Source organism: Pseudomonas sp. PH1b, from assembly GCF_000633395.1.
Lineage (GTDB): Bacteria > Pseudomonadota > Gammaproteobacteria > Pseudomonadales > Pseudomonadaceae > Aquipseudomonas.
Genome location: NZ_AYMU01000009.1, coordinates 55,682 through 169,766, shown reverse-complemented (window position 1 = coordinate 169,766; position 114,085 = coordinate 55,682). Strand labels below are relative to the sequence as shown.

Annotated in this window: 103 protein-coding genes and 2 pseudogenes (1 of these 105 only partly in view); 57 read left to right on the top strand and 48 right to left on the bottom strand. The window is 62.0% G+C overall.

What is annotated here, in order from left to right; translation table 11 throughout:
* Both amn and U873_RS0116310 read left to right on the top strand, forming a co-directional pair.
* Positions 1-368, top strand: partial view of an AMP nucleosidase gene (gene amn / locus U873_RS0116315; RefSeq protein WP_177330278.1) — the 3' portion only. The gene continues 1,105 nt to the left of window position 1, outside the view; the window shows 368 of its 1,473 coding nt (coding positions 1,106-1,473); its start codon lies beyond the left edge, outside the window; the stop codon is at positions 366-368.
* Positions 369-514: 146 nt separating this feature from the next.
* Positions 515-1,081: a pseudouridine synthase gene (locus tag U873_RS0116310; RefSeq protein ID WP_177330280.1), complete on the top strand. Its 567-nt coding sequence runs from the start codon at positions 515-517 to the stop codon at positions 1,079-1,081.
* Here U873_RS0116310 and U873_RS0116305 read toward each other — a convergent pair.
* Together U873_RS0116305 and U873_RS0116300 are read right to left on the bottom strand one after the other, a co-directional pair.
* Complete coding sequence (locus U873_RS0116305; protein WP_025129274.1) at positions 1,076-1,285, bottom strand: DUF2788 domain-containing protein; 210 nt, start codon at positions 1,283-1,285, stop codon at positions 1,076-1,078. The two genes, U873_RS0116310 and U873_RS0116305, sit on opposite strands and share 6 nt — an antisense overlap.
* A 212-nt stretch (positions 1,286-1,497) precedes the next feature.
* Positions 1,498-1,977 carry an Lrp/AsnC family transcriptional regulator gene (locus tag U873_RS0116300; RefSeq protein WP_025129273.1) on the bottom strand — a complete coding sequence of 160 codons (480 nt, stop codon included), beginning with the start codon at positions 1,975-1,977 and terminating at the stop codon, positions 1,498-1,500.
* A gap of 413 nt (positions 1,978-2,390) precedes the next feature.
* On the opposite strand from U873_RS0116300, the gene U873_RS0116295 reads away from it, so the two are divergent.
* Positions 2,391-3,479: a DUF6515 family protein gene (locus tag U873_RS0116295; protein WP_025129272.1), complete on the top strand. Its 1,089-nt coding sequence runs from the start codon at positions 2,391-2,393 to the stop codon at positions 3,477-3,479.
* Here the strand turns inward: U873_RS0116295 and U873_RS0116290 are convergent.
* Together U873_RS0116290 and U873_RS0116285 are read right to left on the bottom strand one after the other, a co-directional pair.
* The gene (locus tag U873_RS0116290; RefSeq protein WP_025129271.1) at positions 3,473-4,369 is read right to left on the bottom strand and encodes a cation diffusion facilitator family transporter; all 897 of its coding nucleotides are present in this window, start codon (positions 4,367-4,369) and stop codon (positions 3,473-3,475) included. The two genes, U873_RS0116295 and U873_RS0116290, sit on opposite strands and share 7 nt — an antisense overlap.
* A gap of 27 nt (positions 4,370-4,396) precedes the next feature.
* Positions 4,397-4,816 (bottom strand): hypothetical protein, encoded by a 420-nt coding sequence (locus U873_RS0116285; protein ID WP_025129270.1) that lies wholly within the window; start codon positions 4,814-4,816, stop codon positions 4,397-4,399.
* A gap of 130 nt (positions 4,817-4,946) precedes the next feature.
* Between U873_RS0116285 and hrpB the strand changes: the two genes are divergently transcribed.
* Positions 4,947-7,466 (top strand): ATP-dependent helicase HrpB, encoded by a 2,520-nt coding sequence (gene hrpB / locus U873_RS0116280; protein ID WP_025129269.1) that lies wholly within the window; start codon positions 4,947-4,949, stop codon positions 7,464-7,466.
* A 30-nt stretch (positions 7,467-7,496) separates the two neighbouring features.
* Here the strand turns inward: hrpB and U873_RS0116275 are convergent, their stop codons facing one another.
* Together U873_RS0116275 and U873_RS0116270 are read right to left on the bottom strand one after the other, a co-directional pair.
* A complete protein-coding gene (locus U873_RS0116275; protein ID WP_025129268.1) occupies positions 7,497-8,573 on the bottom strand; it encodes an endonuclease/exonuclease/phosphatase family protein in 1,077 nt (358 codons plus the stop codon).
* 88 nt (positions 8,574-8,661) lie between these two features.
* Positions 8,662-9,324 (bottom strand): membrane protein, encoded by a 663-nt coding sequence (locus U873_RS0116270; protein WP_025129267.1) that lies wholly within the window; start codon positions 9,322-9,324, stop codon positions 8,662-8,664.
* A gap of 179 nt (positions 9,325-9,503) precedes the next feature.
* Between U873_RS0116270 and U873_RS0116265 the strand changes: the two genes are divergently transcribed.
* From U873_RS0116265 to U873_RS0116255, 3 genes are all read left to right on the top strand, one after another.
* Positions 9,504-10,286, top strand: a complete 783-nt coding sequence (locus U873_RS0116265; protein ID WP_025129266.1) for a DUF2076 domain-containing protein — start codon at positions 9,504-9,506, stop codon at positions 10,284-10,286.
* 137 nt (positions 10,287-10,423) lie between these two features.
* Entirely contained in the window at positions 10,424-10,903 is a 480-nt protein-coding gene (locus U873_RS0116260; protein ID WP_025129265.1) for an NYN domain-containing protein, read from the top strand.
* 27 nt (positions 10,904-10,930) lie between these two features.
* A complete protein-coding gene (locus tag U873_RS0116255) occupies positions 10,931-11,542 on the top strand; it encodes a PolC-type DNA polymerase III (protein WP_025129264.1) in 612 nt (203 codons plus the stop codon).
* A 236-nt stretch (positions 11,543-11,778) separates the two neighbouring features.
* Here U873_RS0116255 and U873_RS0116250 read toward each other — a convergent pair whose 3' ends face one another.
* Positions 11,779-12,231, bottom strand: coding sequence for an Lrp/AsnC family transcriptional regulator (locus U873_RS0116250; protein WP_025129263.1), 453 nt, complete (start codon positions 12,229-12,231; stop codon positions 11,779-11,781).
* A 164-nt stretch (positions 12,232-12,395) separates the two neighbouring features.
* On the opposite strand from U873_RS0116250, the gene yedA reads away from it, so the two are divergent.
* A complete protein-coding gene (gene yedA, locus U873_RS0116245) occupies positions 12,396-13,307 on the top strand; it encodes a drug/metabolite exporter YedA (protein WP_025129262.1) in 912 nt (303 codons plus the stop codon).
* A gap of 27 nt (positions 13,308-13,334) precedes the next feature.
* Here yedA and U873_RS0116240 read toward each other — a convergent pair whose 3' ends face one another.
* From U873_RS0116240 to U873_RS0116230, 3 genes are all read right to left on the bottom strand, one after another.
* Positions 13,335-14,375, bottom strand: a complete 1,041-nt coding sequence (locus tag U873_RS0116240; protein WP_025129261.1) for an alpha/beta fold hydrolase — start codon at positions 14,373-14,375, stop codon at positions 13,335-13,337.
* Between the two features lie 273 nt (positions 14,376-14,648).
* The gene (locus U873_RS0116235) at positions 14,649-17,588 is read right to left on the bottom strand and encodes a discoidin domain-containing protein (RefSeq protein WP_025129260.1); all 2,940 of its coding nucleotides are present in this window, start codon (positions 17,586-17,588) and stop codon (positions 14,649-14,651) included.
* 340 nt (positions 17,589-17,928) lie between these two features.
* Positions 17,929-18,387 (bottom strand): hypothetical protein, encoded by a 459-nt coding sequence (locus U873_RS0116230; RefSeq protein WP_025129259.1) that lies wholly within the window; start codon positions 18,385-18,387, stop codon positions 17,929-17,931.
* A gap of 225 nt (positions 18,388-18,612) precedes the next feature.
* Between U873_RS0116230 and U873_RS0116225 the strand changes: the two genes are divergently transcribed.
* Positions 18,613-19,947, top strand: a complete 1,335-nt coding sequence (locus tag U873_RS0116225; protein ID WP_025129258.1) for a DEAD/DEAH box helicase — start codon at positions 18,613-18,615, stop codon at positions 19,945-19,947.
* 79 nt (positions 19,948-20,026) lie between these two features.
* Here U873_RS0116225 and U873_RS0116220 read toward each other — a convergent pair whose 3' ends face one another.
* The 3 genes from U873_RS0116220 to U873_RS0116205 form a co-directional block, all read right to left on the bottom strand.
* Positions 20,027-21,268 carry a TIGR03862 family flavoprotein gene (locus tag U873_RS0116220; RefSeq protein WP_025129257.1) on the bottom strand — a complete coding sequence of 414 codons (1,242 nt, stop codon included), beginning with the start codon at positions 21,266-21,268 and terminating at the stop codon, positions 20,027-20,029.
* Positions 21,269-22,316: 1,048 nt separating this feature from the next.
* Positions 22,317-23,330, bottom strand: a complete 1,014-nt coding sequence (galE, locus tag U873_RS0116210) for a UDP-glucose 4-epimerase GalE (RefSeq protein WP_029978441.1) — start codon at positions 23,328-23,330, stop codon at positions 22,317-22,319.
* A gap of 371 nt (positions 23,331-23,701) precedes the next feature.
* Complete coding sequence (locus tag U873_RS0116205) at positions 23,702-24,622, bottom strand: histone deacetylase (protein WP_025129256.1); 921 nt, start codon at positions 24,620-24,622, stop codon at positions 23,702-23,704.
* Positions 24,623-24,697: 75 nt separating this feature from the next.
* Here U873_RS0116205 and U873_RS0116200 point away from each other — a divergent pair, with 75 nt between their 5' ends.
* The 3 genes from U873_RS0116200 (at position 24,698) to U873_RS0116190 (ending at position 26,830) form a co-directional block, all read left to right on the top strand.
* A complete protein-coding gene (locus tag U873_RS0116200; RefSeq protein ID WP_025129255.1) occupies positions 24,698-25,267 on the top strand; it encodes a GNAT family N-acetyltransferase in 570 nt (189 codons plus the stop codon).
* 103 nt (positions 25,268-25,370) lie between these two features.
* Positions 25,371-26,240 (top strand): acyl-CoA thioesterase II, encoded by an 870-nt coding sequence (gene tesB, locus U873_RS0116195; protein ID WP_025129254.1) that lies wholly within the window; start codon positions 25,371-25,373, stop codon positions 26,238-26,240.
* Positions 26,237-26,830, top strand: coding sequence for an HAD family hydrolase (locus tag U873_RS0116190; protein WP_025129253.1), 594 nt, complete (start codon positions 26,237-26,239; stop codon positions 26,828-26,830). The genes tesB and U873_RS0116190 overlap by 4 nt, the downstream gene beginning before the upstream one ends.
* 24 nt (positions 26,831-26,854) lie before the next feature.
* Here the strand turns inward: U873_RS0116190 and U873_RS0116185 are convergent, their stop codons facing one another.
* Both U873_RS0116185 and U873_RS0116180 read right to left on the bottom strand, forming a co-directional pair.
* Complete coding sequence (locus tag U873_RS0116185; protein WP_025129252.1) at positions 26,855-27,826, bottom strand: hypothetical protein; 972 nt, start codon at positions 27,824-27,826, stop codon at positions 26,855-26,857.
* On the bottom strand, positions 27,827-28,729 hold the full coding sequence (locus U873_RS0116180; protein WP_025129251.1) for a neutral zinc metallopeptidase: 903 nt from the start codon (positions 28,727-28,729) through the stop codon (positions 27,827-27,829).
* 141 nt (positions 28,730-28,870) lie between these two features.
* On the opposite strand from U873_RS0116180, the gene pcaQ reads away from it, so the two are divergent.
* The 3 genes from pcaQ (at position 28,871) to pcaG (ending at position 31,239) form a co-directional block, all read left to right on the top strand.
* A complete protein-coding gene (pcaQ, locus tag U873_RS0116175; RefSeq protein WP_025129250.1) occupies positions 28,871-29,800 on the top strand; it encodes a pca operon transcription factor PcaQ in 930 nt (309 codons plus the stop codon).
* Between the two features lie 103 nt (positions 29,801-29,903).
* A complete protein-coding gene (gene pcaH, locus U873_RS0116170; RefSeq protein ID WP_025129249.1) occupies positions 29,904-30,623 on the top strand; it encodes a protocatechuate 3,4-dioxygenase subunit beta in 720 nt (239 codons plus the stop codon).
* A 10-nt stretch (positions 30,624-30,633) separates the two neighbouring features.
* Positions 30,634-31,239 carry a protocatechuate 3,4-dioxygenase subunit alpha gene (gene pcaG, locus U873_RS0116165; RefSeq protein WP_025129248.1) on the top strand — a complete coding sequence of 202 codons (606 nt, stop codon included), beginning with the start codon at positions 30,634-30,636 and terminating at the stop codon, positions 31,237-31,239.
* 80 nt (positions 31,240-31,319) lie between these two features.
* Here pcaG and U873_RS0116160 read toward each other — a convergent pair whose 3' ends face one another.
* Positions 31,320-32,168, bottom strand: coding sequence for an aldo/keto reductase (locus U873_RS0116160; RefSeq protein WP_025129247.1), 849 nt, complete (start codon positions 32,166-32,168; stop codon positions 31,320-31,322).
* Positions 32,169-32,470: 302 nt separating this feature from the next.
* On the opposite strand from U873_RS0116160, the gene U873_RS0116155 reads away from it, so the two are divergent.
* The 4 genes from U873_RS0116155 (at position 32,471) to U873_RS0116140 (ending at position 36,342) form a co-directional block, all read left to right on the top strand.
* Entirely contained in the window at positions 32,471-33,247 is a 777-nt protein-coding gene (locus U873_RS0116155) for an IclR family transcriptional regulator (protein ID WP_025129246.1), read from the top strand.
* Positions 33,248-33,476: 229 nt separating this feature from the next.
* Positions 33,477-34,529, top strand: coding sequence for a Gfo/Idh/MocA family protein (locus U873_RS0116150; protein WP_025129245.1), 1,053 nt, complete (start codon positions 33,477-33,479; stop codon positions 34,527-34,529).
* Between the two features lie 7 nt (positions 34,530-34,536).
* Positions 34,537-35,352 (top strand): sugar phosphate isomerase/epimerase, encoded by an 816-nt coding sequence (locus tag U873_RS0116145; protein WP_025129244.1) that lies wholly within the window; start codon positions 34,537-34,539, stop codon positions 35,350-35,352.
* Between the two features lie 111 nt (positions 35,353-35,463).
* Entirely contained in the window at positions 35,464-36,342 is an 879-nt protein-coding gene (locus tag U873_RS0116140; protein ID WP_025129243.1) for a DMT family transporter, read from the top strand.
* Positions 36,343-36,411: 69 nt separating this feature from the next.
* Here the strand turns inward: U873_RS0116140 and U873_RS0116135 are convergent, their stop codons facing one another.
* The gene (locus U873_RS0116135; protein ID WP_025129242.1) at positions 36,412-37,746 is read right to left on the bottom strand and encodes an MFS transporter; all 1,335 of its coding nucleotides are present in this window, start codon (positions 37,744-37,746) and stop codon (positions 36,412-36,414) included.
* Between the two features lie 510 nt (positions 37,747-38,256).
* On the opposite strand from U873_RS0116135, the gene quiC reads away from it, so the two are divergent.
* From quiC to U873_RS0116120, 3 genes are all read left to right on the top strand, one after another.
* On the top strand, positions 38,257-40,167 hold the full coding sequence (gene quiC, locus U873_RS0116130) for a 3-dehydroshikimate dehydratase QuiC (protein ID WP_025129241.1): 1,911 nt from the start codon (positions 38,257-38,259) through the stop codon (positions 40,165-40,167).
* A gap of 104 nt (positions 40,168-40,271) precedes the next feature.
* Positions 40,272-40,949, top strand: coding sequence for a TetR/AcrR family transcriptional regulator (locus U873_RS0116125; RefSeq protein ID WP_025129240.1), 678 nt, complete (start codon positions 40,272-40,274; stop codon positions 40,947-40,949).
* A gap of 47 nt (positions 40,950-40,996) precedes the next feature.
* On the top strand, positions 40,997-41,221 hold the full coding sequence (locus U873_RS0116120; protein ID WP_025129239.1) for a hypothetical protein: 225 nt from the start codon (positions 40,997-40,999) through the stop codon (positions 41,219-41,221).
* Positions 41,222-41,289: 68 nt separating this feature from the next.
* Here U873_RS0116120 and U873_RS0116115 read toward each other — a convergent pair whose 3' ends face one another.
* Positions 41,290-42,144 carry a shikimate dehydrogenase gene (locus U873_RS0116115; protein WP_025129238.1) on the bottom strand — a complete coding sequence of 285 codons (855 nt, stop codon included), beginning with the start codon at positions 42,142-42,144 and terminating at the stop codon, positions 41,290-41,292.
* A complete protein-coding gene (gene aroQ, locus U873_RS0116110) occupies positions 42,141-42,590 on the bottom strand; it encodes a type II 3-dehydroquinate dehydratase (protein WP_025129237.1) in 450 nt (149 codons plus the stop codon). The genes U873_RS0116115 and aroQ overlap by 4 nt, the downstream gene beginning before the upstream one ends.
* 304 nt (positions 42,591-42,894) lie before the next feature.
* Here aroQ and U873_RS0116105 point away from each other — a divergent pair, with 304 nt between their 5' ends.
* The 7 genes from U873_RS0116105 to U873_RS0116075 all read left to right on the top strand — a co-directional run bounded on the left by U873_RS0116105 (position 42,895) and on the right by U873_RS0116075 (position 52,717).
* A complete protein-coding gene (locus tag U873_RS0116105; RefSeq protein ID WP_025129236.1) occupies positions 42,895-43,416 on the top strand; it encodes an RNA polymerase sigma factor in 522 nt (173 codons plus the stop codon).
* 63 nt (positions 43,417-43,479) lie between these two features.
* Complete coding sequence (locus U873_RS0116100; protein WP_025129235.1) at positions 43,480-44,496, top strand: FecR family protein; 1,017 nt, start codon at positions 43,480-43,482, stop codon at positions 44,494-44,496.
* A 131-nt stretch (positions 44,497-44,627) separates the two neighbouring features.
* The gene (locus U873_RS0116095; RefSeq protein ID WP_025129234.1) at positions 44,628-47,321 is read left to right on the top strand and encodes a TonB-dependent receptor; all 2,694 of its coding nucleotides are present in this window, start codon (positions 44,628-44,630) and stop codon (positions 47,319-47,321) included.
* Between the two features lie 83 nt (positions 47,322-47,404).
* Positions 47,405-48,022 (top strand): heme acquisition protein HasA, encoded by a 618-nt coding sequence (locus U873_RS0116090; RefSeq protein ID WP_025129233.1) that lies wholly within the window; start codon positions 47,405-47,407, stop codon positions 48,020-48,022.
* Positions 48,023-48,240: 218 nt separating this feature from the next.
* Positions 48,241-50,037, top strand: a complete 1,797-nt coding sequence (locus U873_RS0116085; protein ID WP_025129232.1) for a type I secretion system permease/ATPase — start codon at positions 48,241-48,243, stop codon at positions 50,035-50,037.
* Positions 50,034-51,383: an HlyD family type I secretion periplasmic adaptor subunit gene (locus U873_RS0116080; protein ID WP_025129231.1), complete on the top strand. Its 1,350-nt coding sequence runs from the start codon at positions 50,034-50,036 to the stop codon at positions 51,381-51,383. The genes U873_RS0116085 and U873_RS0116080 overlap by 4 nt, the downstream gene beginning before the upstream one ends.
* Positions 51,380-52,717 carry a TolC family outer membrane protein gene (locus U873_RS0116075; RefSeq protein ID WP_025129230.1) on the top strand — a complete coding sequence of 446 codons (1,338 nt, stop codon included), beginning with the start codon at positions 51,380-51,382 and terminating at the stop codon, positions 52,715-52,717. The genes U873_RS0116080 and U873_RS0116075 overlap by 4 nt, the downstream gene beginning before the upstream one ends.
* Positions 52,718-53,334: 617 nt before the next feature.
* Here U873_RS0116075 and trmA read toward each other — a convergent pair.
* Positions 53,335-54,414: a tRNA (uridine(54)-C5)-methyltransferase TrmA gene (trmA, locus tag U873_RS0116070; RefSeq protein WP_025129229.1), complete on the bottom strand. Its 1,080-nt coding sequence runs from the start codon at positions 54,412-54,414 to the stop codon at positions 53,335-53,337.
* Positions 54,411-55,703: an NCS2 family permease gene (locus U873_RS0116065; protein ID WP_025129228.1), complete on the bottom strand. Its 1,293-nt coding sequence runs from the start codon at positions 55,701-55,703 to the stop codon at positions 54,411-54,413. The genes trmA and U873_RS0116065 overlap by 4 nt, the downstream gene beginning before the upstream one ends.
* A 206-nt stretch (positions 55,704-55,909) precedes the next feature.
* Between U873_RS0116065 and U873_RS0116060 the strand changes: the two genes are divergently transcribed.
* Positions 55,910-56,359: a DUF4879 domain-containing protein gene (locus tag U873_RS0116060; protein ID WP_025129227.1), complete on the top strand. Its 450-nt coding sequence runs from the start codon at positions 55,910-55,912 to the stop codon at positions 56,357-56,359.
* 66 nt (positions 56,360-56,425) lie between these two features.
* Positions 56,426-56,977 (top strand): DJ-1 family glyoxalase III, encoded by a 552-nt coding sequence (locus tag U873_RS0116055; protein WP_025129226.1) that lies wholly within the window; start codon positions 56,426-56,428, stop codon positions 56,975-56,977.
* 3 nt (positions 56,978-56,980) lie between these two features.
* On the opposite strand, the gene U873_RS0116050 is transcribed toward U873_RS0116055, so the two are convergent.
* On the bottom strand, positions 56,981-57,271 hold the full coding sequence (locus tag U873_RS0116050; RefSeq protein ID WP_025129225.1) for a HigA family addiction module antitoxin: 291 nt from the start codon (positions 57,269-57,271) through the stop codon (positions 56,981-56,983).
* A gap of 15 nt (positions 57,272-57,286) precedes the next feature.
* Positions 57,287-57,565: a type II toxin-antitoxin system RelE/ParE family toxin gene (locus tag U873_RS0116045; protein WP_025129224.1), complete on the bottom strand. Its 279-nt coding sequence runs from the start codon at positions 57,563-57,565 to the stop codon at positions 57,287-57,289.
* 437 nt (positions 57,566-58,002) lie between these two features.
* Between U873_RS0116045 and U873_RS0116040 the strand changes: the two genes are divergently transcribed.
* The gene (locus U873_RS0116040) at positions 58,003-58,299 is read left to right on the top strand and encodes a hypothetical protein (RefSeq protein WP_019096028.1); all 297 of its coding nucleotides are present in this window, start codon (positions 58,003-58,005) and stop codon (positions 58,297-58,299) included.
* Positions 58,300-58,333: 34 nt separating this feature from the next.
* On the opposite strand, the gene U873_RS0116035 is transcribed toward U873_RS0116040, so the two are convergent.
* Positions 58,334-59,572 carry an MFS transporter gene (locus tag U873_RS0116035; RefSeq protein ID WP_025129223.1) on the bottom strand — a complete coding sequence of 413 codons (1,239 nt, stop codon included), beginning with the start codon at positions 59,570-59,572 and terminating at the stop codon, positions 58,334-58,336.
* 472 nt (positions 59,573-60,044) lie between these two features.
* Here U873_RS0116035 and U873_RS0116030 point away from each other — a divergent pair, with 472 nt between their 5' ends.
* From U873_RS0116030 to U873_RS35265, 3 genes are all read left to right on the top strand, one after another.
* On the top strand, positions 60,045-61,484 hold the full coding sequence (locus U873_RS0116030) for a cytochrome ubiquinol oxidase subunit I (RefSeq protein ID WP_025129222.1): 1,440 nt from the start codon (positions 60,045-60,047) through the stop codon (positions 61,482-61,484).
* A gap of 3 nt (positions 61,485-61,487) precedes the next feature.
* The gene (gene cydB / locus U873_RS0116025) at positions 61,488-62,495 is read left to right on the top strand and encodes a cytochrome d ubiquinol oxidase subunit II (RefSeq protein WP_025129221.1); all 1,008 of its coding nucleotides are present in this window, start codon (positions 61,488-61,490) and stop codon (positions 62,493-62,495) included.
* A 111-nt stretch (positions 62,496-62,606) separates the two neighbouring features.
* Positions 62,607-62,774: a DUF2474 domain-containing protein gene (locus U873_RS35265; protein ID WP_081818670.1), complete on the top strand. Its 168-nt coding sequence runs from the start codon at positions 62,607-62,609 to the stop codon at positions 62,772-62,774.
* A gap of 95 nt (positions 62,775-62,869) precedes the next feature.
* Here U873_RS35265 and U873_RS0116015 read toward each other — a convergent pair whose 3' ends face one another.
* A complete protein-coding gene (locus U873_RS0116015; RefSeq protein WP_025129220.1) occupies positions 62,870-63,994 on the bottom strand; it encodes a methyltransferase in 1,125 nt (374 codons plus the stop codon).
* Between the two features lie 214 nt (positions 63,995-64,208).
* Here U873_RS0116015 and U873_RS0116010 point away from each other — a divergent pair, with 214 nt between their 5' ends.
* Positions 64,209-64,985 carry a ferredoxin--NADP reductase gene (locus U873_RS0116010; protein ID WP_025129219.1) on the top strand — a complete coding sequence of 259 codons (777 nt, stop codon included), beginning with the start codon at positions 64,209-64,211 and terminating at the stop codon, positions 64,983-64,985.
* A 47-nt stretch (positions 64,986-65,032) separates the two neighbouring features.
* On the opposite strand, the gene mscL is transcribed toward U873_RS0116010, so the two are convergent.
* Positions 65,033-65,446: a large-conductance mechanosensitive channel protein MscL gene (mscL, locus tag U873_RS0116005; protein WP_025129218.1), complete on the bottom strand. Its 414-nt coding sequence runs from the start codon at positions 65,444-65,446 to the stop codon at positions 65,033-65,035.
* 286 nt (positions 65,447-65,732) lie between these two features.
* Between mscL and katB the strand changes: the two genes are divergently transcribed.
* From katB to U873_RS0115985, 4 genes are all read left to right on the top strand, one after another.
* Positions 65,733-67,274, top strand: coding sequence for a catalase KatB (gene katB, locus U873_RS0116000; RefSeq protein ID WP_025129217.1), 1,542 nt, complete (start codon positions 65,733-65,735; stop codon positions 67,272-67,274).
* Positions 67,275-67,388: 114 nt separating this feature from the next.
* Positions 67,389-67,928, top strand: coding sequence for an ankyrin repeat domain-containing protein (locus U873_RS0115995; RefSeq protein WP_025129216.1), 540 nt, complete (start codon positions 67,389-67,391; stop codon positions 67,926-67,928).
* Positions 67,929-67,973: 45 nt separating this feature from the next.
* Positions 67,974-69,341: a DNA repair protein RadA gene (gene radA / locus U873_RS0115990; protein WP_025129215.1), complete on the top strand. Its 1,368-nt coding sequence runs from the start codon at positions 67,974-67,976 to the stop codon at positions 69,339-69,341.
* Between the two features lie 32 nt (positions 69,342-69,373).
* Entirely contained in the window at positions 69,374-70,102 is a 729-nt protein-coding gene (locus U873_RS0115985) for a hypothetical protein (RefSeq protein WP_025129214.1), read from the top strand.
* 22 nt (positions 70,103-70,124) lie between these two features.
* Here the strand turns inward: U873_RS0115985 and U873_RS0115980 are convergent, their stop codons facing one another.
* On the bottom strand, positions 70,125-70,493 hold the full coding sequence (locus U873_RS0115980) for a PilZ domain-containing protein (RefSeq protein WP_025129213.1): 369 nt from the start codon (positions 70,491-70,493) through the stop codon (positions 70,125-70,127).
* A 345-nt stretch (positions 70,494-70,838) separates the two neighbouring features.
* On the opposite strand from U873_RS0115980, the gene U873_RS0115975 reads away from it, so the two are divergent.
* The 3 genes from U873_RS0115975 to yjiA all read left to right on the top strand — a co-directional run bounded on the left by U873_RS0115975 (position 70,839) and on the right by yjiA (position 74,203).
* Entirely contained in the window at positions 70,839-72,905 is a 2,067-nt protein-coding gene (locus U873_RS0115975; RefSeq protein ID WP_025129212.1) for a carbon starvation CstA family protein, read from the top strand.
* A 15-nt stretch (positions 72,906-72,920) separates the two neighbouring features.
* Positions 72,921-73,118: a YbdD/YjiX family protein gene (locus U873_RS0115970; protein WP_007937254.1), complete on the top strand. Its 198-nt coding sequence runs from the start codon at positions 72,921-72,923 to the stop codon at positions 73,116-73,118.
* Positions 73,119-73,231: 113 nt separating this feature from the next.
* Positions 73,232-74,203, top strand: coding sequence for a GTPase (gene yjiA / locus U873_RS0115965; protein ID WP_025129211.1), 972 nt, complete (start codon positions 73,232-73,234; stop codon positions 74,201-74,203).
* A 21-nt stretch (positions 74,204-74,224) separates the two neighbouring features.
* On the opposite strand, the gene U873_RS0115960 is transcribed toward yjiA, so the two are convergent.
* The 8 genes and pseudogenes from U873_RS0115960 to U873_RS36685 all read right to left on the bottom strand — a co-directional run bounded on the left by U873_RS0115960 (position 74,225) and on the right by U873_RS36685 (position 86,153).
* A complete protein-coding gene (locus tag U873_RS0115960) occupies positions 74,225-74,920 on the bottom strand; it encodes a GntR family transcriptional regulator (RefSeq protein ID WP_025129210.1) in 696 nt (231 codons plus the stop codon).
* A 36-nt stretch (positions 74,921-74,956) separates the two neighbouring features.
* Complete coding sequence (locus tag U873_RS0115955; RefSeq protein ID WP_025129209.1) at positions 74,957-75,667, bottom strand: FadR/GntR family transcriptional regulator; 711 nt, start codon at positions 75,665-75,667, stop codon at positions 74,957-74,959.
* 79 nt (positions 75,668-75,746) lie between these two features.
* Positions 75,747-77,060: a C4-dicarboxylate transporter DctA gene (locus tag U873_RS0115950; protein ID WP_025129208.1), complete on the bottom strand. Its 1,314-nt coding sequence runs from the start codon at positions 77,058-77,060 to the stop codon at positions 75,747-75,749.
* A gap of 390 nt (positions 77,061-77,450) precedes the next feature.
* Positions 77,451-78,704 carry a serine hydroxymethyltransferase gene (gene glyA, locus U873_RS0115945; protein ID WP_025129207.1) on the bottom strand — a complete coding sequence of 418 codons (1,254 nt, stop codon included), beginning with the start codon at positions 78,702-78,704 and terminating at the stop codon, positions 77,451-77,453.
* Positions 78,705-78,899: 195 nt separating this feature from the next.
* A complete protein-coding gene (locus U873_RS0115940) occupies positions 78,900-82,748 on the bottom strand; it encodes a bifunctional diguanylate cyclase/phosphodiesterase (RefSeq protein ID WP_025129206.1) in 3,849 nt (1,282 codons plus the stop codon).
* An 898-nt stretch (positions 82,749-83,646) separates the two neighbouring features.
* Positions 83,647-83,847, bottom strand: a pseudogene (locus tag U873_RS37075) (antitoxin Xre/MbcA/ParS toxin-binding domain-containing protein); the annotation flags it as partial.
* Positions 83,848-83,850: 3 nt separating this feature from the next.
* Positions 83,851-84,432 (bottom strand): annotated as a pseudogene (locus U873_RS0115935) (DUF6088 family protein); the annotation flags it as partial.
* Positions 84,433-84,800: 368 nt separating this feature from the next.
* Entirely contained in the window at positions 84,801-86,153 is a 1,353-nt protein-coding gene (locus U873_RS36685; protein WP_157838093.1) for a hypothetical protein, read from the bottom strand.
* A gap of 1,015 nt (positions 86,154-87,168) precedes the next feature.
* Here U873_RS36685 and U873_RS36680 point away from each other — a divergent pair.
* From U873_RS36680 to U873_RS34770, 4 genes are read left to right on the top strand one after another with little or no spacing between them, the layout of a single operon-like run.
* A complete protein-coding gene (locus U873_RS36680; protein WP_157838092.1) occupies positions 87,169-87,366 on the top strand; it encodes a hypothetical protein in 198 nt (65 codons plus the stop codon).
* Positions 87,367-87,381: 15 nt separating this feature from the next.
* Complete coding sequence (locus tag U873_RS37580) at positions 87,382-87,636, top strand: SLATT domain-containing protein (RefSeq protein WP_115658615.1); 255 nt, start codon at positions 87,382-87,384, stop codon at positions 87,634-87,636.
* 1 nt (position 87,637) lies between these two features.
* On the top strand, positions 87,638-88,696 hold the full coding sequence (locus tag U873_RS0115930) for a nucleoid-associated protein (RefSeq protein WP_025129204.1): 1,059 nt from the start codon (positions 87,638-87,640) through the stop codon (positions 88,694-88,696).
* Positions 88,693-89,697, top strand: coding sequence for a GTP pyrophosphokinase family protein (locus U873_RS34770; RefSeq protein WP_025129203.1), 1,005 nt, complete (start codon positions 88,693-88,695; stop codon positions 89,695-89,697). Before U873_RS0115930 ends, U873_RS34770 begins: the two co-directional genes overlap by 4 nt.
* A gap of 576 nt (positions 89,698-90,273) precedes the next feature.
* Here U873_RS34770 and U873_RS0115915 read toward each other — a convergent pair.
* From U873_RS0115915 to U873_RS0115900, 4 genes are read right to left on the bottom strand one after another with little or no spacing between them, the layout of a single operon-like run.
* Positions 90,274-90,669, bottom strand: a complete 396-nt coding sequence (locus U873_RS0115915; RefSeq protein WP_025129202.1) for a hypothetical protein — start codon at positions 90,667-90,669, stop codon at positions 90,274-90,276.
* Between the two features lie 2 nt (positions 90,670-90,671).
* Positions 90,672-92,906 carry a hypothetical protein gene (locus tag U873_RS0115910; RefSeq protein ID WP_025129201.1) on the bottom strand — a complete coding sequence of 745 codons (2,235 nt, stop codon included), beginning with the start codon at positions 92,904-92,906 and terminating at the stop codon, positions 90,672-90,674.
* A complete protein-coding gene (locus U873_RS0115905) occupies positions 92,890-94,497 on the bottom strand; it encodes a site-specific integrase (RefSeq protein ID WP_025129200.1) in 1,608 nt (535 codons plus the stop codon). Before U873_RS0115905 ends, U873_RS0115910 begins: the two co-directional genes overlap by 17 nt.
* Positions 94,494-95,759, bottom strand: coding sequence for a site-specific integrase (locus U873_RS0115900; protein WP_025129199.1), 1,266 nt, complete (start codon positions 95,757-95,759; stop codon positions 94,494-94,496). Before U873_RS0115900 ends, U873_RS0115905 begins: the two co-directional genes overlap by 4 nt.
* Before the next feature lie 148 nt (positions 95,760-95,907).
* Here U873_RS0115900 and ettA point away from each other — a divergent pair, with 148 nt between their 5' ends.
* Positions 95,908-97,599: an energy-dependent translational throttle protein EttA gene (gene ettA, locus U873_RS0115895; RefSeq protein WP_115658614.1), complete on the top strand. Its 1,692-nt coding sequence runs from the start codon at positions 95,908-95,910 to the stop codon at positions 97,597-97,599.
* Positions 97,600-97,724: 125 nt separating this feature from the next.
* On the opposite strand, the gene U873_RS36675 is transcribed toward ettA, so the two are convergent.
* On the bottom strand, positions 97,725-97,889 hold the full coding sequence (locus U873_RS36675; RefSeq protein WP_157838091.1) for a hypothetical protein: 165 nt from the start codon (positions 97,887-97,889) through the stop codon (positions 97,725-97,727).
* Between U873_RS36675 and gdhA the strand changes: the two genes are divergently transcribed.
* Positions 97,888-99,225, top strand: coding sequence for an NADP-specific glutamate dehydrogenase (gene gdhA, locus U873_RS0115890; RefSeq protein WP_025129197.1), 1,338 nt, complete (start codon positions 97,888-97,890; stop codon positions 99,223-99,225). The two genes, U873_RS36675 and gdhA, sit on opposite strands and share 2 nt — an antisense overlap.
* Positions 99,226-99,231: 6 nt before the next feature.
* Here the strand turns inward: gdhA and U873_RS0115885 are convergent, their stop codons facing one another.
* From U873_RS0115885 to U873_RS0115870, 4 genes are all read right to left on the bottom strand, one after another.
* The gene (locus tag U873_RS0115885) at positions 99,232-99,726 is read right to left on the bottom strand and encodes a GreA/GreB family elongation factor (protein WP_025129196.1); all 495 of its coding nucleotides are present in this window, start codon (positions 99,724-99,726) and stop codon (positions 99,232-99,234) included.
* A gap of 71 nt (positions 99,727-99,797) precedes the next feature.
* A complete protein-coding gene (locus U873_RS0115880; RefSeq protein ID WP_025129195.1) occupies positions 99,798-100,154 on the bottom strand; it encodes a hypothetical protein in 357 nt (118 codons plus the stop codon).
* Between the two features lie 99 nt (positions 100,155-100,253).
* Entirely contained in the window at positions 100,254-102,107 is a 1,854-nt protein-coding gene (locus U873_RS0115875) for a DUF4105 domain-containing protein (protein WP_025129194.1), read from the bottom strand.
* A gap of 92 nt (positions 102,108-102,199) precedes the next feature.
* A complete protein-coding gene (locus U873_RS0115870; protein WP_025129193.1) occupies positions 102,200-102,688 on the bottom strand; it encodes a DUF3015 domain-containing protein in 489 nt (162 codons plus the stop codon).
* A 276-nt stretch (positions 102,689-102,964) separates the two neighbouring features.
* On the opposite strand from U873_RS0115870, the gene U873_RS0115865 reads away from it, so the two are divergent.
* Together U873_RS0115865 and U873_RS0115860 are read left to right on the top strand one after the other, a co-directional pair.
* Positions 102,965-105,403, top strand: a complete 2,439-nt coding sequence (locus U873_RS0115865) for a Lon protease family protein (RefSeq protein ID WP_025129192.1) — start codon at positions 102,965-102,967, stop codon at positions 105,401-105,403.
* A 213-nt stretch (positions 105,404-105,616) separates the two neighbouring features.
* Positions 105,617-105,949 carry a hypothetical protein gene (locus tag U873_RS0115860; RefSeq protein WP_025129191.1) on the top strand — a complete coding sequence of 111 codons (333 nt, stop codon included), beginning with the start codon at positions 105,617-105,619 and terminating at the stop codon, positions 105,947-105,949.
* Positions 105,950-105,952: 3 nt separating this feature from the next.
* Here U873_RS0115860 and U873_RS0115855 read toward each other — a convergent pair whose 3' ends face one another.
* The gene (locus tag U873_RS0115855) at positions 105,953-107,785 is read right to left on the bottom strand and encodes a hypothetical protein (protein ID WP_025129190.1); all 1,833 of its coding nucleotides are present in this window, start codon (positions 107,783-107,785) and stop codon (positions 105,953-105,955) included.
* A gap of 161 nt (positions 107,786-107,946) precedes the next feature.
* Between U873_RS0115855 and U873_RS0115850 the strand changes: the two genes are divergently transcribed.
* The 3 genes from U873_RS0115850 to U873_RS0115840 all read left to right on the top strand — a co-directional run bounded on the left by U873_RS0115850 (position 107,947) and on the right by U873_RS0115840 (position 109,619).
* On the top strand, positions 107,947-108,435 hold the full coding sequence (locus U873_RS0115850; protein ID WP_025129189.1) for a TIGR00645 family protein: 489 nt from the start codon (positions 107,947-107,949) through the stop codon (positions 108,433-108,435).
* Between the two features lie 134 nt (positions 108,436-108,569).
* Positions 108,570-108,875 carry a DUF6482 family protein gene (locus tag U873_RS0115845; protein WP_025129188.1) on the top strand — a complete coding sequence of 102 codons (306 nt, stop codon included), beginning with the start codon at positions 108,570-108,572 and terminating at the stop codon, positions 108,873-108,875.
* A 126-nt stretch (positions 108,876-109,001) separates the two neighbouring features.
* On the top strand, positions 109,002-109,619 hold the full coding sequence (locus U873_RS0115840) for an FKBP-type peptidyl-prolyl cis-trans isomerase (protein ID WP_025129187.1): 618 nt from the start codon (positions 109,002-109,004) through the stop codon (positions 109,617-109,619).
* A gap of 90 nt (positions 109,620-109,709) precedes the next feature.
* Here the strand turns inward: U873_RS0115840 and U873_RS0115835 are convergent, their stop codons facing one another.
* From U873_RS0115835 to U873_RS0115825, 3 genes are all read right to left on the bottom strand, one after another.
* Positions 109,710-109,979: a hypothetical protein gene (locus U873_RS0115835; protein WP_025129186.1), complete on the bottom strand. Its 270-nt coding sequence runs from the start codon at positions 109,977-109,979 to the stop codon at positions 109,710-109,712.
* A gap of 212 nt (positions 109,980-110,191) precedes the next feature.
* Positions 110,192-110,533, bottom strand: a complete 342-nt coding sequence (locus tag U873_RS0115830; protein WP_016967028.1) for a zinc ribbon domain-containing protein YjdM — start codon at positions 110,531-110,533, stop codon at positions 110,192-110,194.
* A gap of 118 nt (positions 110,534-110,651) precedes the next feature.
* Entirely contained in the window at positions 110,652-111,620 is a 969-nt protein-coding gene (locus U873_RS0115825; protein ID WP_025129185.1) for a polyprenyl synthetase family protein, read from the bottom strand.
* Between the two features lie 379 nt (positions 111,621-111,999).
* Here U873_RS0115825 and rplU point away from each other — a divergent pair, with 379 nt between their 5' ends.
* The 3 genes from rplU (at position 112,000) to cgtA (ending at position 114,023) form a co-directional block, all read left to right on the top strand.
* A complete protein-coding gene (gene rplU, locus U873_RS0115815; RefSeq protein ID WP_007924746.1) occupies positions 112,000-112,311 on the top strand; it encodes a 50S ribosomal protein L21 in 312 nt (103 codons plus the stop codon).
* Between the two features lie 35 nt (positions 112,312-112,346).
* On the top strand, positions 112,347-112,604 hold the full coding sequence (gene rpmA, locus U873_RS0115810) for a 50S ribosomal protein L27 (protein WP_003176049.1): 258 nt from the start codon (positions 112,347-112,349) through the stop codon (positions 112,602-112,604).
* Positions 112,605-112,799: 195 nt separating this feature from the next.
* On the top strand, positions 112,800-114,023 hold the full coding sequence (cgtA, locus tag U873_RS0115805) for an Obg family GTPase CgtA (RefSeq protein ID WP_025129184.1): 1,224 nt from the start codon (positions 112,800-112,802) through the stop codon (positions 114,021-114,023).
* The last annotated feature ends 62 nt before the right edge of the window (positions 114,024-114,085 follow it).

The following is a 114,085-nucleotide window of genomic DNA, read 5'->3' as shown; positions in this document are numbered from 1 at the left end:
GCGAGCAACTGAAGAAGCGCCTGCGCACCGGCACGGTCCTGACCTACGACGACCGTAACTGGGAATTGCGCTGGGCCGAGGAGCGTCCGTTGATCAACCTGTCCCGGGCCGTGGCGGTGGACATGGAAAGCGGCACCATCGCCGCCCAGGGCTATCGCCTGCGGGTGCCCTACGGCACCTTGCTGTGTGTGTCGGACAAACCCCTGCACAGTGAGATCAAGTTGCCGGGGGCGGCCAACGCTTTCTACGAGCGGGCGGTGAGCCAGCACCTGAAGATCGGCATCGAGGCCGTGGACCTGATGCGCAGCGAACTCAACTCCCTGCACTCGCGCAAGTTGCGCAGTTTCGACGAGCCACCGTTCCGTTGAGTGTTTGAACCATGGTCATTTGGCGATCAGGCCACTAGCATTGTCGGTCCTGATCGCTGAATGTTCCTCTCGCCATGTCCCGTCCGTCCCGTCCCGCTTCCCGTCGTCCTGGCGCGAAGCCGTTTTCCTCTTCCCCGGCCAAGCGCGTGGCCAAGGCGGCTCCGGCCGAGCCGAAGCTGATCCTGTTCAACAAGCCCTTCGATGTGCTGACCCAGTTCAGCGATGGTGAGGGCCGGGCGACGCTCAAGGACTTCATTGCGGTTCCCGGTGTGTACCCGGCCGGACGCCTGGATCGCGACAGCGAAGGCCTGCTGCTGTTGACCAATGACGGGCAGTTGCAGGCGCGGATCGCCGATCCCAAGCACAAGCTGGCCAAGACCTATTGGGTGCAGGTTGAAGGTGAGCCCGATGCGCAGCAGTTGCAGCGCCTGCGTGACGGCGTGGAGCTCAACGATGGCATGACCCTGCCGGCCGAGGCGCGCTTGCTGGAAGAGCCGCAGCTGTGGCCACGCAACCCGCCGGTACGCTTTCGCAAGAGCGTGCCCACTGGCTGGCTGGAGTTGGTGATTCGCGAAGGGCGCAACCGTCAGGTACGCCGCATGACAGCGGCGGTGGGCCTGCCGACCTTGCGCCTGGTGCGGGTCAGGATCGGCGACTGGACCCTGGAAGGCCTGGATCAGGGCCAGTGGAAGGAAGTTCCGGCGCGGCTATAGGGCGCCGGATTCGATCAAGCCGATCACCACGCTCTTGATGATGAACGCGGCCACGCCCAGGCCCAGCACGAAGAACAGGATGAACGAGCCGAAGCGCCCGGCCTTGGACTTCTTGGCCAGGTCCCAGACGATGAACCCCATGAACAGGATCAGAATGCTGACCAGGCCGGTCATCATCCACTCTTCGAATACTGCTGGATCCATCGATCATCTCCACTGCAGGCAGGGCAAAAAAATGCCGGGCGAGTATACGCCAAGGGACGAATGCCGGGCATTGATCTGTATGCGTTACGTCGCCACAGCCCAAGGGCTGTCTCGCTTGTGCAAGCGCTTGTGTGCAGCAACGGCCGGGCGCCACCTGCCAACGAAAGCGCCCTGATGAGCAACAGGCCGCCGAGGGCGCGCCGGGTTGAAGATCAGCTACGCAGATGAGTCAGCGGCAATTCAGTGCTGTTGAGCACCTGATTGAGCACGAAGCTCGAGCGCACGCTGGTCACCCCGTCGATGCGGGTCAGGTGGCCCAGCAGGAGCTTCTGGTAGTGATCCATGTCCGGTACCACGACCTTGAGCTGGTAGTCGGCGTCCATCCCGGTCACCAGGCTGCATTCCAGAACCTGGGGCAGGCTGCGGATTGCTGCTTCGAAGTTCTCGAAACGCTCCGGAGTGTGTCGGTCCATGCCGATCAGCACGTAGGCGGTCAGGCTGAGGCCGAGCATCTTGCGGTCCAGCAGGGCAACCTGGCGGGAGATATAGCCGTCGTCCTCCAGTTGCTTGACCCGGCGCGAGCAGGGGGAGGGCGAGAGGCCGATGCGCTCGGCCAGTTCCTGGTTGGAGATGCGGGCGTCGCGCTGCAATTCCGCCAATATGCTCAGGTCATAGCGGTCCAGTTTGCTCATCAATCAGGCCTTTGTCATAAGTATTGCGTTGAATTATCTATCTTGAGTTAAAAATTGCGCAATAGGTGATTTGAAAAGCAATCTTAGCAATCCTCTGTCGCCGGCCCAGGCCTATGCTTATCACCAGAATCACTGCCCGGACATAGAGTCCACTGCGGCCCGCCGAATCAGGCCTGCCGCGGCCGCCAATCCCACAGGGTTGGGCCGGCCCCCGGGCTACACACTGTCCACAAGACGGCGTGAGGTGAGCCGGCGTCAAAAGCGTCGAGCACGGACAAAATCTCAAGGGGTGGCCGACGGGCCGCCCTTTTTTATTGCCTGCGAAATAAGTCTCGTGACTGATAATCTCTAGCAGAACCGCCCCAGGCTTTTTCAGTCTTATGTACAGGCTCCCATCCGCAGTGAGGAATAGCATGAAGTCGCGCATCTGGCGTTTGGCAGGTGTTGGTTTGTTGTGCGTGAGCGTCAGCGCGCAGGTCGTTGCCGATGAGCGGGACGAGCGACGTCCTCCCCAGCAGGGTGGTCCGTCCGGCGGGCAGCGTGAGCATGCCCCTGAAGGCCGGGGAGGCAATAATCAAGGCCATCCGGCCAACGCTCCCGAGCGTCCGCAACCGGCGCCGCAGCAGCGTCCACAGAATGAAATCATTCGTGGCGAGAACAGCCGGCAGTTCGAACACAATGAGCAGAACCCGGGAGGGCAGTGGCAGAACCGGCCCCAGCATGATCCCAACCAGCAGGGGCGACCGGCACCAGCACCGCAGCCGCAAGCGACGCCCAACCTGCCGATCCAGAGCCGCCCCGACACCGTGCGCCAGACCCAGGAGCCTCAGCGTGGCTACTACAAGGACATTCCGCGGCGCAACGACTACAACCAGCATTGGCAAGCCGGCGGGCCCGGCTCGCGTCCCGACAATGGCCACCCCAATGACTATCGCTGGCCGGGTCGTCCCGACGGTCATGGCAATGGCTGGGGGCCGGGGCCGCAGTACCGTCCGGGCTATGTGATCGACCGTTTCCCCGAGCGCAATTACCGGGTGCCGTACCGTGGCCAGGATTACTTCTTCTCGGGGGGCTACTGGTATCGCCCACAAGGTCCGCGCTATGTGGTGGTGCGTCCGCCTTACGGCATTCGCGTGGCTTACTTGCCCGATTACGCACGGGAAGTGTGGATAGGCAGTGCGCTGTTCTTCCTCGCCGCCGGGGCCTACTACACCTATGAAGCCAACACCCAGCAGTACGTGGTGGTCGAGCCCCCGGCGAACCTACCGCCCCCGAACCCGCAACCCAGCGGCAATGGCTATGACGTCCTGGCTTACCCGGTCAACGGCCAGCCCCCGCAGCAGGTCGACCAGGACCGCTACGACTGTTATCGCTGGGCTGTGCAGCAAAGTGGCTTCGATCCCGCCAGCGTGACCTATCAGCCGGCTGCCGAGGTGGTCCAGGCCTACCGTCAGGCCCAAGGCAACTGCCTGAGTTCGCGCGGGTATCAGGTGACCTACTGACTCCTGGCGGCCTTGACCACTTCCTGCGGGTCGGCGTGCACCAGCACCTCGGCTCGCGGGTAGGCCTGCTGGATCGCCTCGGCGGCCTGGTCGCTGAGGCCGTGGGCCACTGACAGGGTCAGCTCGCCAGGCAGTTCCAGGTGCAGTTGGACAAACCAGCGGCTGCCGGAGATCCGCGTGCGCAGGTCATGGGCGCCGAGCACGCCGGGAACGCTGCAGGCCAGTTCCAGCATGTGCTGGCTGACATCGGGAGGCAGTTCCTCGTCCATCAGCACGGAGAAGCTCTCCCGGGCAATCTGCACCGCACTCCAGAGGATGTAGACGGCAATCCCCAGGCCGAACCAGGCGTCCACCTGGTGCCAGCCGAAGGCGGCCAGCACCAGGGCCAGCAGGATGCTGCCGTTGAGCAGCAGGTCGGAGCGGTAGTGCAGCGAGTCGGCCCGTACGGCGTTGGAGCCGGTGGCGCGGATCACTCGATGCTGCAGGATCAGCAGCGCCACGGTCAGCACCAGAGACAGCACGATCACCCCGATGCTCAGCCAGGGCGCACCCACCGGTTCGGGGCTGTGCAGGCGCTCGGCCGCCTGAAAGGCGATCAACACCGCACTGCCGGCGATGAACAGCGCCTGGGCCATGCCCGCCAGGGATTCCGCCTTGCCGTGGCCGTAGCGGTGATCCTCATCGGCCGGCCGCAGGGCGTAATGCACTGCCAGCAGATTGAGCAGGGAAGTGAAGCCGTCGAGCACTGAGTCGGTGAGCCCCGCCAGCATGCTCACCGAGCCACTGAGCCACCAGGCGACGGCCTTGGTCACGATCAGGATCCCGGCCACGGTGACCGAGGCACGTGTGGCCAGGCGCAATAGCCGAGCGTGTTCCGAGCTAGCGATCATGTGTGGCAGGTTCCTTGAACGAAGTGGTCAGGCGGCGGGCTGCAGCCCATACAGGGCCAATTGCTGCACGCTGCCCTTGTGCTGGATCAGGCGCGGGTCGTCAAGGGGAAAGCTGCCGCCCAGCTCGCTTTCGAGAATCGCCTGCAGCTTGCGGTTGTCGACCTTGCCGTCGGCGCCGATGGCCTGCTGGAGTTTTTCCGGTGCGATCTGCGCGGTCTTGCCCGGCTCCAAGTAGATTGCCCCGGTAGCGAAGTCGACGCCAAAGGCGATCAGCCCCGGAATCACATAGAACAGCAGGCCCACGGCATCCAGGACCGCTACCAGTGGATCGATCTTGCCATCGATCTGGCCGCGTCGGTCAGGGAAGAAGATCGAGCCGCAGGCGGTGAGCTGGGTCAACAGGGTGGTCACCAGGATGCCGCCAATGACACGGTGGGGAATACGCATGGATATCTCCTAGCAAGCACGAAGGCACAGAGTAAGGAAGCGGGGGCATGAGTCTTGTCGATCAGCATTCAGACCATGATTAACCCCAGGCAGTTCGCCGTTATACTCGCGCCTCTGTTTTGGAGCCAGCATGAATTCTTTGCCAATTGATGAAGTTTTGCCTGCACTGCGCGACGCCTTGGCGACGCGCCATGAAGCGGTGCTCGAAGCCCCGCCCGGTGCCGGCAAGACCACCCGCGTGCCCCTGGCGCTGCTGCACCAGGACTGGCTGGCCGGACAGACCATCCTCATGCTGGAGCCACGGCGCCTGGCCGCCCGCGCCGCCGCCGAACGCCTGGCCAGCGAGTTGGGGGAGAAGGTCGGCGAGACCGTGGGTTACCGCATTCGCCTGGACAGCAAGGTTGGCCCGCGCACCCGCATCGAGGTGGTGACCGAAGGCATCCTCACCCGGCGCCTGCAGGATGACCCGGCCCTGGAAGGGGTGGGCCTGCTGATCTTCGACGAGTTCCACGAACGCAGCCTGGACGCCGACCTGGCCCTGGCCCTGAGCCTGAATGGCCGCGAGCTGTTTCGTGATGAGCAGCCGCTGAAGATCCTGCTGATGTCGGCGACCCTGGAGGGCGAGCGCTTGTCCGCGCTGCTCGATGACGCGCCGATCCTGCGCAGTGAGGGACGCATGTTCCCGGTAACTCAACGCTGGGGGCGGCCCTTCCAGCCCGGCGAGTTCATCGAGCCCAGGGTGGTGCAGACGGTGCTCGAAGCCCTCAATGATGAGAGCGGCAGCCTGCTGGTGTTCTTGCCCGGGCAGGCAGAGATTCGCCGGGTGCATCAGCAACTGGCCGACTCCCTGGGGGAGCGCAGCGAGATCCTGCTGTGCCCGCTGCATGGCGAGCTGGACCTGGCGGCCCAGCGCGCGGCCATCGACCCGGCTCCGGCGGGCAAGCGCAAAGTGGTGCTGGCCACCAACATTGCCGAAACCAGCCTGACCATCGATGGCGTGCGTGTCGTGATCGATGCGGGTTTGGCCCGGGTGCCGCGCTTCGATCCCGGCAGTGGCATGACCCGTCTCGATACCCAGCGCATCTCTCGGGCCAGTGCCACCCAGCGTGCCGGTCGCGCCGGGCGCCTGGAGCCCGGTGTGTGCTACCGCCTGTGGTCGGCGGATCAACAGGAGCAACTGGCGGCCTACGCCAGTGCGGAAATCCTTCAGGCGGACCTGGCGGGCCTGGCCCTGCAATTGGCGCGTTGGGGCGTGACCCCGAACCAACTGGTGTGGCTGGACGTGCCCCCCAGCGCTGCCTACGCCCAGGCCCAGGATCTGTTGAGTCGCCTGGGCGCCTTGAACGACGACGGCAGCCTGAATCGCCACGGCCAGGCCATGGCCGAGCTGCCGGCCCATCCGCGCATCGCCCACCTGCTGCTGCGTGGCCAGTCCCTGGGGCTGGCGCAGATGGCCTGTGACGTCGCTGCGTTGTTGGGCGAGCGCGACATCCTGCGCGGTGCCGGCGCCGACCTGCACAGCCGCCTGGTACTGCTGTCGGGCGAGGCGCGTGCGGCCCGTGGCGCCCAGGGCGGCGTGCAGCGTGCGCGGCAACTGGCACGGCAGTACCGTGGTTATCTGCGCGGGCCGGCCGACCAGGCGGTGGCCGACCCTGAGCATCCGCGCTGGCTCGGCGCCTTGCTGGCGTTGGCCTATCCCGACCGGGTGGCCCAGCAGCGACGTCCTGGCGGTGCCGAATACCGTCTGGCCAACGGGCGCGCGGCGCTGTTCAGCGAAACCGACAACCTGATGAAACAGCCCTGGCTGGTGATTGCCGATCTGGGCAGTCGCCAGGGCCAGCGCGAAGAACGTATCTACCTGGCGGCGGACTTCGATCCGGATTTGTTCGACAGCGTGCTGGCCGAGCAGGTGCGCAGCGTCGACCAGCTGGATTGGGACGAGCGTGAGGGCGTGCTGCGGGCCGAGCGTCAGCGCAAGGTCGGTGAGCTGGTGCTCAGCCGTGAGCCGCTCAATGGCCTGGATGAGTCCGCTCGCAGCCAGGCCCTGGTCAATCTGGTGCGGCGCAAGGGCCTGGAACTGCTGCCCTGGACCCCGGAGTTGCGCCAATGGCAGGCCCGGGTGGCCCTGCTGCGGCAGCTGGAATTGAGCGAAAAGGATGAAAGCCAATGGCCGGATGTCAGTGATGGGGCCCTGCTCAAGGGCCTGGAGCAGTGGTTGCAGCCCTACCTGGGCAAGGTCTCGCGACTCAGCCACTTCGCCAACCTGGAGCTGGCCAGCATTGTCCACAACCTGTTGCCCTGGCCCTTGCCGCAGCGCCTGGACGAACTGGCGCCGCATCATCTGACGGTGCCTTCGGGGTCATCGATCCGCCTCGACTACAGCGAGCAGCCACCGATTCTGGCGGTACGCCTTCAGGAGCTGTTCGGCCTGGCGCACACCCCGCGCATCGCCGGCGGGCGGCAAGTGGTGAAGTTGCACCTGCTGTCCCCGGCGCGGCGTCCGGTGCAGGTCACCCAGGACCTGGCGAACTTCTGGCGCAGTACCTACGCCGAGGTCAAGAAGGATCTCAAGGGCCGTTATCCCAAGCATTACTGGCCGGACGACCCGCTGATCGCCGAAGCGACAGCCCGGGCCAAACCGCGCAAGTAGCGTTCTTCACCCTGCGCCTGGCGAGTGGGGTTACTGGGCCGGGAGCAGGAAGCGGGCGAGTACCGGCAGGTGATCGGAGATGCGCAGGGTATCGTCCTGGCGCACCCGGGACTCGACCCGCTTGAGGCGCGGGCTGTAGAACAGGTAGTCGACGGTACGGTCCGGGCCATCCAGGGTCGGGTCATTGGGGTAATGGGTCAGCCAGCGGGCCCGGTCGACGCCGCTGGCCTGGGTGTTGCTGGGGATCATCGGGTACTTGTCCCACAGCAGGTGCAGGGGGCTGTCGGCGCTGTAGGGCGCGCGTTGCCCTTCGCTCAGGCGCTGGTACTGGCCCAGGGGCAGCAGGTTGAAGTCGCCGCCGATCAGCCAGGGCGTACCGCGGCCCTCCAGTTTGTCGAGCACCTTGGAGATGGCCGTGACCTGCTTCTGCTGGGTCTCATCGGCCCTGCGCGCACGCTCCAGGTGAGTGTTCAGGGCCACCAGTTGGCCGCCGTCGCTCAGGGGCAGGTAGCTCAGCAGCAGGGCATCCCTGGGCTGGAACTGGCGCTGGAGGATGTTGTGGGGAGCCACCGGCAATTGCAGGCGTTCGGCGTGTTCGATGCGGTAGCGGCTGAGGGTCGCCAGTTGCCGGCCGACACTGCCGAAGATATGCAGGGAAGGGATGAAGTCAGCTTTCCAGTCATAGGCCTGGGTACTGCAGGGATACAGATCGGTGAGGCGTTCCTGCAGGAGCTTGAGCTGGTCCTGGTAGGCGCTGGCCTTGGCGCCGTTGTCGACTTCCTGCAGCAGCACCAGGTCGGGTTTTTCGTCACGGATCACCCGGGCCACTTCGTCGAGGCTGAAGGCCATGTCTGCGACGGTGGGCTGCTCATCCTCGCCTCGCGCCTGGTCGTTCCAGAATACGTAGCGCTTGCCCGCCAGGTACTGCAGGTTCCAGGTCATCACCTTCAGCGCCTGGCCCGGTACCAGCGGCGCGGCCTCGGCGCTGCAGCTGACCGCCAGGGTTTCCCGGGGTTCCGGGCGCCAGGTCAGGCTGTAGATCAGGCCGATCAGCAGGGTGCCGATCAGCAGCAGGCTCAACAGGGTGACGCGAAGTAGACGGATCATCGGCTCGGCTTATGGCGTTGCAGGATTGCGCCGGAGCATAACCGAGAGCGCGGCCGTCACCCAAGGGGCAGAGCGGCCGCAGGTGGCATCAGCGCTTGTCCGCCTGCTCGCTGACCAGCATGAACAGGCGGTACAGCACCACGCTGGTGAACAGTTGCAGGAAGCTGTAGGCGCTGTCGATGGCCAGCGACAGGATCGGGTTGAGCGGCTGGGGATAAGCCGCGTCGCTGGCGCCCTTGAGCAGCCACAACGGGGCCATCACCGCGAGGATGCACAGCAGAATGCGCAAGAAATGCCCGCGGCTCAGGCGCAGGCTTTCACTGATGGCCGCCAGCGGCGCCATGCCCCTGAGCACCAGCAGGTACTCGGCGAAGGCCAGCACCACCATCAGGAACAGCCCCGGCAGGAAATACAGCGACAGCCCCAGCAGGATCAACAGCGTGCTGACCGCCGTCAGCAGGGCAAAGCGTGGCCACAGGGTCAGGGCCATGGCCAGCAGGTCGCGGGTACGCGGTGATTCGCCCCGGGTTCGGGCATCCAGAAACAGAATCAAGGCACCGGTATACAGCGGGTACAGCAGCAGGCCCACGATCACGCTGTAGCCGGGGAAGGTGTTTTCCCCCAGGGCGCTGCTCACCCCTTGTTGCAGGAGCGCCTCGAGAACCACCAGAGGCAGGCACAACCGGGCGATCTGGCCGAGGTTGCGCTGGAAGAAATACAGGGAGTCGCGCAGAACATCTAACGGATTCATCGATGAAGATCGCAGGTGACGAAGCGGTTGCACACTTTAACCGATGCAGGCCCCTGCGGAGCAAACGTAAACCTTGGGTAAAGACCATTGAAAGTCGTCGCACCAGCCCCATAACTGGTGCGTGCCGTCGCCCCTTCGGGCGCGGAGCGGTTTTTTACCGGCAATCTAAAGAGGTCGCCATGAACAACGAAGAGCAAACCCTGATCGATGGACTGTTTTCACGGTTGCAGCAAGCCGAAACGGATTCAGCCCCGCGTGATGCCCAGGCCGAGGCGCGGATCAAGGAGCATCTGACCCGCCAGCCTGCGGCCGGGTATTTCATGACCCAGGCGATCCTGGTGCAGGAGGCCGCCCTCAAGAGCCTCGATGAACAGAACAAGCAACTGACCCAGCAGGTCCAGCAACTGCAGGCCGAGCTGCAACAGGCCAGGTCCCAGGCGCCGGCTGCGGCTCCTGCATCCGCTGGCGGCTTCCTGTCGAGCATTTTCGGCGGTTCCCGCGAGCCGCAGCCGGCTCCAGCGCCCAGCGCCCCGCCGGCGACGAGTGGAGGCTGGCGCGAACCGCCCCGTTCTTCCTTTGGCGCGTCGCCCCAGCAGAACTTCGGTGCACCCCAGCAAAACTATGGCGCCCCGCAGCAGAACTATGTGCCCCAGCAGGCTCCGGCTGCAGCGGGCAGCAGCTTCCTTGGTGGCGCCTTGAAAACCGCCGCCGGTGTCGCCGGTGGGGTGATGCTGGCCCAGGGCATCAGCAGCCTGTTCCACAACAACCAGCAGCCTCAAGAGGTGGTCGAGGTCATCAAGGAAGAACCAGCACCGGCCAGCGACAACAGCGGCTGGGGCAATGACGACCAGCGCCTGGCCAACAACGACTCCTGGGGCAGCAACGACCAGGGCGGCTTCAGCAACGCCGACTACGACAACGACGACAGCTCGTTCTTCTCCGACGACGACTCCTTCGTCTGATGCACCGTCGGTCCGGGGCAGGTCGCTGCCCCGGACCGATAATTCGCGGAACAATCCTCGTGGCTGGCATACTGGGCGACTTTTCGGGGCCCAAGGCCCGATCCAGCCCCTGCGCTGCTGCGCCATGAGGATTAGCGGTGAAAAAAATCGCTGTGTTCGCCGACGTCCAGAACCTCTACTACACCGTTCGCCAGGCCTATGGTTGTCACTTCAACTACGCGGCCCTGTGGGCGGACATCAGCAAGCAGGGGCAGATCGTCGAGGCCTATGCCTATGCCATCGACCGTGGCGACAGCAAGCAGCAGCAGTTCCAGCAGATCCTGCGCAACCTGGGCTTCACGGTAAAGCTCAAGCCCTACATCCAGCGCAGCGACGGTTCGGCCAAGGGTGACTGGGACGTGGGCATCACCATCGACATCATGGACGCCGCCGCCCATGTCGACGAAGTGGTGCTGGCTTCCGGCGACGGTGATTTCGACCTGCTGCTGGAGCGCATCATCAGCAAGCACGGGGTCAGCGCGGTGGCTTACGGGGTGCCGGGCCTGACTGCCAATTCGCTGATCCGCGCAGCCACCCGCTATGTGCCGATCGAAGGCGCGTTGCTGCTTAAAAACTGATCAATTTTCCTACGGAGCAGCACAGGTTTGGAACGCATTGCCGTCATCGACTTTGAAACCACCGGGATCTCCCCGAGCAGCAGTTGCCGGGCCACGGAAATCGCCGTGGTGATCCTTGAGCAGGGGCGCATTGTCGAGCGTTACCAGAGCCTGATGAATGCCGGCGTGCGCGTGCCGGCCTTTATCGAACAACTGACCGGCATCAGCAACGCCATGCTGCGCAGTGCCCCGCCAGCGGAGCAGGTGATGAACGAGGTCAACGAGTTCGTCGGTATCACCCCGTTGCTGGCGCACAACGCGGCCTTCGACCAGAAGTTCTGGGATTTTGAACTGGGGCGGATCAAGCGCACCCGGCTGCAGAACTTCGCGTGCTCACTGTTGTTGGCGCGGCGCCTGATGCCGGCGGCACCGAACCACAAGCTGGGTACCCTGACCGCCTATGCCGGCCTGCCTCACACCGGCCAGGCGCACCGGGCCATGGCCGATGCCGAGATGGCGGCCAACCTGGTGGCGCACCTGGCCACCGAGCTGCGGCACACCCATGGCTTGCAGGCGCTGTCCCATGATTTCTTGTGCAAGCTGCAGAAGGTCCCGGCGGCCAAGGTGCCCGAGCACCTCAAGCGCCATCGCGGTTGCTGAGCACTGGCCCGCTGTAGCCGCTGCTGCAGGTTCGTGCCTTGTTAGGGCTGTCAGGCCTGCAGGGTTTTAGTCACGGCTGAAGTTGCCAGGCCGCGGCGCTTCCCCCTGAGCAAAAAACAGCCAGTTCTCTGCAGGCCTTGCGTACTTGGGGCTGCCGAGGCTTTTGCTCAGGTTATCCACAGGCGGCTCCCCAGGGATTGGGGGTAAGACGGTGGCCGGTGACGAGCAGGGATGGATCACCTATCGAGGGTTTCCAACTGCCCCAGGGGCACGCGCCGTTCGATGGCACTGGACAGCACGATGGACGTCTTGCTGAAGCCGAACTGGGCCACACGGTTGATCAACTCCTCCAGCTCCGGCATCGAGCCCACCGCGGCCTGCATGATCACGCAGGGGTCGCCGGTGACCCGGTGGCATTCGGTGAGTTGGGGAATCCGGATCAGTTCGTCGTAGACCTTCTGGTTGCCATGCTGGGCCAGGCGCAGTTCGATCACGCACTGGATCGGCAGCCCCAGCTTGCTCATGTCGACCTTGGCCTGGTAGCCGATGATCACCCCGCTGGCTTCCAGCTTGGCCACGCGCTCGGCCACCGCCGGTGCCGAGAGGTTGACCTTGCGTGCCAGCTCGGCGTAGCTCGCCCGGCCGTTCTCCAGCAGGCTGGCAAGGAGCATGCGGTCGTACTTGTCCATGGAAAACTCCCCAACCCAGGCTGACTTTCGAAAGCACGGTATATAGCCCTGATCTCCATGCTTTGAAAAGTGTATGGGTCTTATAAACAGGTTTTGTAACTTAATTTCCGTTGGTCGGCTTTTTAGAATAAGTCTCCCCTTCTGCCTGCGTTCGAGCCGTCCCCATGCCTGGCCAAAGCCGTTTCCCGCTGCCCCTGATTGCTGCCTTCTTCGCCCTGTATGTGATCTGGGGTTCGACCTACCTGGTGATCCGGATCGGTGTCGAGTACTGGCCACCGTTGATGCTGGGGGGCATTCGTTTCGTGATCGCCGGTAGCCTGATGTACGCCTTCCTGCGCTGGCGCGGAGTGCCGGCGCCGACCTGGGCGCAGTGGAAGGCGGCGGGGGCGATCGGCGTGCTGCTGCTCAGCTGTGGCAATGGCGCGGTGACGGTGGCCGAGCACACCGGCGTTACCTCCGGGGTCGCGGCGCTGGCGGTGGCCACGGTGCCTTTGTTCACCTTGCTCTGTGGGTATTTCTGGGGCGCGCGCAACACGCGCCTGGAATGGGCCGGCATCGCCCTTGGGATGATCGGCATCGGCATGCTCAACCTGGGGTCCAACCTGCAGTCCAGCCCGCTGGGCGCGGGCTTGCTGCTGTTCGCGGCGGCGGCCTGGGCGTTCGGCTCGGTGTGGAGCAAGCACTTGCCGCTGCCCCAGGGGGCGATGGCCAGTGCAGCGGAGATGCTGGTGGGGGGCGTGGTGTTGCTGATCGGCAGTGCCCTGAGTGGTGAACGCCTGGAGGCGGTTCCGCCATTGGAAGGCTGGCTGGCCCTGATCTACCTGATCGGTTTCGGCTCGATCATCGCCTTCAACGCTTACATGTACCTGCTCAAGCATGTGCGTCCGGCGGCGGCCACCAGCTACGCCTACGTCAACCCGGCCGTCGCGGTGTTGCTGGGGATCGTGTTCGTCGGCGAAACCATCGGCCTCGAAGAGGCCTTGGCCATGGTGGTGATCATCAGCGCCGTGGTGCTGATCGGTTTGCCCCAGTGGCGCAAGCCCAAGCCGAAAGCGGTGGCCCAGGAAACCGCCTGACCCGGGCGGGCCAGGCGCAGGGGCGGATTATTGGGGTGGGATCGCCTTGGCCAGGAACGTGCTGACCCGGTCGGCGACCTGCCGGTGAATAGCTTCGCGGCTGCGCCCGTCACCGTCCTGGCAGATGATTTCGTCGCCTGGTGCCTCTTTCTCGAGCAGAGCAACGGCCCCCGGCTTGCACTTCTGCATGAAGCTGAAGTGGCTGGCGTCGGCGATCTTTTCACTGCTCACCAGGTCCTGAGGGAGCTGGGCGATCAGGTGGGCCGACTCCATCTGGAACGGCAGGTCACCATTGATATCGACCCCGGCTCCCATGACCAGTATCGGTTGCTCGATGCTCGCCAGGCTCTGTGCAGTGAAGCCCCGGGCGAAGCCCAGGTCGAGCGAGACGAAGGCCTTGACGCGCGGGTCGCGCAGGTCCTGGCCAAGCAGCGATTGCTGTTCAGGAGCTATGCCCAGCTCGGGGGCCAGGCCGCAGATCCTTGGGCTCGGGTGCAGTTGGCATTCCTCGCGCAAACGTTGCGCACTGTAGCGTGCGCCGGCCAGGGCGGTGACGGTCCAGCCCCCCAGCGAGTGGCCGATGGCCGCGATCCGATCACCTTGGACAGGGCCAGCCAGGGCCGGGTTCTGGGTCAAGTGGTCGATGACTCGGCTGAGGTCGCGGGGGCGTTCCCAGAGTCTTGCCGCCTCTTCCGGGCGCGTGTCGAACGAGGTGGTGCCCGGGTGGTTGGGAGCGGCGACGACATATCCCTGGCGCACCAGCTCCGTCGCCAGCCAGCTGAGGTTTCGCCAATTGCCGCGATAGCCATGGGACAGGACCACCAAAGGATGTGCTTGCCCGGCAATCGGTGCATCGAGGATGGCCGGCCCCCCGAAGAAGACCTGGTTTTCCCCCGTCGAGACAACCGGCTCGGTGCTGGCGGTCGGGTACCAGAGGGCGACATGCAGGGCTCGGTTCTCGGCGGACTGGGCCAGGTCGATTTCGCGAAAGCCGATGTTCTCGGCGGCCTGCGCATTGACGATTGAAAGGCCCGCTAGCATCCATGCGGACAGGGCGGTCTTGAGCATTGAAATCTCCATCGGAAAGTGTTCGCACGGGTGTGCGAGGGCGCCAGGACGGCGCGCCTGAGAGTGAGGCCAGTCGGGGGGCGGAAACAAGTACAGGCAACGGAATTTATTGGCCAGGGGCAGCAGGAAAAAAGGCGCGCCATGCATGGCGCGCTCTGCACAAGTGGGGCCAGGTACTGGCAGCGTTCAAGGGACCTGGCGGATGCGCAGGTCCCTTGGTGGCGCCTCAGGTTTTAGGGGCTGGCGGCCGGCCCGGAGACCGGGCGCCAGCGGTCATCCGTTGCAAGGACCGCCATCGCGCCAGACCTTGCCGCTGTTGTCCGGGCCGACGGTACTGGCATTCGGCTGATTGCCTCGGGTCCACCAGCGTGCGATGTAGAAGCGCCCGTTATGGCTGACCTTGCTGCCTGCGACATAGGTGTCGCCCGCGCTCCAGGGGCCCTGGCATCCCGCCGGCGGCACCGGTTTATCGGCCAGGACCCGCACGCTGTGGTCCCGGGTCACGCTGAGCTTGCCGTTGCTCACCGTCAGGCTGACCCGATAAGTCACGTCCTGGTCGATTTTCGGGGCGACGAACTTCATCAGGGGGCCTGCCGCTTCGAAACCGACGCCGGGGCTGACTTTCCAGTTGTAGCTCAGCTTCAGGCCGGCCGGGTCACTGGAGGCCGTGGCGTTGAGGTAGACCACTTCGCCCGCCTTGGCTTGGGTGGCACCGCCAATGATCGCTACCGGAGGTTTGACCGTTTCCACCGGTGGTTCGGTCGGTTTATCCCCGCCGCCCTGGCAGGGGCCGAGGTCGCGCCAAACCTTGCCGCCGCCATCAGGGCCGGTGAAGGCTGGGTTGCCCGGCTCGCTGCCTGAAGTCCACCAACGCGCCTGGTACTGACGACCTTGCCATTGCACCACATCGTTGCTCACGTAGATGGCGCCGACTTCCCATTCAGCCTTGCAGTGGCTGGTGGCGGCCTGGCCCTTGATCAATATCTCGTGGGTCCGGGTACTGCTCAGCTTGCCGTTGCTCAGGGTCAGGGTGAAACGATAGCGGGTATCTTCAGCCAGCTCTGGGGCAATAAACGACACGCTTGAACCGTCGAAGCTGAAGTCCAGCCTGGGCGACGCTTCCCAGGCGAAGCTCAAGGCATTTCCTTGCGGATCGCTGGAAGCGGAGGCGTCCAGAACGATCTTTTCGCCGGCATTGGCCGTGGTCTTGCCACTGATGACGGCTATCGGTGATTTACCCGCTTGCACAGGTTTGAGCGAAGCCGCCTTGACTTCATTGTCTGCGTTGAACTCGCCATCGGCGAGCAAGTCCCAGGCGCCGCTCGGGCTGTTGCTGGCGTAGACCTGGTAACCCTTGATGTTGCCTGCCTGGCCCGCGTCCTGGCGAGGCAAGTAATGCAGTTGCGAGAAGCGCCGCTCGGCCCCCAGATCAATGATGATCTGATGGGGATAACGTGCGTTCGCGGCCGAGCTCCAGTAGGTCCTGGGGTTGCCATCGATGGCCTGGGCGCCTGAAGCCGCGCCGGCTCCGGCACTGCTGGTGGAGTGGATGCGCCAGCTGTCGCGTGGCAGCGATTGGCCCTTGGCGTCGGCCAGCAGCAATTCCGCCACGCTGGCAGTGTCCTTGCCGTCCACTGAAGAGCTGGCAACCAGTTTCAGGTAGCGGGCCTGGGCGGTTTCACTCTGGTGCGCATAGCTGAAGCCTTCCAGAACCAGGTCGGAGGCGGTTTGATTGTTGTTCGTGCGCAGGGCCAGGTACCAGCGGCCCGCACGAGGCGTGTTGACCGCCAAGGATGGGCCTGAGTTTTCCTGGGAGCGATAGCCGTAGTCGCTGAGGCTCGGTTGGCTTGCGTACTTGATCAGCAGCTGCGAGTTCCCCGTGTATTCGGTACGTTGGCCATTGGTCACCGTGAACACCAGGCGTTCGGTGCCGGGCGCCACATCGATCGGGAAGTAGTGCCACTGTTTGGCTGCAAGGTCGATCGTCTGATCTAGGATCTTGCTCGCCTGCTCTTCGGCCAGGGGCACGACGGCCGGGCTATAGGCGGACATCTTCGCTGCGTTTTCGCGCCATACCCGGGCCATGTTGGCGGTGCGCGCATCCCCCACGGGCACGCCGCGGATGTCCTTCACATCGGGGTTGGAGTAATAGCCAATGTGGTTGCCGCACAAGATGCTGCCGACGGTGCCGTTGTTGTGGCCGAACTTATAGCTGCTGCCATCGGAGCAGTGATTGCCCCCAGCGTTGTGGCCGATCTCATGGCGCAAGGCCGCGGATGACCTGATGGCGTTGACGGTATAGCGCCCACCGACATAGCCCCAGGCTAAGGCGGTGTCCACTCCTGGAGTCCCTTTGACGAAGGCGGCCACAAGGTCTGGGCTGTACTGCTTCATGCCTTCGGCGAACAGGGTGCTGACCTGGCCCAGGGTTCCGCCGGAGCTTGCGGTAATCGGGTAGTCGCCGGGAATCACCTGGGTGCCCACCAGGCGCAGGCGCACGCCTTGGACCTGGGATTGTTTCAAGGCTCTGTTGACCGTCGCGATCTGGCCCAGGGCGTAGGCTTCGTGATCGCCAATGTAGTTGGCCGCCACTTGTGAGAAACCCGCCAGCACGTCGATGATGGTTTCGCCCTGGGCGTTGCGGTTGAGTTGCAGGCTGCGTTGGCCGCTCAGGGTTTCCAGTTCATGGACCGTTTCCTCGCTGCTGTTTTGTTCCGAGTCGGTGCCGCTTCCAGGCTGGCCCAGGTGCTCTTCAGAGCGGATCAGCGACTGTTCGCCACTGGCGTTGCCGCGAATGATTGCGCCGGCGTCGGGGAGCAGGGCAATGAAGCTGCCGTCGCCACGGGTGACCAGGATCATTTCCCCGGGTGGGGCCAGGGAGCGGGCGCGGCCTTCCAATTGGCCGCTCATGACCTTGAGGTCCTTGAAGGTATCGTCCTGCTGGGCCACCAGGCTGCGGATGCGCATTCCGGTTTCCTGCAGCAGCAGGTCGGTTCCGACTTCGACGCCGCTACGCTGCATCGGGTTGGCGGTCAGTGCCTGGAGATTAATGAAGTGACCGGTGATGATCTGTTCATTGTGCGTGTGTGCGGCATCGGCAGGGACTGCGCCTGCCAGCAGCGGGCCGCTGAGTGGCAACAACAGTGCTGTTCCCAGGCGGGTGACCCAAAGACGGGTAGCGCGGCACAAGGGGTTCAATCTGAAGCTCGACATAACCATTCCTGGACGGTCTCAGCGCGGCGCAAAACCTGGCGAGCAGGACCGCTAAAGCGTCCGCGCTGAGGATGTGGATAAGGAGTTGTGCCGGCGGTGGGCATCATAGGCAGGGGAGTCGGCGCCGTACATCGAAGGCCGGGCTTTTAGTACCGGTCCTAGGGAACTTGTCGCTGCAAAGTCAGGAAGGCGGAGCAGAATGGGGCTTGTCGGGGGCGAGGGCTGATGGCAGGGGCCTGCTCAAACGCTTCGAATGCACCCGCCCAGCCTGTGGGCGGCCGGGCTCGCAGGCTGAAAAACGCCGGGCATGGCCAGGCGTCGTGCGGTCAGCCGACCGGGGTTACTCGATGCCGGTCAGCAGCACCACGGCAACCAGCACCGCCACCATGACCAGGGAAAACAGCAGGCTGATGCCCGCCACTCGCCATAGCGAGACGAAGCGCCCGTTGCTCGCTTTGTGCTCCTCCACCTGGGGGCCGAACAGTTGGCGCGCGTAGGCATTCATCCCATAGATCGGCGGCAGGACAAAGACCACCGCGGGGATACTTTCCGGCAGGAAAAAGCCGGCCACGCTCATGGCCACGAGGAGGCCGATGCCCATGGCCCAGGCTTTGTTCACCTCGCTCTCGCGGCCCATGGCCTTGAGGTTCTGGCTGATGAAATAAGCGCCCGCCACCGAGCTGCCGATGAAGGTACTGAGGCCAATGGCCGGGATGCTGTACAGGCTCAGATTCCGGGCAACTGGCTTTTCGGCCAAGAGTTCGGCTGCGGGGGCCTGGAAGGGGTTTTCGCTATCCATGCAGATGGGCTCCTGGGAGACAAGGCAATCGGGGGGGTATCAGCTTGCGTCGTGCGCCGGATTTTCGGGCGACTGCTGCGCTGTATTCTGGCGCTAATGGCGCGGGCAAGCATACACCAGCAAGTCCCAGGGAGACGCCAGCGGCCGGCGACGAGCGTGCTCCTGAATTAGGGTAAACTGCCGCCCATTGCGTCCCTGCGCCGAATCTTTCCTACGGTACCCCCCATGACATTCGCCACCCTTGGCCTGATCGAACCCTTGCTGCGCGCCCTTGAAACCCTTGGCTACCAGACCCCGACCCCGGTCCAGGCCCAAGCCATTCCGGCGGTGCTGGGTGGGCGTGACCTGATGGCCGCAGCCCAGACCGGCACCGGCAAGACTGCCGGTTTCGCCCTGCCGTTGTTGCAATTGCTGACCCTGCAAGGGCCCAAGGTCGACAGCAACTCGGTGCGTGCGCTGATTCTGGTGCCGACCCGGGAGCTGGCCGAGCAGGTTCACGAAAGCGTGCGCCAGTACGCCGAGCACCTGCCGTTGCGCACCTACGCGGTGTATGGCGGGGTCAGCATCAACCCGCAGATGATGAAGTTGCGCAAAGGCATCGACCTGCTGGTGGCAACCCCGGGGCGCCTGCTGGATCTGTTCCGGCAGAACGCAGTGAAGTTCAGCCAGTTGCAGACCCTGGTGCTCGATGAGGCCGACCGCATGCTGGACCTGGGCTTCTCCGAAGAGCTCAAGAGCATCTATGCCGCCCTGCCGAAAAAGCGCCAGACCCTGCTGTTCTCCGCCACCTTCTCCGACGCCATCCGCCAACTGGCCGGGCAGATGCTCAACGACCCGCTGAGCATCGAAGTCAGCCCACGCAACGTGGCCGCCAACACGGTCAAGCAATGGGTGGTGCCGGTGGACAAGAAGCGCAAGCCGGAGCTGTTCAGCCACCTGTTGCGCAAGAACCGCTGGAAGCAGGTTCTGGTGTTTGCCAAGACCCGTAACGGCGTGGACGCACTGGTGGAGAAGCTCCAGGGCCAGGGCGTGAACGCCGACGGCATCCACGGCGACAAACCCCAGGCCACGCGCCAGCGTGCCCTGGATCGGTTCAAGGCCAGCGAGATCCAGATCCTGGTGGCCACCGACGTGGCGGCCCGCGGCCTGGACATCGAGGACCTGCCGCTGGTGGTCAACTTCGACCTGCCGATCGTGGCCGAGGACTACATCCACCGCATCGGTCGTACCGGACGTGCGGGCGCCACCGGCGAGGCGATCTCCCTCGTCTGTGCTGACGAGGTCAACCTGCTGTCGGCGATCGAGATGCTCACCCGCCAGACCCTGAAACGCCACGAGGAAGCGGACTTCTCCCCCGAGCACCGAGTCCCGGAAACCGACGCCAGTGGCCAGGTAGTCAAGAAACCGAAGAAGCCGAAGAAACCCAAGGCCTCCGGCGGCGGTGGCAAGCGCAACCTGGGCAAGTGGGTGGACAGCGGTGAGGTAGCCGAAGCGCCGGCGGCGAAACCGGTACGCAAGGTCCCGGCGTTCAACACTGGGCCGCGCAAGCGCAAGCCCTGATCTGATATTGCGCTGACCTCTTCGCCGGCAAGCCGGCTCCTGCAATTCCCCGTAGGAGCCGGCTTGCCGGCGAAGCTGTTTATGGCCTGCGCCGCAGCCACTCCAGTATTCCCAACCCGGCACGGCGGCCGCTGGCAAAGCAGGCGGTCAGCAGGTAGCCACCGGTAGGGGCTTCCCAATCGAGCATTTCGCCGGCACAGAACACCCCAGGCAGTTGCTGCAGCATCAGGCGCTCATCCAGGGCCTCGAAGGGCACGCCACCGGCACTGCTGATGGCTTCGTCCAGTGGGCGAGGCTTCACCAGAGGCAGGGGCAGTGCCTTGATTGCCGCCGCCAGTCGCGCCGGATCATTGAAGGTGTCGGCGTCCGTCAACTCTCGCAGCAACGCGGCCTTCACCCCTTCGATACCCAACTGGCTCTGCAGGTGCTTGGCCATCGATCGTGAGCCACGGGGCTTGGCCAGGGCGGCTTGAACCTTGTCCCGGGGCTTGCTGGGCAGCAGGTCGATATGGACGGTTGCCTGGCCATGCCGGTTGATGGCTTCGCGGATCGGTGCCGACAAGGCGTAGATCAGGCTGCCTTCGATGCCGCTGGCGGTGATGACGCATTCCCCCAGGCGGGGAGCGTCGTCGTTGAGGCCAATGGCGACATTCTTCAGGGGCGCTCCGGCAAATTTGCTTTTCAGCAACTCGCTCCAGCCGCCCACGTCAAACCCACAGTTGCTCGGTTGCAGCGGTGCGCTCCGGATGCCTTGCTGTTCCAGCAGGGGCAGCCAGGCGCCGTCGGAGCCCAGGCGTGCCCAACTGCCGCCACCCAGGGCCAGCAGCAGCGCATCGGCATTCACCGCGCTTTCCCCTTCAGGGTGCTGCACCCGCAGGCTGGCGTCGGCATTCCAGCCGAGCCAACGGTGGCGAGTGTGGATTGCCACCCCAGCATCGCGCAGGCGCTTGAGCCAGGCGCGCAACAGCGGTGCGGCTTTCATGTCGGTGGGGAAGACCCGGCCGGAACTGCCGACAAAGGTTTCGATGCCCAGGCCATGAATCCATTGGCACAGCGCATCGGCGCCAAATTCGCGGAGCAGGGGGGCCATCTGTGGTGCACGTTCGCCGTAGCGGGAAAGGAAGGCCGGATAGGCCTCGGAGTGGGTGATGTTCATCCCGCCGACCCCAGCCAGGAGGAATTTGCGGCCCACCGAAGGCATGGCGTCGTACAGGTCGACCTGGATCCCGGCCTGGCTCAAGACCTCGGCGGCCATCAAGCCGGCCGGGCCGCCACCGATAATGGCGACGCTGTGGGGGAGAGGGGAGCGGGATCGGGTCATGGCGGGAAGCGGTACTGGGGATTTGGCAGGGCATTCTACCCGAGGTGCAGCCGCTGCCGCTGATCAGAAAATAGACGACCGGCTGCATCTCCCGCGTGGCCTGGGCTGCAAAGGGTTTTACCCAGGTTATCCACAGTCGGGTCCCCAGGGATTGGGGGTAATGCACGAGTGCTTGGTCGAAAAATGATCACTTTTGTGCAGGCCTTGTACGGCCTGGGCTGGAAGGGTTTTTGCTCAGCTTATCCACAGGCGGTTCCCCAAGGATTGGGGGTAAGGCATTCACAGCAGAGTGAAACCTTGATGACAGGCGGCCAGCGGTGTCGGAGGGGGCGCAAGTGCTCGGGTTCTGTGCCTGTGGTCAGGTCAGGGGTTGTGCCAGTGCTGATTGTTGATCAAAAAACATACAGGTTGCTGCAGGCCTTGCCTGGCGTGGGCTGCAAGGCCTTTTGCTCAGGTTATCCACAAGCGGTTCCCCAGGGATTGGGGGTAATGCCGTGAGTGGTTCAGGGTGGGGCGCAAGGCCTGGTCAAAAACTAATCGGTTAGCTGCAGGCCACGGGTGGCGAGGGCTGCAGCACCTTTCGCTCAGGTTATCCACAAGCGGTTCCACAGCGAATGTGGGTAAGGCGTCCAGGATTGAGTGACAACCTGATGACGTCCAGGCCCGCTACGTCCTGCAATCTGGGGGCGGGCCGTGCCGAGCCAGGGCTTGTCCAAGCCATCCCCTGCCCCGATGTTCTTCGGGGCTTGATGAACGGCTTGATCAGGCCTTCTGGGCGCAGTACTGGAATGCTCGGGGCGTCGTGCATGCAGGTGATGAGAACCCGAAAAAAGCCAGCGGCTTTCACATGTGTGCAACCCAGGGGCAACCCGGTCCCGGCAGGCCGATGGTCGTCATGCTGATCGAGGGGCCGGCCGGCAGGGCATTTCAGTTTGTCCCGTTCTTCAGGGATGAGGGTTGATGCCCTGAGGGGCACCTTCCGGCAAGCCCTACCCATGGGTTCTGAGGCGTTGCACTAGTGCCGATCAGCGCCACTTCAATCAAACGTTCACTTGTAGCCATCTGGGTTGTTGGACTGCCAGCGCCAAGTGTCTTCCATCATGTCCTGCAGCCCCAGTTCGGCCTTCCAGCCCAACTCGGCAAGTGCCTTGGATGGATCTGACCAGCATTCTGCAATGTCTCCCTGACGACGCCGAGAGAGGGTGTAAGGGATGGCGCGGCCCGACGCTTTCTCAAAGGCCTGGATCATGTCCATTACTGAGTAACCAACTCCGGTGCCGAGGTTCCAGACGTTGGCTCCGGTATGTTCGGAAATATAGTTCAGGGCTGCCAGATGCCCTTTGGCGAGATCGACGACATGGATGTAGTCACGAACTCCCGTTCCATCCGGGGTGGGGTAGTCGTTGCCATAAATAGAGAGCTGTTGGAGTTTCCCTACGGCAACACGAGCGATGTAGGGCAGGAGGTTTTCCGGAACGCCATTGGGATCTTCACCCAACTGGCCACTCTGATGGGCACCCACCGGATTGAAGTAGCGCAGCAAGGCCACAGACCAGCGAGGGTCGGATGCCACCAGGTCCTGCAGCATCTTCTCCACCATCAACTTGGAGTTGCCATAGGGGTTGGTCGGTGTTCCCGTCGGGCATGTCTCGACAACGGGTATTTGTGTCGGGTCGCCGTAGACTGTTGCGGAGGAACTGAATACCAAACGGTATATACCTGCTGCGGCCATGGCTTGGCACAAGGTAATACTGCCACTCACGTTGTTCTGGTAGTACGTCAACGGCTGCTGGACACTTTCTCCTACGGCCTTCAGTCCGGCGAAGTGTAGAACGGCATCAATTTCATGTTCGGAAAAAATACGATCAAGGGTCGCCCGATCGCAAACATCACCTTGAATAAAAAAAGCTTCGCGTCCGGTTATTTCCTGGACTCGCTGCACTGACTGCATGGAACTGTTGCACAAGTTATCAAGTACTACTGCCTCGTGGCCGGACTGAAGTAACTCCAATAATGTGTGCGAGCCAATATATCCCGCACCGCCAGTTATTAAGAATCGCATTGTCTTGATCCTGTTTTAAATGAATTCCAGTACTGGAGTGCAGTGCTATCTGGAGATGAAGTTTGAGAAATGATAAGGCACCGCCAGCAGGTTCTTGAAGCTTTTATTCGGTGCTGCCCAGCAGTGTGTGGATCACTGATGCCAACGCCGCACGGGGGCGCCTGGTTGGCCCGCTCCCCGTCCAGAAGGCCGCTTGAGGGGAGCCCTGGCGCCGGGCAGCAGATTGCGCAACAACGACGCCCGGGCCTTGGGCGTCAGCAAGTCGATCAAGCGAAAGACACCCCGCTGCTGGGCCCGGTGACAAGGGCTGCAGGGGAGGGGGCAGGTTATCCACAGGAGGTGCCACAGGCGGCGCGGGTACGGCGTGCACATCAGTGACAACCTGCTGAGGTCCACACTCGCTGCGCACTGTGGTGGAGGATGCCGTGACGCCGGGCCAGGGCCTGGCGGTCCTTGCTGTAGCCGCCGCCGATCACGCCCATCACCGGGATGTCCCGGCCCAGGCAATGGCGCATGACTCGTTCGTCGCGCTCGGCCACCCCGGCATCGGTGAGTTTGAGGTAGCCCAGGGCGTCGTCCCGATGCACGTCGACCCCGGCGTCGTACAGCACCAGGTCCGGCTGATACAGGGGCAGCAGGTAGTTGAGGGTGTCGTCCACCACTTGCAGGTACTCGGCGTCGCCCATGCCCATGGGCAGCGGGATGTCCCAGTCGCTCTGGGCCTTGCGGGCGGGGAAGTTCTTCTCGCAGTGCAACGAGACGGTCACCGCGTCAGGGGTATGTTGCAGGATCCGTGCAGTGCCATCGCCCTGGTGCACGTCGCAGTCGAAGATCAGCACCCGGCCCACGCGCCCGCTTTCCAGCAGGTAATGGCTGATCACCGCCAGGTCGTTGAAGATGCAGAACCCTGCCGGGTAGTCGTAGTGGGCGTGGTGGGTGCCGCCGGCGAGGTGGCAGGCCAGGCCATGTTCCAGGGCCTGTTCGGCGGCCAGCAGAGAACCGCCGACGGCGCGCACGGTGCGCCGGGCCAGGGCTTCGCTCCAGGGCAGGCCGAGGCGCCGCTGGTCTTCCCGGGACAGCTCGCCTTGCAGGTAGCGCTCGATGTAGCCGGGGTCGTGGGCCAGGGCCAGGACATCCGCCGGGCACAGCTGCGGGCGCAGCAGGTCGGCATCACGGGTCAGGCCGCTGTCCACCAGGTGGTCGCGCAGCAGGCGGAACTTGTCCATCGGGAAACGATGGTCCGCAGGGAATTCGGGGCTGTAGTCGTCGTGGTAGATCAGCGGCAGTGTCATGGCATTTTCTTGGATGAACCCGTGAAGGATCCTACCAGCGATGTAGACTTGCACCCACGGAAACGGAGGGCACCGATGGAGCCGATACTGCAACTTGAAAGCGCGCGCCTGTTGCTGCGCCAATGGCGTGACGATGATCTGCCGGCATTTGCGGCGATGTGTGCCGATCCTCAGGTCATGCGTTATTTCCCGGCGCCCCTGAGCCGCCTGGAGAGTGCTGCGCTGATCGGGCGGATACGCGGGCAATTTGCCGAGCACGGCTTCGGGGTCTGGGCCCTAGAGCGTAAGGATACTGGCGCGTTCATTGGTTTTACCGGCCTGGGCGTCGTCGGTTTCGAGGCGTCGTTCACCCCGGCAGTGGAAATCGCCTGGCGCCTGGCGCGTGAGCACTGGGGCCTGGGATACGCCAGCGAGGCGGCCTGGACGGCGCTGCGCTGTGCCTTTGACCGGCTGACCCTGGATGAGGTGGTGGCCTTCACCACCCTGGGCAACCTGCCGTCGCAGAAGGTCATGCAGGCGATTGGCATGCAGCACGCCGCCGAGGAAGATTTCGAGCACCCGAACCTCGCCGGCGATCACCCTCTGCGCGAGCATGTGCTGTACCGCATCACCCGCGAACAATGGTTGGAAACCTTGCATGGATAGCAAGCGCGCACGTTTAGAATGTGCCGATGAAGTGCTTGACCCTAATCGATATGACCGCCGCAGCCGAGATTGCGCGGTTTTGCTCTGTGTGAGGAGAGTCTGAATGAGTGACGTGCTGGATGATCTGGTCGACCTGTTGACCCTGGAAGCCATCGAGGAAAACCTGTTTCGCGGCCGCAGCCAGGACCTGGGTTTTCGCCAGTTGTTTGGCGGCCAGGTACTCGGCCAGTCCTTGTCCGCGGCCAGCCAGACGGTCGAGGAAGCGCGCCACGTGCACTCTCTGCATGGTTATTTCCTCAGGCCTGGCGATGCCGGGTTGCCGGTGGTCTACCAGGTGGACCGGGTACGCGACGGCGGCAGCTTCAGCACCCGTCGGGTCACCGCGATCCAGAAGGGCAACCCGATCTTCACCTGCAGTGCGTCCTTTCAGTACGACGAGGAAGGTTTCGAACACCAGATCACCATGCCCCAGGTGGTCGGCCCGGAAAACCTGCCCTCCGAACTGGAGATCACCCAGCAGCGCGCGCACCTGATTCCCGAGCACATGCGCGAGAAACTGCTGTGCCCCAAACCCATCGAAGTGCGCCCGGTCACCGAGAAGGACCCCTACAACCCGCAGCCGATGGACCCGGTCAAATACGTGTGGTTTCGCGCCGACGGGCCCTTGGCCGACAACCCGGCGCTGCACAAGTACCTGTTGGCCTATGCCTCGGACTTCGGCCTGCTGACCACCTCGATGCTGCCCCACGGCAAATCGGTGTGGCAGAAGGACATGCAGGTGGCCAGTCTCGACCACGCCCTGTGGTTCCATGCCGACCTGCGGGCCGATGACTGGCTGCTGTATGCGATGGACAGCCCCTGGGCCGGCAATTCCCGGGGTTTTTCCCGGGGCAGCGTGTTCAACCGTGCCGGCCAGCTGGTAGCCTCGGTGACTCAGGAAGGGTTGATCCGTCACCGCAAGGATTGGGCATGAGCCTTAGAGACATTGAACACTGGGTTTTCGACATGGACGGCACCCTGACCATCGCCGTGCATGATTTCGCGGCGATTCGCCAGGCACTGTCGATTCCTCCCGAGGACGACATCCTCACTCACCTGGCGGCCTTGCCGGCGGATGAGTCCGCGGCCAAGCACGCCTGGCTGCTGGAGCACGAGCGCGACCTGGCCCTGGGTTCGCGCCCGGCGCCGGGGGCGGTAGAGCTGGTGCGCGAACTGGCCGGGCGTGGTTATCGCCTGGGCATCCTGACCCGCAATGCCCGGGAGCTGGCCCATGTGACCCTGGAGGCCATCGGCCTGGCGGACTGCTTTGCCGAGGCCGATGTACTGGGGCGCGACGAAGCCCCGCCCAAACCCCACCCCGGTGGTTTGCTGAAGCTGGCCGAAGCCTGGGATGTGGCACCGCAACGCATGGTCATGGTCGGTGACTACCGCTTCGACCTGGACTGCGGGCGTGCTGCGGGGACGCGCACGGTACTGGTGAACCTGCCGGACAACCCCTGGCCGGAACTGACCGATTGGCATGCGCGCGATTGCGCACAGCTGCGCGAACTGCTGTCGGCCTGAGGGCCTTCGCCGGCAAGCCGGCTCCTACTGGAACAGCGCCGCCTGCCCCGCGGGCGAGGTGAACATCCGGTCGCCGTCATGCCCGACCCCGGGCACTTCCACCAGCTGTTGTGGCAAGCCTTGCGGATGACGCCGCATCAGGTAGTCGAAGTAGTTGTGCCCGCGAACCAGCCGATACGCGCCCTGGGTCTCGGCGGCGCAGCTCTTGTCCAGGGCCGGGTGGTTGGGGTCGATGTCCTGCTGGCCCAGCAGGTAGGTGATGTTGCGCTGCACATAGCCCTGTTCCAGCTGCGCCGCAGATTTGCCGAGCGCATAGGCCGGCAGGTGCTGCAGGCCGTATTTCCAGTCATTGAAACCTGGGCAACTGGCCGGCTCGAAAGCCACCGGGCGCGAGGGGTCGAAGTAGGCGTAGGACGACGGATTGGCGATCACGTAGCGCAGGCCGATTCCGGCTTTTTCCAGCTTCGGATGGTTGCCGGTGGTCAGGGCATAGCGTTGCACCACCTGGGCGCCGCCGGAGTGGCCAGCGATCACCACTTCCTTGAGTGCAGGAAAGAGCTGGCGGTCCTGCAGCCGCTGGAGGATGGCATCCAGCACCGCATAGGAGCTGATGGCCAGTGGGCCGGTAGCGGGCTCGCCGGCCATCCAGTCATTGCCCTTCCAGCGCAGCAGCGGGTCCGGCAGCTGATGACGGGCGATATCGCTCTGATTGAGAAACTGTGGGGCGATCACCAGTGTCGCGACGCTTTGCCCGGCCTGCCCGGCGGCGGTTTCGCCGCTGCGCAGGTAGGTCTGGGCATTGCGCAGCCGGCCATGAACGATGATCAGGGCCCGCTGCACCTGGGGCAGTGGCTGGCGCCAATCCTGGCTCAGGCCCAACGCGAGCTCGCCGCTACCCAGGGCCAGGCGTTCGGGGCTGAGAACCTTGACCCCATGTTCCGTGGCCTGGGCACTGAAGCAGCCCAGGCACAGCAGCATTGCCAGCAGCCAGCGCATCTACAGGCTCTTGGCGGCGAAGGTATCGCACTGGCCGACCTGGCCCTGGCTGAACCCGGTCTTGAACCAGCGCACCCGCTGCGCGGAGGTGCCGTGGGTGAAGGAGTCCGGCACCACCCGGCCCTGGCCTTGCTGCTGCAGGCGATCATCGCCGATGGCGTTGGCGGCGTTCAGGGCTTCTTCAACATCTCCGGGCTCCAGCCAGTTCAGGCGTTGCTGGGCGTGGTAGGCCCAGACCCCGGCCAGGCAGTCGGCCTGCAGCTCCTGGCGCACCAGCAAGCCGCCGTCGCCTTCCATCTGCCGGCCTTGCTGGCGTGCGGCTTGCATTTTCGCCGAGACCCCGAGCAGGGTCTGAACGTGATGCCCAACCTCGTGAGCGATCACATAGGCCTGGGCGAAGTCTCCAGCAGCGGAAAAACGCTGGGCCATTTCCCGGAAGAAGTCCATGTCCAGGTATACCTGCCGGTCGGCAGGGCAGTAGAAAGGCCCGCTGGCGGAGGTGGCGGCGCCACAGGCGGAGTTGACCCGGCCACGGAACAGAATCAGCTTGGGCGGCTGATATTGGCGGCCGGCCTGCTGGAAGATCTGGCCCCAGGTGTCTTCGGTGTCGCCGAGGATCGCGCGGACGAATTCCGCCTGCTCGTCATTGGCCGGGGGCGCCTTGCGCGCCTGGGGGGTGGCCGGCGCCGAAGTCTGGGTGCTTTGGCCACCCTGGCCCAGCAGTTGGCCGAGGATCTGCAACGGGTCCTGGCCGGTGGCCCAGCCGATGCCGACGATCAGCACGATCGCCGTCAGGCTCAAGCCCTTGCCCCCACCAAAACGCATGCCGCCACCACCACCGCCGCTACTGTCATCTCGCGCATCCACGACGTTGTCGCTGCGCCGGCCTTTTTTCCAAAGCATGGGGGAGTCCTCGTTTTTTTCTGCTGGTCAGTGTTGCTGGTGGCTCGAACCGGCGCCAGTCCGGTCGTCAGGGATTTTTGCGCACGCTACCATGGCCCGCTGCCGGATCGGTCCGGTGCCGACACATTTCGGGGCTCCCTATTGAACATCGATACCCGCATCAAATTCCGTCACCTGGTGTGTTTTCTTGAAATGGCCCGCCAGGGCAGTCTGGCCCGGGCTGCCGATGTGCTGGCGGTGAGCCAGCCGGCGATGTCGAAAACCCTCAAGGAACTGGAAGCGCTGCTGGAGACCCGGCTGTTTGCCCGAAGCAAGGCCGGCCTCAGCCTGACCGAGGCCGGCCGGGCCTTCCTGCGCTATGCCGGGCCTTCGGTGCAGGCCCTGCGTGAAGGCGTCAGCAGCCTGCGGGGCGGCGAATATGCCGCCGGGCTGGTGCGTATCGGCGTGCTGTCCACCGTGGAAAGCCTGCTGCTGCCCGAGGTGATGCGACGCCTGCACCAGCGCCATTCGGCGCTGACGGTGAGTGTGGTGACCGGTCCCAGTGCTTATCTGCTTTCGCAGCTGCGGGTGGGCGATCTGGACCTGGTGGTGGGGCGCATGACCGAGAGTCCGGAGATCCAGGGCCTGAGCTTCGAGCACCTGTACAGCGAATCCATGACCCTGGTGGCGCGCCCCGGGCATCCGTTGGCGGCTGGCCTGCTGGATCGCGATGCCGTGAGTGTCTACCCGCTGGTGCTGCCCTTGGCCGGCACCAGCATCCGCAAGCACGCCGACAGCCTGTTTGTGCAGTGCGGCGTTGCCCTGTCGCAGCAACGCCTGGAAACCCTGTCGGTGGCCCTGAGCCGGCGCTATACGCTGTCCAGCGATGCCTTGTGGATTGCGCCCCTGGATGCCGTGCGCCTGGACCTGGCCAACGCTGAGCTGCTGGAACTGGACCTGGGCCTGCGCGAGCCCGGAGGCTCGGTGGGTATTTCCAGCAACACCAGCCTGCCGTTGTCCCTGGCCGGGCAATGGGCGGTGGAGGTGTTGCGGGAAGTCGGGATTGCCTATCGCGAGGGACGTTATCCATAACTGTTTGGTTATGGATAAGGGGCGGCTTTTCAATGTTCCACCTTCCTGCTTTGTTTGAAACTGCGTCGGCTGCGCTCCATAAATCAAACAACAGGAGATCGACATGTCTGATGCAGACAACAGTCGCTTCGTGATTCGCGACCGTAATTGGCACCCCAAGGCCCTGACTCCCGACTACAAGACCTCGGTCACCCGCTCCCCGCGCCAGGCGCTGGTGAGCATTCCACAATCCCTGAGTGAAACCAGCGGCCCGGACTTTTCCCACCTGCGTACCGGGCGTTTCGATAACGACCTGCTGCTCAACTTCAACAACGGCGGCTTGCCGGTAGGGGAGCGGATCATCGTTTCCGGGCGGGTCTGCGACCAGTACGGCAAACCCATTCCCCATACCCTGGTGGAGATGTGGCAAGCCAACGCCGGCGGCCGCTACCGGCACAAGAACGACCGCTACCTGGCGCCCCTGGACCCGAACTTCGGTGGTGTCGGCCGGGCCCTTACCGACCGTGACGGCTACTACAGCTTCCGCACCATCAAGCCCGGCCCTTACCCCTGGCGCAACGGCCCCAACGACTGGCGCCCGGCGCACATTCACTTCTCCATCAGTGGCCCGTCGATCGCCACGCGGTTGATCACCCAGCTGTATTTCGAGGGCGACCCGCTGATCCCGCTGTGCCCGATCGTCAAGTCGATCGCCAATCCGGAGGCGGTGCAGAGCCTGATCGCCCGCCTGGACATGGGCAACGCCAATCCCATGGATTGCCTGGCCTACCGCTTCGACATCGTGCTGCGCGGCCAGCGCAAGACCCACTTCGAAAACTGCTGAGGAGCCTGCCATGCCCATTCAACTGTTGCCTGAAACCCCCTCGCAAACGGCCGGCCCCTACGTGCATATCGGCCTGGCCCTGGCAGCGGCGGGAAACCCGGCCCGCCCGGAAGAGATCTGGAACCAGATGGCCAAGGCCGATGCGCCGGGCGAGCAGATCTTGCTGATCGGCCACGTCTACGATGGCAATGGCCACCTGGTGCGGGACTCGTTCCTGGAGTTCTGGCAGGCCGACGCCGCCGGGATCTACGATCCGGTGTTCGATACGGAAAAGCCGTTCAACTGCTTTGGTCGCACCGCCACCACCTTCGATGCCGGGGAGTGGACCCTGAACACCGTCAAGCCCGGGGTGGTGAGGAATGCCGCCGGCGTGCCCATGGCGCCGCACATCAACCTGGCGCTGTTTGCCCGGGGGATCAATATCCACCTGCACACCCGGCTGTACTTTGCCGATGAACCGGAAGCCAATGCCCAGTGCCCGGTACTGAACCTGATCGAACAGCCGCCGCGCCGGGAAACCCTGCTGGCCCACCCCTGCGAGGTCAATGGCCAGCGCGCCTATCGCTTCGATATCCGCATTCAGGGTGAAGGCGAGACGGTGTTCTTCGATTTCTGAAACATCGCTAAGCCCGGGATGGCCGGCGATCGAGAAGCCGCTCCCTGACGCCGCGTCGCGGTATCAGGGAGCGCTTCGTTTCAGCGGTCGAAGTGGTCCCACACCGGAGCGAAGTCCGGGCTGACCTGGCGCTGATCCTTGGGCAGGCTGGCGATCAGCGCCCGGTCCTCGTCGTCCAGCTGGACCTTGAGGGATTCCAGGTTGGCCAGCTGGTTGGCCCGGCTGCTGGCCTTGGGGATGGCCGCCACATTGTCCTGGTCCAGCAGCCACTTGAGCGCCACCTGGGTCGGCAGCACGCCGTGCTTGGCGGCGATCTGGCGGATCTCGGCCACCTCGGAAACCTTGTTGCGCGCCAGCGGCGTGTAGGCGGTCAGCACCATGTCGCGGCTGCGGGCATAGTCCAGCAGGCCGCTTTGCCCCAGCAGCACGTGGTATTCCACCTGGATCGCCGACAGCGGCGCGCCCCAGCCTTCGATCACCCGGCGCAGCAGGGCCAGGGGAAAGTTGGCCACGCCAATGTGTTTCACCAGCCCCTGTTCCTTGAACGACACCAGGGTTTCGATGCTGCGCTCCAGTTCCCAGTCGCTGCTGGGCCAGTGAATGTGGAACAGGTCGACGTAGTCGGTTTGCAGGGCTTTCAGGCTGCGCTCCAGGGAGTGGCGCATGGCGTCGGGTTGCAGCTGGTCCCACCAGACCTTGGTGGTGACGTGGATCTGCTCCCGGGGCACTGGAGTGTTGGCCAGGGCCTGGCCCACGGCGTCTTCGTTGTTGTAGGCCTGGGCGGTATCGATGTGCCGGTAACCCAGCTCCAGGGCCTGTTCCACGGCGCGAGTGCATTCGGCATCGAGCATCGGCCAGGTGCCGAGGCCCAGCTTGGGCATGTGCAGGCCCGCGTGGGTCAGGACTGGGCAATCTACGGAGTGAGGCATGGGCATTCTCCCTGTGGATAAAACAGCGCAGCCGGGTAGGCGGGGCTTTGAGTGTCGTTGGCGTTGGACAGCGCGGCCGGCCAGAAAATGCCCGGAAAATCGAGTTCAGGCTCTGTCGCGGCAATTGGTATTGTGGAAATCGGTTCCAAAAAATATACGAGCTCGGCTAACCTGCGCACAAGGCGTTGTGCCGGGCGTGAGGCTCGGTCGCGCCGATTTCGGGCGGTAATCGAACCACGCCCGGCAGTTTCCCAACCGGCCCGTTGTCACTAGAATCGGCCAAATTTTGTCGGGACCCGACCATGGCTGGCAGTCAAATCGAACGCGTCTTCAGTGTTCTCGAACGTCTTACCGCTGATCCCCGCGGCCTGCCGCTGCAGACCCTGGCCGAGCAGCTGGAAATCCCCAAGAGCGCCACCCACCGTCTATTGGCCGAGCTGATTCGTCTGGGCTATGTGCGGCAGAATTCGGACAACCTGCGCTACCAGCTGTCCACCCGGCTGGTGGCCATGGGCTTTCGTTACTTGTCCGCCAGCGGCGCCGACATTGTCCAGCCGGTGCTCGATCGCCTGGCCCAGGAGTCCGGTGAGCTGGTGCGCCTGGGGGTGATCGAAGGCGAGCGCCAGACCTGGATCGCCAAGTCCCAGGGCGCGCGGTCCGGTTTGCGCTACGACCCGGACATGGGCCGCGAGGCGCCGTTGTTCTACACCGCTTCCGGGCACGCCTGGCTGGCCACCCTGAGTGATGCCGAGGCCTTGTCCCTGGTGGAACGCCAGCGCGTGGCAACCCCGGCGGACCTGGGCCCCAATGCACCGCGTTCGAACATCGAGCTGCTGGAGCGTTTGCGCCTGGCCCGGGAGCAGGGCTACGCCTGGGTCGAGGAAAGCTCTGCGGTAGGCACCTCGGCGATTGCCGCGGTGGTGCGCCATCCCATCGATGGCCGGGTTGTGGGCGTGCTCAGCGTCGCCGGCCCCAGCGCGCGCCTGCCCCTGGCGCGGCTGCATGAACTGGCGCCACTGCTGCTGCAGTTTGCCGAGGAACTGTCGGCCGCCAGCCAGGCCTCCGAGCTGTTCCACTGAGGTAAGGCTCCAGGGCTGGTGGTGACCCTGATATCGCTGCGGCTGTTGCACCGCCGTTCAGCGCTTGCGGCAGCGGCTTGTGGCCGCTGTCGATGCAGCTTGCCAGCGGTAGCATGCAAAGCCGTTCGATAATCGGACAGTATTTTTTCTCCCTCTTGTATGAAAGTGGAACTGAGTTCTAAATATTTGAAATTCAGTGTCCCAATAACAATCACAAGAGGATCTTCCATTGAGCACGCCACTGCGCATCGCCCTGATCGGCGTCGGCAATATGGGGCAGCAGCACTATCAACACCTCAAGACCCTGGCCGAGGCCTGTCTTTGCGCGGTGGCCGACCCCGGCCCTCAGGCGGCCGCAATCGCCGGGCAATGGCAGGTGCCGCATTTTGCCGATCACCAGAGCCTGCTGCGGGAAATTCGCCCGGATGCAGTGATCGTTGCCAACCCCAATAACCTCCACGTCACTACCGCCCTGGATTGCCTGGCCGCTGGCGTGCCGGTGCTGCTGGAAAAACCGGTAGGCGTGCACCTGGATGAAGTGCGGGAACTGGTAGCGGCAAGTCGTACTTGCGGGGTGCCGGTGCTGGTGGGCCATCACCGGCGGCACAACCCATTGATCGCCCGCGCCCATGAACTGCTGCGCAGCGGCGCCCTGGGGCAACTGACCAACGTCACCGCGCTCTGGCAGCTACAGAAGCCCGAGCGCTATTTCGACATTCCCTGGCGCCGCGAAGCCGGGGCCGGCATGTTGCTGACCAACCTGATCCACGACCTCGACCTGCTGCGCTACCTGTGTGGTGAGGTGCGCCAGGTTCAGGCCATCACCAGCAACAGCGTGCGCGGCTACGCCAACGAGGATTGTGCTGCGGTGCTGCTGCAATTCGACAACGGTGCCCTGGGTAGCCTGACCGGTTCCGATGCCGCGGCCGCGCCCTGGAGCTGGGAGCTGGATTCCGGGGAAAACCCCGCGTACCCGCGTCAGGCCGACCAGCCCTGTTACCTGCTGTCCGGGACCGCAGGCGCCTTGAGCATTCCCCAGCTCAAGCGCTGGCACTACGCCGAAGCCGGGGCCGGTTGGCATGAGCCGTTGCTGATGCAAGAGGAAGCCTGCGCCCCGGGCGAAGCCCTGCGCCTGCAGTTGCAGCACTTTGTCCAGGTGGCCCGGGGAGAGGTTGCGCCCCTGGTGAGTGCTGCCGATGCCGGGCGGACCCTGGCGCTGGTTGAAGCTATTCGTCAGGCCGCCGCCACTGGGCGCGCCTGCACCCCAACCCTGATTGAGTGAACAACAGATGAGTGAGCGGATTTTCTCCCTGGCCAGTCTGACCGTGCTGGAGCTGTCCCCGCCGCAGATGGTCGAGGTGGCGGCGCAGGCCGGCTACAGCCATGTCGGCCTGCGACTGGTCCCGGCCACCCCGGAAGAACGGCATTTCCCGTTGGTGACGGATGCCGACCTGCGCCGCCAGACCCTGGCCCGACTGCGGGATACTGGGGTGCGGGTGCTGGATGTGGAAATCCTGCGGCTCAAGCCGCAGACCCGGATCAAGGACTTCGAGGGCGTGCTGGCAGTGGGCGCCGAGTTTGCCGCCAGCGAGTTGCTGGTGGCGGGCAATGACCCGGATGAAGCCCGCATGACCGACAACTTTGCCGCCTTGTGCGATCTGGCGGTGCAGTACGGCTTGCACCCTCATCTGGAGTTCATGCCCTGGACCGACGCGCGCAACCTGGAGCAAGCGGTACGGGTGGTGGAGAACGCCGGTCGCAGCAACGGCTGCGTACTGGTGGACGCCTTCCATTTCGATCGTTCGGCATCGCGCCTGGAGGACCTGGCCAAGGTCGCTCCGGCGCGTTTGCGTTATGCCCAGCTGTGTGACGTGGCCGGGCCCCGTCCGTACGATATGCAGGAAATCCTGCGCCAGGCGCGCAACGAGCGACGTTTCCCGGGGGACGGCGATTGCGATCTGCCGGGCTTGCTCAAGTGCTTGCCGGACAACCTGCCCCTGAGCCTGGAGATCCCCACGCTGCAGTTGCTGGAGCAGGGTGTGAGTGCCTTGCAGCGGGCCCAGATGGCCCTGGATAAAGCCCGGGCGCTGCTCGCCAGGATCTGAATCCGCAGCAGGGCAATCGCCGGCCAGCCGGCTCCTACAGGAGGGAGGTATGCCCCGTAGGAGCCGGCTGGCCGGCGAAACGGTTTCTCCCATTGTTCCCAAGGAATGCCCATGACCCGCAGCACGCCCCTCTCCGGGACCAACCACCCCTTCAAGGGCATTGTGCTGATCGTTCTGGCGACCTTCCTGTTCGCCAGCCACGATGCCCTGTCCAAATACCTCTCGGGGTTCTTCCCGGTGATCATGGTGGTCTGGGCCCGTTACCTGATCCATACCCTGCTGATGGCCGGGATCTTCCTGCCGCAATCAGGCTTGCGGGTGCTGCGCAGCAAGCGCCCGCTGCTGCAGTTGCTGCGAGCCCTGTGCCTGTTGAGCACCAGCTTGCTGTTCACCTCGGCGCTGTTGTTCATTCCCCTGGCCGAGGCCACGGCGGTCAACTTTCTTGCCCCGGTGCTGGTCACCGCGCTGTCGGTGCCGCTGCTGGGCGAACAGGTGACCCGGGGCCAGTGGCTGGCGGTGATCTGCGGTTTTATCGGGGTGCTGATCATCGTCCATCCGGGAGGCGAACTCTTCACCCCGGCAGTGTTGCTGCCGTTCTGCTCGGCGCTGTTCTTCTGTTTCTATCAACTGCTGACCCGCAAGCTGGCCGAGCATGACAGCCCGACCACCAGCAACTTCTTCGCCGGGCTGTGCAACACCCTGGTGATGAGTGCCCTGGTGCCGTTCTTCTGGCAGACCCCGGGCCTGGTCCATGGCCTGCTGATGCTGGCGCTGGGCGCCTGCGGCATGAGTGCCCATCTGTTCCTGACCCGGGCCTTTGGCCATGCGGCGCCGGCCCTGCTGGCGCCGTTCGGCTATTGCCAGATTGTCTTCGCCGGGTTGCTGGGCTGGCTGCTGTTTGGCCACGCGCCGTCGTTGATCACCCAGTTGGGCATTGCAGTGATTTGCCTCAGCGGGCTGGCAGCGGCCTGGCAGCAGCGGCGGAGTTGAGCCCGGGAGCGCAGAACTGCGGGCAAAAAAAAGCGCAGGCCCGCCACCGGGCCTGCGCAAGGCGGAGCATCAGTCTTCTACGTGGGGAATCTTGCGCGGGGCCATGAAGTACATCCAGGTCAGGGCTATGAAGTACATGGCCGGGATCAGGGTGAACAGCAGGGTGTAGTTGTTGTTGGTCGCGGTCAGGATGTGGCCGACGATCTGGGTCATGAACATGCCGCCGATGGCTGCGCACATGCCGCCGAAGCCGAACACCGTGCTCATCATGTGCTTGGGCGTGTAGTCCATCACCAGGCTCCAGATGTTGGCGGTCCAGGCCTGGTGGGCGCCGATCCCCAGGGAGATGGCGAACACGGCCAGCCAAAGGTTGGCGGTGCCGGCGGCCATGATCACGCCGATGATGCAGCAGGCGAACAGGAACATCGACAGCAGCCGCGCCTTGATCGGGTTCATCCCTCGGCCGATGAGGAACGAGGAGAGGATGCCGCCGCCGACGCTGCCGAAGTCGGCGGTCAGGTAGATGATGATCAGCGGGATGCCCATCTGGGTCACGTTGATCCCCAGGTTGTACTGCTGGTTGAGGAAGGGCGGCAGCCAGTACAGGTAGAACCAGAACACCGGTGCGGTCAGCGAGTAGGCGATAGCGAAGGCCCAGGTGCCGCGCATGCGCAGGATGCGGCTGAAGGGCACGCGGGTCGGTTCGGGTTCCACCTGCTGCTGGATGTAGGCCAGCTCGGAAGCTTTGACGCGGGGATGATCTTCCGGGTTGAAGTACTTCAGGCCCCAGAACAGCAGCCACACGCCACCCAGTGCCGCCATGCACAGGAACGCCGCCTGCCAGCCCCAGGCATGCAGGATCAGCGGCAGCAGCATCGGGGTGAACATTGCGCCGACGTTGGTCCCGGCGTTGAAGATGCCGGTGGCCACGGCCCGTTCGCCAGCCGGGAACCACAGCCGCGTGGTCTTCACACAGGCCGGGTAGTTGGCGGCCTCGGTCAGCCCGAGGATGAACCGGCAAACCATGAAGCCCGCCGCCGAAGTGGCCAGGCCATGGGCGCCGGTGGCCAGGCTCCAGAGCAGTACGGCGAAGAAGAACACGCGCTTCACGCCGACCCGGTCGATCAATCGTCCCTGCAGCACGAAGCCCACGGCGTAGCCGACCTGGAACCAGAAGTTGATGTTGGCGTAGTCCATCGCCGTCCAGTTCATTTCCTTGGCCAGGATCGGCTGCATCACGCCCAGTGCGGCGCGATCGATGTAGTTCAGGGTGGTGGCGAAAAATACCAGGGCGAGCATGCCCCAGCGGGTCTTGCCGACGGCCATGGCGCCGCGGATCTTGTCGCCGATGCCGCCGGCAACGCTGAGGCTCGGGGCAATGCGAGAGCTTTGGGAAGGAATCATGTAGGCCATCCGTTCAGTGACTGACGAGCCAGGGCTCGTCGGAACTCAAGGGCGCGTGATCAATCGTCAGCGAGGGCGTGCTGATTGACCGGCTGGGTAGGTTCGTCGTTGCCGCTTGAGTTGGGCAGGCGAACGCTGTCGTCTCGACGCATCAGCTCAGGGCTGGGGCGTGTTGCTCCAGGGGCCGATCGAGGTCGCTCCAGGCATGAGCCTACGGGATGTGCAGCAGTGCGGGGCGTTGAGTGCAAGCATGAGGGTGTACCCGATTTTTGAAATTTTTATGGTGTGTTCTGGGTCTGGGTGATTGAAGCCGGAGGTTGTGGGGCCGGCTCAATGTGCTGTCGATGGTGCGCAGTGGCTGAAAAATCGTCAATTCGCCAATCCGCATTTTGTTCGATAATCGAACACAAAACTAACTGGTTCGTACACTTTGAGGAGCGGTGTGGAATAATCCGCGGCAATCCAATAAAGGCACGGGTGCACCGGCCGTTTTCATCCGGGAGTTGAATCATGCAGCGTTCCATTGCCACCGTGTCCTTGAGCGGCACCCTGCCGGAAAAACTCGAAGCCATCGCCGCGGCCGGGTTCGACGGAGTGGAAATCTTCGAGAACGACCTTCTCTACTACGACGGCAGCCCGCGGGAAATCAGGCAGATGTGCGCCGACCTGGGGATTGCCATCACCCTGTTCCAGCCATTTCGGGATTTTGAGGGCTGCCGCCGTGATCGCCTGGCGCGCAACCTGGAGCGCGCCGAACGCAAATTCGACCTGATGCAGGAACTGGGCACCGACCTGGTGCTGGTGTGCAGCAATGCCGCGGCCGACAGCCTGGGGGACCGGCAGATCATTGTCGATGACCTGCACCAGTTGGCCGAACGCGCGGCGGTGCGCGGCCTGCGCATAGGCTACGAAGCCCTGGCCTGGGGCCGCCACGTGAACACCTACCAGCAGGTCTGGGACATTGTCCGCAGTGCCGACCACCCCAGCCTCGGGGTGTTGCTGGACAGCTTCCATACCCTGTCGCTCAAGGGCGACCCCTCGGCGATCGCCGAGATCCCGGGGGACAAGATCTTCTTCGTGCAGATGGCTGACGCACCGATCCTGGCCATGGACGTGCTGGAGTGGAGCCGGCATTTTCGCTGCTTTCCGGGGCAGGGCGAATTCGACCTCCCGGGGTTCCTGGCACCGATCATCAAGAGCGGCTACACCGGCCCCTTGTCCCTGGAGATCTTCAATGACGGCTTTCGCGCCGCGCCGCCACGGGCCAACGCCGCCGACGGCCTGCGCTCCCTGTTGTACCTGGAGGAAAAGACCCGCGAGCGCCTGTGCCAGGAGGCGCAACCGGTGGCCAACCTCGACACCCTGTTCGCGCCGCCTCCGGCCGAGGCCTATGACGGCACCGAGTTCCTCGAATTCGCCGTGGACGAGGCCCTGGGGGCCAAGCTGAGTGGCTGGCTGGAGCGCCTGGGGTTTGCCCGGGCCGGGCAACACCGCTCCAAGAGCGTGAGCCTGATGCGCCAGGGCGACATCAACCTGATCCTCAACTCCGAACCCTATTCCTTTGCCCACAGCTTCTTCGAGGCCCACGGCCCTTCGGTGTGTGCCACGGCAATCCGGGTCAAGGACAGTGCCAAGGCCCTGCAGCGCGCGGTGGCCTACAAGGGCCAGCCCTATCGCGGCCTGGTGGGGCCCAACGAGCTGGAACTGGCCGCCGTGCGCGAGCCCGACGGCAGCCTGATCTACCTGGTGGACCAGCAGCCGGGCGGCCAGCCCTGGTACGACACTGACTTCAACCTGTTCGACGGCGCGCAGGCCAAGGGCAGCCTCAAGCGGGTCGACCACATAGCCATGGCACTGCCGGCGGACAGCCTCGACAGCTGGGTGCTGTTCTACAAGTGCCTGCTGGACTTCACCGCCGACGATGAAGTGGTGCTGCCCGACCCCTATGGCCTGGTGAAAAGCCGCGCCCTGCGCAGCCGTTGCAGCTCGATCCGCCTGCCGTTGAACATCTCGGAGAACCGTAACACGGCCATCTCCCATGCCTTGTCCAGTTATCGCGGCTCGGGGGTGCATCACATTGCTTTTGATTGCGACGACCTCTTCGCCGAGGTCAGTCGTGCCAAGGAAGCCGGGGTGCCGCTGCTGGATATTCCCCTCAACTACTACGACGACCTGGCGGCGCGTTTCGATTTCGATGACGAGTTCCTCAGCGAACTGGCCTACTACAACGTCCTGTACGACCGCGATGCCCAGGGCGGCGAGCTGTTCCATGTCTACACCGAGCCGTTCGAGGGGCGCTTCTTCTTCGAGATCATCCAGCGCAAGAACGGCTACGCCGGCTATGGCGCGGCCAACGTCGCGGTGCGCCTGGCGGCCATGGCCAAGTCCCGCAGCGGCGCGGTGCGTCAGGCCAAGTTGTAGGGGTTTGGTAATCGGCGGTGGCCAAGCACCGCCTCCGTGCTTTCTTTCGCGGGGTGACGCGGCCCATAATCGCCCGCGTGTGCAATGATGGCCGTGAGCCCAGAATGACAATGACCCGTGAACGCTCCATTGCGCCCGCCGAGCCCGCCCTCGAGCCGCGCAAGAGTCGCAAGAACAACCCGGAAAAGACCCGCGAGAACATCCTTCAAGAAGCCATTGTCGAGTTCGTCCAGCAGGGGCTGTCCGGTGCCCGCGTGGACGCGATCGCCGAGCGCATCCACACCTCCAAGCGCATGATCTATTACTACTTCGGCAGCAAGGAGCAGCTGTACGTCGAAGTCCTGGAGAAACTCTACGGCGATATCCGCAGCACCGAGAGCCGCCTGCACCTGGCGGAACTGGCGCCGCAGGAGGCGATTCGCCGGCTGGTGGAATTCACTTTCGACCACCACGACCGCAACGTCGATTTCGTGCGCATCGTCAGCATCGAGAATATCCACAAGGCCGAGTACGTGAAGCAGTCCGGGGTGATCAAGGCGATGAACAACACCATCCTCCATGCCCTGGGCGAGATCCTCGAGCGTGGCGTGCAGGCCGGGGTGTTCCGCCGCGGCCTGGACCCGCTGGATGTGCATTTGCTGATCAGTTCGTTCTGTTTCTACCGGGTGTCGAACCGCCACACCTTCGGCGAGATCTTCCAGATCGACCTGCCGGACGAGAGCATCAAGCAACGCCACCGGGAAATGATCTGCGAATCGGTTCTACGCTACCTGCAAGCCTGACACTTACCTGTGCAGGCATAGGCGTTCCATCTGACAAGGAAAGCACCATGGGCAACCCTGTTCCGACGTTGAAATTGATCCTGATCCTGATGATCGTGGTCGACGCTTTCTGGTTCAGCGAGCGATTGCTGTCCCTGAGCGGCTTGAGCCTGTTCGACTGGCTGCCCAATGCGGTGATCAGTGTGGTGGGGCTTCTGGGCAGCGCGCTGATGATCCTCTTCAACGTGCTGCTGATCGGCCTGCTGTCACGCTTGCAGCTCAAGTCCGAGTAACCCTGGACGGCACTTTCGGCCGCCGCAGTCGGTGACTGCGGCGGCCGGGTCATGCCTGGCCTGGCGCTTTAGCCGTTCATGCTGTGGAAATGCGCGAGCATGCGCTGTGCATCGGCGCTCTGGCCGCTGAACAGCTCGAACGCCTTGACCGCCTGGAACACCGCCATGGTGCCGCCATCCAGGGTGCGGCAACCCAGGGCGCGGGCGTTGCGCAGCAGTTCGGTTTCCAGGGGGAAATAGACAATCTCCGCCACCCACAACTCGGGCCGCAACAGCTCCACCGGCACCGGCATGCCGGGCAGCTTGGCCATGCCCATCGGCGTGGTGTTGACCAGCCCATCGGCGTTGGCCAGGGTGCCGGGCAGGTCGTTTCCGGCCCGGGCCCGAGCGGCCCCGAAGTGCTGGTTGAGGTTGTCCGCCAGGCTTTGCGCGCGCAGGCTTTCCACGTCGAAAAGAGTCAGTTGCTGCACGCCTTCGCTGAGCAGCGCATGGGCCACCGCTGCCCCGGCGCCGCCGGCCCCCATCTGCACCACGTGCTGGCGGGCAACCCCCGGCAGGCCGCGGCGGAAACCTTCGGCAAACCCCAGGCAATCGGTGTTGTGGCCCACACGCTTGCCGTCCTTGAGCACCACGGTGTTGACCGCGCCGATGCCCCGGGCCTCCGGGGACAGCTCGTCGAGCAGGGGCAGGATGCTCTGCTTGCAGGGGAAGGTGATGTTCAGGCCGGTGAAGTTCATTCGCTCGGCAGCGCTCAGCAGGTCGGGCAGGGCGCTGCTGTCGAGCTGCAATGGGTCCAGGTCGATCAACCGGTACAGGTAGCGCAGGCCCTGGGCATCACCTTCATGTTCATGCAGGGACGGGGTGCGCGAAGCCTGGATGCCGGCGCCAATCAATCCGGCGAGCACGCCTGTGTGCCGGGTCATACGCCTTGCTCCTTGAAGCGCAGGCTGAAGTGCTCCAGCGCCAGGCGATAGCCGTGGCTGCCAAAGCCGCACATCACTGCCAGGGCAATCCCCGAGACAAACGAATGATGACGAAACGGCTCGCGGGCGTGGACGTTGGACAGGTGCACCTCGATCACCGGCAGCTCGCTGGCCACCAGGGCGTCGCGGATCGCCACCGAGGTGTGGGTCCAGGCGGCGGGGTTGATCACTATCCCGGCGCAGCGACCACGGGCGGCATGAATCCAGTCCAGCAGTTCGCCTTCATGGTTGGTCTGGCGAAACTCCACCCCAAGGCCCAGTTCCTCGGCGGCGCGGCCGCACAGGGCGGAGAGGTCCGCCAGGGTCTCGTGGCCATAAGTGGCTGGCTCGCGGGTGCCGAGCAGGTTCAGGTTCGGGCCGTTGAGCACCAGAACGATAGGACGCATGGGATATTTCTCCGTTGTTATTGTGGGCGTTGCGGGGGAGGGACAACGCCGTGGGGGTAAATTGTACTAACTGGTTAATTTGGTCAATTGGCCGACGATAAGCGCGAGCGGGGGCGACTATTAAGCGTGCGGTAATCGCACGGACGCTTTTCGGCTGCTCAACCAGCGATCAACCGCCGAGCGCGTGGGGCGGTTTTGCAGGTCGGAGGGAGTGGCGTGTTGTCGCGTGCTTATATCAATTGAAAATCATTCTCGACTGGCCTTAAGATGCCCGGCAATTTCCTTCATGTTCCAGGGAGTCGGTTTGTCGGACGTGGATCTCAAGGGACTGTTTCTCAAGCATGCTGCTGCCCTGCGCGGGTACCTGGCACGCCGGGTACGGGACCCTCAGTTGGCTGCTGACCTGGTCCAGGAGAGTTTCCTGCGCCTGGCGGAGCAGACCCGTGGCGAACGTATCGACAACTCCCAGGGCTATCTCTACCGCACGGCGAACAATCTTCTGATCGACCACGTCCGGCAGGAAGCACGGCGCAAGACCGATACCGTGCCCCATGAAGTACTGGCCGACATCGAGGATGAAGTGGCCGGGCTGGAGGCTCAGGCGATGGCGCAGCAGCAGCGCATGGCATTGAAACAGGCGATCATGGAACTGCCCCCGCGCACCCAGGAAATCTTTCGCCTGAACCGTATCGAAGGCATGACCCACGCCGAGGTGGCCCGGCACCTGAATATCTCCGACAGTTCGGTACAAAAGCATTTGTCCCGGGCGCTGGCGTATGTGATGCAGCGGCTGCAGGCTACCGGCGGTCGGTCGGCCGACGAGTGAATTACCGTAAAAACCGGGGTCAGACGTCACTGCTTATATATAACGAGAAATCGAGATTCACACGTGAATAGCCAGGGTCCGCAAGAGCGCAGTATCACCGAGGCCGCCGCCGACTGGGCGGTGCGTTTGCAGGCGGGAGGGCTGAGCCCTTCCGCGCAGGCCGAACTTGCCCAGTGGCAGGAGGCCGACCCGCGCCATGGCCAAGCCCTGGCTTTTGCCCGGCAGACCTGGGACGCCTTGGCAGACTTGCGCCTGGATCCTGAGCTGGGCTGCGCCTCGCCCCGCCGCAAGGCCCATGAACCGGCAGCGGCCCAGCCCCAGGCGCGCCCCCACCGGCGACGCCGGCTGCCTCGCCTGGCCAGTGCCGTCACCCTGGTCCTGGTGGTCGCCCTGGGCTGGCTGCAAGGACCGCAGGCGCTGGTCTACCTGCAGGCCGACTACCTGACCGGCAAAGGCGAGGTCCGCACTGTGCACCTGGCCGATGGCAGCACGGTGGAGCTGGACTCGGCCAGTGCCATTCGCCTCGACTTCAGCTCCGAGCAGCGGACGGTCCAACTGCTGGCCGGCTCCGCGGTATTCGACGTGGCGCCCATGGCCGGTGAGGAGCGCCGGCCCTTCATCGTGCAGAGTGCCGGCGGCCAGACCCGGGCCCTGGGCACGCGTTTCCTGGTCACCCGGGAAAATCAGCAGCAAGCCTGGGTCGGGGTCTTGCAGCACAGTGTTGCCGTGAGCCTTGACTCCCCGGCACAGAGCGGTCCTTCCGAGCGGGTGCTGCAGGAGGGGCAAAGTGCCCGTTACGACCCGCAAGCGGGGGTGGTGGCCCTGGACGGGCTTGACCTGCAGCGGGCCACCAGTTGGCGACGCGGGGTCCTGGTGTTCGATCGTCAGCCCCTGGCCGTGGTCATCGAGCGCCTCAATCGCTACCGTCCCGGGCGCGTGGTGCTGAGCAGCAACGACCTGGCCCAGCGCCAGGTCAGCGGTGTATTTCCCCTGGACATGCTCGATACCGCCCTGGATACCCTGACCCGGGAGCTGCAGGTGCAGCGTTTCGACCTGGCCGGGGTCAGCCTGATTTATTGAGGCCTGCAGGCCTTTTTCTGCTCTTCTGAAAAATAATCGGAAAAAACCTTACTGAGTTTTCCTGCCTGGCACGTCTAGCTAATTGAGATGCATTCGCATACACAAGAATAGCCAGCGCAGGAATGGGAAACATGAAGGTAGGCAGTCGTACTGGAGTTCACGCCGCAAGTCGTTTGGCGCTCGCCATTCACTTGGGCGTAGCAGGACTGTTGGCAGGAGGCAATTTGCTGCACGCGGCAGAGTCTGTGGGTAGTGCCCCGCAGAGCGCCTTGCAGCAACGCCAGCTGGACTTCGATATTCCTGCCCAGGCCCTTGGCAGTGCAGTGCTGGCGTTTGCCGAGCAGGCGGGGGTGCAAGTGCTGTTCGACAGCCTGCGCCTGCATGGCTTGCACAGCTCATCGCTCAAGGGACGCTACAGCGCCGAGGAAGGCCTGGCCCGGCTGCTGGGCAATGCACCGGTGCAGTACCGCTTCACCGGCGAGCGCCAGGTGACCCTGAGCCGGGTGGAAACCGGGCGTGAGGGCGCCCTGGCCCTGACCCCCACCACCATCTCCGGCAACCTCGAAGGCCGCCAGAGCGATTGGGTGTACAGCGCGCCACGTTCGGTGAGCGTGGTCGGCCGCGAGCAGCTCGATCGCAACCCGCCGCGGCACGCCGCCGACATGCTGGAGGAAACCTCCGGCGTGTATTCCGCAGTCAGCCAGCAGGACCCGGGCCTGTCGGTGAACATTCGCGGGATCCAGGACTATGGCCGGGTCAACATGTCGGTGGACGGCATGCGCCAGAACTATCAGCAGAGCGGCCACCAGCAGCGCAACGGCACTCTCTATGTCGATCCGGAGCTGCTCTCCGAAGTGGTGGTGGAGAAGGGCGCCACTTCGACCATGGGCGGTGCCGGAGTGATCGGCGGGATCGCCAATTTTCGCACCGTCGAGGCCCGCGACCTGCTCAAGCCCGGGCAGGAGATTGGCGGCCGGATTCGTGTCACCACTGGCCTGGGCGGGCGCAGCAACGGTACCCATTTCATCGGCAGTAGCGCCTTCGCGATCGGCACCGAGGTCTGGGACATGCTGCTGGCTGCCAGTGAGCGGCACTTGGGCGACTACAACCCGGGGACCAAGGGCGGCATTGGCGAACTGCGGACCGGGAGCTGGATGGACCCGTCGATCAATGACCGGGTGAAGAACGCCAAGGTGGCCTATTCCGCTTCCGTGATGCGCTCGCGCCTGGTCAAGCTGGGGCTCAACCTGCCCGAGGACCAGCGCCTGCAGCTGAGCTACCTGACCACCCAGGTGTCCTACAACGACGCCAACATGATGAACACCGAAAACAAGGACCAGCTCTGGGAAAAGCTTGGCAGCAGCGACGTGCGTTCGCAGAACTTCGGCCTCGACTACAGCTACACCCCGGACAACCCGCTGATCGATTTCAAGGCCAAGCTCTACTACGTCGACAACACCAATGACCAGAGCACCCTGACCCGCCGCAGCAGCCCTGGCTACTCGATCACCTACCAGACCGATACCTACGGGGCGCAGGCGCAGAACACCTCGACTTTCGCGCTGAGCGAGCTGGCCACGCTCAAGGCCAACTACGGCCTGGAATTCTTCTATGACAAGGTCCGCCCCGATTCCAGCCAGCCGGTACCCAAGGGCTCGGCAGTCAGCGCATCGCCCGCGGCCAGCATGACCCCCGAGGGCGATCGTGCCCTGGGCAGCCTGTTCACCCGCCTGGATTTCGACTACGACGGCTGGCTGAACCTCAATGCCGGTTTGCGCTACGACCGTTACCGGCTGCGGGGCGAAACCGGGATCAACACCCGCACCTTCATTCTGGGAACCACTCGGCAAACCACGGTGCCGGTCAACTATGACGTGGATACCGAAGAAGGGCGCTTCTCGCCCACCTTTGGTCTGGCGATCAAGCCCGGCGTGGAATGGCTGCAACTGTTCACCAGCTACGGCAAGGGCTGGCGCCCGCCGGCGGTCACCGAGACCCTGATTACCGGTCGTCCCCACGGCGGTGGCGCCGAGAGCATGTACCCCAACCCCTTCCTGCGTCCGGAGCGCTCCACCACCTGGGAAGCCGGGGTCAATGTGCTCAAGGAAAACCTCTGGTTCGCCGAAGATCGGCTAGGGATCAAGGTTGCCTATTTCGACACCCGCGTCGAAGACTTCATCTTCATGAACATGGGGGTGCAGCCGCCGGGCTACGGCATGGCGGGGATCGGCAACAGTGCCTACGTCAACAACCTGCGCGACACCCGCTTCAAGGGCGTGGAGTACCAGCTCGACTACGATGCCGGACGTGCCTACGGGCAGCTTGCCTACACCCACATGATCGGCAGCAACGACTTCTGCTCGAAGACCGCGTGGCTGGGCGGCGTGACCCAGACCGTGAAGAACAGCACGGCCGGCCGCGCCCCGGTGGTCGGCATGCGCCCGGATACGCAGGCCAACAACGCCAGCCATTGCAGCGCGATCCTCGGCTCGGCCGAACACATGCCGATGGACCGCGGCACCTTGACCCTGGGGGCGCGGTTCTTCGAGCGCAAGCTGGATATCGGCGCCCGGGCCCGCTACAGCGCGGGCTACTCGGAAGGTGGCAGCAACACCCGCACCACCACCAGCGTCTACCCCGCGGACTGGAAGCCCTACACCGTCTACGACCTGTACGGCAGCTACCGTGCCACCGACGAACTGACCCTGCGCCTGGCGATGGAAAACGTCACCGACCGTGCCTACCTGGTGCCCATGGGCGATGTCCTGGCCTTCACCCTCGGCCGCGGCCGAACCTTGCAGGGCACCGTGGAATACCAGTTCTGACCGCTTTTGCCCATTGATGGGCAAAACCGCAGCAGGCACTGGCGTGCTGCGGACATGACCCCCCTAATGTATTGGAGTTTTGCATGAGCATTTCGATCTCTTACAGCGCTACCTACGGCGGTAATACTGTTGCGCAATACCTGACTGACTGGTCGGCCTACTTCGGCGACGTCAACCACCGCCCAGGCCAAGTGGTTGATGGCACCAACACCGGTGGCTTCAACCCGGGCCCGTTCGACGGCACCCAGTACGCGATCAAGAGCACCGCCAGCGACGCCGCCTTCGTCGCCGACGGCAACCTGCACTACACCCTGTTCAGCAACCCGAGCCACACCCTGTGGGGCTCGGTGGACACGATCTCCCTGGGCGACACCCTCGCTGGCGGTTCGGGCAGCAACTACAACCTGGTCAGCCAGGAAGTCAGCTTCACCAACCTGGGCCTCAACAGCCTGAAAGACGAAGGCCGCGCGGGTGAAGTGCACAAGGTGGTTTACGGCCTGATGAGCGGCGACAGCTCGGCCCTGGCCGGCGAGATCGATGCCCTGCTCAAGGCCATCGACCCAAGCCTGTCGGTGAACTCCACCTTCGACGACCTGGCTGCTGCCGGCGTTGCCCACGTCAACCCGGCTGCCGCAGCCGCTGCCGATGTCGGCCTGGTGGGTGTGCAGGACGTGGCCCAGGACTGGGCGCTGGCCGCCTGAATGGCTGCTTGAGGCATAAAAAAACGAATGAAAGATTGCTCTTCCATTCGTTCGCTTGACTCACCTCCGTCGCCCGAGTTTTCGAAGGCCAGGGCGGCGGCGGTGGCAAATTCTGGGGAGCGCCGTGGTGCCTGTCAACGCATCGGGCGCGCCTCTTGTCATTCCGCTCTGCCTGAGCGGAAGGCCCTGTATCCCTAAACTCTCCACAGGACACCTTGATGAGCAGGCCGAATCCACTTGCCGCTTCCGAGACGCTGGCGGCCTTGACGGCCTACAAGGGCGGCTTCTTCAACATTGGCCTGTTCTCGGCGGTGATCAACCTGCTGATGCTGGCCCCGGCCCTGTACATGCTGCAGGTCTACGACCGGGTGCTGGCCTCGGGCAATCAGATGACCCTGCTGATGCTGACGCTGATGATCCTCGGCCTGTTCGGCCTGATGGGCGCGTTGGAATGGGTGCGCAGCCAGGTGGTGATCCACCTCGGTACGCAGATGGACATGCGCCTGAACCAGCGAGTGTATGACGCCGCCTTCGAAGCCCAGCTCAAGGGCAGCCCCCAGGCCGCCGGCCAGGCCTTGAACGACCTCACCGCGCTGCGCCAGTTCGCCACCGGCAACGCCCTGTTCGCGTTCTTCGATGCGCCCTGGTTTCCGGTCTACCTGCTGGTGATCTTCCTCTTTCACCCCTGGCTCGGCCTGCTGGCCCTGGCCGGCGCCGTGCTGCTGGTGGTGCTGGCCTGGATCAACCAGCACATCTGCCAGGCGCCGCTGGCCCAGGCCAGCCAGTTGTCGATCATCACCAGCCAGCAGGCCACGGCCAACCTGCGCAATGCCGATGCGATCGAAGCCATGGGCATGCTCGGCGCCCTGCGCGAGCGCTGGTTTGTCGGCCACCAGGGCTTTCTGGCCCAGCAGAACCTGGCCAGCGAAAAGACCGCCACCATCAGCGCCTGGTCCAAGGGCGTGCGCATGGCCTTGCAGTCCCTGGTCCTGGGCCTGGGCGCCTGGCTGGCGGTGCAAGGCCAGATCACCCCGGGGATGATGATCGCCGGCTCGATCCTCATGGGCCGGGTGCTCAGCCCCATCGACCAGTTGATTGCGGTATGGAAGCAATGGAGCTCGGCGCGTTTGGCTTACGAGCGCCTGTCGGAGCTGTTGCAAGCCAACCCGCCGCGTCCGGCGCGCATGAGCCTGCCGACGCCCAAGGGCAAGTTGAGCGTCGAGCAACTGAGCGCCTGCGCTCCGGGCAGCCGGCGCCCGGCCCTGAGCAATCTGGGTTTCACCCTGGAGGCCGGCCAGGTGCTGGGGGTGATCGGCCCTTCCGGTTGTGGCAAGTCGACCCTGGCCCGGCTGCTGGTGGGTGCCTGGACGCCCCTGACGGGAAAGGTGCGCCTGGATGGCGCCGACCTGGCCCAGTGGGACAAGCAGCAACTGGGCCCGCATATCGGCTACCTGCCCCAGGATATCCAGCTGTTCGCCGGCAGCATCGCCGAGAACATCGCGCGGTTTGGCCAACTGGATTCGGATCAAGTGCTGCAGGCCGCGCAAATGGCCGGGGTGCATGAGCTGATCCTGCAACTGCCCCAGGGCTATGACACGCGCCTTGGCGAGGGCGGTGCCGGGTTGTCCGGTGGCCAGCGCCAGCGCATCGGCCTGGCCCGGGCGCTGTACGGCCTGCCGGCGCTGATCGTCCTCGACGAGCCCAACTCCAACCTCGATGAGGCCGGTGAGCAGGCTTTGTTGCAGGCCATCAGCCAGCTCAAGCAACGGCAGCGGACCCTGGTGCTGATCACCCACAAGCCCAACGTGCTGACCCTGACCGACCAGTTGATGATCCTGCGCGACGGCCAGTTGCAGGCCTACGGCCCGACGGCGCGGGTGCTGGAAGCGAACCAGAAAGCCAAGGCCGCGCCGCCGCCGGCTGTACCGATGAGCAATCCGGCGAGCAACCCGGTAACCAGTCTGAACATGAACTACCGCCTGGGCGTGGCCGGCGGCGAAGGGAAAAAAGCATGAAGGCGAGTTTATCCACAGCCCCTGCGGCGCCGGTCACCGGGCCGGCCGCCAGCAATGTGCTGTCCCTGGACGACAGGAAGTATTCACGGCTGGGCTGGATCCTGGTGCTAGGGGGCTTTGCCGGGTTCATCGGCTGGGCCGCCCTGGCGCCACTGGACAAGGGCGTGGCGGTGTCGGGCAAGGTCATGGTCTCGGGCCATCGCAAGACCGTGCAGCATCAGAGCGGCGGCATCGTCGAGCGGATCGAGGTCAAGGAAGGTGACCGGGTCAGCGCCGGGCAGGTGCTGCTGCGCCTCAACGAGACGCCGCTGCGCACCCAGATGCAATCCCTGCGCAGCCAGTACCTGGGTTCCCTGGCCAGCGAAGCGCGGCTGAATGCCGAGCGCGATGGCGCCAGCGATATCGTCTTCGACCCGCAGCTCCAGGCCCTGGCCAGCGAGCCGGACGTGGCCGCCAGCCTGGCCCTGCAGCGGCAACTGTTCAGCAGCCGGCGCCAGGCTCTGAGCATGGAGCAACAGGGGATCGCCGAGACCATCGCCGGCTCCGAGGCGCAGTTGCGCGGTACTCGGGATTCCCAGGCCAGCAAGCGGCAACAGCGCAGTGCCTTGAACGAACAGCTGCAAGGCCTGCGGGAACTGGCGCGGGACGGCTACATCCCGCGTAACCGGCTGCTGGACAGCGAGCGCCTGTACGCGCAGATCGACGGCTCGATCGCCGAGGACTTCGGCCGCATTGGCCAGTTGCAGCGGCAGATCCTCGAACTGCGCCTGCGCATCCGCCAGTCCACCGAGGATTTCCAGAAAGACCTGCGCAGCCAGTTGGCCGATACCCGGATCCGTACCGAAGACCTGCGCAATCGCCTGGCGTCCGCCGAGTTCGAACTGGCCAACAGCCAGGTGCGCGCCCCGGCTGCCGGGGTGGTGGTGGGGCTGGAGGTCTACACCGAAGGTGGGGTGATCAAGCCGGGCCAGCCGCTGATGGATATCGTGCCCCAGGACGAACCGCTGCTGGTGGAGGCGCGGGTGCCGGTGCAACTGGTGGACAAGGTGCACCCGGGGCTGCCGGTGGAGCTGATGTTCTCGGCCTTCAACCAGAGCACCACGCCCAGGGTGCCGGGGGAGGTGACCCTGGTGTCCGCCGACCGGCAGGTGGACGAGCGCACCGAGGAGCCTTACTACACCTTGCGCGCCACGGTCAGCGCCCAGGGCATGCAGCAGTTGCAGGGCTTGCAGATCCGCCCGGGGATGCCGGTGGAAGCCTTTGTCCGTACCGGCGAACGCTCGATGCTCAATTACCTGTTCAAGCCCCTGCTGGACCGGACTCACATGGCGTTGGTGGAAGAATGATTCGAGCCTGGTGCTACCTGCCCCTGCTGTGCCTGTTGGGCAGCCCGTCGGTCCAGGCCCTGGGCTTGCTCGATGCCTATGACCTGGCCTTGCGCAATGACCCGACCTTCCAGGCGGCGATCAAGGAACGCGATGCCGGGGAAGAGAACCGCGCCATCGGCCGTGCCGGGCTGCTGCCCAACCTGTCCTGGAGCTACAACAATTCGCGCAACCAGTCCGAAGTGACCCAGGAGACCGTTCGTGGTGATGTCACCAATGATCGGGACTACCGCAGCTACGCCTCGACCCTGACCTTGCAGCAACCACTGCTGGACTACGAAGCCTATGCGCGCTACCGCCAGGGCTCGGCCCAGGCGCTGTTTTCCGACGAACGCTTTCGCGGCAAGAGCCAGGAACTGGCGGTGCGCCTGCTCAGTGCCTACAGCCAGGCGTTGCTGGCCGAGGAGCGCATCGAACTGAGCCGGGCGCAGAAGCGTGCCTACGCCGAACGCTTGCAGCTCAACCAACGCCTGCTCAAGGGCGGCGAGGGCACCCGCACCGATGTGCTGGAGACCCAGGCTCGGCTGAGCCTGGCCCTGGCGCAGGAGATCGAGGCCCAGGACCAGCAGGATGCCGCCCTGCGCGAGCTGCAAGCCATAGTCGGCGAACCGTTGCAGATCGACGAACTGGACCCGCTGACCCGGCAGTTCCAGATCCAGCCGCTGCTGCCCAACCGCTTCGACAGCTGGCGCGACCTGGCCATGGCCAACAACCCGGACCTGGCGTCCCAGCAGCAGGCACTGCGAGTGGCGGAGTACGAAGTGGAGCGCAAGCGCGCCGGGCACCTGCCCAAGGTGAGTTTGTACGCCAGCAGCCGGCAGACCAGTTCCGATTCGGAAAGCTCCTACAACCAGAAGTACGACACCAACACCGTGGGCATCCAGGTCAGCCTGCCGCTGTTTGCCGGTGGCTCGGTATCGGCCTCGACCCGCCAGGCGGCCAGCCAGTTGTCCCAGGCCCAGTTCGAACTGGACGCCAAGACCGCCACCACCCTCAACGAACTGCGCAAGCAGTTCAACCTCAACACCAGTGCCGCGGCCAAGGTCCGGGCTTATGAAATGGCCGTCAGCTCCGCCGAGGCCCTGGTGACCGCGACCCAGAAAAGCGTGCACGGCGGCGAGCGGGTCAACCTGGACGTGCTGGACGCCGAACAACAACTGTTCACCGCCCGCCGCGACCTGGCGGATGCCCGGCATGCCTACCTGTTGGCGCGGATTCAGCTCAAGTACTACGCCGGCCTGCTCAACGAACAGGACCTGCAGCAACTGGCCGGTTACTTCCGCCCCCTGGGCTGAACCCCAATGCCGTACCGCCCCCTGTAGGAGCTGGCTTGCCAGCGAAAGCGCCCGCCAGATTGGCGCAAGGCTCAAGGGCCCCTTCGCCGGCAAGCCGGCTCCTACGGAGGGGGCGTGGCGTCGGGTTTGGCCCTGTAGGAGCTGGCTTGCCAGCGAAGGCGTCGGCCAGATTGGCGCAAGGCTCAGGGGCCCCTTCGCCGGCAAGCCGGCTCCTACGGAGGGGGCGTGGCGTCGGGTTTGGCCCTGTAGGAGCTGGCTTGCCAGCGAGGGCGTCGGCCAGATTGGCGCAAGGCTCAGGGGCCCCTTCGCCGGCAAGCCGGCTCCTACGGAGAGGGGCGTGGCGTCTGGTTTGGCCCTGTAGGAGCTGGCTCGCCAGCGAAGGCGCCCGCCAGATTGGCGCAAGGCTCAAGGGCCCCTTCGCCGGCAAGCCGGCTCCTACGGGGGAGGGCGTAGCGTCTGGTTTGGCCTTGTAGGAGCTGGCTTGCCAGCGAAGGCGTCGGCCAGATTGGCGCAAGGCTCAAGGGTCCCTTCGCCGGCAAGCCGGCTCCTACGGAGGGGGAGGGCGGCAGAATGCAAACAGCCGTCACGAGGACGGCTGTTGGCTATTGCACGGCAAATCAGCGGCGGGTCAGCAAAACCCCGGATTCCATATGGTGGGTCCAGGGGAACTGGTCGAACAGCGCGCAGCGGGTGATGCGGTGGCTGTCGTGCAACTGGGCGATGTTGGCCGCCAGGGTCTCCGGGTTGCAGGAGATGTACAGGATGTTGTCGAAGCGCCGGGTCAGTTCGCAGGTGTCCGGGTCCATGCCGGCCCGCGGCGGGTCGACGAACACGCTGCCGAACTCGTAGCTCTTCAGGTCAACGCCCTGCAGGCGGCGGAACGGCCGCACTTCGTTCAGGGCCTCGGTCAGCTCTTCGGCCGACAAACGCACCAGGGTGACGTTATCCACAGCGTTTTCGCTGAGGTTGCTCAAGGCGGCGTTTACCGAGGTCTTGCTGATCTCGGTGGCCAGCACCTTGCGCACCCGGGTGGCCAGGGGCAGGGTGAAGTTGCCGTTGCCGCAGTACAGCTCCAGCAGGTCGTCCTGGCGCTCGCCCAGGGCTTCATAGGCCCAGTTGAGCATCTTCTGGTTCACCGTGCCGTTGGGCTGGGTGAAGGCGCCTTCGGGCTGGCGGTAGCTGAAGGTACGCCCGCCAACGTCGAGTTTTTCCACCACGTAGTCCTGGCCGATGACTTCGCGCTTGCCCTTGGAGCGGCCGATCACGCTGACCTTGAGGTCGGCTGCCAGCTGGCTCGCGGCCTTGTGCCAGTGCTCGTCCAGGGGGCGGTGGTAGCACAGGGTGATCATCGCGTCGCCGGCCAGGGTGGTGAGGAACTCCACCTGGAACAGCTTGTGGCTCAGGGGCGCGCTGGCTTGCCAGGCGGCCTTGAGCTGGGGCATCAACTGGTTGATGCGCTGGCTGGCGATGGGGAACTCTTCGATCAGGATCGGCGTGCGCTTGTCGTCCTGGGAGAACATCGCGTAGTGCCGTTCACCGGCTTCGCGCCACAGGCGGAACTCTGCTCGCAGGCGGAAGTTCTGCAGGGGCGAGTCGAAGACCTGGGGCTCGGGCGCATCGAAGGGGGCCAGCAGGTCACGCAAGCGCGCGACCTTGTCATTCAGCTGGGTGGTGTAGCTTGCGGCGTCAAAAGTCATGCGGGGTAACCGAGCTTGATCACGAACAGGATCGACAGGATCACCAGAGGCGCGTTCAGCTCACGGGCACGGCCCGACAGCAGCTTGATCACGGTCCAGGCGATGAAGCCGAAGGCGATGCCGTTGGCGATGGAATAGGTGAACGGCATGGCCAGGGCGGTGACCACCACGGGAGCGGCGACGGTGATGTCTTCCCAGTCGATTTCCGCCAGGCCCGAGGTCATCAGCACGGCGACGAACAGCAGGGCCGGTGCGGTGGCGAAGGCCGGCACGCTGGCCGCCAGTGGCGAGAAGAACAGCGCCAGCAGGAACATGATCGCCACCACGATGGCGGTCAGGCCGGTGCGGCCGCCGGCGCTCACGCCCGCCGCGGATTCGATGTAGCTGGTGGTGGTCGAGGTGCCCAGCAGGGAACCGGCCATGGCGGCGGTGCTGTCGGCGATCAGCGCCCGGCCCATTTTCGGCATGTGGCCGTCCTTGCCCATCAGCCCGGCGCGCTTGGCAACGCCGATCAGGGTGCCGGAGTTGTCGAACAGGTCGACGAACAGGAAGGCGAAGATCACGCTGATCAGGCCGATATCCAGGGCGCCCTTGATGTCCAGTTGCAGGAAGGTCGGGGCCAGGGACGGTGGCATCGAGGTCACGCCGCCGAACGGGGTGACGCCCAGCAGGATGGAAACGATGGTCACCGCGAGGATGCCGATCAGCACCGCGCCGCGCACTTTCAGGGCTTCCAGGGCGACGATCAGGGCAAAGCCCAGGGCCGCGAGGATCGGTGCCGGTTTGCTCAGGTCGCCCAGGCCTACCAGGGTCGACGAGTTGCCCACCACGATCTCGGCGTTATGCAGGGCGATCAGCGCCAGGAACAGGCCGATACCGGCGGCAATCGCCGAGCGCAGGGGCAGGGGGATGCTGTTGATGATCCATTCGCGGATCTTGAAGATCGACAGTATGAAAAACAGCACCGCCGAGATGAATACCGCACCCAGGGCCACTTGCCAGGTGTGGCCCATGTGCAGGACCACGGTGTAGGTGAAGAAGGCGTTCAGGCCCATGCCCGGCGCCAGGGCGATCGGGTAGTTGGCGATCAGGCCCATGACGGTGGAACCGATGGCCGCCGCCAGACAGGTGGCAACGAAGATCGCGCCCTTGTCCATGCCCGTCTCGCCGAGAATGCTCGGGTTGACGAAAAGGATGTAGGCCATGGCCAGGAAGGTGGTCACGCCCGCAAGAATCTCGGTGCGCACGTTGGTGTTGTGTGCCTTGAGTTGAAACAGCCTTTCCAGCATGTCTGCTCCCCGTGGCGCCGCCGGGCGCCGTGAATGTATCGACTCCAACAGCAAAGCACAGACTTTATAAGGTGCCTGCGGATTTGCTCTGGGTCGGAAAAAGCCGCGCATCATACCAGCAGCGTGGGCCAATGGCTGCGATCGTCGGCGATGTTTTGCACCGCTGGCAAGTAGCGCATACTGCGCCCTGGTTTTAGGGGGGATTTATGCGCAGCACAATGAAAATGACAGCCCTGGCATTGCTCGGCGCAACAGCCTGCTGGCTGGCGGCCCCGGCCATGGCGCGCTCGGCGGCGCCGTTGAGCCGGGTGGAGATTCTCAAGGTGTTGTCACCTTCCTGCGGCCTGGAGGATGTTTCCGACGGCCGTGAACGGACCGAGTGCGATCACAACGGCCCGAACATCAAGGTCTATGTGCTGGAGATCGGCTACGGCCGCGAGCCCCATGTGAACCTGGACGGTTTCGAGGTCGATGGTACCCGCTCGCCGGTGTGCGAGGACGGCTCCAGCTATGTACCCTGCGGCAACTCGGGGACTACCGTCGGCTATATCTATGTCTTCGACCTGGCGGGCAAGCAGGAGGGCACCTTCAGCTTCCGCAACACTTCGCTCAACGCCCCGGGCAACAGCCTGGGCGCACAGATCTATATCAAGTGATGGCGCCCTGAACGGCAGCCGGCAAAGCTGACTAAGCTCTAAAGACCTCCACGCGGAGTCATCCCCATGACCTTCAGAGCCCTGGTCACCCTTGCCGAAGGCATCGACGACCTGCAAAGCGTGACCCTGATCGATGTATTGCGCCGTGCCGAAGTCGAAGTGCTAGCGGCCAGCGTCGAAGGCCGGCGCATGCTCACCTGCGCTCGGGGCACCCGATTGACTGCCGACGCCATGCTGGTGGATGTGCTGGCCCAGAACTTCGACCTGATCGTATTGCCTGGCGGCGCGGTGGGCGCCCAGCACCTGGCGGCCCATCAACCGCTGCAGCAACTGGTCAAGGATCAGGCCGCAGCGGGGCGCCTGTTCGCCGGCATCGCCGAAGCTCCCGCCCTGGCCTTGCAAGCCTTCGGCGTGCTGCGCCAAAGGCGCATGACCTGCCTGCCCAGCGCCAGCCATCAGCTGCTGGGCTGCACCTTTGTCGACCAGCCGGTGGTGGTGGACGGCAACTGCATCACCGCCCAGGGTTCCGGAGCCGCCCTGGCGTTTGCCCTGGCCCTGGTGGAGGCACTGTGCGGGCGCGCCAAGCGCGCCCAGGTGGCGGCGGAGTTGCTGGTCTAGGGCTCAGTCGACATGGGCCGCGATGGGCTCGATCAGCGGTTGCAGTTCCTGCTCGGTGTGCCAGATGTCGTAATCGGCCTGCACCGCCAGCCAGACCTTGGCCTTGCCGATCCCGGCACGTTCCAGGCGGACCGCCAGTTCCGCACGGATCGGCGCATGGCCGTTCAACACCTTGGACAGATGCGGGCGGGCGTAGCCGATATGCCGCGCCAGCTCCGTCACGCTGATGCCCAGTTCGGGCAAGACATCCAGGCGCAGGGTGTCACCGGGGTGGGGCGGGTTGTGGATGGGCATGATCCTGCCTCCTGTTCAGTGGTAGTCCAGATAATCGACCAGTTCGATATCCGAACCTACGAAACGAAAGATCACTCGCCAGTTGCCGGACACCACCAGGGACCAATAACCGTGCAGGTCGCCCTTGAGCGGGTGCAGCCGCCAGCCCGGCAGGTCGAGCCCGGCCGGTTCGCTGGCGTGATCCATGAACGACAGCTGGCGGGCCAGCCGGCGTGCATGCTCAGCCCGTATTCCACGAGTCGATCCGGTTTCATAGAAGGCGCGCAGGCCTTTGTGCTGAAAGGACTTGATCATGGGGTGCGAGTGTAAGGCGATACCTTACACGTGTCGTAGCGGTTTTGTATTGCAGAGAATGATCAACAACCTGTTACGAGGCCCCCTACGGGGCGTTTCTCTGTCGCAGCTCGGTTCGGCAAGGAGTCGGGCACGGGGCTTGTGAACGGGTAACAAAGGCTAACCAGCCGCTTCTTGCACCGCCCGTCCCATCACCCCTATAGTTCGCGCCGTCGCTGCCAATTCAGCGGCCGGGTTTGGTCACCCGAAATTAGAAGGCGCACGCGCCACCCTGGTTTGCAGGCACTTTTTCGTGTCCGCACGCTTAATGGTGGGCTGTGCGCGGGACACCTTCGGGTGTGCCGGGTGCCTTCTTCCCGGTTGACCAACCTGTGCACAGTCCGCCACCCATCGTTTGGTCACGATTGGGGCGGTCATTCATAAAGAAGGATCTAATGATGAATACCCCGGAAACTGCTGCTCACTATGTGCCGCTTAAATCCAACATAAGCCGGCCAGGTGTGTTTTTTATCAACGCCAATGCCTCCCCTGAGGCGCTGCACGAAGCCGCCGAGCAACGCATGCGCACGGCTGCCAATCTGCTGGAAACCCTCTGCTGCTTGAACTTCAGCCACGGCGATGTGAAGGACATCCCGCACATCATCGACGTGCTCTATGTCCTGACCCAGGATGGTTGCGACCTGCTGGAGGCGGCGAAATGGCGAGCCGCTGCTGAAGCTCAGCCCAGCCACTGAGGCTTGAACCTGGCCGCGCCAGCCCGGCGCGGCTTCAGGCCTTGGATTGCTCGACCCGCTCGATCATCCGGTCCCGCTGGGCCAGGGTCGGGAACAGCTTGATCCAGACCCCGGTCACCAGCAGCGTGCCGACCCCGCCCAGCACCACCGCCGGCACCGTGCCGAACCAGTGGGCGGTGACTCCGGATTCGAATTCCCCCAGCTGATTCGAGGCGCCGATGAACAGGCCGTTCACCGCGCTGACCCGGCCGCGCATTTCGTCCGGGGTTTCCAGCTGCACGAAGGAGGCGCGGATCACCATGCTGATCATGTCCGCCGCTCCCAGCACCACTAGCACCGCCAGGGAAAACCAGAACGAGGTCGAGAGGCCGAAGGCGATGGTGGCCACGCCGAATACCCCGACCGCGGTGAACATCACCCGCCCGACCTTACGCTCGACGCTAAAACGCGCCAGCCACAGCGACATTAGCAAGGCCCCCACCGCCGGCGCCGAACGCAACAGTCCCAGGCCCCAGGGCCCGGTCAGCAGGATGTCCTTGGCGAACACCGGCAACAGCGCGGTGGCACCGCCCAGCAGCACGGCGAACAGGTCCAGGGAAATGGCCCCGAGGATATCCGGGCGGCTGCGGATGAAGCGGATGCCCGCCAGCAGCGAGTCGAGGGTGGCCTTGCCCTTGTTCAATGGGGTCTGCCGAGCCGGCAGGTTGAGCATCAGCAGGCAGGCGATCAGGTACAGAACCACCGTGGGGCCGTAGACCCAGACGCTGCCGAAGGCATAGAGCAAGCCGCCCAGGGCCGGGGCGACGATGGTCGCCGACTGTTGCGCCGATTGCGCGGCGGCCACCGCCCGGGGAAACAGCGCGCTGGGCACGATGCTCGGCAACAGGGCCTGGGTGGTGGGCATTTCGAAGGAGCGGGCGCCGCCGAGGAGGAAGGCCAGGATGAAGATCATTTCCCGGGTGACGTTGTCGGTCAGGCTGCCGATGGCCAGGGCCAGGGCGATCAAGGCCTGCAGCGACTGGCAGATGGCCGCCACCCGGCGCCGGTCGTAGCGGTCGGCCACATGCCCGGTGTGCAGCATGAACAGCACCCGCGGGGCGAATTCCACCAACCCCACCAGGCCCAGGTCGAGCACGTTGCCGGTGAGCTGATAGAGGTTCCAGCCAATGGCCACGGTGAGCATCTGGAAACCGCTGGCGGTGAAGATCCGCGCCAGCCAGAACGCGATGAACGGACGATGATGACGGAGCAGCAGAGGGTCTTGGCTGGGCATCTGGAGGCAAATCTGAGCGGGGAGTGAAACGAGATTATCACCAAGATGTAACCAATGGTTGCAGCCGGCGGAAAATTCGTTAGCCGCGCATCTATCTCGGTTTTCGGGGAAATCCTGCCGGGTCCTTGGCGGTGCCCGCCATCGCCGCTCGCGATGGACACCAAGGTGGCGGCAATCCTGCGCATTAAGGCGGAAATGTCCGGGAAAAGCCCGGTTTTGACAGGGTGAGGCAAGCTGTCACGCGGCAAATAACCACAGAGTTGCGCGGCGAATTTAGGACTACTCTTTCAACGTTGCTTGATCCAGATCAAAACCTTTTTGCAAAGGCTGATGTGGTGGCCCAAGTGCCAGAATCCCTGCGTAGCGATGGTTTAAAAAAGAACGAATCCGAATTCGCCGCACTCCATATCCGTGGGGGCAGTGGGTGCAGGCCTCTGGCCGGCAGCCGGTATTACCTGACAGAGGAAAGCTTATGTTCGGTTTAGAGGCTCTAGATCTCGCCCGAATTCAGTTCGCGTTCACCATCTCGTTCCACATCCTGTTCCCGGCGATCACCATCGGCCTGGCGAGCTACCTGGCGGTGCTCGAAGGCCTCTGGCTGAAGACCCGCGACGACACCTACCGCGATCTCTACCACTTCTGGTCGAAGATCTTCGCCGTCAACTTCGGCATGGGCGTGGTCTCCGGCCTGGTGATGGCCTACCAGTTCGGCACCAACTGGAGCCGTTTCTCGGACTTTGCCGGCTCCGTCACCGGCCCCTTGCTCACCTATGAAGTGCTCACGGCCTTCTTCCTGGAAGCCGGTTTCCTCGGGGTCATGCTGTTCGGCTGGAACAAGGTCGGGCGCCGGTTGCACTTCTTCTCCACGATCATGGTGGCCATCGGCACCCTGATCTCGACCTTCTGGATCCTCTCGTCCAACAGCTGGATGCAGACCCCCCAAGGCTATGAAATCGTCAACGGCCAGGTGATCCCGGTGGATTGGCTGGCGGTGATCTTCAACCCGTCATTCCCCTACCGCCTGGCGCACATGGCTGTAGCCGCGTTCGTCGCCACGGCGTTCTTCGTCGGCTCGTCCGCAGCCTGGCACTTGCTGCGCGGGCGGGACAACCCGGCCATTCGTCGCATGCTGTCGATGGCCATGTGGATGGCCCTGATCGTGGCGCCGGTGCAGGCGGTGATCGGCGACTTCCACGGCCTCAATACCCTCAAGCACCAGCCGGCGAAAATCGCCGCGATCGAAGGCCACTGGGAAAACGTCGGCAACGAACCGACCCCGCTGATCCTCTTCGGCTGGCCGGACATGAAGGCCGAGAAAACCCGCTTCGCGGTGGAAATCCCCTACCTGGGCAGCCTGATCCTCACCCACTCCCTGGACAAGCAGGTGCCGGCGCTCAAGGAGTTCCCGCCCGAGGACCGGCCCAACTCGACCATCGTCTTCTGGTCGTTCCGGATCATGGTGGGCCTGGGCATGCTGATGATCTTCACCGGCCTGTGGAGCGTCTGGCTGCGCAAGCGCGACACCCTCTACACCTCGCGGCCGTTCCTGTACCTGACCTTGTGGATGGGCCCGTCCGGGCTGATCGCGATCCTGGCGGGCTGGTTCACCACCGAGATCGGCCGCCAGCCGTGGGTGGTCTACGGCCTGATGCGTACGGCGGACGCCTCTTCCGGGCACAGCTTTGTGCAGATGAGCATCACCCTGGCGCTGTTCGTGGTGGTGTACTTCTCGCTGTTCGGCGTGGGGATCGGCTACATGATGCGCTTGGTGCGCAAAGGCCCGGTCACCAACGAAGGTGCCGAAACCAGCCACGGTGGTCCCGGGCAGAAACGTACCCCGGCCCGTCCGCTGTCCGCAGCCGACGATGACCACGATGCCGACCACGGCACCCGCCTGAATAAGGGGAACTGAGTCATGGGTATTGATCTTCCGCTGCTCTGGGCCGTGATTATCATCTTCGGCATCATGATGTACGTGGTCATGGACGGCTTCGACCTCGGGATCGGGATTCTCTTCCCGTTCGTCAAGGACGACCGCGACCGTGACGTGATGATGAACACCGTCGCCCCGGTCTGGGACGGCAACGAAACCTGGCTGGTACTGGGCGGCGCGGCATTGTTCGGCGCCTTCCCGCTGGCCTACTCGGTGGTGCTCTCGGCGTTGTACCTGCCGCTGATCCTGATGCTGGTGGGCCTGATCTTCCGCGGTGTGGCCTTCGAGTTCCGCTTCAAGGCCAAGGAAGACAAGCGCCACATCTGGGACAAGGCCTTTATCGGCGGCTCGGTGGCAGCGACCTTCTTCCAGGGCGTGGCCCTGGGGGCGTTCATCGATGGCCTGCCGGTGGTCAACCGTCAGTTCGCCGGCGGCTCCCTGGACTGGCTGACCCCCTTCACCCTGTTCTGCGGCCTGGCGCTGGTGGTGGCCTATGCCTTGCTCGGCTGCACCTGGCTGATCATGAAGACCGAGGGCAAGCTGCAGCAGCAGATGCATGACATCGCTCGGCCCCTGGCCTATGTCGTGCTGGCCGTGATCGGCATCGTCAGTATCTGGACCCCGCTGGTCCACGCCGAGATCGCTGCACGCTGGTTCACCTTGCCGAATCTGTTCTGGTTCCTGCCGGTGCCGATCCTGGTGCTGGTGACCATGTACGGTCTGTTGCGCGCCGTGGCCCGCAATGCCCACTACACGCCGTTCCTGCTGACCCTGGTGCTGATCTTCCTCGGCTACAGCGGCCTGGGCATCAGCCTGTGGCCGAACATCGTGCCGCCGTCGATCTCCATCTGGGACGCTGCCGCGCCGCCGCAGAGCCAGGGCTTCATGCTGGTAGGCACCTTGTTCATCATCCCGTTCATCCTGGGCTACACCTTCTGGAGCTACTACGTGTTCCGCGGCAAGGTCACCCACGAAGACGGTTATCACTAGGTAGGAGCCGGCTTGCCGGCGAACAGGCCCTTGAGCCTTGTGCCCGCTTGCCGTCGCATTCGTTGGCAAGCCAGCTGCTACGGGAATTCGGGTTAGGCAGGAGTTGAAATCATGAGCGGTAAACACTCTTTGCAGGAAATCGAACAGGCGGAAAAGAAGCCGCTGTGGCAGCGCCTGGGCTGGCTGGCAATGATCTGGGGCGGCAGTGTCCTGGCCCTGTTCGTGGTGGCCAGCCTGATGCGCATGTTCATGAGCGCCGCCGGCCTTAGCACCCACTGATCATCCCATCCCGTTGCCTTGCGGCACGGTTTCAACCCTCCCCGGTGGAGGGTTTTTTTTGCCTGTGGAGAAGGCCGCGGTGTTTCGGCGAACCCTTACTTGCGGGCCTTGAGGATCACGAACTTGGGGGTTGCCGCCACTTGCTCGACGCCGCGGAACAGCCGCGCCAGCTTGCTGTGGTAACCCAGGTGGCGGTTGCCGACGATGTACAGCGCGCCGCCCACCACCAGGGCTTCCCGGGCCTGCTGGAACATGCGCCAGGCGAGGAAGTCGCCCACCACCTGCTGCTGGTGGAACGGCGGGTTGCACAGCACCACGTCCAGGGACTGTGGCGCTTGCCCGGCCAGGCCGTCGCCGGCGCGCATCTCGGCTTCGCGCTCACCGAGCACCGCCTGCCAGTTTTCCCGGGCCGACTGCACCGCCATGAAGGATTCGTCCACCAGGGTGTAATGGGCCTGGGGGTTGTCCAGGGCGCTGGCAATGGCCAGCACGCCGTTGCCGCAGCCCAGGTCCGCGACCCGGGCGTTGCCCAGGTTCTGCGGCAGGTGCGGGAGGAAGGCGCGGGTGCCGATGTCCAGGCCTTCACGGCAGAACACGTTGGCGTGGTTGAGCAGTTCGATGGCCGGCTGTTCCAGGCGATAGCGGGTCGGGTAGGGCGACACGGCGGGCTGTTTGTCTTGCGGCGTGGCAATCAGCAGGCGAGCCTTTTTCACCGCCAGCGAGGCCTGGACCGGGCCGATGTAGCGCTCCAGCAAGTCACCAGCCGCACGGGGCAGGTGCTTGACCATGGCCGCCGCCACCACCTGGGCGCCGGGGGCCAGTTGCCCCTGCAGACGGATCAGTTGCTCTTCCAGCAGGGCCAGGGTCTTGGGAACACGGATCAGCACCCGATCGAACGGCCCGCTCAAGGTTTCGCTGGCCGGCACCACGCGCACGGCGTCGAAGGGCAGGCCATTGCGCACCAGGTTCTTTTCCAGGGCCAGGGCGCCGAGGTAGGAATCGCCGCTGCTGCAGACCTGGACCTTGCCCAAAAGGCTTGCGGCCAGGGCGCCGAAGCTGTCGTTGAGCACCAGCACCCGGGTGTCGCTGGTCGGTTGCTGTTCAGCCAGGTGATTGAGCAGGTATTCGTCCGCCGCGTCGAAGGCTTGCAGCGGCTCGTTCTGCTGTTCGGGCTGGCGGATCAGGTCGAGCTGGGCGAAGGGGCTTGCAAGCAGGGGCATGGGGCGGACTCTAGGTAATCGGTGAATGTCCCGGCGGTGGGGGCTGTCGAGCGCACGGGAACCCTCGGACAGCGGCAGTGCGGGCTGTTCGAAGTGGGGCTAAATGGTACGTTTTTTTGTCGCTGATTGCCCGCGCTCTATGCCACTACAAACCGCCGGTGTTTCTGCGCGGCGCTTTGCGGGACACTAGCGCATCGGTTTTGTGGAGCCTGTCATGACTGCCAGTGAAGAAAAGTACACCCGCCAGACCCTGCTCGAGGTCCAGCCCCTGACCTCCAGCCTGTTCACCCTGCGCACTACCCGGGATGCGGGTTTTCGCTTTCGTGCCGGGCAGTTCGCCCGCCTCGGGGTGACCAAGGCCGATGGCAGCACGGTGTGGCGCGCCTATTCCATGGTGTCGTCGCCGTTCGATGAGTTTCTCGAATTCTTTTCCATCGTGGTGCCCGGTGGCGAGTTCACCAGTGAACTGAGCCGCCTGGAAGTGGGGGACAGCCTGCTGGTGGATCGCCAGGCCTTTGGCTACCTGACCCTGGACCGTTTCGTCGATGGCCGCGACCTCTGGTTGTTATCCACAGGCACCGGGATTGCGCCGTTCCTGTCGATCCTCCAGGACTTCGAGGTGTGGGAGAAGTTCGAGCGCATCATCCTGGTCTACAGCGTGCGCGAGGCCAGGGAGCTGGCCTATCAGCAACTGCTCGCCGAGTTGCCCCAGCGCGAGTACCTGGCGGAGTTTGCCCACAAGCTGCAATTCATCAGCACCGTGACTCGCGAGCAGCACCCGGGCAGCCTCAACGGGCGCATCACCCAGTTGATCGACAACGGTGAACTGGAGCGTGCCGCCGGTGTGGAGCTGAGCCCCGAGCACTCCCGGGTGATGCTCTGCGGCAACCCGCAGATGATCGACGACACCCGCGCCCTGCTCAAGCAGCGGGGCATGAGCCTGAGCCTAACCCGGCGCCCGGGGCAGGTGGCGGTGGAAAACTACTGGTAATGAAAACGGCGCCTTCAGGGCGCCGTTGTTGTATTGCAGGATCAGCCTCAGGGCTTGTTGTTCTGAGCCTTGAGCAGATCGCGGATCTCTCCCAGCAGCTCTTCTTCCTTGGTCGGCACCGGCGGCAGCGTCGGGGCCACGGCCTCTTCGCGCTTCAGACGGTTGATCACCTTGACCCCCATGAAGATGGCGAAGGCAATGATGATGAAGTCGATGATGCTCTGGATGAACTTGCCGTACGCCAAGACCACTGCCGGCGCATCGCCCGCAGCCGCCTTGAGCGTGACCGCCAGGTCCGCGAAGTTCACCCCACCGATCAGCAGGCCGATTGGCGGCATGACCACGTCGCCGACAAAGGACGAAACGATCTTGCCGAAGGCGGCACCGATGATGATACCGACGGCCATGTCGACCACATTACCTTTGACCGCGAAGGCCTTGAATTCACTTAACACGCCCATAGGTTATTCCTTGCTACAGATGAGGTTGGTTACGGCAGTGTAATTCAGCAAAAAGCATTTTGCCGAAACAACTTTTTACAGCTCGCGGGGTTATCGACCGACAAAGAGGCAAATAGTTTATTAAAGTGCCATCAGATCGCGCGCGATATACCCCGCATCCGACGATATAACCAGAACATTCTCTCAATCGAGCGGTTACGGCCTTTCTATTTATCTTTCAAATATTTAGCCACTAGCCTCTAGCAGGCGCATCGAGATGCGCCTTATATAACTAGAGGAATACAACATGACCGCTTCTCTTGGCCTTGGGAATCTTGCCCAGCGACGCGTACTCGGCGTGCTTGCCGCCAGTATGCTTTCCCTTTCCGTACAGGCCGCCACGCTGACCCGCGACAACGGCGCGGCAGTGGGCGATAACCAGAATTCACAGACCGCGGGCGCCACCGGCCCGGTGCTGCTGCAGGATGTGCAACTGATCCAGAAACTCCAGCGGTTTGACCGCGAGCGCATTCCAGAGCGGGTGGTGCATGCGCGCGGCACCGGTGCCCACGGCACCTTCACCGTGACCGACAACCTCAGTGACCTGACCCGTGCCAAGGTCTTCGCCGCCGGAGAAGTAACCCCGGTGTTCGTGCGGTTCTCGGCAGTGGTGCACGGCAACCACTCCCCGGAAACCCTGCGTGACCCTCGCGGCTTTGCCACCAAGTTCTATACCGCGGACGGTAACTGGGACCTGGTGGGCAACAACTTCCCAACCTTCTTCATTCGTGATGCCATCAAGTTCCCGGACATGGTGCACGCATTCAAACCGGACCCGCGCACCAACCTCGATGATGACTCGCGGCGTTTCGATTTCTTCTCCCATGTTCCCGAAGCCACCCGTACTTTGACCGAGCTGTATTCCAACTCCGGCACTCCGGCCAGTTACCGGGAAATGGACGGTAATGGTGTGCACGCCTACAAGTTGATCAACGCCAAGGGCGAAGTGCACTACGTGAAGTTTCACTGGAAGAGCCTGCAAGGTCTGAAGAATCTCGACCCGAAACAAGTGGTAGAGGTCCAGGGCCGCGATTACAGCCATATGACTAATGACTTGGTAACCCACATTAATAAAGGGGACTTTCCCAAGTGGGACTTGTATGTCCAGGTATTGAAACCCGAAGACCTGGCCAAGTTTGATTTCGACCCGCTGGATGCCACCAAGATCTGGCCGGATGTGCCCGAGCGCAAAGTCGGGCAGATGGTGTTGAACCGCAACCCGGCCAACGTCTTCCAGGAAACCGAGCAAGTGGCCATGGCCCCGGCCAACCTGGTGCCGGGCATCGAGCCGTCGGAAGACCGCCTGCTGCAAGGCCGGGTGTTCTCCTATGCCGATACCCAGATGTACCGCATCGGCGCCAATGCCCTGCAACTGCCGATCAACGCACCGAAGAACCCGGTGAACAACGGCAACCAGGACGGCGCGATGAACCTGGGCCACACCAGCACCGGGGTCAACTACCAGCCAAGCCGCCTGATGCCGCGCGAAGAACCGCAAACTGCGCGCTACAGCCAGATGGCCCTGTCGGGCAGTACCCAGCAGGCGAAGATCCAGCGCGAGCAGAACTTCAAGCAGGCCGGTGATCTGTACCGCTCCCTCAGCAAGAAGGAACGCCAGGACCTGATCGACAGCTTCGGCGGCTCCCTGGCCACCACCGATGACGAGAGCAAGCACATCATGCTGTCCTTCCTTTATAAGGCCGACCCTGAATACGGCACCGGCGTGACCAAGGTGGCCAAGGGTGACCTGGGCCGGGTCAAGGCGCTGGCGGCCAAGCTCAACGACTGATGTTTCACCCCTTGTAGGAGCTGGCTTGCCGGCGAACACGGACACCGCGCGGTATCGGGCGGCCCTTCGCCGGCAAGCCGGCTCCTGCGCTTTCTAGACAGACGGAGGTGCGCCATGCGCCTGTTCATTGCGCTGCTGACCTTGGCCTGGGCCCTGGCTGTCCAGGCCCAGCCCGCCGACCCGGTGGCGGTCAAGGTCCAGCTGGAAAACTACTATTTCGATGCTGCCCGCCGTGGCGATGTGGAGATGCTCAACACCTTTATCGAGGCCGGTTACTCCCTCGATACCCAGGATGAAAAGGGCTACACCGCGCTGATCCTTGCCGCTTATCACGGCCAGGGTCCGGCGGTAGAGCGCCTGCTGGCCGCCGGGGCCAACGCCTGCGCCCAGGACAAGCGCGGCAACACGGCCTTGATGGGGGCGATCTTCAAGGGCGAGGTGCAGATTGCCCGACGCCTGCTGGCCGCCGATTGCAGCCCCGACCAGCGCAATGGCGCCGGGCAGACGGCGGCGATGTATGCCGGCCTGTTCAAGCGCGCCGAGCTGCTGGACGCACTGGCGGCCAAAGGCGCCGACCTGAATGCCGAGGATCCCCTGGGCAATAGCGCCACGCGCCTGGCCAGCGGGCAGATACGCACCGTCGCGCCGCACTGATCCGTCCTGTCTGCGCTATCATCGCGGTTTTTGCCGGGGGTTCAGATGGCCAAGGCCAAGCGCATGTACGGCTGCACCGAGTGCGGCTCCACCTTTCCCAAATGGGCCGGGCAATGCGGCGAGTGCGGGGCCTGGAACACCCTGACCGAGACCATGATCGAAAGCGGCGGCGCCGCGGCGCCTGCCGGGCGTACCGGCTGGGCCGGACAGCAGGCGCAGATCAAGACCCTGGCGGAAGTCAGCGTCGAGGAAATCCCGCGTTTCTCTACCGCGTCCGGCGAACTCGACCGGGTGCTGGGCGGCGGCCTGGTGGACGGTTCGGTGGTGCTGATCGGCGGCGACCCGGGGATCGGCAAGTCGACCATCCTGTTGCAGACCCTGTGCAACATCGCCACGCGCATGCCGGCGCTGTACGTCACCGGTGAGGAATCCCAGCAGCAGGTAGCGATGCGCGCCCGGCGCCTGGGCTTGCCCCAGGATCAACTGCGGGTGATGACCGAAACCTGCATCGAAACCATCATCGCCACGGCCCGGGTGGAAAAACCCAAGGTCATGGTGATCGACTCGATCCAGACCATTTTCACCGAGCAACTGCAATCGGCCCCGGGCGGCGTGTCCCAGGTGCGCGAGAGCGCCGCCTTGCTGGTGCGCTACGCCAAGCAGAGCGGCACGGCGATCTTCCTCGTCGGCCACGTGACCAAGGAAGGCGCCCTGGCCGGGCCGCGGGTGCTGGAGCACATGGTGGACACCGTGCTGTATTTCGAGGGCGAGTCCGACGGGCGCCTGCGTTTGCTGCGGGCGGTGAAGAACCGTTTTGGCGCGGTCAACGAGCTGGGTGTATTCGGCATGACCGACCGTGGTTTGAAGGAGGTTTCCAATCCTTCGGCGATTTTCCTCACCCGTGCCCAGGAAGAGGTGCCGGGCAGTGTGGTGATGGCCACCTGGGAAGGCACCCGGCCAATGCTGGTGGAAGTCCAGGCGCTGGTGGATGACAGCCACCTGGCCAACCCGCGCCGGGTCACCCTGGGCCTGGACCAGAACCGCCTGGCCATGCTGCTGGCGGTGCTGCACCGCCATGGCGGCATTCCCACCCATGACCAGGATGTGTTCCTCAACGTGGTGGGCGGGGTCAAGGTGCTGGAGACCGCTTCCGACCTGGCGTTGATGGCGGCAGTGATGTCGAGCCTGCGCAACCGTCCGCTGCCCCATGATTTGCTGGTGTTCGGCGAGGTGGGGCTGTCCGGCGAGGTGCGCCCGGTGCCCAGTGGCCAGGAGCGCTTGAAAGAGGCGGCCAAGCACGGCTTCAAACGGGCTATCGTGCCCAAGGGCAACGCCCCCAAGGAGTCGCCGCCGGGCTTGAAGATCATTGCCGTGACCCGCCTGGAACAGGCGTTGGATGCGCTTTTCGAATAATCACGCCGGGCCCTCAGGAAAGGAAGCAGATGATGAGCATGAGCCGATTGAAAGGCTGGACACTGGGGATGGGGTTGTTCTGCAGTGCCGGGCTGGCCCTGGCGCAGCAGGCCGAGGTGCCTGAGGGCTACCGGGTGGCGCAGCAGGTGCTGGTGGGGGACGGCTCGGTGCTGGAGGTGCTGGAGGACTTGCGTATCACCCCGCAGTTGCACGCCGACAGTTGGGGCAGCGGGCTGGATGTCGACGCTTTTGCCGAGCCCGGGGAGGATCCTCCGGTCGCCCCGTTGGGGGCTCAGGCGCGTTGGGTGTCCGACAGCGGTGAGGTGCTGGCGGAGAAATCCCTGGGCTATCCCATGGCAACGGTGGAGAAGGCACCACTCAACGGCTTGCCATCCCCGGCGTTCTTCCTGACCATCGACCAGACCGCGCCGATGGGCAGCTACAGCGGCCCGGCAAGCGAAGTGCTGATGCCCGAGCAGCGCCAGCTTGATCCGGTGTTGTGTCAGGGGGAGAACGGCGAGCGGCTGCCACTGATCCTGGCGCAGACCGGCAAGGCCGCCTGGCAGATCGTTCCAGCGCGCGACGGGGGCACCGAGAGCATCCAGCAGGTGTCGTCCGCGTCCTCGGCGCAGAACGAGGAATTCATCACCACCTATCGCACCTTCCGTTTCGTCGACGGCCAATGGACGGAGGCCTCGCGCCAGCAAGCCGGCTACTGGGACACGGAAAGCGATTTTCCCGATCCGTCACTGTTTCCCTGAGACGCACGCGACAGGGGGTTGATCAGATATCGATCAACGCCCCCAGCTCGCGCTCCAGTTCTTCCGGGTCCCCGAGGTTCAGCTCGATCAGCCGCCTGAGATGCTCGATCGACTCCAGGCCAATGTGCAGGCAGACAAAACCCAACTGGCCGTTGTCGTCATGGGCCAATTGCACGTCCATGCGCACATCGGCGTCGGGGCTGAGGTGGATGTCAGCTTCGAAAGGACGCCCTGGGTCGCCCGGCCAGGGATCGGGTCGTTCGATCAGCAGCCCCTTGAGGGACAGGTCCAGCAACCGCACCGGCCAGCGGTGGGTGCCTTGGCTGAGTTCGGTCTGCGCATCGAAGGCGATGCGCTTGAAACGTCGACGGTCGGCGTGTTGTTCGCTCATGGGCTGGCCCTCTGCGTGGTGCACTGACTATAGACCCCGGTTTATCGCTGTCGCTACCGCCAGCGCCGGAGCTGGGACGGGAGGCACGTTCAGGCGGGCCGAACAACACCGGGCCTGGGCGTGGGCGAGAGGATCCTCGCGGCGCCTTGTTCACGGCCGCACTGATTTTCTGCCAACGCGGTCCCGGGTATTCATCACGCCCTGTCTTCAACTGAATTCGTTCCGAGAAAAAACCGCCTCATAAGCTAAAAGAAGGCTCTAGACCAACGTGGGGGGTGGTCTTTGGTAGCAGTAGCGCTACACTCGGAACGCGATCTTTGTGTCCAACCTGGCTGGAATATAAAAATGAAAAACAATAATAGCCTGGCACGCCATATACCCTGGCTACTGCTGGCAATCGTGGGAGCGTGCGCCCTCGGCGTCGTTGCATTGCGTCGCGGCGAGGCGATCAACGCCTTGTGGATTGTGGTGGCTGCTGTGGCCATCTATCTGGTGGCGTACCGGTATTACAGTCTGTTCATCGCCACCAACGTGATGCAGCTGGACCCGCGTCGGGCCACGCCTGCGGTGGTCAACAACGACGGTCTGGACTATGTACCGACCAACAAGCACATCCTCTTCGGTCACCATTTCGCGGCCATTGCCGGCGCAGGTCCCCTGGTGGGCCCGGTCCTGGCGGCGCAGATGGGCTACCTGCCCGGCACCCTGTGGCTGATTGCCGGGGTGGTCCTGGCCGGTGCGGTACAGGACTTCATGGTGCTGTTCCTTTCCACCCGGCGCAACGGCCGTTCCCTGGGCGACATGGTCCGTGAGGAAATGGGCCGCGTTCCGGGGACCATTGCGTTGTTCGGCTGCTTCCTGATCATGATCATCATCCTCGCGGTGCTGGCGCTGATCGTGGTCAAGGCCCTGGCCGAGAGCCCGTGGGGCATCTTCACGGTGATGGCGACCATCCCGATCGCGGTGTTCATGGGCGTCTACATGCGCTACATCCGCCCTGGGCGCATCGGCGAGATCTCGCTGATCGGCGTGGTGCTGCTGCTGGGCTCGATCTGGCTGGGGGGCCAGGTCGCGGCCGATCCGGTATGGGGCAAGATGTTCACCTTCACCGGCATCGAGATCACCTGGATGCTGATCGGCTACGGTTTCGTCGCTGCGGTGCTGCCGGTGTGGCTGATCCTGGCGCCCCGCGACTACCTGTCGACCTTCCTCAAGATCGGCACCATCATCGCCCTGGCGATCGGCATCTTGATCACCATGCCCGAGCTGAAAATGCCGGCCCTGACCCAGTTCACCGACGGCACCGGCCCGGTGTGGAAGGGCGGTCTGTTCCCGTTCCTGTTTATTACCATTGCCTGTGGCGCGGTGTCCGGCTTCCATGCGCTGATCTCCTCGGGGACCACGCCCAAGCTGCTGGATAACGAATCCAACGCCCGCTACATCGGCTACGGCGGCATGCTCATGGAGTCCTTCGTGGCGATCATGGCCATGGTCGCGGCCTCGGTGATCGAGCCGGGCGTGTACTTCGCCATGAACAGCCCGGCGGCGATTGTCGGCTCTGACGTGGTGTCGGTGGCCCAGACCGTCAGCAGTTGGGGCTTCGTCATCAGCCCCGAGCAGTTGCAGGCGGTGGCCCGGGATATCGGCGAAAACACCATCCTGGCCCGTGCCGGTGGTGCCCCGACCCTGGCGGTGGGGATCGCGCAGATCCTTCACCACGTCCTGCCGGGCGAGAACACCATGGCGTTCTGGTACCACTTCGCGATCCTGTTCGAAGCGCTGTTCATCCTCACCGCAGTGGACGCCGGCACCCGTGCCGGACGGTTCATGCTGCAGGACCTGCTGGGCTCCTTCGTTCCGGCGCTCAAGCGCACCGAGTCCTGGACCGCCAACCTGATCGCCACTGCCGGCTGCGTGGCCATGTGGGGCTACCTGCTGTATCAGGGCGTGATCGATCCGCTGGGCGGCATCAACACCCTGTGGCCATTGTTCGGCATCTCCAACCAGATGCTCGCCGGTATCGCCCTGATGCTCGGCACCGTGGTCCTGATCAAGATGAAGCGCCAGCGCTACATCTGGGTGACCCTGCTGCCGGCCGTCTGGCTGCTGATCTGCACCACCACCGCGGGCTTCATCAAGCTGTTCGACGCCAACCCGGCGATCGGCTTCCTGTCGCTGGCGAAGAAATACAGCGACGCCCTGGCCAATGGACAGATCCTCGCGCCGGCCAAGGACATCACGCAGATGCAGCACGTGATCTTCAACGCCTACACCAACGCGACCCTGACCGCGCTGTTCCTGCTGGTGGTGTTCAGCATCCTGTTCTATGCGCTCAAGGTCGGTATTGCGGCCTGGGGCAGCAAGGAGCGTACGGATAAAGAAGCGCCCTATCAGGCCGTGCCGGACGCGTAAGAGAGGATTGCAAGCATGTTCAATGACCTGAGTCGCCTCGGTAAATACCTCGGTCAGGCCGCGCGCCTGATGGTCGGCATGCCCGACTACGACAACTACGTCGAGCATATGCAAACCAAGCACCCGGACAAGCCGGTGATGTCGTACGAGGCGTTCTTCCGTGAACGCCAGGAAGCCCGGTACGGCGGCAAGGGCGGTCCGAAGTGCTGTTGAAACACAGCGTTTGAGCCACACCCAGGTAGGAGCCGGCTTGCCGGCGATAGCGATTCTTCGGACGCCATCGCCGACAAGCCGGCTCCTGCGTTTTATGCGTGGGAGATCCTGTTTTGCAAAATCCTATTCCCGTCACTGTGCTCAGCGGTTTTCTCGGCGCCGGCAAGACCACCTTGCTGCGCCACCTGCTCAAGGCCGAGCACGGCCTGAAAATCGCCGTGATCGAAAACGAATTCAGCGACGCCGGTATCGACACCCAGTTGCTGGGGGACGAGCCGGTACAGGTCATGACCCTGTCCAATGGTTGCGTCTGCTGCACCATCCACACTGACCTGACCAAGGCCCTGTACCTGCTGCTGGAGCGCCTGGACAGCGGCGAGATCGCCTTCGACCGGTTGGTGATCGAGTGCACCGGGCTGGCCGATCCGGCGCCGGTGGCCCAGACCTTCTTCATCGATGAAGAGCTGCGCGAGCGCTACCTCCTCGACGGCATCATCACCCTGGTGGACGCCAAGCACGCCGAGTTCCACCTGACTCACACCATTGCCCAGGCACAGATCGGCTTTGCCGACCGGCTGCTGGTGAGCAAGCGCGACCTGGTGGACGAGGCAACGTTCGAAGCCCTCAGCCAGCGCCTGACCCGGATCAACCGCCGGGCGCCTATCCGGGTGGTGGAGCACGGCAGGATCGACCTGGCCGAGCTGCTGGATGTCCGCGGCTTCAACCTCAATGCCGACCTGGGCGGCGGCATCAGCCTGCGACCAGTGAGCAAGGCTCCCTCGGTGGATCGGATTTCCAGCCTGGTGCTGCGCACCGAGCAGCCCCTGGACCTGGACTGCCTCAGCGAATTCATGAATGAGCTGCTGGAAGACCACGGCAAGCAGTTGCTGCGCTACAAGGGCGTACTGAACATCATCGATGAACCCCGGCGCATGGTGTTCCAGGGCGTGCTCAAGCTCTACGGTTTCGATTGGGACACCGAGTGGGCTGCAGAGGAGGGGCGAGAGAGCGTAATGGTGTTCATCGCCGATGACCTGCCGGAAGCAAAGATCCGCGAAGGGTTCGCCCGGATGCTGGCGCAGTAGGTTGCGCCAGCCAGCCGGCTGCTACAGGTCGCCCAGCAATCGCAGCTGCAGATGATCCAGGTGCTGGTTCATCAGGCTCTCGGCCTTGCTGGCGTCAGCCGCCTGCAACGCGTCGACCAGGGCTGAGTGCTCCTGCCAGGCACAGGAGTGGCGGGCCAGGCCTCCGAACTGGGCGATGGCCAGGGAGGTCAGCGGCACCAGGCTGCCGAGGAACTGGGCCAGGGGCCCGTTGCCGGCGATCTGTGCCAGTTGCAAGTGAAACTCCCCGGAAAGCCGGATCGCCGGTCCGCGCTGATCACGCTCGATGGCCTCGCGCTCCCGGGCGATCAACTGACGCAGGGGCTGCAGCTGCTGCCGGGGTTGCTGGCAGGCCAGGTGTACCAAGGTGGTTTCCGTGAGGCGCCGAGCGTGCAGGATCTGCCGGGTCTGCTCCTGATCCGGCGCCGCTACCTGGGGCCGATGATTGGGCCGCAGGATGATCACCTGCTGGTGCGACAGGCGTGCCAGCACCTGGCGGATGATGCTGCGGCTGACGCCGAAGGCCTGGCCCAGGCTGTCCTCGGTGAAGCGGCTGCCGGGGGCGATGCGCAGTTCGAGAATGGCGTCGAAGATCTGCGGGTAGACGTCATCGACCAGCAGTTTCTTTTCGCCGCACGGCCGCCGGGGCAGGCTGGCCACCCGGGTGAAGGGGTTGTTTTTCAGGGCGTAGCTGACCATGGCCTGTCTCCAGTCCAGTTGCTGACACGGGGGTGATTACGAGGCGTTGGGGCCCAGGTGATCGTCCGGAATATTCAGTTCGATGCCCATGCGCTGGCCTTCCTGGAGGATGTGCCGACGCATCTCGGCGCTGGCCAGGGCACTGTTCTTGTTGCGGATCGCCCGCACCACCGCTTCATTTTCCTCCAGGCGCTCGGCCAGGTGCTCCGGCGAGTTACGCAGGATCTGCGCACTTTGCTTGAGGGCATTGCTGGTCTGCTGCACCACGTTCTGGAAGATCGGGTTGGAAGTCAGGGTGAACAGTTCTTCGTGGAAGGCGATGTAGGCGTTGACCCCAGCCTCGCTGTCGCCGGCCTCCAGGGCTTCGCGCATGTCCATCAGGGTCAGGCGCAACTGGCCGACTTCCTTGCTGCTGATGGATTGCGCCACCAGCCCGACGATAAAGGGCTCCAGGGTGTAGCGCAGTTGCAGCACATCTTCGAGGCTGGCGCCGGCCACCGAGTCGCTGCTCTGTGCTTCGTCCAGGGGCGCTTCCAGCACCACCACGCCCTTGCCGGGCATGGAGCGCACCAGGCCCAGGGTTTCCAGGACGATCACCGCTTCGCGCAGGCTGGGACGGCTGATGCCCAGTTGCTCGGCCAATTCACGTTGCCCAGGCAGCATGTCGCCGGAGCGCCACTGGCCACGGGCCAGGGCGGCCCGGAGCTTTTCTACCACTGAATTCACAACCGTTGACGAGCTGATCACTGTTGACTCCATGAACTGTCGGTAGCGCGAAGTGTGCGCGCTGATTGTTGTGCCTGCCCGGGGCAGGCACAAGGTTGGATCAAAATTCCTGCTGGTGGGCGGCTGCCAGGGGTTTGCGCGGCTGGAAGGCATAGCCTTGCTGACCGCTCAGGACCTTGTTGGCGCGCTGCACATCGATGTCCTTCTCCCAGCGGGCGATGGCGACGGTGGCCACGCAGTTGCCGATCAGGTTGGTCAGGGCGCGGCCGATGCCCATGAACCAGTCCACTGCCAGCACCAGCACCAGGCCCACCACCGGAATCGCCGGGATCGCGGTCAGGGTCGCCGCCAGGATCACCAGGGCCGAACCGGGAATGCCGTGGGCACCCTTGGAGGTGATCAGCGACACCAGGAGGATGGTCAGCAGGTCCGACATCGACAGCGGCGTACCGGTGGCGTTGGCAATGAAGACAATGGCCAGGGTCAGGTAGATGGAGAAGCCGTCCAGGTTGAACGAGTAGCCGGTGGGAATCACCAGGCCCACGGTAGAGCTGCCGATCCCCAGGTGCTCCAGCTTGCGCATGATCTGCGGCAGCACGGCATCGGAGGAGGCGGTGCCGAGGACGATCAGCAGTTCTTCGCGCAGGTACTTGAGGAAGGGCAGCATGCGCAGGCCCGAGACGCGCATGACAATGCCCAGGATCACCGCGACGAAAGCGAAGCAGGTCAGGTAGAACAGGCCCACCAGGCTGCCCAGGTGCTGCAGCGAATCCAGGCCGTATTTGCTGGTGGTGAAGGCGATGGCGCCGAACACACCGATGGGCGCCAGGCGCACGATCATGCCCATGATGCGGAAGATCACGTGGCTCAACTCATTGATCAGGCGCGAGATGCCGGAAGCCGCCTCGCCCACCAGGTTCAGGGCGCTGCCGAACAGCACCGAGAACAGCAGCACCTGGAGGATGTTGTTCTCGGCGAAGGCGCCGATCACCGAGGTGGGAATCAAGTCCATGAGGAACTGGGTGGTGGTGTGCATGTGCTGGCCGCGCTGGGCGATGTCGCCCATGTCCGCCGTGGACAACTGCTCCAGGTGGATGTTGGCGCCGCTGCCGATGCCGGTGCTGAAGGCCATGATCAGGCCGATCACCAGGGCGATGGTGGTGAGAATCTCGAAGTAGATCACCGATTTCAGGCCGATGCGGCCGACTTTCTTCAGGTCGCCGGCACCGGAAATGCCGCTGACCACCACGCAGAACACGATCAGGCCGATCAGCATCTTGATCAGCTTGATAAAGCCGTCGCCCAGCGGTTTGAGCTGTGAGGAGTATTCGGGAAGGGTGAGTCCGCAAACGATGCCGAGCATCAGTCCGAGAACAACCTGGAGGAAAATCGAACGCGAGCACCATCTGAGCATGGGGAGGAATCCTGGTCGGTGTCCTGTCTGCCGCGAGCCTGGGAGGCATTGCGGATGGAGGACTTAATTATTGTGGTCTTACCGGTATGTCCAGTGCAGGCGCAGTCTACGCTCGGGTTTTGCGGGTTTACAAGAGGAAATATAAAAATTGGCATGACCGGTCTTACCAGTCGTTCGGCCTTTGGCGCCTGTCCGGTAAATCCAGGCCATTGCCCCGGCAGATTGGGCGCTCGGGTTGCAAGCCTGTTGCCAGTAGCCAGGGTTGCGTCTGTTCCGGGGCCCTGGCTCGTTTCAGGCGCAAGCGGGTAGTTGCGGCTGATGGTGGTCTTGCGGGCATGAAAAAGCCCGGCACAGGGCCGGGCTTTTTTGGGGCTGCGATCTGCGGGTTGATTAAGCGCCGTATACCGGCAGCTTCTTGCAGATGGCCTTGACCTTTTCACGTACGGCGTCGATCACCGCTTCGTTGGAGAGGTCTGCCAGGATGTCGCAGATCCAGCCGGCCAGTTCCTTGCACTCGGCTTCCTTGAAGCCGCGGGTGGTCACGGCCGGAGTACCGAAGCGCAGGCCGGAGGTGACGAACGGCGAGCGTGGGTCGTTTGGCACGGAGTTCTTGTTCACGGTGATGAAGGCTTTGCCCAGAGCGGCGTCAGCGTCTTTACCGGAGATGTCCTGCTTGATCAGCGACAGCAGGAACAGGTGGTTCTTGGTACCACCGGACACCACGTCGAAACCGCGCTCGATGAACACTTCGGCCATGGCCTGGGCGTTCTTCACCACTTGTTCCTGGTAAGCCTTGAACTCAGGCTGCAGTGCTTCCTTGAAGCAGATGGCCTTGGCGGCGATCACGTGCTCCAGTGGGCCGCCCTGGGCACCCGGGAATACGGCGGAGTTGAGCTTCTTCTCGATGTCGGCGTTGGCGCGAGCCAGGATCAGGCCGCCACGTGGACCGCGCAGGGTCTTGTGGGTGGTGGTGGTCACCACGTCAGCGAATGGCACCGGGTTCGGGTAGACGCCAGCGGCGACCAGACCGGCCACGTGGGCCATGTCGACGAACAGGTAGGCACCGACCTTGTCGGCGATCTCGCGGAAACGCGGGAAGTCGAGGATCTGCGAGTAGGCGGAGAAGCCGGCCACGATCATTTGCGGCTTGTGCTCGACGGCCAGGCGCTCGACTTCGTCGTAGTCGATCAGGCCGTTGGCGTCGATGCCGTATTGAACGGCGTTGTACAGCTTGCCGGAGGAGGAAACGCTGGCACCGTGGGTCAGGTGGCCGCCGTGGGCCAGGCTCATGCCCAGGATGGTGTCACCGCCTTGCAGCAGGGCCAGGTACACGGCCGCGTTGGCCTGGGAACCGGCGTGAGGCTGGACGTTGGCGTAGTCGGCGCCGAACAGCTCCTTGGCGCGGTCGATGGCCAGCTGTTCAACCACGTCGACGTATTCGCAGCCGCCGTAGTAGCGCTTGCCCGGATAACCTTCGGCGTACTTGTTGGTCAGCACCGAGCCTTGAGCTTCCATCACCGCAGGGCTGGTGTAGTTTTCCGAAGCGATCAGCTCAATGTGCTCTTCCTGACGCTGAGCTTCTTGCTCCATGGCGGCAAAGAGATCGGCGTCGTACTTGGCAATAGTCAAATCACGGCTGAACATGGCGGTCCTCAAGGATCGGGGGCAGAAAAGGGAGGCATTCTAACCCAATGGGTTTTAGATGGCATATGAAAGGACATCATGTCGCAGACAAGTGGCCTTCACGTCACGGCTTAGCTCCCGTAGGAGCTGGCTTGCCAGCGAAGAGGCCCCTGAGAGCGCCTTCGCCGACAAGCCGGCTCCTACAGAGGGTCGGGGTCAATCGAACATGAACAGGGCGTCGTTGCTGAACTGGGCCTCGAAGCGGTTGGCCGGCATCGGGCGGCCGAACAGGTAGCCCTGGACTTCGTCGCAACCGTGCTCGCGGAGGAAATCCAGTTGTTCATGGGTCTCCACCCCTTCGGCGATCACCGCCAGGTTCAGGCTGTGGGCCATGGCGATGATGGCCCGGGCGATCTGCGCGTCCTGCTCGCCGGACGGCAGGCCATCGACGAAGGTGCGGTCGATCTTCAGCACGTCGATGGGGAACTGCTTGAGGTAGTTCAGCGAGGAGTAGCCGGTGCCGAAGTCGTCCACCGCGATGCTCAGGCCGAGGTTCTTCAGGCCGTCGAGGATCTGCATCGCTTCGCTGACTTCGCGCATCAGGATGCTCTCGGTCAGCTCCAGCTCCAGGCAGGCCGGCGGCAGGCCGGTGTCCTTGAGGATGGTGGCGATGCGCATGCCCAGGTGGCCGTCGGAGAATTGCCGGGCCGAGATGTTCACCGAAACCTTTGGCACCCGCACCTTGGCCTGGTGCCAGGCCTTGAGCTGGCGGCAGGCTTCGCTGATCACCCAGTCGCCGACATCCACCACCAGCCCCAGTTCTTCGAGGACCGGGATGAAATCTCCCGGCGGCACCAGCCCGCGCCGCGGATGGCGCCAGCGCAGCAGCGCCTCGGCGCCGGTCAGGCGTTTGCCGTCGCCGCTGAACTGTGGCTGGTAATACAGCACGAACTCTTCCTGTTCCAGGGCATGGCGCAGGTCGCTTTCCAGTTCCAGGCGCTCCAGGGCGCTGGCGTTCATGTCGGCCTGGTAGAACTGGAAGTTGTTCTTGCCGCGTTCCTTGGCGTGGTACATCGCGGTGTCGGCGTTCTTCATCAACTGGCTCAGTTCGTTGCCGTCCTGAGGGCTCAGGGCGATGCCGATACTGGCGGTGACGAAGAACTCGCGGCCTTCCAGGACGAATGGTGTCACCAGGCTGGCAAGGATCTGCTCGGCCACGTGGATTGCCCGGTTCAGGGCTATGTCACGGCTGGCGCGCGGTTGCAGGAGCAAGGTGAACTCGTCGCCGCCCATGCGCGCCACGGTGTCGTCATCGTCGACGCAGCCCAGCAGGCGAGTGGCCATTTCCTTGAGCATGCGGTCGCCGGCGGCATGGCCCAGGGAGTCGTTGATCGGCTTGAAACGGTCCAGGTCGAGGAACATCAGCACCACCCAGGACTTCTGCCGTTCGGCCGATTGCAGGGCGGTGTGCAGGCGATCCTGGAACAGGGTGCGGTTGGGCAGGTGAGTCAGGGCGTCGTAGTAGGCCAGGCGGTGGATGCGCTGTTCGCTGGCCTTGCGCTCGCTGATGTCGCTGAAGAAGCACACGTAGCTGGCCAGGTCGCCTTCGTCGTCGAGCACTGCGGTGATCCCGACCCAGGCCGGGTAGTGCTCGCCATTGCGGCGCTTGAGCCAGACTTCGCCTTCCCAGGTGCTGTGCTGGTTCAACTGCTTGAGCACATAGCGCAGGTGGGCTTCCTGCTGGTCATCCACGGTGAGCATGTTCGGCAGTTGGTCGAGCACTTGGGAAACCGCGTACCCGCTGACCCGGCTGAAGGCTTCGTTGGCCTGGACAATGTAGCCGGCGGGGTCGGTGATCAGGATCGCCGAGGTCGAATGCTCGAATACCGTGGCCGCCATGCGCAGGTCTTTCTCTGCTCGGCGCTGCTGGCTGATGTCGCGACCCACGCCGAGCACGCCCTCGAAGGCGCCATGCTCGTCCCAGACCAGCACCAGGCGCAGTTCGATGGGGATCTTGCGACCGTCGGCCCGCAGGCAGTCGAACAGGAACAGCTGGGTCTGCACCTGGCTGCGCAGTTGCGCCAGTTGCTCGGGTTTGTCCAGGGCCTTGCTGACTCGGTCCATCAGGGTATAGATGCCGGTCAACTGCTGCGGGTTGGCAATGGTCGACTGCCAGCCGTTCTGGAAAATCCACTCCACGTCGTAGCCAAGCACCGCGTGCACCGAAGGGCTGACGTAGTTCAGCGAGAGCTTGCTGTCGGTGGAGAAGATCACGTCGCTGATGCTTTCGGCGAGCATGCGGTAGCGTTGCTCGCTGTCACGCAGGGATTCGCTGGCCTCGATCTGGTCGGTGATGTCCTTGGCTACACCGATGATCCGCGTCACCTGGTTGTAGCGATCCCGGGCCAGGGCCTGTTCACGGATTTCGAAGCGTCGCCATTGACCGCTGCGATGGCGAAAGCGCAGTTGGCATTGCAGCAGTTGGGCATAGGCCGAATGTCGTTGTTCCTGGCGCAGGCGGTGATAGAGATCGGCGTCCTCCGGGTGCAGGAGGATCTCCCAGAAGTACTCGCCCATCTGGTGCAGTTCGGTCTTGTTGTAGCCCAGGGTCTGGCCCAGGTGGTGGTTGCTGAAGATCATCCGCTGGCTGATCACGTCCTGCACGTACAGGTGATCGGGTACGGTGCGCACCACATCCGACCAGAAGCCTTCGCGCTCCAGCAGTGACAGCTCGATCAGCTTGCGGCTGGTGATGTCGCTGATGCTGAGGATCACTGCGTTGTAGTCGGCCAGGTCTTCCGGCAGGCGCAGTACCAGCCACAGGTGCTGGTCGTGGCCCTGGGCGTCGCCGAGCTTGATTTCCAGCTCCAGCTGTTTCTGCTGGCTGACCACGGCTTCCAGCAACTGGCTGCCGATGGCGTTGCCATTGTTCGGGCAGCCCTCGATCAACAGTTGCCAGGCCTGGTCGCTGGATTCGACATTGAGCAGGCGCAGGGCCACCTGGTTGACTTCGGTGATGCGCAGTTCCTGCAGCAATTGGCGGCGGTGGTCCGGGTGGTCGTTCTGCCACTGCTTGAGCTGGTCGCTGTTGTGCAGGTGATGTTTTTCGAGAACCCCCGGCAACCCGGCGATGTCCAGGACGCACAGGGCTACGCCGGTGCCTTCGAAAATGTCCTGGTAGCGCCGCCGGCCCTCATGCAATTGGCGCTGGCGGCGCCGCATGTTCAGCAGGGCAATCACCGGCAGCAGGGAGAAGGCCAGGCCCAGCAGGCACTTGCCGATAAAGGCCGGCAGCAGTTCCTCGATCACCGCGCGCTCGTCGAACAGGCCGCGCAGTTGCCAGTCGCTGTTGCTCAGGGGGACCAGCAGGACGCTGCTGGCCACTTCGTCGGGGTCCAGCATGCCCGGAGTGGGGGTACTGCGCTCGTCACGCTTGATCACCTGGCGGCTCAGGCGATTCTCGATCACCCAGGTCGGCTTGAAGCCTTCCTCGCTCTGGCGCACCAGGGTCTGCAGGAAACTGGGGGCCATGCGCAGGACCCAGAAGCCGTGGCTCGCGCCACTGGCCTGCCGCAGCAGCACATGCACCACCGAGCCGTCGGCCGGGTTGCTGTAGTAATAACGTTGGGAGCGGCTGCGCTGGACCAGATCGGCGAGCCAGGGAGCATCCTGGCTGTCGGTAGCGCTGTCGCCGAGGATCTGGCCCTTGGCGTCCAGCAGGGCAAAGCTGCGCACGTCCGGCAGGGAGCGCTGAAGCTTGTGCAGCAGTTGCTGCTGTTGCTGGGCATCCTGGGGGGCTTCGACTATGGGCAGCAGGTTGAGGGCAATCTGGGCATTGAGCGCCAGGTTCAGGCTCAGGTGGTCGGCCAGGTCGGCGCTGTAGTCGATGGCATGTTGATATTGGTCCTTGCGGGTTTGCTGCAGTTGATCCAGCAACTGCCAGAACAACAGGGCCAGGAGCAACAGCACCAGCGTTGCCAGTGCGCCTTTGAGTGTGCCGCGCAAAGGATAGGCCGGCCCAGGGGCTGTGGCGCGCGCGGGCTGTGGCGGAATGACGTTGAACAAGCTGTGATCCTGCGGTTTGGCTGGGCTGGCGCGACGTGCACTATAAGCCGGACGCCCGAAGGGCGGCTAGCATGCCTTGAGTTGTGGCAAAGTGCCAGTCCTGCTTGGCTGGACCTGGATCGTGCATTGAGGTAGTTTTGCCGGTTACGCGGGAGCGTTCCAGCTCCAGACAATCAGGCTTTTTCCGCCCGCCGGTATTGATCATGGTCAATGTCGGCGCAGCGCATGGCCTGGCCCGGGCCCGGCCCGTTCTATTCATCAGTCACTGACGCTAGGTTCACCATGGCTCAATAAGGCTATCTGCGCTATTAGGATTTAGTTACGTTTAGCGATCAGGAGGTTGAGCCTCATGTTCACTGGCTTTCAAGCCTGATCAGCATCATTTTCCTCTAGAGTCTGTTTCATGAATGGGGTTTTAGTTAGCTTTAGCAGTTTTTGGGTCAATTTAGGCTCCAAAACCTAACTTTTTGTAAGCCTTCCCATGAGCGCCTCTTGTCGAGGTGTAAGGTCCCCATCACCGATGGGCGTGATCTTCCGCAGTCGCACGAAGCTACTACGATATCCGGTTTAGTTTATCCTTCGGTTTTGACAACTGCTCGAAAATGGCATCGTGGTCGAGTACTAGGTTGAGCTTCATCTTGACACCTTCTCCGGCCTGGACGTCAGCGGGGGGAGTGCGCAATTCTCTACGCGATAGTCGTACAAAATTCTTTTGGAGAAACCAACCGGCAGAAGAGAGCAACCGATCTTTTCCAGGCTGGTTGCTCAATTGAACCGTGACGTATAAGGGCTTCAAGCTTCTGTTAGGTGATCGTCCAGCCGGCTGGCCGTAGACGGAATCCTCGCCGTTTACGGTCGAGCCACCATGCATATCATGAGCCCAGCCAGGGAAATGGGTTCATTGATAGACCCCATGTCTGATACCTGTCAGATACGTCTCGATAGCCTGAAATCGTGCAGGGTTATCGATAACGTCCTGAGGCACGTCGCCGTCCAAATACCTGCACGGGCGCCGAAGCCACTCCTCGGCAAGTCGCTGATTGCCAAACGTATTAATGGCGTGTTTCAGCGCTTTGGCATACTGCAGATTCGCGATGCTCGCAGCAGCCTCATGCACAGCCGACCGCATCCATACTGGCATTCGGCAGTTTCTGAGCCTGTTTATGTCGTCACGGTTAAGGACGGTGATAATCTTGAAAGCGACCTGAGAGGAGAGTCCGTCTTTACCGATGTAGTAGAGAGCAGTGAGCACTGTGCCTACATTCGTTCCTGCTTGCTGTAGCCGGTCACGGGACACATGCCGAAGGCGAACCACCGCATTGCCAATCCTAATATCGCGCGTGGCACCGCTGGTGTAATAAGTCGGCACTACCTGCATTTGCGTACTGAGACCTAATCGACGGACTGCCTCTGCTCCATGTATCTGAATCGTCTCGCCGTTCGCCTTGGCGATGGTCATCATGACGCTCAGTGGGCTGGGTCGAACCCTTCCGGCATATTTGCTGACCTTGGGCCTCATGTAGATACCACGAACAATGCGCTCCAAGCCGCCTGACTCTACTAGCCTGGAAAGTGCTTTATCGACCGCAGCACGAGAACCAAGCGGAGCAAAAACCATGCGGGAAAAAGGCTTTCCCTTGCTCATATGTTTTAGTCGTCTAGAGATCGCGTCAGCAACAGACATTGTTGTTCGCCGTATTGAGCCCAGAGGCGACCATAGCCTGTCTCAGGCTCTGCGCCTAGATGGCCGTTCTTGGCCGACTTCAGCCGGTTGGCCACAGGCAGAAACCGGCCGATTGTGTTGAAAAAGGCCCGTCGCGTTTTTTGACCATGAAAGAGCGTTAGCGACGTTGAAATCTGGTTAGCTCAGAAGATGGAGCTGTCTTGGTTTTTACGTAGTAACACCGAAATCGAGCGTTTTTTGAGCTGCCGAACAACAGCGCTCTCAGAAACCGACTTTTTCAACAGAATCGGCCAGAAGCAGACACTTGCCTAGTGTAGGTTCCACCCCTAAAGCTGACGCTTGAAACTGTTTACGACAGTAGGGGCGACTCACATATCGCAAAACGCCTTCGCCGAATCAGATCCTGTATAGGCTGAAAACGCTAGAGCGGACTTAATAAGCACAACTCTTGAAAAGAACTCTGAAATCCCTCTTAGTGCCTCAAAAGAAGTCATTCTATCTATTTTGTTACCATGCAAAATCTCAGATCGCCCATACTCATATATTTTGACTATGGTGTCATAGAGAGACAGTTCCCCATCATAATTCGCTACTATTTTGTCTTCAGGAATTTTCGTGAGATTCGAAACCATTTTTGCAATAGCGCGTGTTTTCCCACCCCCACTGCTCAATACATCCAGGCACGTCCCAAACTTCGCAATCGCTATCTGATCACTCATCTCTCGACATGCTTCCCCATGCCAATCAAGTGCTGTCGACCATCTCTGACAAAGGCCCGGACAACCATCACCATCACCGACAAGGCCTGTCAATATTTTGGATACTGCTTCAAAAAAATTATTCTGACTCTCATCCAAATCCTGAGGGCGGAGTAGGAAGGGATTTACCTCATCCGACAATTCAAGGCCCGCATGCCAAAGAAACCCATTTGTCTCGACTATACTATGAGTCAACACTGGAGGTCTTCTTTCGGTGTAAAGAGTAAAGCTCCTAAAAAGCTTAGGGTTTCCTATAACTAATGATATCGAATCAAGCGTAGTTCGTGCCAAAATCGTAGAGAGCTTACGAGAGAGTGCTTGGCCATAACTTGAAGTAGTGACACTTATCATGCACTTGGATTTACTTACAACTCCATAAAGCGAAGCGCTCAAAGGATTTAATTGCAAGCTCTTATCAACTAAAGCTGCCTTTAAATTCTCACGCCAATCAGAATTATCCACCCCCATATAACCAAGCGCAGCGGGAGGGAAATCGATAGAATCGAGCCAGTCTAAGCTATTGAGCATCGTAACAGGGCCAATAACAAAAGGCCCATTACGCTCCAGTCCAGTAGGCGCAGCAGGCAAATGACATGTAAAATCTTTTGGCAAAGTAGATGCAAACACCGTAACTAGCTGTTTTATCTCCCCTTTCAGGTAAGCAGGCAACAGGTATCTAATTGCACACGGACATGTGCCGAAATTTAAAAAGCCGTCATACCTCTCAATTACTGCTTTTTTAACTAAATTGTGATGCTCTTTCAAGTCAAGCTTAATAGTGCCCGGCCAACCCAGTCTTAGAAGTGCTGACGATACAAGCTTGATTTTATTTTCGGTGGCACTACTAACACTCATTTGCCTGCCACTTTTTGCTGTATCAAAATTCGGCGAAAATGCTACCTCACCCGTATGCGCCTTGCTTAGTGAGACCAGCGCGCCGTAAATCAATTCTTCCAACTTCACAGCTACTCCTTGTACAAGACTTTCTGAGATCCTTTCGCCTTATGGGAACTTCACTCACGTTGAGATAGGCGGGCCGGAGTCGATGGCAACGACTCGATGCTTTTTGACACCAGGGTCATCGGATTCACCGGAAACCAGCCCAGCGACTCGTAGCCCATGATATGCCATTCACGTACGACGTCTGGAATCACCAGGCCAGTTCACAGATCCTGCGTACTCAAATGAGGGTTGGGCCGATCAATCTGGTGGTCGTTGCGCGCATACTGCGCCTGCGCCCCCCTGCAACGACGTCTTCATGATGACGGGCAGACCTTTGAGATGTTGAAGGATACGGCGCCACGCGACTTTACCAGCCCATTACTCGTGCAAGCGGATATCGGCTTTCGTTGGTGGCGCAGTTGCTGGACTTTGCGGAAGAGTCCGTTTTGACTCGCGCCTGTCAGCGCTGGTTCGGGAAGCCACCGTCAGTAGTGCGTCGGGAGTCGCTAGCGCGCGGTAAGGTGTGATGAGAGGCTCAGCTTTGGGTGAAAGCGGACCAATTCGAACGCCCACTTTTGGCCGCTCTGAGCCTGTGACATCAGGCAGGAGACGGCCAAAAGCTGCTGCCCGGATGCCTTTGCGAAATCCTGGGCCATAGAACTAGCGTTTTGGCACCTGGCTAGTTGATGTGGTTTTACCGCCCGCATAACTCAAAGGGTACGATTGGCGCCAAGACATAAGCGAGATAGGCCAACCCCAGCCCCTACCGCTCAAGCCAGCGGCGGCGGGGCTGGGCAAGAGGGTCAAAAAATGATTGCAGGGGAGTAGGTTTATTCGGTGTGCTGCTCGCCTAGCCTGGCCCATAACGTCTACATCCCAAGCCACCCCGTCCCATCCTGCCCACAATTGAAGTAGTTCGCTGACGGCTACCTCTGCTAGATTCCAGACCACGGATTAGAAAGGGATGTCTAGCAATGCTTGCCCATCCCTCACCATTCATATTTCACGAAACACGTTCGGGATGGATATAAGACGCATGAGCCACACCCCAGATTTCAAAACAATTGATGATGTACTGCAGCGCTGGCTGAAACGCGCGCGTGAGTCCCAACTATCACATCATTTAATGACTGAAAGCTTAGAAAGTCGCCACACATGGCTAGGGGTAATAGTTGTTGGGATAACAGCCATTGCAGGGACAACAACAATTGCTGCAGAGCTAGAGCAAAGCTAAAAGTTAGCACTAGGCTTGCTAACTCTATCAGCTGCGATACTTACCTCACTGCAGACCTTCCTGAAACTAGATGAACGGGCAAATCGTCACCGCAGTGCAGGCGCGGGGTATGGCCAAGTCCGCAGACAACTTGAGCTCGCTAGCACCCTACCAGCCGAACAAACCGAGGCTCGAATAAAAGAAGCAGAGATTGCACTTAACAAGCTCGCTCAGGAAAGCCCAAGCGTATCAAAGCGCATTTACGATAAGGCACTCAAAAGGAACCCATAACATGAGCGACGTATTCAGCAACCTAAGCTTTAATCGAGTCATCCTTCACAACGTACACAAGCCCAATGACCATGGCGCTGTGCCTGCCACCATCAGTTTAGAGCTAACTACGCTCGACCCAACCGGCAAGCAACTTTTGCAAGACAGGGTTAGCAAAGTCTTGGGAACTGGCTCAGGCTCGCTAGCCATGGATGTTGCCAACAAAACACCCGCCAGCTGCTACGAATATGCGAAGCAATTAATTCTGGCAAATGAGAAAACCTTCATCACCACCTCGGCAGCAATTGCACATCACCACACTACAATTCATGCCAGCAAACGCTGGCCAGGTGGCACATTGGTAATAATTTCCGGCACAACCGGAACAGAAAAAAGAAGATGCCTGGTCATAATCAAGGCGGAACAGCAAGCTGGATTCACTGAAACTGAAGAAGACGGAAAAATCACTCTCGCATACCTTGAAAATCTCATTTTAACCCCGCAGTCAAAACTATATAAAATAGGTATTTTCTACGAAGAAAATGCCAAAGCGACTGGCCCTGTTGACGAATTGAATGCCCATGTCTTTGACAGCAACATCAAATCCAACGACGACAGGCAGGCTGCCAAATATTTCTATTCTGGCTTCCTCGGTTTAAAAATCCCCGAAAATGCTGTGCAACGCACGCGAGACTTCTTCGACTACACCTCCGAATTCATCAGCGGCATGGACATCGAACCCGAGCGCAAAATAGACCTACAGCAAGCACTCTACACTTATCTAAAGACAGACCAATCCACAACAATAGAAGTTTCTGAATTCGCCAAAAAGTACTTAGGCAACGAAGAGTCCGATGAATTTTCCTTTTATATGGAAAATAAAGGATTCCCTGACTCCGCTGTAACAAAAGACACTAAGCTAATCAATAGAAAACTTGCTCGTCGCAAGCTAAACTTCACCAGCAATGTAAAAATTACAGCCCCGGCAGACGAATTTTCAGAACTTATCCAGGTGCTGGAGTCAAATGAAATAGATACCACCCTAAAAATTAAGGGGGTCCTGATGAGCCAGGACACATGACTGAGCAAGAGTATCTTGACCGTTTTAGGAATGAGACCCCATGCCTACGCGCATGGGGCGAATATGTCATTTCCGAAATAAACAGCTCACTAATTAAAGAATACGGCCAGAGCGCCTTCGAGCACTGGATAAAAATCACACCTGCAATACGCATAAAAAGCGAAACATCCCTCATAGCAAAGGCCTTCATCCTTAATAGAGGATGGTTCGCAGACATATACGATGATGTAACAGATAAAGTTGGCATCCGCTATGTGCTAGGGCTAACCGATCAAATTTCAAAGCTAGCAAATCTAATCAAAAAATCAGACCGCTGGACAGCGTCGACCAGCAAAGAGTTTGATGAATGGAAACGTGCCGACCCTCGAATATTCGACTACCAATCGGCCCACTTCATTCTGACATCCGTAACCCCGCTCACTTATAACGACGTAGAAATTCCAGTCGGAACCAAGTGTGAAGTCCAAATACGAACACTGCTCCAACACGCCTACGCCGAGCTAAGCCACGACACCCTTTATAAATCAAACATAACCAGCGAACCTGAGGTGCATCGTCTTTTTGCTAAGAGCATGGCTCTTATGGAGACTACTGATGAGATGTTACTTCGAGCTCAGACTAGTTCTTTAGCAGCGCTAGCCAATCTGGAGGAAATAAAGGAAAAACTCACCGCTGCTAATAGACATCACCTACCCGATACAAATTTCAGCGACAAGTCCAGAGAAAACGAATACCTCATAGACCAACTCAGGCCTCTTATCAAAGGCGACTTTGGTAAAAATCTAAATGGCTTTCTGGCAAAATTCGCTAGCACTATTAGTGACCGCATACCAACCAGAGCCGCTGCCCAGCCAGTATTCGAGCTAGACGCCATAACACTCGTGTATTACCTAGCAAAGAGAAACACATCATCTTTATCCGGCCGCTGGCCTTTCGAGCGATCTATTTTGGAAGGCGTATATAGCGATCTAGGTATCACCCCTCCGTGGTTGAAAGACTGACCACCGCATAGAAGCCTCTCTGGGTCCCTCCAGCGCATAGTTCTCTGATCACGGTCGACAGGCCCGTGCGATTCGCAGATTTTCTGGCCCGGCCAAATCGGTGCCCTTTGTCCTCCTTTTTTGGCTAGAAAGTGGGAAAACCAAGCACCTAACGCGTTGTTTTTCCTCGCATCCGCCACCGCTTGAAAAGGTGGCAAGGTGGACACGACAAGCACATCAGCCTGAAGCCAAACACGCCACAAAGGGGAAGGATGAAACCCTAGCGATTCACATATAACGACGTCATATATAGGTCGCTTATCGATGGTAAGCGCATTTTCGATTGGCTCGAACGAGGCGGGGTCAACATCCGGCCTACTGCCTCAAGCCAGTTAACCCGCAAATTTTCGATCAAGCTCACGCCAAGGTGAAGGCCATGTCCTTGTCATTAGGCTGCAGGGGCTCGACTTTCTCCGAGTTGCCCGAGCGATAATAAGCCATCGTCCGTTCGAGCTCGCGTACCCCTTGCCACGGTAATGTGCTGCACACGTATGACTGGACCACCCCGGCTGCGAGTAGTCATTAGTCAGTGATGTCTCACTTCTTTTTAAGCTGTGAAACCGGCCGCTCCAACATTGATTGCGTTAACCCGTGCATGTCTGCATTAGCTTGCCAGATCAAAAAACGGCTATGCATATCTCGAACAGCAGCTAACAGCTTCTGGTTGGTCGCTTTCAGTTCCTCAATGCGCTCGTTGGCTGCTTGGATATCGGCAATCCAGCCCGGCTCTAGCTTCTGAGCCTTCAATGCCGCCTTGCGATTCTTCATCGCTAAATCCACGGCAGGTAGATTCATCAGGGACTGGCGAGCACGACTGATACTCAGTTTTTCTTTGCAGGCCTCAACAAGCAAAGGCCAGGTCAGCTTCGGCTCTGACCATTCCTCAATCAGCTTAATGATGCGTTTCTCATCCTTTGGCGTTAAATGCCCCATCGTTAACCCTCTATCTCATCCAGCAAGGCCAAGACGTCATCCAACGATGGCAACGCCTCTTGCGCCTGGTTCTCTTCAATGACTTTGACTTCGATCAACCCCGACATTGCGGCGGCGTTCTTGGTCAGCGTCCAACCGTTGTCGGAGTTCCACACAATGTCACCGTTTTCGAGTTCGGGTTTTTCCAGCGTTTGGATGAGCGCCTCGCACTTAAAGAGCTTCTCACTCAGTTTTTTGGTCGACTCCGATGCTCCAAACACACCACGAGACTGCGCATCAATTGCTTTATCTAGGCGGCGTTTAAGGTCGTCGCGTTCTTCCATGAGGTTGCCCAGCTTCACGTCATCCCCTTTGACGCAACCGAGCCGCCCGCAGTCCAAACAGGCACCCATTTTCGGGCAGGGCTCGGATGCGAAGTTGTGTACACAAACGCCGAGATGGGTTTGATGGATAATGCGGTCCTGCTCACCCTCGCGCAGTTCCCTCACCTCAGCCAAGTTCAGCGGCTGATTGGTTTTGACCTTTTCCAAACGCTGAGCAGCGGTGCTGTGCTTTGTTTTGGGGTGGTAAGCCGCAACCCCTTGGGTGCGTTCCTCGATGGTCTCATGGTTGTAGATAGACCCCATCGTCGTGCGTCCAGAGAAGGCGTCAATCAGGAACTGCGACAGACCGGCCTCGTGCATCCGCGTGTTCAATTCGTGCCGAAACGCATGCGTGTTGACCTTGACACCGGGATAGCCATAGCGCTCGAACAGGCTTTTTCTTTTCGGATCGTTCGTACCGCCTAACTGCGCATTCAATCGGCCAGCGTTCGCGGCGATCTCCACGCCAAACCCGTGTTGCGCACCCAACGTATCTGAGTTTGCAGTCAGTGCTCCCGTGCGCACGGTGAACAACGCATCACGGTACCTCACCCGAGCTTTGCCCTCCGTGTACGGCGTGGTGTACGGAAAATCCTTTGGAAGATACTTCTCCCGCACCAGCACATTGAGTTTGCGCAGCGTAATCACACATCGGTCGTCAAATTCCCAACCCCGGACGCCATTCTTGCCCTTAATATATATCCGCTTCCCTCTGCTGAAGTCCCATCCATCACGTATCTCGACCAAGAGGGCTCGGGCGGCTGGGCTGAACGCCTTTTGCTTCTCAAGGCTTTTCAGTAACTTGACATTGAATACATTTCGCGCGGAGCCCTTAGGAGCGGAGAGCTTCAGCGCGGCACAGGCTTCGGCGTACGTGAGCGGTTCATCAGGCCCCTTGGGCGGCACTCCTTCGTGGGGGGGGAAATCATCGGGATTGTCTTCCAGCCAGGCGGCGTAGGCCCGCGCTTCATCGGTGATCGTTTTCAGTAACGTGATGACCCGCTCGACGACCGGCTCCATCTCAGGCCTAACGACGGGCTTCAACGTCACCTGGTTTATTTTTTCCGCGTACCAGCGTAGGAACATGCGCCGATTGCCCTGGGTATCCTCTTTGAATACCAGGCAATCCAATTCAACATCCGCCAATTCACCCACGCGACTGGGTGCACTCAGTAACAGCGCACAGGCGGATGTCACCACGATGTCGAGGTCGCTGGTCAATTCGTTTGTGAACACTTCCCCGAGGGCTCTGATCGCTTCAGGGTTAGGCAGCTTCTGTTCCCGATCCTCTCTTTGCTGCTTGAGCGTACCTCTCTGGCTCTGCTTCAGCGGAGAGGTCCACCGGAAATCCGATTTGAGCAGTTTTTTTGCCCGCATCAGGGCGATGACGGCTTCAAGTGACTTACTAGAAAGATATGCGGTGTTTCCTTTTGTCCAGTGACGCTCCATGTGCTCGCACGCATTATTACAGATAGCGGCGGACACCCGCGTCACATCCCGTGTGCCGGTCAATTCGAACAGAGCGACTTCCAGCCCTCTCAGGGCGTTCATCCAGTCACTCATCACCTTTTTCTGCAAATACACCCTTCGGTACACCAGTATGGCTTTGGTAAAATCCGTGAAGGGTGCCTGCAACTTTTTTGGGGCAGATACGGTCGATCCAAGTGCCGTGAAGCTACTACTTAAGAAGCCATGCGGGTGCCAACTGCCGTCTTCCCAGCGAATACTCGCGTTCACTCGATTGGGAATGCCTTTGGGCAGAGTCTCTTTCGCCCATTCGATAAACGCAGCGAGGTGAGCCGCTGCATCTAGCTGGCTCTTGGTCTTAAAATCAACAATGTTATCCGGCGATTCAGAGTCAAACGCTTCGGTCATTCTTCTGTCTTCTTGAGTCCGATGATCGGCGCATGGCCTCGCAATCCAGAATCACCTTCCGGCAAGCCAGAATGGCCCGATCCCAGAGCACGCCGGTCGTTTTATCCGTGGCAATGGTTTGCTCCCGGCGACGCTCCAGTCGTTCAAGGACCTCGCGGTGATTGGCGTACAGAAGAGGTTGGAATTTTCCGCATGCATAACAGGTATACGGCGCATCGAGATGGCAGGCGGCTGCGGAACCGCATACTGCTACATCCTCGATTAGTCGATCCGCTCGATCCCCGTTTATTGCTGAGGTGCGATCCGTGATGATGATCCCGGTGAACGCATTCACAACCAAGGCCAGATGGTCGCTCATCTTCGCGTCGATCAACGCCAGCAACTCCGGCGATACGGCACGGTACTTTCGCACTGTCCGAGTATCGCTATGCATCAATGCGCGGGCTATCGCAAACTCACTCAGCCCCGCATTAGAGAGGTCCGTACCGAGGGTGTGCCTGAACCGGTGCCCCCGCGTCACTTTCAGTGGCTGATGGGTGCGAGGCGAAATTGGAAAGCCCTCCATCCGCTCGATGCAGCTAAGCCAACGTTTGATCGTGCCTGATCCGATATGAAAGGTCGACTGTGGCGCTTCTTCGAGGTCTTTTTGAAGGGGGCTATTGAGCAAAATAGGGGGAGTCAGCCGCTCCAGAAATCCGGCTTCATCATCCAGCTTCCGACAAAAGAGGGGCACATTCTCGATGGCTGCATTCCAGTCGGCACCGTTTGGATAGGTTTGCCAGAGTTGTTCCAGAACCATTGCCTTGTAGGCCTGCACGGTGTTGTAGAGGTCCTCATTCAGGCTGAATGTTTCGGACTTTTCTCGCCAACCTGCCTCGTCGTCTTTTTGCTTTGCCCAATGAAACCTGACCTTGCAGCCCTGCTCGCTCTTCGTGACATCACCAAAAACCATCATTCGTACCTGAGCGCCACGCTGCCCGTAAATCATCAACATGCGTAGGTAAAGGTACTGCTCGAAATCTAACTGCCCGTGACAAAATTGCTCATGTATCCATTGGTGCAGCGCGTCTTGCTCCACCTGCATAAACGGGCCTTGTTCGGGGTCCAGGCTGAGGATTACGTCGTTGCTGGAATTCTTTTTCTTGGGCAGTGCCTGATAGGCGTCGATCAGGGGTTGCGACGGGCGCTGTTCGAGGGATTCGCAGTCGTGCCAAAATGCGATGAAGGCGGCAATGACACTAAACTCTCTATAGTTAAAGCGCTCCCGCAGAGCGATCAGTTGACCCTCGTTGAGCGGGTCAAGCCCGATCTGAGCAGCCCGCGACAACACACTGGCGGTGTTAGCAACCGTGCGCGCTGCCGAATTGGCCATTCGGTGCGCTAGGGCGGCGTGCAACCAGGGCTGCCAATCCGGCGAGACGCAAGCAATAGCCGCTTTCCAGTTGACTGAATCACTAGCCGATTTATCCGGTCTCCACATCGATTCGGCGGGGGTGAACACTTCCCCACATTTCGCCAGGCGAGGCGTATTCAGCCACGCATCGAGGCTGTCCTTCGTGGGTGCCTGAAGTGCTTCGACGGAGATGTTCACTCTGAATCTCCCTGCGTCGTGCCGGCCTTATGGCGGATAGCCGTAAACCGCTCGGCCCGCTTCTGTATCGCTCTGTCTGCCTCTTCCTTCCAGAATTTGGCGCCGTAGAGGCCGGGCATGTTCGAGTCGGGACTCCAACCGAACATCCATGTGAGGGTCTTTTGTACTTGTGTGGTGCGATCCTCCGGCGTGAGCACTGCCAGTTCCTCACGCATGCTTTCCAGCATCGTGTAGACCGCGTCATGCCTTAGAGTATGCGTGTGCACATGGGCCAGTTCCGGCGCTATTTCTCGAACCCTGGACAGAACGCCATCCACTGCCTTGATGGTCAAAGGTCCGCCCTCATTTCGCTTGTGCGCCACCAGCAAAAACGGATGCTTTCTCGCTTGCGATGTGCCGCTACGGGGCTTTCTGTGACGATATTTCGATTCGTACTCAGTTATTGCGTCATACAGGTCATCGGTCATCACCAGCATGCGCTCGTTGGTTTTGAATTGCGGGGCCATTGTTCGTGGATCGAGGCTCTCATCCTCCAGGTTAACCACCGCTAGTTGACGACTGTGCCAGTGAATATCGCTGGTCTTGATCAGCAGCATCTCGGAGCGGCGCAGCCCCATGTCGAGACCCAGCAGCAAAATGATGTAGTTACGCAGCCTTATGGCTTCATCTGAAAAGGGGTTCTCGGCGCTATCCGGATGCATGATTTCCAGCAATCGAGTTCGCTCCAGGCTGGTAAGTCCTTTCATTTCGTCCGTTCGCGTTTTTTTCCACGCAGGGCTGGCCGCTTTGATCTTGCGGTTGATGCGCTTCTTCAGATCGTCAACCGCATCATATCGTGTTGAGTGATCACCCAACTTGTCATAGAGGAAGGCCAGATAGTCGCGTACCGCCTCGATTCGCTGCTGCGCATGGACTTTACCAACGGATTTGTAGGCAGTCGGATGCAAATGCATCCCCGCATACTTCATGGCCAAAGTTTCCTTGCTGAACCCCGCGTCCGACACAAACCTAGAAAGCTCGCTGTCTGTCAGGTATTGGCTATGAGGGCGCTGTTCGAGGTGAGAAATCAAATCAATGGAGGAAAAGGCCAGAAACTCCTCAAACACAGCCAGATGCTCAAGGTACTTCTTGGTCGTTTCGAGGGCTCTGCCCGAGTGCTCCATGGTGATGTATAGGTTGGGGTAGTACGCAGGGATGTAGTCTTGCAGCAACAGCTTTCTTCGAGCAGCATTCACCACCTGCTCTATGACCTGGAAACCCATGTTGCTCCCTCATAAAACATAACTTTTCTAAGTATAGTCAGGGGTATCGGACAGTCAGCGCAAAACTTAACGTTTTACTTTCCAGAATTTAAGCGCCTGTCTATACCATCAAATCACTGAAAATAAAGGATTAAAGGCGAATAAAACCATGTCAAAAAGTGACAAATCAGGCAAAACAGGCTCTTACGTCTTCACCATGCATCGGCTGGGAAAAGTTGTTCCGCCGAAGCGGGAAATCCTGAAAAACATCTCCCTGTCATTTTTCCCCGGCGCCAAGATCGGCGTGCTCGGCCTCAACGGTTCGGGTAAATCCACGCTGCTGAAAATCATGGCTGGCGTCGACACCGAGTTCGAGGGCGAAGCCCGCCCGATGCCGGACCTGAACATCGGCTACCTGCCCCAGGAGCCGCAACTGGATCCGTCCAAGACCGTGCGTGAAGTGGTCGAGGAAGCCGTCAGCGTGATCAAGGACGCCCAGGCTCGCCTGGACGAGGTCTACGCGGCCTATGCCGACCCGGATGCCGACTTCGACAAGCTGGCGGCCGAACAGGCCAAGCTGGAAGCCATCCTGCAGGCCAGCGATGGCCATAACCTGGAGCGCCAGCTGGAAGTCGCGGCTGACGCCCTGCGCCTGCCGGCCTGGGACGCCAAGGTCGAGCACCTGTCCGGTGGCGAGAAGCGCCGTGTGGCCCTGTGCCGCCTGCTGCTGTCGGCCCCCGACATGCTGCTGCTCGACGAACCGACCAACCACCTGGACGCCGACTCCGTCGCCTGGCTGGAACACTTCCTCCACGACTTCCCGGGCACCGTGGTTGCGATCACGCACGACCGTTACTTCCTGGACAACGTGGCCGGCTGGATTCTCGAGCTCGACCGCGGCGCGGGCATTCCTTACGAGGGCAACTATTCGGGTTGGCTGGAAGCCAAGTCCGATCGTCTGGCCCAGGAGTCCAAGCAGCAGTCGGCCCATGAGAAGGCCATGAAGGAAGAGCTGGAGTGGGTGCGCAAAGGCGCCAAGGCCCGCCAGTCGAAATCCAAGGCTCGCCTGCAGCGCTTCGAGGAAATGCAATCCCAGGAATTCCAGAAGCGCAGCGAAACCAACGAGATCTACATCCCGGCCGGTCCGCGCCTGGGCGACAAGGTCATCGAGTTCAAGAACGTCACCAAGGGTTATGGCGATCGCGTGCTGATCGACAACCTGTCGTTCTCCATGCCCAAGGGCGCCATCGTCGGCGTGATCGGCGGTAACGGTGCCGGTAAGTCGACCCTGTTCCGCATGCTGATGGGCAAGGAGCAACCGGATTCGGGCAGCATCGAAGTCGGTGAAACCGTGCAACTGGCGTGCGTGGACCAGAGCCGCGAAGACCTGGACGGCAGCAAGACTGTGTTCCAGCAGATCTCCGATGGTTCCGACCAGATCCGCATCGGCAACTACGAGATCCCGTCGCGTACCTATGTCGGTCGCTTCAACTTCAAGGGCGGCGACCAGCAGAAGTTCGTCAAGGACCTGTCCGGTGGTGAGCGTGGCCGCCTGCACCTGGCCCTGACCCTGAAGGAGGGCGGCAACGTCCTGCTGCTCGACGAACCGTCCAACGACCTCGACGTTGAAACCCTGCGTTCCCTGGAGGAAGCCCTGCTGGACTTCCCGGGCGCCGCCATTGTGATCTCTCACGATCGGTGGTTCCTGGACCGCGTGGCCACGCACATCCTGGCCTATGAAGATGATTCCCAAGCAGTGTTCTTCGAAGGCAACTACACCGAGTACGAAGCCGATCGCAAGAAACGCCTGGGCGAAGCCGCCGCGCAACCGCACCGGGTACGGCACAAAAAGCTGGCCTGATCGGGTCGCTGCTTGAAAGAAACGGAGCCTTCGGGCTCCGTTTTTTTATGCCTGGCAGAAGCCTCGACGGTTAATTTTCCAGCGCGGGGCAACGTTCAAAGTGAGTGCAAAACAGTTAATTTTTGTCACCAATTCAGTGCGTAAAACACCTGCAAAACCGGGCTATTTATATTTATTGCACCATTTAAATTCATATCTGCGACATTTTGCGCTGTCGCGGTGCGGGTTGAATTGATAAAGTCCCGGGCAAATCTCCCTTTAACGACAATAAATTTGCCGAGACTTCCCATGATCGAATCCGTCGAAGACTTCCTCGCCCGCCTGAAAAAGCGCGACCCGGACCAGCCTGAATTCCATCAGGCGGTGGAAGAGGTACTGCGCAGCCTCTGGCCGTTTCTCGAAGCCAATCCGCATTACCTGAGCTCCGGCATTCTCGAGCGGATCTGCGAGCCGGAACGCACCGTGGTGTTTCGCGTGTCCTGGGTCGACGATCAGGGCAAGGTTCGGGTCAACCGTGGCTTCCGCATCCAGATGAACAGCGCCATTGGTCCCTACAAGGGCGGCCTGCGCTTCCATCCCTCGGTTAACATGGGCGTGCTGAAATTCCTCGCCTTCGAGCAGACCTTCAAGAACTCCCTGACCTCCCTGCCCATGGGCGGCGGCAAGGGCGGTTCGGACTTCAACCCCAAGGGCAAGAGCGACGCTGAAGTGATGCGCTTCTGCCAGGCGTTCATGACCGAGCTGTACCGCCATATCGGTGCTGATGTGGATGTGCCAGCGGGCGATATCGGTGTTGGCGCCCGGGAAATCGGCTTCCTCTTCGGTCAGTACAAGCGCCTGAGCAACCAGTTCACCTCAGTGTTGACCGGCAAGGGCATCAGCTACGGCGGCAGCCTGATTCGTCCGGAGGCCACCGGTTTCGGCTGTGTGTACTTTGCCGAGGAAATGCTCAAGCGCCGTGGTGACCGGGTTGAAGGCAAGCGCGTGGCGATCTCCGGTTCCGGCAACGTGGCGCAGTACGCTGCCCGCAAGGTCATGGATCTGGGAGGCAAGGTGATTTCCCTGTCGGACTCCGAAGGCACCCTGTACTGCGAGTCCGGCCTGAGCGAAGAGCAATGGCTGGCGGTGCTGGAGCTCAAGAACGTCACCCGTGGGCGCATCAGCGAGCTGGCGGGCCGCTTCGGCCTGGAGTTCCGTGCCGGCAAGACCCCATGGGACCTGGCCTGCGATATCGCACTGCCCTGCGCCACGCAGAACGAACTGGACGCGGAGGCGGCCCGTACCCTGCTGCGCAACGGCTGCACCTGTGTCGCCGAGGGCGCCAACATGCCTACTACATTGGAGGCTGTGGATATCTTCATCGATGCGGGCATTCTGTTCGCTCCGGGCAAGGCGTCCAACGCGGGTGGCGTGGCGGTGAGCGGGCTGGAGATGTCGCAGAACGCCATGCGCTTGCTGTGGACTGCCGGTGAAGTGGACAGCAAGCTGCACAACATCATGCAGTCGATCCATCACGCCTGTGTTCACTACGGTGAAGAGAACGGCCGGATCAACTACGTGAAGGGCGCGAACATCGCCGGTTTCGTCAAGGTCGCCGATGCCATGCTCGCCCAGGGCGTGGTCTGAGGTGCTTCAGGCCGGCTCGATACGGATGATTTCAATCACCTGATCCCCGACCGGCCGCTGCCATAGCACTTCGTCACCGGGTTGTGCCCCCAGCAGGGCGCGACCCAGGGGCGAAGCCCAGTTGATCAGCCCCCTGGCTGCATCTGCCTGATCCTCCCCGACCAATTGCACCCGCTGTTGCTGATCCTGCTCATCGGCGAAGGTCACCCGGCTGCCGATCTGCACCTTGTCGGTGCGGGTGGCCGCAGTCACCACCTGGGCACTGTGCAGGCGCTGGGAGAAGTAACGCAGGTCGCGTTCCAGTTCCGCCAGGCGCTGCTTGTCGGCATTGTCTGCCAAATCGCTTTGCTGCCCGTGCTGTTCATGCAACTGGGCGACTTTGGCCTGGAGCTCGGCGAGCCCCTGGGGCGTGACGTAATTGGGATGGCTGCTGATCTGCCGCTCCACGGGCTGCTCGACCTGGTCAGCGGCCTGATCCTCATTGACGAAGGCTCGGCTCATGGTGGTGCTCCTTGCAGGGAGGGCGGACCATGGTTGCAGGCTTGGGCCCCGGACGGATACCTGAAAACGACCTACTGCGAGCGATAGGCGCGGGCCGCGTCGCGGTCCTTTTCCTGTTGCCAGGCTCGTTCGCGTTCGTCCCAGTGCCGTTCTCGATAGTCGTTGCGGTCCTGATTCTCCAGCATTGCCTGGCATTGGCGGAAACCATCGTCCCAGCCTTCGGCGTATTGCGGATCCTTGAGGTAGCGCGGCACGTCCTTGCGAAACTCCCCGCTCATGGACCCCGCCGCCTGGCGTCCACTGACACAACCGGCATCGAAGCCGTCGGCAAAGGCCGGCGGATAGCCTTGCTTGAGCAAATACTCGTGGTTCGACTCACAACCACCGATCAGGGCCAGTGCCAGCAATGCCCAAGCGTAACGCCACATCGAGGAACTCCCAGACTTCACATGCGTGAAGTCTAGAAGGGCGATTGTCGGTGACGCGTGAAAACCTTGTCGCTAGCAGCTTGACCCTCGCAGCTGCCGTTAATAGTGATACCACTTGAGTTCAAGCATCACTTCGTTGACCGGGCTGGCCAGCTGGCTGAACTCCCGTTGGGCGCTCAGGCGCAGGCCCAGATTGCGCGACAGTTCCCACTGCTGGTTGAGGCTCAGGCTGCGGCGTACCTCGCCATTGGTGAAGTAGTCGCCCTTGGCTTCAAGGCTGAAGTTGCCCAGCGGGTTTTTCCACAGCAACCCGGAGTTGAAGCCGGCTGCCGGCGCGATGAAACCGGCGAAGTCAGCGTTGTGCTCGACCCGCACCGTGCCCAGGACAAAACCCAGGGTGTCCTCGCCCAGTTGCCAGGTGCCGCCGGCACCGCCGTTCACATGACTGACCAGGGTTTCATCGTCATGCTTGCCCGGCACTCGCTCCAAGCCGCCGATCACCTGCCAGGACCAGGGCTGCAGCAGCTCGTTGCGCGGCGTCAGGGAGCGGATGGTCGCCAGGTCCAGTTGCTGCAACTGCCAGTGGTTGCCTTCGTACTGGCGCAGCTTCATCTGCAGGATCTCGATCTGCGCCCCCAGGGGGAAACCTTCGGCGTTGTCATTGAGGTCGTGGTAGGCCATGCGCAGGCCGTACTCGGCAAAGGCCTTGTCGTCCCGGGTGCCGACCCCCAGTTGCCAGGTGCGCGACTGATGGCCGTCTTCCGGTAGACCGGGACGCTCGATCTGCAGCTCCGGCGCCGGGTTCTGGTTGATCGCCCGCAGCAGCTCGAAGCTGCGCTGCGAGCGCTGCGGGTCGCGCTCCAGGCCGTTGGCCCGGTAGCGTTCGAGGCGGTAGGCGGCGTCGACGATCAGCGCCTGGCGATCCCGGGGCAGGGCCTTGAGTTCAGGGGCCTGCAGTTGCTTCTGATCGGCGCTGACCTTGAGCACCCATTGCTGTTCCTCCGGGTTCAGGGGCTGGGCGCGACTGAGCAGCTCCCGCTCCCGGGACGGGCGATAGTCGATGCGCTCCACCAGCCCGGCGTCCTTGACCGCCTTGACCGTGTCGGTGGGAATTGCAGTCAGCGGGAACTGCTCGGTCAGGCGCAGGCTGGGCCTGGCCACCTGCAACAGTTCAAGCAGGCGGTAGGAGCAGTTCTCATCGAAGAAGAAGTAGTCGAATTTGATCTGCTTCAATTCCCAGACGTGCTCCACCATGCGCTCGGTTTCGGCCTGGGTCAGGTTCAGGCGGTACTCCCACAGGTCACGGTTTTCCAGGCTGCGGTATTCCGAGAGTTTCTCCTGGTAGGGCACCAGGGCGAACAGCCCGGGGTAGCCGCCCATCAGGCCTTTCCAGGCGTAGAGGATGCTGTTGTCCGAGCCTTCGATGTAGGCACCGAAGTTGATCGCATAGCTGAGCAAGGCGGTGTTGTTGCTTTGCACGTCGGCCTGGTCGATGCGCAGCAGGGTGTGGCCGAACATCGACGAGGGGCTGTTCAGATAGGCCGCGGGAAAGATCATCACCGTGCTGTGGGGCGAGACATCCTTGAACCACTGCTTGAACTCGGCGCATTCCACCTGGGGCACATCGTTCAGGCCCAGCTGCGCCTTCAGCCAGCGGGTGCGCGACGGGTAGACGCACTGCGCATGTCGGTCGCCTGCATCGGCGGGAGCGTAGAGGGCTTTCAGCGTCGCTGCGAGTTCCGCGTCGGGATGATGGGCGCCGTCGGGAGCGAGGAAGAACTTCGGGTCGCTGACGTAACTGCGCCAGCCACCGAGCTTGGCTGTTTCGTAATGACCTATGGAGATCCAGAAGGGGTCATTGGCCAGTTGCTGCAAACGTTGAGGGTCGATCTGGGGCGCGGCATACAACGGGGCGCAGACACAGAGCGCCAGGTAGGCAAGGCGTTTGAGCATGGTGGGCAACTTAAGTCGGAAATACAAAGACCCAAGATGGGCAAGGTCCGGAAAACAAAACCCGCTCCTCGTGAGGAGCGGGTGGGTCGAGCTTAAGCGGGGGTTGCGTACTTGGCCAGGCGCGCATCGCTCTTGAGCACGGCCAGGGTATTGGTGTGCACATCTTCCGCGGTCACGTCAGCCTTGCTGAAGATCTGCTGGAAGTGCTCGTGGGTTACCGCGGCAAAGTGCTCACGGTCTTCAGGCGCCACGCCGAGAACCACGGCATAGGTGGTCAGGGCTTCGCCTTGACCCTTGGCCATGTCTTCGGAGAGCTCGTTCATCATGCCGTTCATGGCGAACCAGGATTTACCGCCGTAGGTCAGCGCGGAGTTGGTCGAGCAGCCGTTGGTGCCGGAGGTCATGCCGAAGGTGGCGTTGCCGGAAGTGCCGTTGGTGGTGGATGCCAGGAAGTGCGCCGGAGTGCCTCGCTGGCCTTCGAACAGCATGTTGCCCCAGCCGCAATCCGGGCCGCCTGGGGCCTGGGCCATGGCGTTGAGGGATACAGCGGTGAAAAGAGTACCGAGAAGAATCCGTTTCATAGCGTTGTTCTCTTTGTGTGCATACCAATGGACAGGGAGACTGGCCCATGCCGGCACCAGTGGGCCGGTTATCTATCCAGCCGCGCAGTTTGGAGTTTAGGCAGGTTCCTTGGGTTCCGTAACTATTTACAAAACAATGCATGAAACAGCCGGTTTTACTTGGCATCGGTGGCGTCCTCCACCTTGGCTATGCTTTCCCCCGAGGCGTGCCTTGCCAGCCGGGCATACCCGGCGCCAGAATGCCGTCATTCGCCCCGCCTGATGTAAGGAAGCCCGATGCCTGATCCTGTTGCTGCCAGCTTGCGTCTAGCGCCTGAAGCGCTGACCCGTCCTTTCTCTGCTGAACAGTTCAGCTTCTCGACCACCAATGATCTGGAGCCCTTTCGCGGTGTGCTCGGCCAGGAACGCGCGGTCGAGGCCTTGCAATTCGGCGTGGCCATGCCGCGCCCCGGTTACAACGTATTTGTCATGGGCGAGCCGGGCACTGGCCGCTTCTCCTTCGTCAAACGCTACCTGAAGGCCGAAGGCAAGCGCCTGCAGACACCGTCCGACTGGGTCTACGTCAATAACTTCGACGAGCCCCGGGAACCCCGGGCACTGGAGTTGCCGGCCGGTGCTGCGGGCAGTTTCATCACCGACATCAACGGCCTGATCGACAACCTGCTGGCGACCTTTCCCGCGGTTTTCGAGCACCCGTCCTATCAGCAGAAGAAGAGCGCCATCGACCGCGCCTTCAACCAGCGTTACGACCGTGCCCTGGATGTGATCGAGCGCCTGGCCCTGGAAAAGGACGTGGCGCTATACCGGGACAGCAGCAACATCGCCTTCACCCCGATGTTCGAAGGCAAGGCCCTGGATGAAGCCGAGTTCGCCCAGTTGCCGGAGGCTGATCGCGAGCGTTTCCACGAAGACATTTCCGCCCTGGAGGAGCGCCTCAACGAAGAGTTGGCGAGCCTGCCGCAATGGAAGCGCGAGTCGAGCAACCAGTTGCGCCAGCTCAACGAGGAAACCATCACCCTGGCCTTGCAGCCGCTGCTCGCGCCGCTGTCCGAGAAATACGCAGAGAACGCGGCCGTCTGCGGCTACTTGCAGGCGATGCAGGTCTACCTGCTCAAGACCGTGGTCGAGCAACTGGTGGACGACAGCAAGACCGATGCCGTGGCGCGCAAGCTGCTTGAGGAGCAGTATTGCCCGAGCCTGGTGGTTGGGCACCCGGCCAGCGGTGGTGCTCCGGTGGTGTTCGAACCCCACCCGACTTACGACAACCTGTTCGGCCGGATCGAATACAGCACCGACCAGGGCGCGCTCTACACCACTTACCGCCAGCTGCGCCCGGGGGCGCTGCACCGAGCCAACGGCGGCTTCCTGATCCTGGAAGCCGAGAAGATGCTCAGCGAACCCTTTGTCTGGGATGCCCTCAAGCGTGCGTTGCAATCACGCAAGCTGAAGATGGAGTCGCCCCTGGGCGAGATGGGCCGCTTGGCCACCGTGACCCTGACGCCGCAGATGATTCCGCTGCAGGTCAAGGTCATCATCATCGGTGCCCGCCAGCTGTACTACACCCTGCAGGACCTGGATCCGGACTTTCAGGAGATGTTCCGGGTGCTGGTGGATTTCGATGAAGACATCCCGATGGTGGACGAGAGCCTGGAGCAGTTCGCCCAGTTGCTCAAGACCCGCACCTCGGAGGAGGGCATGGCGCCACTGACGGCGGATGCAGTGGCGCGACTGGCTACCTACAGCGCGCGCCTGGCGGAGCATCAGGGGCGTTTGTCGGCGCGTATCGGCGACCTGTTCCAGCTGGTCAGCGAGGCTGATTTCATTCGTCACCTGGCCTCGGATGCAATGACCGACGCCGGGCATATCGAGCGTGCGCTGAAGGCCAAGGCCACCCGCACCGGGCGGGTCTCGGCACGGATTCTCGATGACATGCTGGCGGGCATCATCCTGATCGACACCGATGGTGCCGCGGTCGGCAAATGCAACGGCCTGACGGTGCTGGAGGTGGGGGATTCGGCGTTCGGCGTGCCGGCGCGGATTTCCGCCACGGTCTATCCCGGCGGCAGCGGCATTGTCGACATCGAGCGCGAGGTCAACCTGGGCCAGCCGATCCACTCCAAGGGGGTGATGATCCTCACCGGGTACCTGGGCAGTCGTTATGCCCAGGAATTCCCCCTGGCGATTTCCGCAAGCATTGCCCTGGAGCAGTCCTACGGTTATGTGGACGGCGACAGTGCGTCGCTGGGCGAGGCCTGCACGCTGATCTCGGCGCTGTCGAAGACACCGCTCAAGCAGTGCTTTGCCATTACCGGCTCGATCAACCAGTTCGGTGAAGTGCAGGCTGTTGGCGGGGTCAACGAGAAGATCGAGGGCTTCTTCCGTCTATGCGAAGCTCGGGGCCTGACTGGGGAGCAGGGCGCGATCATTCCTCAGGCCAACGTCGCCACCCTGATGCTCGACGAGAAGGTGCTGCAGGCCGTGCGTGCCGGGCAATTCCATGTGTATGCGGTGCGTCAGGCCGATGAGGCGCTGAGCCTGCTGGTGGGCGAACCGGCCGGCGAGCCGGACGCCGAAGGGCAGTTCCCCGAGGGCAGTGTCAACGCGCGAGTGGTGGAGCGCTTGCGGGTAATTGCCGAGATGATCAGCGAAGAGGAGCTCAAGGAAGCGGAAAAGGAGCAGGCGCAAGAAGCGCTGGCGGACACCAAGCCGGCTTGAGTCTGGCCAACGGCGAGGGCCTGGTCCCTCGCCGTTGGCGCCAGCGTGCTGACGCCAATTTTTCAAAATAGACCATTCGGCGCCTGTTGGATCGGTCAACTTTGTTTATCAGGCTTTTCTTCTATTCTCAGGGCAAGGAGAACGACAGTCGTCGCTGGATCGAAACAGCCCTCTGCTGAAGGCTGAACAGTGGATCTACCGAGGGTCGCCGCCATGTCGCGCAACCTTTGTCTCACTCGCCAATGCCTTGGCCTGGTCACCCGTATCGAATGCTGCGTCCGCCCCCTGGCGGGAGAAAACGGGATGTGGACCCTTCTCTTCGCCGCCGGAATGGCAGGTGAGCAACCCTCCGCAATCAAATCCCAAGGGCCGTTCTGTGGGCCGGTGGTGGCTGAGTCGATCCTCGATTCGATCGTTGAAAGCCTGACCACCCACGGCTATCAGCTGGCCGATGATCCGCAGATCTGGTGCCTGCATCTGCAGGCCCAGTTGCGGCAGATCAATGGCGAGCGCGGTCGCAGCTTCCAGTTCCAACCCGAGCATTGAGGCCTATGGGGCAGGGCTTTGTGGTTCAAGCTTGTCCAGCTTGACCTCAAAGCCATATTCCACGGTGTTGAGTTCGCTGCGTTCGTAGGTCTCCAGTTGGCTGGGCTGGCCATAGAAGTAGTGCACATCGAACAGCGCCGGGCCGCTGTTCGGCGCGTTGTGGCTGACCGCCAGAATCTCCTTCAGGTACTGGCCGCTGGCATCCTTGGCGTAAAAGCGCCAGGCGTCGGCGGGAAAGAGTTTCTGGTCGACGATCAGGGCGTTGCCCTTGAGCTCGAGGCCCTTGGGCAACTGCTGGGCGCTGAGGGTCTTTTTCTCGATGCTGGCCAGGTACAGCGGAATGGAGCCGACGGCATACGCTGGGGTTTCCGGGAACAGGTTCAGGTCGTAGGTGATGACGCCGCGCATAGGGTCGATTTCAAAGGCTTCGTCCGGTAGCTCGATCGGCTTGCTGCGCTGGCCTTTGTCATCCTGGGTGAAGAACGTCAGCGGTGTGTCACCGCTACTGAACTCCGAGCCCAGCAGCTCGTCATTGAAGGTTCGCGGGTGACTGAATTCAATGCGTGCCGCGCTGGCGTCGTCCACTGACTGGCTGATGGTCACGGAGTCTTTCAGTGCCTCTTCGTCGAGCTCCGCGCCCTTGAGATAACTGGCGGCCTGGTCGTCATACACCACCACGGGCACTGGCAACAGCTGAAGGTTCTTGTCTGTGGTGCTGCGGTCGAAACGCCGTACGGGCAGGTCCAGGTCCTTGCGAGTGACGCTGGCCTGGGAAAAATCGAGTACGGCGACCTCCAGCTTGTCGATCAAGCCATTGAAATAGACCTTGGCGTAATGATGGGTGTGTTGCTGGTCGAACGCCTTCTGCTCGTCCTCCAGTTGTTTCTCGAAGGCATCGCTCCAGCTTTTCTGTTTCTGCATCTGCGCCAATTGTTGCCGGTAGAACGCAATCTGCGGTGCGTCTTCGTTGATTGAACCGGAGCGGGAAAGGATCTGCCCGCTACTGTCGCGGGCTTGTGCCAGCAGCGGGTTGAGCGAGGCATCATTGGCCTCTTCGGGCAGCGGCGCGCTGTTGCTCAGCTCGATTTCGGCGACGTTCTTGTCCAGTGACAGCAAGGTCAGGCTGATGTTGCCGTCCTGACGGGGCTTGCCGATGTCGGCCTTGGTCAGCTCGAAGTCGAGCACACGACCGGGGGCGATCACCTCCAACTTGCCCTGCAGAGAGAGCGGCTGGGGCTGGTTCTTGTTCTCGACCTCCAGGCCCTCGATAAAGGGATAGGTCACGGTCAAGTCATCTGGATTGGTCAGGTTGGAGCTGGAAGGGCTCAGTTGGATCCCCGGATCGGTTTCCGACCATTCGGGTTGAAACGCGATGACTTTCTTGTTGCTCAGGGTGACTGACTGCCACTCCAGGCCATGGGGAAAGGGGAACTGCGCCGGCATGTTGAAGCTGAAGGGGAAAACCGGTTGCAGGTCGGTCAGGTAGTCCGAGTTGGAGGACTTGCGCAGCACGAACAGGCCATTGACGTAGGTGTCCACCAGGGCTTGTGGCGTGGGGTAGTGCTTGAGCAGGGCCAGGCTGTCCTCGCCGTATTCGGTCTCGATCGGCTTGCTGGCGAGCTTGAGTTGCGCCCGTTCCAGGAGAAGCAGTGAGCCGCCCAGGTCGGCCACGGCGTCCTTGAGCTTGGGATCCTGGATGGCGTCCAGGGACTTCTCGAAGGCACTGGTTCTCTCTTCCAGGCTGGCCTGTTGCTTTTCATCGCTGGGCGAACAGCCGCCGCTGAGCAGCAGCGCCACAGCCAGGCCGACGCTGGCCAAAGGCAATCGCAAATCCATTTTCCGGTCTTCCTGTCCAATATCGGTGAGCGGTAGGAACGCCTTGGACACTAGCAGAAAAAGCGTCCGGAAAAACCCGTGTTGCGGGGGATTTCCTGTGGTTTATGGGCTTTGGGAGCGCTGATATACTCGCCGCCGTTTTTTACCAGGTGCGAGATTCAATGGAACGTTTTATCGAAAATGCGATGTATGCCTCACGCTGGCTGCTGGCGCCGATCTACTTCGGTTTGTCCCTGGGCCTGTTGGCGTTGGCATTGAAGTTCTTCCAGGAGGTCTTTCACGTTATCCCCAACGTATTCGCCATGGCCGAGTCCGAGCTGATCCTGGTCCTGCTGTCATTGATCGACATGGCGCTGGTGGGTGGCCTGCTGGTGATGGTGATGATCTCCGGCTACGAGAACTTCGTATCGCAGCTGGACATCGACGAGGACAAGGAAAAGCTCAGCTGGCTGGGCAAGATGGATTCTTCGTCGTTGAAGATGAAGGTGGCGGCGTCCATTGTGGCGATCTCGTCGATCCATCTGTTGCGAGTGTTTATGGATGCCAAGAACACTCCGACCGAGTACCTGCTGTGGTACGTGGTGATCCACATGACTTTCGTGATTTCGGCATTTGCCATGGGTTATCTGGACAAGCTGACCAAGCACTGACCGTCCTCGCCGGTCGACTGCAGTCCGCCCGGCCGTTGCGAAACGGACGGGCGGTGTTGTTTGTGGCTTGTGCTTTTCCTGGCCGGGGCATATCCCTGTAACGGTCAGGGGCTCAACATGCACGAGGTGCACTCATGAACCTGCAGGAAATGAATGCCTATGCGATTGCCGGAAAGGTCGATGAACTGAACTTGATCTCCCTGGAAGGCGGGATCTACCTGCTCGAGGCACGCATGCATGGCGCGGCGTACCCACTGAATGATGCTCGTGGCCAGACCTTCCACCTGCGCTCGGTGGAGCATGCCCGGGAAGTGCTGCAATCCTTTCCCAAGCTGCCGTTCAACCTGATCCACACCTCGGTGCACGACGAGATGTGCGGTTTGTCCGCCAGCGCCGAAGAAAGCCTGAAAGTGCCCATCGCCCTGCACTCGGGCGGCTGAAGCCCGCGTGCGGTGAACCGTGCCGGGCTTCTGTGCTAGTCTGCTCTCCCTTTTGGTTCCGGGCGCTCCGGAAGGCGCTGTGTACCCACGGCCTTTCTCGAGCCGTCCGCACAGCGGAGCAGTGTCATGTCCGAAGTAAATCTGTCCACCGACGAAACCCGCGTCAGCTACGGCATCGGCCGCCAGCTGGGCGACCAGCTGCGCGACAACCCGCCACCGGGCGTGAGCCTGGACGCGATTCTGGCCGGCCTGACCGACGCTTTCGCCGGTAAGCCAAGCCGTGTGGGCCAGGACGAAATGTCCGCCAGCTTCAAGGTCATCCGCGAGATCATGCAAGCTGAAGCAGCGGCCAAGGCCGAGGCGGCGGCTGGTGCCGGCCTGGCATTCCTGGCTGAAAACGCCAAGCGTGAAGGCATCACCACTCTGGCTTCCGGCCTGCAGTTTGAAGTGCTGACCCAGGGCGAAGGTGCCAAGCCATCCCGTGAAGACAGCGTGCGCACTCACTACCACGGCACCCTGATCGACGGCACTGTCTTCGACAGTTCCTACGATCGCGGCCAGCCTGCTGAATTCCCGGTAGGCGGCGTGATCGCTGGCTGGACCGAAGCTCTGCAATTGATGAACGCCGGTAGCAAATGGCGTCTGTATGTGCCGAGCGAACTGGCTTACGGCGCACAGGGTGTGGGCAGCATCCCGCCGCACAGTGTTCTGGTGTTCGACGTCGAGCTGCTGGACGTTCTGTAATTCGTGCAGGAGCCAACTTGCTGGTGATGGAGGGACCGCGTCCGTGGTCGATTCATCGCCAGCAAGCTGGCCCCTTGGTCGGTTTCGGTTTCATAGGCGAATTTTGGCGCTCAGGCCCTGGCCATCAGTGCCGGTCGGCCGCAAGGCTCTGGCGTAGCAGAACAAAAACAGATTGCGCACCAGCTCCTTGAGCACCAGTGGCTCGCTGGAGCTCAAACCATTCAGGTCCAGATCTCCCTGGTCCTGCAGCTCGCTCAGGGCTTCCTCTTCCAATACCGCACAGACTTCACCGGTTTCCCGATGCAGGATCCGCAGGTAAGGGTGTGGCCGGTCCAGCCAGGCATCAATCAAATAAGTCATGGGGTCATCTCCTTGAATGGGGGTTCAATGAGAATAATTCTTATTCAATGAATAGCAAGTGCCTATTGGCAGTTTCTGCTTTTTTCTGTGCAGAAATTGTTTTCGATCAAACCGTCTGGCTTTTTGCTAGCAAGGGCTGGGGGAGTGTCGCAATGGGGGAGGGGGGCAGCGTAGGGGAGCCCTCCCACGCCAGGCGCGGGAGGGAAGCGGCTTCAGACCTTGCGGACGAACTCGGACTTGAGTTTCATCGGGCCGATGCCGTCGATCTTGCAGTCGATGTCGTGGTCGCCATCGCACAGGCGGATGTTCTTGACCTTGGTTCCGACCTTGACCACCAGGGAGGTGCCCTTGACCTTGAGGTCCTTGATCACGGTGATGGTGTCGCCATCTTGCAGCACATTGCCGACCGAATCTTTCTTCACGGCTTCATCGGATGCGGCCTCGGCTTCGCCGCTGGCGGACCACTCGTGGGCGCACTCAGGGCAGATCAGCTGGGTGCCGTCCTCGTAGGTGTATTCGGAATTGCATTTTGGGCAGGGTGGCAAAGTGCTCACTTAAGCTCCTCAAAGTCAGGATGGCTAAAAGCGCACATTATATAGGGTTTTGCACGGGAGGGGGGCGGGGAGCTGCCCGGCTGGCCGGCTCCTGCACTGGGCAGGAGCCGAGGCGGGATCAGTGAGTACGGGCGACGGCGAACTCGCTCAGCTCTACCAGGGCGTCGCGGTATTCGCTGGGTGGCAGGGCTTGCAGGCAAGTGATGGCGCGGGCGACATAGTCCCGGGCCAACTGCGCGGTGTACTCCAGGGAGCCTGAGGCTTCAACCGCCTCGCGAATGCTTTCCAGGTCTTCGATACCGCCTTTCTGAATCGCCTGGCGAACCAGGGCGGCCTGTTCCGGGTTGCCTTCGCGCATGGTGTAGATCAGCGGGAGTGTCGGTTTACCCTCCGCCAGGTCGTCGCCGACGTTCTTGCCCAGGGTCTCGGCGTCGCCGCGGTAGTCCAGCAAGTCGTCGACCAGTTGGAAGGCCACGCCCAGGTGGTCGCCAAAGGTGCGCAGGGCTTGCGCCTGTTCCTCGGTGGCGCCGGCGAGGGCCGCAGCACTGTGGGTCGAGGCTTCGAAGAGCATCGCGGTCTTGCCGCGGATGACTTCCATATAGGTTTCTTCGGTGGTGCTGGCGTCACGCACCTTGGACAGCTGCAGGACTTCGCCTTCGGCGATGATCCGCGTGGCCTGGGAAAGGATGCGCATGACCGGCATGGAGCCCAGTTCGACCATCATCTCGAAGGAGCGCGAGTATAGGAAATCACCCACCAGCACGCTGGGAGCGTTGCCCCACATGGCGTTGGCGGTCGAGCGGCCACGGCGCATGCCGGACATGTCGACCACGTCATCGTGCAGCAGGGTGGCGGTGTGCAGGAATTCGATGGTGGCGGCCAGCAGGCGCAGGTCATCGCCTTCGCGACCCAGGGCTTTGCCACACAACAACACCAACAGAGGACGCAGGCGCTTGCCTCCGGCCGAGGTGATGTAGTCGCCGATTTTCGATACCAGCGGTACTCGGGAAGTCAGCTGTTTCTTGATGATGCCGTCGACGGCGCTAAAATCGTCCGCCACCGCGCGGTAGAAAGCTTGGGGTTGCATCAGCGACAGGTGCTCCAGAAGGGTTGCGCGGCATGCTAGGACCCGCGTTGGCAGGTGTCAAGGCGCGGTCCGGGCTGGTCAAGGCCCCGGCCGGCCTGAATTTGCCAGGGTAAAACACTGGGATATAGTCATTCATGGCTGTTTAAGTCTGGTTTCAGTGCACCATTAACCTCCCCGGCACTGACCTGGGCACCGCCTCGCGCCGCCTGAACGGCACTTGCATCGCTATTGTGCCTTGCGTACAATCGCGCACCCTGAACTTCCTGGGCAGCACCTGCCTTACGCAATTGCACTTGGGCCGTTCCAGCCCCATGCAGCCATGCCAGCCAATACCTCTTCTTATAAAGAGCTGGGTGAGCAGGATTATCGGAGAAATACCATGTACGCAGTAATCGTTACCGGTGGTAAGCAATACAAGGTCGCTGAAGGTGAATACCTGAAGATCGAAAAACTGGAAATCGCCACCGGCGAATCCGTGACTTTTGACCGCGTTCTGTTGGTTGCCAATGGCGACGACGTGAACATCGGCGCACCTGTTGTTGCTGGCGCAACCGTCAAGGCTGAAGTGATCTCCCAAGGTCGTCACGATAAAGTCCGCATCATCAAGTTCCGTCGCCGTAAGCACCACATGAAGCGTATGGGCCACCGCCAGTGGTTCACCGAGATCAAAATCACCGGTATTCAGGCTTAATTACAGCCTAATTCCTCACTAGGAGAATTGAACTCATGGCACACAAAAAAGCTGGTGGTAGTACCCGTAACGGTCGCGACTCAGAAGCCAAACGCCTTGGCGTGAAGATGTATGGCGGCCAGAAAATCATTCCGGGCAACATCATCGTGCGTCAGCGCGGCACCCAATTCCACGCTGGCTACGGCGTTGGTATGGGTAAGGATCACACCCTCTTCGCGAAAATCGAAGGCGTGATCAAGTTTGAAGTAAAGGGCGCGTTCAACCGCCGTTACGTGAGCGTCGTCGCAGCTTAATTGCGCGATCGCTGGAAAAGCCCTGTCTCGCGACGGGGCTTTTTCGTTTGTGGGATGAGTCTCTTGCAAAACTGTTTGTATGGGCTGCCAGCGTTGGATGTTTCGGTCGTTGATTGAGGTCGCTGCGCTCATTTTTGCAAGAGTCTTATGTCTTGATTTTTTTCAGCTCGTCCGTGCGGCGAGAGGCGTTTGATTATGAAGTTTGTTGATGAAGTTTCGATCCGAGTAAAAGCTGGCGACGGCGGCAATGGCTGCATGAGTTTCCGTCGGGAAAAATTCATCGAGAACGGTGGACCCAACGGTGGTGATGGGGGTGATGGCGGTTCGATCTACATGATCGCCGACGAAAACCTCAATACCCTGGTGGATTACCGTTACACCCGGCACTTCGATGCCGAGCGTGGCTCCAACGGCGGCAGCACTGACTGCACCGGCAAGAAGGGTGAAGACCTGGAGCTGCGGGTACCGGTGGGTACCACGATCATCGATGCCGGGACTCAGGAAGTCATCGGCGACCTGACCAAGGCGGGTCAGCGCCTGATGGTGGTGCAGGGCGGCTGGCACGGGCTGGGCAACACCCGTTTCAAATCCAGTACCAACCGTGCTCCGCGTCAGACGACGCCGGGCAAGCCGGGCGAGCAGCGTGATCTCAAGCTGGAATTGAAGGTGTTGGCCGACGTAGGTCTGCTGGGCTTGCCGAATGCCGGCAAGAGTACCTTTATTCGTTCGGTTTCTGCGGCCAAGCCGAAGGTGGCGGATTATCCATTCACCACCCTGGTGCCGAACCTGGGTGTGGTCAGTGTCGATCGTTGGAAAAGCTTTGTAATTGCCGATATCCCGGGTCTGATCGAGGGTGCGTCCGATGGTGCGGGTCTGGGGATTCGCTTCCTCAAGCACTTGGCGCGCACGCGTATCCTGCTGCACCTGGTAGACATGGCTCCGCTGGATGAAAGCAGCCCGGCGGATGCGGCGGAGGTGATTGTCAATGAGCTGGTCAAGTTCAGCCCGTCCCTGGCCGAGCGTGAGCGCTGGCTGGTGCTGAACAAGTGCGATCAGATCCTTGAGGAAGAGCATGAAGAGCGGGTCAAGGAAATCGTTGATCGCCTGGAGTGGACGGGGCCGGTGTATGTGATCTCGGCCATCTCCAAGGACGGCACCGAGCGCCTGAGTCGCGACATCATGCGCTACCTGGAAGATCGTGCTGATCGCCTGGCGGCCGACCCGGTCTTCGCCGACGAACTGGCCGAGCTGGATCAGCGCATCGAAGACGAGGCTCGTGCACAGTTGCAGGCTCTGGACGACCAGCGTGCCCTGCGCCGCAGCGGCGTGAAGAGCGTTCATGACATCGGTGACGACGATTGGGATGAAGAAGATGTGGATGATGAGGATGGTCCGGAAATCATCTACGTTCGCGACTGATTCTGTAGGCGCAGGCAGGCCTGCGAAGACGGTTTATCTGGTTTGATGCGGTGTTATCATCG

Coding starts and splice junctions, on each gene's coding strand:
- U873_RS0116305 (WP_025129274.1), bottom strand. CDS start 1,285: ATGGATCCAGCAGTATTCGAAGAGTGGATGATGACCGGCCTGGTCAGC.
- U873_RS0116300 (WP_025129273.1), bottom strand. CDS start 1,977: ATGAGCAAACTGGACCGCTATGACCTGAGCATATTGGCGGAATTGCAG.
- U873_RS0116295 (WP_025129272.1), top strand. CDS start 2,391: ATGAAGTCGCGCATCTGGCGTTTGGCAGGTGTTGGTTTGTTGTGCGTG.
- U873_RS0116290 (WP_025129271.1), bottom strand. CDS start 4,369: ATGATCGCTAGCTCGGAACACGCTCGGCTATTGCGCCTGGCCACACGT.
- U873_RS0116285 (WP_025129270.1), bottom strand. CDS start 4,816: ATGCGTATTCCCCACCGTGTCATTGGCGGCATCCTGGTGACCACCCTG.
- hrpB (WP_025129269.1), top strand. CDS start 4,947: ATGAATTCTTTGCCAATTGATGAAGTTTTGCCTGCACTGCGCGACGCC.
- U873_RS0116275 (WP_025129268.1), bottom strand. CDS start 8,573: ATGATCCGTCTACTTCGCGTCACCCTGTTGAGCCTGCTGCTGATCGGC.
- U873_RS0116270 (WP_025129267.1), bottom strand. CDS start 9,324: ATGAATCCGTTAGATGTTCTGCGCGACTCCCTGTATTTCTTCCAGCGC.
- U873_RS0116265 (WP_025129266.1), top strand. CDS start 9,504: ATGAACAACGAAGAGCAAACCCTGATCGATGGACTGTTTTCACGGTTG.
- U873_RS0116250 (WP_025129263.1), bottom strand. CDS start 12,231: ATGGACAAGTACGACCGCATGCTCCTTGCCAGCCTGCTGGAGAACGGC.
- yedA (WP_025129262.1), top strand. CDS start 12,396: ATGCCTGGCCAAAGCCGTTTCCCGCTGCCCCTGATTGCTGCCTTCTTC.
- U873_RS0116240 (WP_025129261.1), bottom strand. CDS start 14,375: ATGCTCAAGACCGCCCTGTCCGCATGGATGCTAGCGGGCCTTTCAATC.
- U873_RS0116235 (WP_025129260.1), bottom strand. CDS start 17,588: ATGTCGAGCTTCAGATTGAACCCCTTGTGCCGCGCTACCCGTCTTTGG.
- U873_RS0116230 (WP_025129259.1), bottom strand. CDS start 18,387: ATGGATAGCGAAAACCCCTTCCAGGCCCCCGCAGCCGAACTCTTGGCC.
- U873_RS0116225 (WP_025129258.1), top strand. CDS start 18,613: ATGACATTCGCCACCCTTGGCCTGATCGAACCCTTGCTGCGCGCCCTT.
- U873_RS0116220 (WP_025129257.1), bottom strand. CDS start 21,268: ATGACCCGATCCCGCTCCCCTCTCCCCCACAGCGTCGCCATTATCGGT.
- galE (WP_029978441.1), bottom strand. CDS start 23,330: ATGCGATTCTTAATAACTGGCGGTGCGGGATATATTGGCTCGCACACA.
- U873_RS0116205 (WP_025129256.1), bottom strand. CDS start 24,622: ATGACACTGCCGCTGATCTACCACGACGACTACAGCCCCGAATTCCCT.
- U873_RS0116200 (WP_025129255.1), top strand. CDS start 24,698: ATGGAGCCGATACTGCAACTTGAAAGCGCGCGCCTGTTGCTGCGCCAA.
- tesB (WP_025129254.1), top strand. CDS start 25,371: ATGAGTGACGTGCTGGATGATCTGGTCGACCTGTTGACCCTGGAAGCC.
- U873_RS0116190 (WP_025129253.1), top strand. CDS start 26,237: ATGAGCCTTAGAGACATTGAACACTGGGTTTTCGACATGGACGGCACC.
- U873_RS0116185 (WP_025129252.1), bottom strand. CDS start 27,826: ATGCGCTGGCTGCTGGCAATGCTGCTGTGCCTGGGCTGCTTCAGTGCC.
- U873_RS0116180 (WP_025129251.1), bottom strand. CDS start 28,729: ATGCTTTGGAAAAAAGGCCGGCGCAGCGACAACGTCGTGGATGCGCGA.
- pcaH (WP_025129249.1), top strand. CDS start 29,904: ATGTCTGATGCAGACAACAGTCGCTTCGTGATTCGCGACCGTAATTGG.
- pcaG (WP_025129248.1), top strand. CDS start 30,634: ATGCCCATTCAACTGTTGCCTGAAACCCCCTCGCAAACGGCCGGCCCC.
- U873_RS0116160 (WP_025129247.1), bottom strand. CDS start 32,168: ATGCCTCACTCCGTAGATTGCCCAGTCCTGACCCACGCGGGCCTGCAC.
- U873_RS0116155 (WP_025129246.1), top strand. CDS start 32,471: ATGGCTGGCAGTCAAATCGAACGCGTCTTCAGTGTTCTCGAACGTCTT.
- U873_RS0116145 (WP_025129244.1), top strand. CDS start 34,537: ATGAGTGAGCGGATTTTCTCCCTGGCCAGTCTGACCGTGCTGGAGCTG.
- U873_RS0116140 (WP_025129243.1), top strand. CDS start 35,464: ATGACCCGCAGCACGCCCCTCTCCGGGACCAACCACCCCTTCAAGGGC.
- U873_RS0116135 (WP_025129242.1), bottom strand. CDS start 37,746: ATGATTCCTTCCCAAAGCTCTCGCATTGCCCCGAGCCTCAGCGTTGCC.
- quiC (WP_025129241.1), top strand. CDS start 38,257: ATGCAGCGTTCCATTGCCACCGTGTCCTTGAGCGGCACCCTGCCGGAA.
- U873_RS0116125 (WP_025129240.1), top strand. CDS start 40,272: ATGACAATGACCCGTGAACGCTCCATTGCGCCCGCCGAGCCCGCCCTC.
- U873_RS0116120 (WP_025129239.1), top strand. CDS start 40,997: ATGGGCAACCCTGTTCCGACGTTGAAATTGATCCTGATCCTGATGATC.
- U873_RS0116115 (WP_025129238.1), bottom strand. CDS start 42,144: ATGACCCGGCACACAGGCGTGCTCGCCGGATTGATTGGCGCCGGCATC.
- aroQ (WP_025129237.1), bottom strand. CDS start 42,590: ATGCGTCCTATCGTTCTGGTGCTCAACGGCCCGAACCTGAACCTGCTC.
- U873_RS0116095 (WP_025129234.1), top strand. CDS start 44,628: ATGAAGGTAGGCAGTCGTACTGGAGTTCACGCCGCAAGTCGTTTGGCG.
- U873_RS0116090 (WP_025129233.1), top strand. CDS start 47,405: ATGAGCATTTCGATCTCTTACAGCGCTACCTACGGCGGTAATACTGTT.
- U873_RS0116085 (WP_025129232.1), top strand. CDS start 48,241: ATGAGCAGGCCGAATCCACTTGCCGCTTCCGAGACGCTGGCGGCCTTG.
- U873_RS0116080 (WP_025129231.1), top strand. CDS start 50,034: ATGAAGGCGAGTTTATCCACAGCCCCTGCGGCGCCGGTCACCGGGCCG.
- U873_RS0116075 (WP_025129230.1), top strand. CDS start 51,380: ATGATTCGAGCCTGGTGCTACCTGCCCCTGCTGTGCCTGTTGGGCAGC.
- trmA (WP_025129229.1), bottom strand. CDS start 54,414: ATGACTTTTGACGCCGCAAGCTACACCACCCAGCTGAATGACAAGGTC.
- U873_RS0116065 (WP_025129228.1), bottom strand. CDS start 55,703: ATGCTGGAAAGGCTGTTTCAACTCAAGGCACACAACACCAACGTGCGC.
- U873_RS0116060 (WP_025129227.1), top strand. CDS start 55,910: ATGCGCAGCACAATGAAAATGACAGCCCTGGCATTGCTCGGCGCAACA.
- U873_RS0116055 (WP_025129226.1), top strand. CDS start 56,426: ATGACCTTCAGAGCCCTGGTCACCCTTGCCGAAGGCATCGACGACCTG.
- U873_RS0116050 (WP_025129225.1), bottom strand. CDS start 57,271: ATGCCCATCCACAACCCGCCCCACCCCGGTGACACCCTGCGCCTGGAT.
- U873_RS0116045 (WP_025129224.1), bottom strand. CDS start 57,565: ATGATCAAGTCCTTTCAGCACAAAGGCCTGCGCGCCTTCTATGAAACC.
- U873_RS0116040 (WP_019096028.1), top strand. CDS start 58,003: ATGAATACCCCGGAAACTGCTGCTCACTATGTGCCGCTTAAATCCAAC.
- U873_RS0116035 (WP_025129223.1), bottom strand. CDS start 59,572: ATGCCCAGCCAAGACCCTCTGCTGCTCCGTCATCATCGTCCGTTCATC.
- U873_RS0116030 (WP_025129222.1), top strand. CDS start 60,045: ATGTTCGGTTTAGAGGCTCTAGATCTCGCCCGAATTCAGTTCGCGTTC.
- cydB (WP_025129221.1), top strand. CDS start 61,488: ATGGGTATTGATCTTCCGCTGCTCTGGGCCGTGATTATCATCTTCGGC.
- U873_RS35265 (WP_081818670.1), top strand. CDS start 62,607: ATGAGCGGTAAACACTCTTTGCAGGAAATCGAACAGGCGGAAAAGAAG.
- U873_RS0116015 (WP_025129220.1), bottom strand. CDS start 63,994: ATGCCCCTGCTTGCAAGCCCCTTCGCCCAGCTCGACCTGATCCGCCAG.
- U873_RS0116010 (WP_025129219.1), top strand. CDS start 64,209: ATGACTGCCAGTGAAGAAAAGTACACCCGCCAGACCCTGCTCGAGGTC.
- mscL (WP_025129218.1), bottom strand. CDS start 65,446: ATGGGCGTGTTAAGTGAATTCAAGGCCTTCGCGGTCAAAGGTAATGTG.
- katB (WP_025129217.1), top strand. CDS start 65,733: ATGACCGCTTCTCTTGGCCTTGGGAATCTTGCCCAGCGACGCGTACTC.
- U873_RS0115995 (WP_025129216.1), top strand. CDS start 67,389: ATGCGCCTGTTCATTGCGCTGCTGACCTTGGCCTGGGCCCTGGCTGTC.
- radA (WP_025129215.1), top strand. CDS start 67,974: ATGGCCAAGGCCAAGCGCATGTACGGCTGCACCGAGTGCGGCTCCACC.
- U873_RS0115985 (WP_025129214.1), top strand. CDS start 69,374: ATGAGCATGAGCCGATTGAAAGGCTGGACACTGGGGATGGGGTTGTTC.
- U873_RS0115980 (WP_025129213.1), bottom strand. CDS start 70,493: ATGAGCGAACAACACGCCGACCGTCGACGTTTCAAGCGCATCGCCTTC.
- U873_RS0115975 (WP_025129212.1), top strand. CDS start 70,839: ATGAAAAACAATAATAGCCTGGCACGCCATATACCCTGGCTACTGCTG.
- U873_RS0115970 (WP_007937254.1), top strand. CDS start 72,921: ATGTTCAATGACCTGAGTCGCCTCGGTAAATACCTCGGTCAGGCCGCG.
- U873_RS0115960 (WP_025129210.1), bottom strand. CDS start 74,920: ATGGTCAGCTACGCCCTGAAAAACAACCCCTTCACCCGGGTGGCCAGC.
- U873_RS0115950 (WP_025129208.1), bottom strand. CDS start 77,060: ATGCTCAGATGGTGCTCGCGTTCGATTTTCCTCCAGGTTGTTCTCGGA.
- glyA (WP_025129207.1), bottom strand. CDS start 78,704: ATGTTCAGCCGTGATTTGACTATTGCCAAGTACGACGCCGATCTCTTT.
- U873_RS36680 (WP_157838092.1), top strand. CDS start 87,169: ATGAGCCACACCCCAGATTTCAAAACAATTGATGATGTACTGCAGCGC.
- U873_RS0115930 (WP_025129204.1), top strand. CDS start 87,638: ATGAGCGACGTATTCAGCAACCTAAGCTTTAATCGAGTCATCCTTCAC.
- U873_RS34770 (WP_025129203.1), top strand. CDS start 88,693: ATGACTGAGCAAGAGTATCTTGACCGTTTTAGGAATGAGACCCCATGC.
- U873_RS0115915 (WP_025129202.1), bottom strand. CDS start 90,669: ATGGGGCATTTAACGCCAAAGGATGAGAAACGCATCATTAAGCTGATT.
- U873_RS0115910 (WP_025129201.1), bottom strand. CDS start 92,906: ATGACCGAAGCGTTTGACTCTGAATCGCCGGATAACATTGTTGATTTT.
- U873_RS0115900 (WP_025129199.1), bottom strand. CDS start 95,759: ATGGGTTTCCAGGTCATAGAGCAGGTGGTGAATGCTGCTCGAAGAAAG.
- ettA (WP_115658614.1), top strand. CDS start 95,908: ATGTCAAAAAGTGACAAATCAGGCAAAACAGGCTCTTACGTCTTCACC.
- gdhA (WP_025129197.1), top strand. CDS start 97,888: ATGATCGAATCCGTCGAAGACTTCCTCGCCCGCCTGAAAAAGCGCGAC.
- U873_RS36675 (WP_157838091.1), bottom strand. CDS start 97,889: ATGGGAAGTCTCGGCAAATTTATTGTCGTTAAAGGGAGATTTGCCCGG.
- U873_RS0115885 (WP_025129196.1), bottom strand. CDS start 99,726: ATGAGCCGAGCCTTCGTCAATGAGGATCAGGCCGCTGACCAGGTCGAG.
- U873_RS0115880 (WP_025129195.1), bottom strand. CDS start 100,154: ATGTGGCGTTACGCTTGGGCATTGCTGGCACTGGCCCTGATCGGTGGT.
- U873_RS0115875 (WP_025129194.1), bottom strand. CDS start 102,107: ATGCTCAAACGCCTTGCCTACCTGGCGCTCTGTGTCTGCGCCCCGTTG.
- U873_RS0115870 (WP_025129193.1), bottom strand. CDS start 102,688: ATGAAACGGATTCTTCTCGGTACTCTTTTCACCGCTGTATCCCTCAAC.
- U873_RS0115865 (WP_025129192.1), top strand. CDS start 102,965: ATGCCTGATCCTGTTGCTGCCAGCTTGCGTCTAGCGCCTGAAGCGCTG.
- U873_RS0115860 (WP_025129191.1), top strand. CDS start 105,617: ATGTCGCGCAACCTTTGTCTCACTCGCCAATGCCTTGGCCTGGTCACC.
- U873_RS0115855 (WP_025129190.1), bottom strand. CDS start 107,785: ATGGATTTGCGATTGCCTTTGGCCAGCGTCGGCCTGGCTGTGGCGCTG.
- U873_RS0115850 (WP_025129189.1), top strand. CDS start 107,947: ATGGAACGTTTTATCGAAAATGCGATGTATGCCTCACGCTGGCTGCTG.
- U873_RS0115845 (WP_025129188.1), top strand. CDS start 108,570: ATGAACCTGCAGGAAATGAATGCCTATGCGATTGCCGGAAAGGTCGAT.
- U873_RS0115840 (WP_025129187.1), top strand. CDS start 109,002: ATGTCCGAAGTAAATCTGTCCACCGACGAAACCCGCGTCAGCTACGGC.
- U873_RS0115835 (WP_025129186.1), bottom strand. CDS start 109,979: ATGACTTATTTGATTGATGCCTGGCTGGACCGGCCACACCCTTACCTG.
- U873_RS0115825 (WP_025129185.1), bottom strand. CDS start 111,620: ATGCAACCCCAAGCTTTCTACCGCGCGGTGGCGGACGATTTTAGCGCC.
- rplU (WP_007924746.1), top strand. CDS start 112,000: ATGTACGCAGTAATCGTTACCGGTGGTAAGCAATACAAGGTCGCTGAA.
- rpmA (WP_003176049.1), top strand. CDS start 112,347: ATGGCACACAAAAAAGCTGGTGGTAGTACCCGTAACGGTCGCGACTCA.
- cgtA (WP_025129184.1), top strand. CDS start 112,800: ATGAAGTTTGTTGATGAAGTTTCGATCCGAGTAAAAGCTGGCGACGGC.